This is a genomic window from Kitasatospora sp. NPDC090091, assembly GCF_044747365.1.
Lineage (GTDB): Bacteria > Actinomycetota > Actinomycetes > Streptomycetales > Streptomycetaceae > Kitasatospora.
In genome coordinates, this window is the sequence record NZ_JBIVDY010000006.1 from 1 (window position 1) to 105717 (window position 105717).

The following is a 105717-nucleotide window of genomic DNA, read 5'->3' on the forward strand; positions in this document are numbered from 1 at the left end:
GCCGCCGCCGACGCCATCCGCCTCTCCCGCCGCACCCTCGCCACCATCAAGGGCAACCTCTTCTGGGCCTTCGGCTACAACGTCGCCGCCCTCCCACTCGCCGCCGCCGGCCTCCTCAACCCGATGATCGCCGGGGCGGCGATGGCCTTCTCCTCGGTCTTCGTGGTGGGCAACAGCCTCCGGCTCCGTACCTTCCGCTGACGCCCGCGGGCCCCGTCCGGCCGCCCCTCACTCGTTCGGGTGAGGGGCGGCTGTCATGTCCGGGGGCGGGCCGTGCGGTGGCTAGCGTCGGCGGGAAACCCGCACCCGTACCGAGGAGACACGCCGTCGTGAGCACTGAGCAGACCCGCAGGATCGTCCTGGTCCGGCACGCCAAGGCCGAGTGGTCGGACGGCGACGACCACGACCGCCCGCTGGCCGACCGGGGCCGCAAGGACGCGCCGGCCGCCGGCCGCTGGCTGGCCGGTGCGGGCATCGCACCGGACCTCGCCATGGTCTCCACCGCGGTGCGCACCCGGGAGACCTTCGGCCTGATCTTCGCCGAACTGCCCACGCGGCCCCGGACCGTCTACGAGGAGCGCGTCTACGAGGCGAGCCCCGGCGAGCTGATCGCGCTGCTCAACGAAGTCCCGGACGAGGTGGCGGACCTGGTGGTGGTCGGCCACAACCCCGGGATGCACGCCCTGGCCGACGCCCTGGCCGGCGAGGCCGACGGCGACCTGCCCGCCCGGATGAACCGCTCCGGGTTCCCGACCGCCGCCGTCGCCGTGCTCACCTTCACCGGCTCCTGGAAGAGCGTCGAGGACGGAGTCGCCAGGCTGGTCGCGTTCTGGGCGCCGCACGCCTGACCGGCGCCGAGGCCGGACAGGGCCAGGCGGGCCGACCGCTCCGGGAGCTCCCGGCGGCCGGCTACCGCACCCGGCCGTCCCAGGACCACGCGCCGGCGGACAGCCGGGGCCGGTCGGGCAGGGCGGCCCGGCCGGTGCACCAGAGGAGGGTCGCGCCGGGGGCGTGGCCGGTCGGGGCGGCTGGGAAGAGCCGGGCGACGGCGGGGGCGGCGAGATCGTCCGGGAGCGGCCCGCCGACGCCCAGTGCACCGGCCAGGTCCCAGCCGTGGACGAGGAGTTCGACCGTTCCCATCGCCGCGAAGCCCGGCCCGTCGGAGTGGCCCCAGGGGTGCCAGGCCCGTACGTCCGGTGTCGCGTCGCGGACGGCGCCGGCCAGCAGGGCGGCGGCGATGCGCAGGCCCTCCAGGCAGTGCGGGACGGGCGCGGCCGGGTCCAGCGAGCCGAAGAGGGTGATGTAGCGGTCGGTCGGACGGGCCGTCAGCAGGCCGGCGTAGCCGAGGACGCCGAGCGCGAGGTGGTCGAGGGTCGCGCGGCAGGTCCAGTCGCCGCCCTCCGGCCGGCGCGACCAGTCGGCGTCGGCCGCCCGTTCGAGCAGGGCGGTGGTCCGGGCGGCGGTCTCCGTCACCAGCGCGGGCCAGTCGACCGCGAGGCCCGGCGCGGTGGGGGCGGGCAGGGCAGGGGCAGTGGTGGCTGCGGTCACTTCTTGACCACCTCGATCAGGCGCGCGTAGCTGTCGGCGCCGTGGCCGGCGGCGACGGCCTCGCCGGCCTGGCGGGCGAGCAGTTCGGGCAGGGCGGTGTCGACCCCGCGGGCCCGGGCCGCGTGCAACAGGTGCTCCATGGCGGCCAGGTGGACGTCGAGGCTGGCGTCGTCGCCCGGGTAGCGGCCGGCGTCGACCTGTGCGGCGTAGCGGTCGATGAAGCCGGCGACCGCGCCGCTCAGCCAGCGGGTGGCGACCGGCGTGAAGTCGGCGGCCCGCACCCCGTCCGCACCGACCAGGGCGGCGCCCTGCAGCCAGCCGCTGAGGGCGGACCACATCAGGCCGAGCAGCGCGGTGTCGTAGAGCCCGGCGACGCCGGCGTCCGGGCCGAGGTCGACCGGCTCGCCGAGGGCGGCGAGGGTGGCCCGGTGCCGGGCGAGGGCGTCGGACGCGCCGCTGTAGAGCAGGGTCGCGTGCGGGCCGCCGATGCCCGGCGGGGTGATCATGACGGCGCCGTCCAGGTAGGCCAGGCCGTGGCCGGCGGCCCGGGCGGCGAAGTCGCGGGCCTGCTCGGGCGAGCCGGAGGTCAGGTTGACCAGGGTCCGGCCGGCCAGCAGCGCCTCGGTGCCGGCCAGGACGGACCGCAGCGCGTCGTAGTCGAGCACGCAGGCGACGATCAGCCGGTTGGCGCCGACCGCCTCGGTCGGGGTGGCGGCCCGGACGGCGCCGCGGGCGGCGAGTGCGTCGGCCCTGGCGGCGGTGCGGTTCCAGACGGTGGTGTGGTGGCCGGCGGCGAGGAAGGCGCCGGCGAGCGCGGTGCCCATCGCGCCCAGGCCGAGCACGGTGACGGGCTCCGGGGCGAGGTTGTCGGTGTCGCGTGGCATGCGGTGCTCCTTCGGTGCGTCCGGTCCCGGCGCGGTCGGGTTCCGTGCGGGGGCCGGTCCTGATCGGCAGGTCCTGATCGGCAGGACCACCCTCGCCTCCGGGCCCCGGCCGCCGACAGTGGCAGGATTGCCCTTCGCCGCACCATTCCTGCCAGTAGGCTCGGGGCCGTGAACGCCTTACCGCAGACCCCGGGGCGGGGCCCCGGCACCGTGGCCGTCGCCGTGCTCGACCACGCCGAGCTGCCGCTCTGGGACCTCTACGAACTCGGCATGGCCTGCGCCGTGTTCGGCATCCCGCAGCCGGACCTCGCCGACCGCTGGTACGAGCTGCGGCTCTGCGCCGAGACTCCGGACGCCGGGGCGCCGCCCCGCCCGCCCGGCGGGTTCGGCTTCTCGCTGCGGGCGGAGTACGGCTGGGACGCGCTCGCCGGCGCCGACACGGTGATCGTCACCTCCGTCCCGGACGCCTGTGTGACGGGGGAGCGCGAGGTGCCGCCGGCGCTGGTCGCGGAGCTGAAGCGGGCGCAGCGGGCGGGGGCGCGGATGGTGTCGCTGTGCACCGGCGCGTTCGCCCTCGCGGCCGCCGGCATCCTGGACGGGCGGCGGGCCACCGCGCACTGGTCGCACACCGACGACCTGGCCCGGCGCCACCCGGCCGTCACCGTGGACGACAGCGTGCTCTACGTCGACGACGGCACGGTGCTGACCAGCGCGGGCGTCGCCGCCGGGCTCGACCTCTGCCTGCACATCGTCCGCACCGACCTCGGCGCCCACGTGGCCAACCAGCTGGCCCGCCGGCTGGTCGTCCCGGCCCACCGGCCCGGCGGCCAGGCGCAGTTCGTCGACCTCTCGGTGCCGGTGGCCGACGACGACGGCCTGGCGCCGGTGCTGCAGTGGGCCGCCGAGAACCTCGAACAGCCGCTGACCGTGGACGACCTGGCCCGCCGGGCGCGGATGAGCCCGCGCACCTTCTTCCGCCGGCTGCAGGCCGCCACCGGGACCACCCCGCTGCAGTGGCTGCTCAACCAGCGCCTCGCCCGCGCGCAGTCGCTGCTGGAGGCGACCGACCTGCCGGTCGAGCAGATCGGCGAGCGCAGCGGTCTCGGCAGCCCGACCAACCTGCGCCGGCACTTCACCGCCCGGGTCGGGGTGTCGCCCACCGACTACCGGCGGGCCTTCGCCGCCCGCGCGTCCGCGCCCGGGCACTGAGGCGGGCGCCGGGCGCGCGGTCGCGCCGTCGCCCGGCGGCGGACGCGAACCGGGCCCCGGTCCCCGGGCGCCGAAATCGCTGGCCAGGGCCGGCCGGCCGCTGGCATGCTGACCAGGTGGAGAGACCGGAGATCTGGCTGAGTTTCGCCCCGGAGCTGCACCTCTTCGTCGCCTCGCGGCGTCGGGCGGCGCCGACGGCCGTGCGGACGGACGGCGCCTCGACCCTCGGCCACCTGGTGGAGTCGCTCGGCGTCCCGCTGACCGAGGTCGGCAGCCTGCTGGCGGACGGGAGGCCGGTGGACGACGCGCACATCCCCGGCCACGGCGAGCGGATCGCGGTGCACGGCGTCACCCGCCCGCAGCCGTCCGCCGCCCCGCTGCGCTTCCTGCTCGACGTCCACCTCGGGACGCTGGCCCGCCGGCTGCGCCTGCTCGGCGTCGACGCGGCCTACGAGAACCCCGACATCGGCGACGCCGCGCTTGCCGCCCGCTCGGCCGCCGAGCAGCGGGTGATGCTCTCCCGCGACCGCGGCCTGCTGCACCGCCGCGAGCTCTGGGCCGGCGCGTACGTCTACAGCCACCGGCCCGACGAGCAACTGCGGGACGTGCTCTCCCGGTTCGCGCCGCCGCTCGCCCCCTGGAGCCGCTGCACCACCTGCAACGGGACGCTGCGCAGCGTCGCCAAGACCTCGGTGCGCGACCAGCTCCGGGACGGCACCGAGCGCTCCTACGACGCCTTCGCGCAGTGCACCGCGTGCGGCCAGGCCTACTGGCGCGGCGCCCACCACGCCAGCCTGGACGCCATCGTGGCCGACGCCGTGCGCGAGTTCGGCGGCGGCCGCCCCGCCGCCGAAGGGCCCGACGGCGCGGACCGGGCGGCGGCCGCCTCCTAGCCGCCTCCTGGGCCTTGCCGGACCCGCGTGGCGTCCCTTGACAGCCGGTGCGGCTGCTGGGTTACTGGGGCGTGCCCGTGCACTGACCGAATGATCGGTCGGTGTTCGGGAGGGGGCCGGCCACGACGGAGGAGACGCCATGAGCAGCAGACCGCCCGGCCCGGCCGCCGTCCCGACCCGCCTGGGCGAGCCGCTGCCGGCGGAGCTGCTGGACGCCGGGGAGCGGATGACCGGCGAGGAGCTGCGCGCCCACCAGCTCAAGCACCTGCGGGCCACCCTGCGCCACGCCTACGACCACGTCGAGCTCTACCGGCGGAAGTTCGACGCGGCCGGGGTCGGCCCCGAGGACTGCCGCACCCTCGCCGACCTCGCCCGCTTCCCGTTCACCACCAAGGCCGACCTGCGGGACACCTATCCGTTCGGTATGTTCGCCGTCCCGATGGCCGAGGTCCGGCGGATCCACGCCTCCAGCGGCACCACCGGGCGGCCGACCGTGGTGGGCTACACCGAGCACGACCTCTCGGTCTGGGCCGATGTGGTCGCCCGCTCGATCCGGGCGGCCGGCGGCCGGCCCGGCCACAAGGTCCACATCGCCTACGGCTACGGACTGTTCACCGGCGGCCTGGGCGCGCACGCGGGCGCCGAGCGGGCCGGCTGCACGGTGATCCCCGCCTCGGGCGGCATGACGGCCCGCCAGGTGCAGCTCATCCGGGACTTCGGCCCCGAGGTCGTCATGGTCACCCCCTCCTACCTGCTCACGCTGCTGGACGAGTTCGAGAAGCAGGGCGTCGACCCGCGCACCACCGCGCTGCAGGTCGGCATCCTCGGCGCCGAGCCGTGGACGGAGGAGATGCGCCGCGAGATCGAGGAGCGGACGGGCATCCACGCGGTCGACATCTACGGCCTCTCCGAGGTGATGGGACCGGGCGTCGCCCAGGAGTGCGTGGAGACCAAGGACGGCCTGCACATCTGGGAGGACCACTTCTACCCGGAGGTGGTGGACCCGCTGACGGACGAGGTGCTGCCCGACGGGGACCGCGGCGAGATCGTCTTCACCTCGCTCAGCAAGGAGGCGCTGCCGGTCATCCGCTACCGCACCCGCGACCTGACCCGGCTGCTGCCCGGCACCGCCCGCCCGGTCTTCCGGCGGATGGAGAAGGTCACCGGCCGCAGCGACGACCTGATCATCCTGCGCGGGGTGAACGTCTTCCCCACCCAGATCGAGGAGATCCTGCTCCGCGTCCCGGCCGTGGCGCCGCACTTCCAGCTCCGGCTCACCCGGCGGGGAAGGCTGGACCACATGACGGTCCGGGTCGAGGCCCGCCCGGACGCCGGGCCCGGGCAGCGCACCGCCGCCGCGGCGGAGATCGTCGGGGCGGTCAAGGACGGCGTGGGCGTCACCGTGGAGGTCGAGGTGGTCGACCCGTACACGCTGGAGCGCTCGGTGGGCAAGATCAAGCGGATCGCCGACCTGCGCGACCAGGAAGGGTAGCGGCCCGCGGTCCGGGTGGGCGTCCCCCCGGACCGCGGCCGTCACCCGGGCGGTCAGTCGGCCGCGTGGACCAGCTGCCCGCCGACGTACGTCCGCAGGACGCGTGCCTCGGCGATCTCCTCGGCCGGGGCGGTGAGGATGTCCCGGTCCAGCACCACCAGGTCGGCCAGGTGGCCCGCGCGCAGGCTGCCGGCGTCGTCGTGGCCGTTGACGTGGGCGGAGCCCGCCGTGTACGCGGTCAGGGCCGAGACCAGGTCGAGCCGCTGCTCGGGGAGGAAGACCCGCCCGTCGGTGGACTCCGGCTCCATCCGGTTGACCGCGACGTGCAGCCCGGCCAGCGGGTCGGGGCTGCTGACCGGCCAGTCGCTGCCGGCGGCCAGCGTGGCGCCCGCCCGCAGCAGGTCGCCGAACGGGTACTGCCAGGCGGCGCGCTCGGGGCCGAGGAAGGGGATGGTCAGCTCGTCCATCTGCGGCTCGTGCGCGGCCCAGAGCGGCTGGATGTTGGCGATCGCGCCGATCCGGGCGAACCGCGCGACGTCCTGCGGGTGGACGACCTGGAGGTGGGCCAGGTGGTGGCGGGTGGCCCGGCGCCCGTTGGCGGCCCGGGCCGCCTCGACGGCGTCCAGCGCCTCGCGCACGGCGCGGTCGCCGAGCGCGTGGAAGTGCACCTGGAAGTCCAGCGCGTCCAGCGCGGTGACGTGCTCGCGCAGGGCCGCCGGGTCGACGAAGCTCAGGCCGCTGTTGCCGGTGGCGCAGCCGCAGCCGTCCAGGTAGGGGCTGGTCATGGCGGCGGTGAAGTTCTCCGCGATGCCGTCCTGCATGATCTTCACCGACCCGGCGCGGAATCGGCCGTGGCTCAACTCGGTGCGCCGGGCGACGAGTTCGGGGATCTGCTCGGCGCCGCGGTCCCGCTCCCACCAGAGCGCACCGGTGACCCGGGCGGTCAGCGTGCCGGCCCGGGCGGCGGCCAGGTAGGCGTCGGAGGGGTCGGGCTGGCCGTTGAACACGCCGAGCAGCGCGTCCTGCCAGCCGGTGATGCCGAGCGAGTGCAGCAGTCGCTGGGCCCGCAGCAGGCCGGCCAGCCGGTCGGCGGCGGTGGAAGGCGGCACCAGCCGGGCGACCAGGGCGGTGGCGCCCTCCTGGAGGACGCCGCTGGGGGAGCCGTCCGCCTCGCGCTCGATCCGCCCGTCGGCCGGGTCCGGGGTGTCCTTGGTGAGGCCGGCGAGTTCCAGCGCCCGGGTGTTGGCCCAGGCGCCGTGGTGGTCGCGGTTGGTCAGGTAGACCGGGCGGTCCGGGACCACCGAGTCGAGCAGCTGCCGGGTGGGCAGGCCGCCCTCGAAGCTCTCCATCGACCAGCCGCTGCCGGTGATCCAGGCCTGGCCGGGGTTGGCCTCGGCGTAGGCGCGGACCCGGTCCAGGTAGTCGTCCACCCCGACGGTGCCGGTGAGGTCGCAGGTGGCCAGCTCGGTGCCGCCGTAGACGGCGTGGATGTGCGCGTCCTGGAAGCCGGGGATCAGCAGCTTGCCGGTGAGGTCGACGACCTCGGTGCCCGGTCCGATCAGCTCCCGCACCTCGTCGTGGCCGACGGCGGTGATCCGCTCGCCGGTCACGGCCAGGGCGGTGGCCCGGGTGCGGGCGGGGTCGCCGGTGTGGACGGGGCCGTGGGTGAAGACCAGGTCGGCCTTGCTCATGGGTGGTGCTCCAGACGGATCGGGTGCGGGGGCGGTTCGGTCGGTGCGGGGTGGTGCCGGTCGGTGCGGGTGGTGCCGGCAATGCGGCGCGGGGCTGCGGTGCCGGTGGGGCGGCCGGGCCCGGTGCCGGTGGCCGGCGCCGGGCCGGTCGGGAGTCGGGCCGGTCGGGAGTCGGGTACCCCGGGAGGCTCCCGCGGTACCCGCTCCGGTGGCCGGGCCGTCGTTCGGCCGCCGCCCGATCAGGCGGCCGGGGCGGCCACCGCAGGGTCGGCGTCGTCCCCGGCGGGCCGGAGGAAGTACGCCGAGCGGCGCCGCCAGCGCGCCCAGGCCGCCGCCACCAGGCCGCTGCCGATCATCAGGACCGGGACCAGCAGCTCGAACCAGCCGTTGTCGGCGGAGAGCTCGAAGTGGTCGGCGGAGTCGTAGAAGGTCCAGGCGAGGTAGCCGCCGACCAGCAGCAACGCGACCGCGCCCAGCAGCGGGCCGACCACCGCGCGCAGGCCCTCCAGCGGCGCGGTGCGCAGCAGGTGGCGGAAGCGCACGGCCGAGGCGGCGGCGGTGAGCGCGTAGTAGAGCGCCACCACGATGCCGATCGCGTTGACGGCGGCCGAGATGAGGTCGCTGACGGTGGGGATGGCGATCGAGAGCAGCGCGAGCACGCAGGCGATGCCGGTGATCAGCAGGGTGCCGACCGCCGGGGTCAGGTGCTTGGCGTGCAGCCTGGTCCAGACCGGGCCGAGCACGCCGTCGCGTCCCATCGCGTAGAGGCCGCGGGCGGTGGGGATCACCGAGGCCTGCAGCGAGGCGACGGCGGAGAGGGTCAGCGCGATCAGCGGCAGGGCGGCCAGTGGCTGGTGGGCCAGCTTGGAGCCGAAGTAGGCCAGCCCCTGCGCGCCGTTGTCGGCCAGCTCGTCCAGCGGCAGCACCCGCTGGAAGGCGGTGCCGGCGAGCAGGAAGAGCAGCATCATCACCACCAGGGCGAGCAGGCCCGCGCGGGAGGCGTCCCGCGGGTCGCGGACCTCCTCGCCGACGCTGAACACCGACTCGAAGCCCCAGTAGCAGAAGACCGCGAGCACCATGCCCTGGGCCAGCGCGCTGAGCGAGGGGATGTCGAAGGGGTTGAACCACTGGAGCGAGAAGGGCTGGTCCCCGGCGAAGAGGCCGTAGCCGCAGAACGCGAGCAGCACCCCGTACTCGAAGACCAGCAGGTACTTCTGCAGCCGGGCGGCGAGGTCGAGGCCGCGGACGGCGACCAGCGAGGCACCGATCAGCACGACCAGGCCGATCAGGGTGCACTGGAGCGTGGAGTCCGGGTCCAGGCGCAGGCCCGCGACGGAGTGGACGGTGGCCTGGCCGAGCAGCTGGACGATCGCCGAGCCGGTCACGGTCGTCGTGTACGCCATGAAGACGACGGTGCCGACGGTGTTGACCCAGCCGGTGAGGAAGCCGAGCCAGGGGTTGAGGGTGCGGCCGACCCAGCGGTAGCTGCTGCCGGCGTCCGGGTCGACCAGGTTGAGCCGCCCGTAGCCGCCGGCGATGGCGAGCACGGGCAGGAAGGCGAGCAGCATGATCGCCGGGAGGTGGAGGCCGACGATGCCGGCCGTCAGCCCGAGGCCGATGCCGATGCTGCTGGTGGCGGCCGTGCTGGAGGCGGCGATCGCCGCCCCGTCGAGCAGGCCGAGGGACTTGCGCATGGAGACGGGGGAGTCGGGCGAGCCGGATCTCGCGCCGGAACCCGTGTCCTGGACGGTTTCTGCCAAGGGAGCACCGCCTTGCGTGTGGTGGGGGGAGAAGTGGGGGGTGCGGCCGAACGGCCGGTGGCTGGCCATGAAACCGCCGCACCCGTTACACGTCAATGCTGTTGTCATAAGCTCGGGCCATGGCAGAACGAGTGGTTCCGGAGCCGCAGCGGCGGCGCAGGCGGCCGACCAAACAGGGCACCGTGCTCTCGGCCGGGATGATCGTCGACACCGCGCTGCGCCTGGTCGGGCAGCACGGCGCCGAGGCGCTGACCGTCCGGCGGCTGGGGGCCGCGCTGGGGGCCGACCCGAGTGCGATCTACCGCTACTTCCACAGCACCGACGACCTGCTGCTGGCCCTGGCCGACGAGCTGGTGGGCCGGGCCCAGGACGGCTGGCGGCCCACCGGCGACTGGAGGGCCGACCTGCGCTCGATCGGCCTGCGGATCCACGCCGCCTACCAGGCCCACCCGCAGGCCGCGCTGCTCGCCGCGCACCGGACCACCGGGCGCGGGCACGAGATGCTGGCGGTGGAGCGGATCCTCGGGGTGCTGCGCCGGGCCGGCTTCCCCGACCACGAGGCGGTGCCGATCTACCACGCCTTCGTCGACCAGGGCCTGGCGTTCGCGGCGCTCGACGCGGCCGCCCTGGCGCTGCCCGCCGCCGCGGCGACGGCCGACCTCCAGGTCTGGCGGCAGCGCTACAGCCGGCTCGGCGCCGACACCCACCCGAACATCGCGGCCACCGCGCCGCTGCTGGAGGCGGAGATGCGGCGCAGCGGCTACCCGTTCGCCCTGGAGCTGCTGCTGGACGCGGTGGCGGCCCGCCACCCGGACGCGGGCGCGCAGGCGGGCACCGGTGCGGCGGAGGTGCCGGTGCGGGCCGCGGAACAAGCCGCCGAGCTGACGGAGGAGGCCCCCGCGCGGGCCGAAGTGGCCCAGGATCCGGGCGGCCGATCGGACCTGCCGGCCGGTCCACCCGCTCCGTAGCATCGGTCGGGTGACCACCAAAGTCGACTTCTACTTCGATCCCGTCTGCCCGTTCGCCTGGATCACCTCCCGCTGGATCCTGGAGGTCGAGCGTCAGCGCGAGCTCGACCTCACCTTCCGGGTGATGAGCCTGTCCGTCCTGAACGAGGGCCGCGAGGACCTCCCCGAGCGGTACCGCCGGCTGCTCGACACCGGGTGGGGGCCGGTGCGGGTCTGCATCGCCGCCGCCGAGCGGTTCGGCGAGCACGTCCTGCGCGACCTCTACACCGCGCTCGGCACCCGCCTGCACGACCAGGACCGGGAGGCCGACGACACCGTCCTGCGGGAGGCGCTGGTCGAGGCCGGCCTCCCCGAGGAGCTGGCCGGGGCCGCCACCAGCACCGCGTACGACATTGCGCTGCGCAAGAGCCACCACGAGGGGATGGACCCGGTCGGCGAGGAGGTCGGCACGCCGACCATCCACGTCGACGGCACCGCCTTCTTCGGACCGGTGCTCACCGCGGTCCCGCGCGGCGAGGAGGCCGTCCGGGTCTTCGACGGCGTCCGGCTGCTGGCCGGCTATCCGAGGTTCTTCGAGCTCAAGCGCACCCGCACCGGCTCGCTGGACTTCTCCTGAGGGCTGCGCCCGGGGTCGGTCCGTCCCGGCCGTCCGAACGCGGCCCGGCGGCCCCGGGCTCGCGCCCGCCGCGCGGGTGAACCCGGCGACGGCGGGCCCTTACGATGGCGCCATGAGCGGGAGCCTTCGGCTGTCAGATGCGCAGAGGTCGCAACAGCACATCCACGACCGGCCGGGCGGCGAGGGCCGGACCGGGAACGACGAGCGGCTGGAGACGGCCGCCGCCATCCTGGCGCTGCTGGCGGACCGGACCAGGCTGGCGCTGATGCAGCGGCTGAGCGAGGGCGAGGCCGACGTGACCACGTTGACGGAGGCCTGCGGCGCGGCCCGGCCCTCGGTCAGCCAGCACCTGGGCAAGCTCCGGCTGGCCGGCCTGGTCAGCACGCGCAAGGACGGGCGGCGGGTGGTCTACGCGCTGCGGCACGGGCACCTGCGCCGCCTCGTCGACGAGGCGCTCAACGTGGCGGACCACCAGCTGGGCGGGCTGCCGCCGCACGACTGACGCGACCGGGCCGAGCCGCCCCGCAGCCTGAGCCGAGCCGCCCCGCGGCCTGAGTCGAGCCGCCCCGCGGCCTGAGTCGAGCCGCGTCGCAGCCTGAGCCGAGCCGGCCCGCTGCGCCGGCCGGGGTGAGCGGCACCGCAGCGGGCCGGGGCGGCCCGTCCGGAACGGGTCCCACACCCGCCCCGGACGGGCCCTTCCGACCGGTGTCGACCGGCCGGGCGCCGGCCCGGTGCCACGGTGGGGCGCGCGCCGGGCCGGCTCACCCTGCTCCGTTACCGGCGCAGGGGGCCTTCGCAGGTGTAGTCGGCGGTGCCGGCCCGACCGTCCGGCCAGACGTCGACCGTGCCGAACCAGCAGTTCATGTCGGCGAGGTTGTTGGCGGCGGCGCCGCCGCGGCCGAGCAGGTAGTGGTCGACGGTGGCGGCCATGTCCTGACGGATCCGGCCGGCGTCGGCCGAGTTGGTGAGGTTGGCGGTGATGCGCCCGCTGCAGCTGAAGCGCATCGTGTTGTTCCAGTCGGCGTTGTCCTTGCAGACCGGGGTGTTCTGGGTGGCGGCGGCGAAGGCGGACTGCACCTCCGAGGCCCACGCGTAGGCGAGCGCACCGTTCGGGGCGAAGGTGGTCACCGGCACGAAGAGGTCGTCGGCCTGTGGGATCTGCGCGTCCAGGTAGGCGGTGTACTCGGCCTGGAGGCCGGCGTCGCGGCCGAGGCGGTCGCGCCAGGCGTCGTAGCCGGCCTTGTCGTCGGCGCGCAGCAGCCGGTACATCTCGGCCAGCCGGTCGGGGTGCTTCTCGCCGAGCAGGTTGAAGAAGGTCGCCGCGTACGGGTAGGCGCGGAACCCCTGGCCGTCCCAGGTGGCGTGCAGGATCTGGTCGACCGTCAGGCGCGGCGTCCCGGCCTGGTCGTCCCAGCCGACCTGGCGGACCATGTACTTGCGCGCCTTGACGCCGCCGTCGCGGGTGGCGCCGGCGAAGTACTCGGCGGTGCCCTCGTTCATGGCGAAGGTGGCGTCGCCCGGCCAGCGGGTGGTGTAGCCGGACTCGGGGATCGCCCAGCGGGCGTTCAGGTAGTGGGTGTACTCGTGCCGGAACAGCTCCTCCAGGCTGAAGTACGACTCCTGGGTGGTGCGCTGGTAGGTGTAGAAGGTGGAGCGGTCCTCCAGGAACATGCCGCCGTTGTTGACGTCGCCGATGCCGAACAGCAGGCTCTGGAACGCCTGGTAGTTCGTCTTGGTGTCGTACAGCTGGACGGTGAGCACGGGGTGCTCGTCGCCGGGCAGCGGCCGGTCGGTGCCGATGGTGCGGAAGAACTGGGCCTTGACCTGCTTGGTGGCGTAGTAGAGCTGGTCGGCGGTGGCGCGGTCGAGCGCGGTGCGGACGACCAGGGTGCCGTTGTCGTAGCTGTAGGTGCGGGGGAAGAGCTGCCGCTCGATGTCGGTGCGGCAGACCCCGTACTGGGTGCAGAGGCCGAGGTCGTTGACCGGGCCGACCAGGTTGGCCCACGGGCGGCTCATCCGGCCGAAGCCGGCCTCGACCTGCTGGAGTTGGCCGCCGATCCGCTGGGTGAGCTCGGGCCTGAGCGCGGTGATCCGGGCGAAGCGGCCGTACTCCAGCATCGCGTCGGCGACCGCCCACTCGCTGGACGTGCCCTTGAGGTGGGTGTAGCCGGCGTAGGCGCGGAAGGCCTCGCGGTAGTCGGCGTCGGCGGCCACGGCGGCCCGGAACCGGCCCTGCGGGTCCTCGCCGATGTTCTCGATGCCCTGGAAGTCGAGCTGGAGGGCGCCCTGGACGGCCCAGTTCCACCCGGGGTTCCCGACGGCCGCGCTGCCGGGCGCGAACATCCGCAGTACCTGCTTGACCAGCCCGAGGCGGTCGGTGCGCAGGCCGGGCGCGGTGCCGGCCTGCAGCAGCTCGCCCATGGTGTCGCCGTTGGCCGTGGTGGGCTCGAAGACGCGGGGGTTGGCGGTGTAGTCGCGGATCGCGCGGTCGATCGCCGCGACGGTGGCAGCGTCGCTGATGTCGACCTCGGGGTGGTAGAAGTCGAAGTACACCGCGACGTGCAGGAAGTACCAGAGCTCGTGCTGGTTGCGGTTGTCGGCGTTGTCGAAGGACGGCGCCAGGCTGCTCACCCGGGCGGCGACGGCCTGAACGTGCGCCGGCGTCATCACCTTGGCCGTGCGGGGGTCCCAGTTGACCAGCAGCGGGCGCAGACAGTCCTGGTAGGTGTGCGCCGGGTCGGCCAGGAAGTCGGCGAGCGCGGCCGGGCTCAGGGCGGTGAAGGCTTCGGGGGTGCAGGCCGTTCCCCGGGCGGTGGCTTCGGCGGTGGTCGCGGGGCCGGCCGGGGCGCCCGGCTGGGCGCCGGTGGTCGGCTGGAGGGCCGCGGCGCCGGGCCAGCCCTGCGGGCCGGCCGCGGACGTACCGCCGGGAGCCGCGCGGTGGCCGACCTGGTCGGCGGCGGGCGTGGCGGGCGTGGCGGGCGTCGGCAACGCGGCGGCGGCCAGGGTGGTGGCGGCCGGACCGGGGCCGGCCGCGGCCTGGACGGTCTGCACCAGTGGCGTAGCGAGGGCGGCCGCCAGGGCGGCGGAGAGCAGGGTGTTGCGCATGGCGACAGTGGGGGGCACGGATCTCCTCGGTGAGGTGTGGGGGCGTCATATCTGCGGTCCGCCGGGGGAGTGGGGTCCGGGCGGCGGAGCTTCCTGTCCGGTCGAGGGGCCGGAGGGGTGACGCAATGCAACATAGTAATGTGAAATTGCACTGACAAGAGGGTGGCGGCCTGTTATCGATTCGTGTCCCGCCCGGTGCTCCGCCCCAGGTCGTGCACTCTTGACTGTCCGTCGGCCGCCCCGGCACTCCCCGTCGCGCGCCCCGGCGGGTGACGGGCGGCGGCCCCCTTTCTGCTGCAGGGGGCTTGACGCCGCCGGTGGTGCGGGCGTTTCCTGTGGGCCAACGCGTTGGAACGTGTTTGGTTCTGATCTGTTCTGTGTGTTTGAACGTTCAAATCGAAGGGTGCGGTGCAGCATGCCGGTGCGGACGACCCTCCCGGTCACCGACTACCTGCGGCAGTTCGACGAGCCTGCGGGCTACCTGGACTTCGCGCGGTTCGGCCCGGTGTCGGCCGAGGTGAGCCAGGTGCTGACCAGGGCGGCCGGCCGGATGCACAGCGGGCACGGCTGGGACACCCTGGCCGAGCTGGACGCCGCCACGCTCGACGCCGCGCGGTCGGCGGCCGACCTGCTCGGTGCCCGTCCGGAGGAGATCGCCTTCGTCGGCTCCACCTCGCACGGCCTGTTCGCCGCCGCCCACGCCCTCGCCGGCACGGCGCCGGGACCGGGCACGGCGCCGGGACCGGCCGCCGGTACCGTCCTGGTCGGCCGGCGCGACTTCCCCGGCGCCCTCTACCCCTGGCTGCGCGCCGCCGACCACGGCGGCCTCGCCGTCCGCCCGGTCGACGGCCCGGTCACCGCCGACGCCGTCCGGGCGCACCTGGACGGCACCGTGCGCGCCGTCTCGGTCTGCGCGGTGGACGCGGCGACCGGCTTCCGGGCACCGCTGGCCGAGATCCGGGAGGTGATCGGCCCGGACCGGGTGCTGGTCGTGGACGCCGTGCAGGCGCTCGGGGCGGTCGACCTCGACGCCGGCCCGGCGGACGTGCTGGCCTGCGGCGGACAGAAGTGGCTGCGCGCCGGCTGGGGCGCGGCGCTGCTCCTGGTCCGCGACCGGGTCGCCGACCGGCTCCGGCCCGGGCTCTCCGGCTGGTCCGGGGTGGTCGACCCGATCGACGCACCGCACCACCCCCGCCCGCCGCGGCCCGGCGCGGTCGCCCACACCCTCACCAACCCGGACGGACCGGCCGTCGCCGCGCTCGGCGCGGGGCTCGACCTGGTCCGGGCGGTCGGCCCGGCCCGGGTCGCCGCCCTGGTGGCCGACGCGCTCGACGGCCTGCTCGACGCCGCGCGGTCGGCCGGCGCCGAGGCGGCGCGGCCGGTCGGCGGCAGCGGGATCGGGCGGCTGCGGCTGCCTGGCGCCGACCCCCGGGCGGTGCACCGCACGCTCACCGACTCCGGCCTGGCCACCACCCTGCGCGGCGGCTGGATCCGGCTCTCCCCGCACGCCTCCACCGGACCGGAGGCGGCCGCCCGGCTCGCCGGGGCGCTGCGCTCCGTCCCCGTGGCCTGACCGGCCACGCCCCGGCCGGCCCCGGGCCGAACCGCCGGGGCGTCCTGCACCCCGACCGTCCCGCCCGTTCGGTTCCCCTGCACCGCCCCCGCCCCGCACTCCCTGCACCGACCCCCGCCCCGCACTCCCTGCACCGACCTCCGGCCCGGCGCCTCGTCCCGGCCGTCCGACCCCCGCCCGCGGCCGAGGTACCCGTCCCACGGCCGCAGCGGGGGCCGCCACCCCTCAGAGAGGACTGCCATGTCACACCTTTCCCGCCGCGACCTGCTGCGCGCCTCCGGAGCCGGCCTGTTCGCCCTGGCCGCCGGCGGCTCCCTCGCCGCCTGCGGCTCGGGCTCCGACTCCGGTTCCGGCTCGGGCGGCGACGCCGCCACCGGCACCGTCACCGTCTGGTCCTGGACCACCGCGGCCGAGGCCCTGCGCGGTGTCGTCCCGGCCTTCGAGAAGGACAACCCGGGGATCAAGGTGGACGTCCAGGACGTCGGCAACCCGGCGATCTGGGACAAGATCACCGTCGGCCTGGCCGCCGGCGGCCAGGGCCTCGCCGACGTCCTCCACATCGGGTGCGACTACCTCCCCGGCTACCTGGAGAAGTTCCCCGGCGGCCTGGCCGACCTCTCCGCGCTCGGCGCCGACGCCCACAAGGAGAAGTTCTCCAAGGGCCTCTGGCCGGTCGTCACCGGCAAGGACGGCAAGGCCTACGCGCTGCCGTGGGAGGTCAACTCGCTCGGCTTCTTCTACCGCAAGGACTACTTCGACAAGGCCGGCCTCGACCCGAACACCTTCGGCACCTGGGACGACGTGCTCGCCGCCGCGCCGCAGTTCAAGGCGGCCAACCCCGGTGTCTCGCTGATCGCCATCAACAAGCCGGCCGCCCCCGCCGAGGACCTCGACTTCCTGCAGTCGCTGATGCAGCTCCAGGGGTCGTTCTACTTCGACCTCAAGGGCAAGGTCACCATGGGCTCGCCCGAGGCGGTCCGGGCGCTCACCATCATCAAGCGCCTCGACGAGGCCGGTCTGGTCGGGGACGCCGCCGGCGACCACGGCTGGGTCAACCTGCTGAAGGCCGGCAAGGTCGCGGTCTGCCCCAACCCAGCCTGGGCCGTGCACTACCTGGAGACCAAGGTCCCCGACCAGAAGGGCAACTGGCGGATCGCCAAGCCCCCGGCCGTGGTGACCGGCGGCAAGCGGGCGGCGATCGTCAACTCCACCCATCTGGCCGTCGCCGCCGCCAGCCCGCGCCGCGTCGCAGCCTGGCGGTTCGTCGAGTACGCCCTCACCCGGCCGGCCTCGGTCAACAGCATGTTCAACGCCGGCGGCGTCTTCCCCGCGCTCACCGCGGCGTACACCGACCCGATGTACTCCGCGCCCAGCCCGTTCTACGGCGACCAGCCCGTCCTGAAGACCTTCACCGAACTGCTCGGCGAGGGCGCCGACGCCACCAACTACTCAGGCGACTACGCCCGCGCGCTCAAGCTCGCCAGTGACGCCCAGGTCAAGGTCTTCCTCAAGGGCGGCGACCCGGCCACCGTGCTCCAGGACGCCGCCAAGCAGCTCGCCCAGCAGACCGGCCGCAGCATCGCATGACCACCGCCACCCGCCCCGCCGCCCCCGCCGCGCCCGCGCCCGCCCCCACCGGCCCCGCCCGCCTGTGGGCCGCCCGCCGGCGCCGCCGCGCCCTGCCCTACCTGCTGCTGGCCCCGGCGCTGATCCTCTTCGGGTTCTTCAAGGCCTACCCGATCGTCTCCTCCCTGCTGCTCTCGCTGACCACCGGCTCCGGCGCCGCCACCCGTGACGCCGGCCTGGCCAACTACCGCCGGCTGCTGGACGATCCGCTGTTCTGGACGGCCCTGCGCAACACCGCGGAGATCCTCGCCCTACAGGTCCCGCTGATGCTGGGCCTGGCCCTGCTGCTCGCCGTCGGGATCAACTCCGCGCTGGTCCGCTGGCGCGCCGTCTGGCGGCTCGGCGTCTTCATGCCGGCCGTCACCGGCCTGGTCGCGACCGGCGTCCTGTTCGCCTTCCTGCTGCGCACCGACCACGGCGCCGTCAACTGGCTGCTCGACCTGGTCGGCCTGCCCGCCGTCGACTGGCTCGGCAGCCCGTTCTGGTCCCGGATCGCCATCGTCCTCGTGCTGACCTGGCACTACACCGGCTACAACGCCGTCATCTACCTGGCCGGGCTGCAGGGCATCCCCAAGGAGCTGTACGAGGCCGCGATGGTCGACGGCGCCGGCCCGCTGCGCCGCTTCCGGTCCATCACCGTGCCCGCGCTGCGCCCGGTGCTGCTCTTCACCGTGGTGCTCTCGACCATCGGCACCCTGCAGCTGTTCGACGAGCCCTACGTGCTGACCCACGGCGGGCCGGACAACGCCACCCTCACCGTCTCGATGTACCTGTACCAGAACGGCTTCCGCTACTTCGACTTCGGCTACGCCTCCGCCATCGCCTACGTGCTCACGCTGCTGGTGTCGGTGCTCGGCGCGGTCCAGATGCGCCTGATGGGAGAACGCGAATGACCACCCGTCCCGCCGTGGCGCGCCCCCGCACGCCGGAGCCCCGAACGCCGGGCCCCCGCACCCCGGACGGCGCCGCTGCGCCCGCCGGCCCCGCCGGCCGCCGCTCCGGCCGGTGGCGCGGCTGGCCGCTCACCTTCCTGCTGGCGGCCGTCGCCGGGCTCTCGGTCGGTCCGTTCTACTGGCTGCTGGTCGCCGCCTCCCACAAGGACTCGGAGATCTTCTCCTGGCCGCCCAGCCTGCTCCCCGGCGGCAGCCTCGGGGACAACCTGGAGCGCCTCCAGGCCAAGACCGGCATCGGCCGGGTCCTGCTCAACTCCCTTCTGGTGGCGGGCCTGCAGACGGTCGGCGCGCTGGTCGTCGCGCTGCTGGCCGGCTACGCCTTCGCCAAGTTCCGCTTCCGCGGCCGCTCGTTCCTCTTCGTCCTGCTGCTCTCCACGCTGGTGGTCCCGGAGCAGGTCATGCTGGTGCCGCTGTTCAAGATGATGCGCAGCTTCGGCCTGCTCGACAGCTACCAGGCGATCGTGCTGCCCGGCCTCTGCGTCCCGTTCGCGATCTTCCTGATGCGCCAGGCCCTCGCCGGGATGCCCGACGAACTGCTGGACGCCGCCCGGGTCGACGGCGCCGGCGAGTTCCGGGTGCTGTGGAGCGTGGTCGTCCCGGTCATGCGCCCCGTGCTGGCCGCGCTGTCGATCTTCCTCTTCCTGGGCGCGTGGAACCAGTTCGTCTGGCCGCTGATCGCGCTGCGCAGCCCCGAGATGCGCACCCTGCCGGTGGCCCTCGCCACCCTCCACGGCCAAGAGGCCACCACCGACTACGGCGCGATCCTCGCCGGGACCGCGCTCTCCACCGTGCCGATGATGGTCCTCTTCCTGGTCCTTCAGCGGCAGTTCATCTCCGGCCTGCTGGCCGGCGCCACGAAGGGCTGATCATGACCGACATCTGGGAACCGCACGCCCCCGCGGCCGACGGCGGGCTCCGGCCACTGGACGCCGGCGGCCTCGCGCTCTCGGTCAGCGGCGCCGCCACGGCCCGGACCACCGGCGAGGGCGTGGTCGAGGTGACCGCCGACCACGAGGGCGACGTCCGGATCGAGTGGCGCGTCCCCTGCGTGGACGCCACCGCCTTCTGGACCCCGGACACCAAGGGCACCGGCTGGCTGCCCGCGGCCTGGAGCGCGCCGCGCCGGGTCACCCTCACCCGCGGCGCCCCGGTGGCCGCCCTGGTCGGCACCGGTGACATCGCCATCTGCGCCTTCGCCGCCGACCGCGACGACGTGCTGGCCGGCGCCGGGGTGGTCGAGGAGACCGGCGAGTTCCGGGTCTGGGTCCAGGCCACCGGCCGCCTCACCGTCCGGATCGACACCTCCCGCCGCCACTTCGCCCGCTGCCTGGCAGGCATCGCCGGCTGGTGGTGGGCCGACCGCGAGGTGTACGTCCCCGACGCCGCCCGCCTGCCCGCCTACTCCACCTGGTACTCGCTGCACCAGAACGTCAGCCCCGAGGCGGTGGAGACCCAGGCCGCGCTCGGCAAGGAGCTCGGACTCGACACGATCATCGTCGACGACGGCTGGATGACCCGGGACCGCACCCGCGGCTACGCCCACTGCGGCGACTGGGAGCCGCTCTCGCTGCCGGACACCGCCGCGCACGTCCGGCGGGTGCACGAGCTCGGCGTCGCGTACCTGCTCTGGTACGCCCTGCCGTTCATCGGCAAGGACAGCGAGGCGTTCAAGGAGCTCGGTGGGTACGCGCTGGCCGACGCCGGCTACATGGGCGCGATCGTCGCCGATCCGCGCTACCCGCAGGTGCGCGAGCACCTCGTCGGCCGGCTCGCCCGCGCCGTCGAGGAGTGGGGCATGGACGGCCTGAAGATCGACTTCATCGACTGGTTCGGTGTCGCCGACCCGCCGGAGCCCGGCCCCGAGGCGGACAGCGCCACCGTCGACGAGGGCCTGGTGAAGCTCCTCGCCGAGCTTCGCCGCCGGATCACCGCCGTCCGGCCCGACGCCATGCTGGAGCACCGCCAGCCCTACGTCAGCCCCGGGCTCTGGCCGTACACCACCATGATCCGCGCCACCGACTGCCCGCTCAGCCCGGGCGAGAACCGGCAGCGCACCGTCGACACCCGGCTGGTGGCCGGCCCGGTCGCGGTCCACGCCGACATGCTGATGTGGCACCCGGAGGAGTCGGCCGAGCAGGTCGCCTGCCACCTGATCAACGTGCTCTTCTCGGTCCCGCAGATCTCGGTGGACCTCGCCGCCCAGACCGCCGAGCAGCGGGCCGCGCTCGCCTTCTGGCTCGGCGTCTTCCGGGAGCACCTCGCCACCCTGCAGCTCGGCGAGCTGCGCCCGGCCCGGCCCGACCTCGGCTACCCGATGGTCACCGCGGCCGGTCCGTCGACCGTCGTGGTCGCCCGGTACGCGCCGCTGCCGGTGCAGCTCGGCGGGGCGCCGTGGCAGACCCTGCTGGTGGCCAACGCCGACCCGGACCAGGTCGTCCGGCTGGTCGGCGGGGAGGGGCCGGCCGAGGTCACCGTCCAGGACGCCCAGGGGCGTATCGTCCGGCAGGGCACCGTCGACCTGGCCGGGGACGGCGCCGCCGTCGCGGTTCCGCGCGGTGGCCTGCTGACCCTGCGCCGGCCCTGACCGGCGGCTCCGCCGGCCCGGTGGCCCGGCCACCGGGCCGCCTGACCGCCCGCCCCGCCCGTCCGCCCGACCGTCCGCCCGACCGTCCCGCACCGGAGGACCGATGCCCCAGGGAGCGCCCCGGCCGCGCCGCGCCGCCGCCACCATCGAGGAGGTCGCCCGCGCGGCCGGGGTCTCCCGGCAGACCGTCTCCAACGCGCTCAACGCCCCGCAGCGGGTCCGGCCGGAGACCCTGGCCAGGGTCCGGGCGGCGATCGAGCGGCTCGGCTACCGGCCGGACCAGTCGGCCCGCTCGCTGCGCACCGGGGCCCGCCGCACCCTCGGCTACCTCGCCCCGGTGGACGACCCCTACGACCCCAACCCGCTGATGGCCGGCTTCCTGGAGGCGCTGGTCGACGCCGCTGCGACCGCGGGGTACCGGCTGCTGCTGTTCCGCCCGGCCCCGGGGACGACGGACGCCCGGCCGGCCATCGACGAGCTGATCGCGGCCCGGCAGGTGGACGGCCTGGTCCTGGCGGACGTGCTGCGCGGCGACCCGCGGGTCGGCCACGTCGCCCGGACCGGCGTCCCCTTCGCCACCTTCGGCCGGACCGGCCCCGGTGAGCCGCAGCACTGGGTGGACATCGACAACGGCGCCGCCACCGCCGGAGTCGTCCGGCACCTGGCCGACCGCGGCCACCGCCGGGTCGCCTTCGCCGGCCCGGCGGGGGAGGAGCTGCCGTGGATGGCCGCCCGCCGGGCCGGCTTCGCCGCGGAGGCCGCGCGGCTCGGGCTCGCGGCAGCACTGCCCGGGGCCGCGCTGCCCGGGGACGTACTGCCCGCGGCCGGGCGCTCCCCGGCGGGTGCCGCTTCCGGCCCCGGGGTGGCGCAGCTCCGGGCGCTGCTGCAGGGCGCCGACCGGCCGACGGCGGTGGCCGCCGGCAGCGACCTGGCCGCCCTGGCCGTGTACGAGGCGGTCCGCGCCGAGGGCCTGGTCGTCGGCCGGGACGTCGCGGTGGTGGGCTTCCACGACACGCCGCTCTGCCGGCACCTGCATCCGGCGCTGAGCTCGGTGCGGCTGCCGCTGCGGGCGATCGCGGCCGGGCTGGTCGGGCTGCTGCTGGCCCAGATCCGCGGCGAGACCGTGCGGGGGGAGGGGCTGGTCCTGCAGACCGAGCTGGTGGTGCGCGCGAGTTCGGGCTGAGCGGTACGGACACACCGGTGTCCGGCGCGGCGTGGTGCCACCGCGCGGAGCCGCCGGGCACCTCCGGAAACACCCCGCCGGTGCGGCGGGGGGACCGGCCGGGATGCTTGGGGCGCCCGGCCGGGCCGGAGCCGCGCGGGTGGGGTGCGGCTGTGGCGGGGCGGCGTGGGACGGGTGGGGCCCGTCCGCGCCGCCCCTCGGCGTTTGCTCCGGCACTCCGTCCACCGGGCGACCGTTCGCCCGCCGTGGCGGCCGCCTCCCGCACCGACAGTCGGCAGGTCCTTCCTCAGATGCCGTCCTGTTGGTTAATGTTCGATATTGTTTGTTCGTGTGGCAGTGGGAGGAGGAGTCGCGGATGGTGCCGACAGAAGCCGGACCGACGACCAGGACGGTGGTCGCGCTGGCGGACGGCCGGGAGTTGATCTACTTCGACCGGGGGGAGGCGGTCGGGCGCGACGCCGTCGACAAGCGCCCGCTGGAGCCCGGCCGTTCGGCCTCGCAGGTCCGCCGCGACCCGCTCACCGGGGCCTGGGTGACCATCGCCGCGCACCGCCAGGTCCGCACCTACCACCCGCCCGCCGACGAGTGCCCGCTCTGCCCGTCGCGCGACGGCCGGCTGAGCGAGATCCCGGCCGAGGACTACCAGGTGGCCGTCTTCGAGAACCGCTTCCCGTCCCTGGCCGGTGACGCCGCCGGTACCGGGGCGCCGCCGCCCGGCGGCGATCCGCTGCACCTGGCGCGCCCCGGCGCCGGCCGCTGCGAGGTGGTCTGCTTCACCGCCGACCACGGCGCCTCCTTCGCCGGCCTCGACGAGGACCGCGCCCGGCTGGTGCTGGACGCCTGGACCGACCGCACCGCCGAGCTCTCCGCCCGCCCCGGCGTCGAGCAGGTCTACGTCTTCGAGAACCGCGGTGCCGAGATCGGCGTCACCCTGGCCCACCCGCATGGCCAGATCTACGCCCTGCCGTTCACCACCCCGCGCACCGCCCGGACGATCGAGCAGGCCGCCCGCCACCGCGCCGCCACCGGCCGCAACCTCTTCGAGGACCTGCTCGCCGCCGAACGGGCCGACCCCGCCCGGGTGGTGGCCGCCGGCGAGCACTGGACCGCGTTCGTCCCGTTCGCCGCCCGCTGGCCCTACGAGGTGCACCTCTACCCGCACCGCCGCGTCCCCGACCTCACCCGGCTGAGCGAGGCCGAGCGCGCCGAGCTGCCCGGCATCCTGCTCGACCTGCTGCGCCGCTTCGACCGGCTCTTCGGCAGTGCCGAGCACCCCGTCCGGGCCCCTTACATCGCGGCCTGGCACCAGGCGCCCGCCACCAGCGGCGAGGAACTCGCCCTGCACCTGGAGCTGTTCACGATCCGCCGCACCGCCGACAAGCTCAAGTACCTGGCCGGGACGGAATCCGGCATGGAGGCCTTCATGAACGACGTCGCCCCCGAGTACGCCGCCGAGCGGCTGCGCGAGGTGGCCGGATGAGCGCCGCCGTCTTCCGCGGGCTGTTCGGCCACGACCCCGAGGGGGAGTGGGCCGCGCCCGGCCGGGTCAACCTGATCGGCGAGCACACCGACTACAACGACGGCTTCTCGCTCCCGATCGCCCTGGAGCAGACCGTCCGGGCCTGGGTGCGCCGCCGTGACGACGGCCTGCTCCGGCTCGCCAGCACCCGGACGCCGGGCCGGGTCGTCGAACTCGACGTCGCCGCCCTCGACCCGGGCGGCGCCGAGGGCTGGGCGGCCTACCCGGCCGGCGTCGTCTGGACGCTGCGCCGGGCCGGCCACGCCGTCGGCGGCGCGGACGTGCTGATCGACAGCGACGTGCCGGCCGGCGCCGGCCTCTCCTCCTCCGCCGCGCTCGAATGCGCCGTCGCCACCGCCTACGCGGACCTGCACGGCCTCGGCCTGGAACCCGGTGAACTGGCGCTGCTCGCCCAGCGGGCCGAGAACGACTTCGTCGGCGTCCCCTGCGGTGTCATGGACCAGATGGCCTCGATGTGCTGCCGGACCGGCAGCGCCCTCCACCTCGACGCCCGCGACCTCGCCACCCGGGACATCCCCTTCGACCCGGCCGCGGCCGGGCTGGTGCTGCTGGTCGTCGACACCCGGGTCCACCACGACCTCGGGGACGGTGCCTACGCCGCGCTGCGGGCCGGCTGCGAACGGGCCGCCGCCCTGCTCGGCCTGCCCGCCCTGCGCGACCTCGCCCCGGCCGGCCTGGACGCCGCCCTCGGCCGCCTGCCGGCCGAACTGCGGCCGCTGGTGCGGCACGTGGTCACCGAGGACGAGCGGGTCCGGCAGGCGGTGGACGTGCTGGAGAAGGACCCGGCAGCCCTCGGCCCGATCCTCACCGCGGGCCACGCCTCGCTCCGTGACGACTACCGGGTCTCCTGCCCCGAGACCGACCTGGTCGTCGCCACGGCCGTCGCGGCCGGTGCGCTCGGCGCCCGGATGACCGGTGGGGGCTTCGGCGGCTCGGTGGTCGTCCTGGTCGAGCAGGGCGCCGCCACCGAGGTGGCGGACGCGGTCACGGCAGCCTTCGCCGCCGCCGGGCACACCGCGCCGGAGATCCACACCGCCACCCCGTCCCGCGGCGCCCACCGGGTCCGCTGAGTCCGGCCGGGGCCGGCCCGGTCGGCCCCGGCGTCGGCACCGGCCCCGCGGCTGCCTGGTCCTGACAGGGCCAGGCAGCCGCGGGCGCCGTCCGGGAGACTGGCCGGGTGAGCACTTCGAACACCATCGGCGACTTCCTCCGGACCCGGCGCGGCCGGCTCCGCCCCGAGGACGTCGACCTGCCGGAATTCGGCGGCCGCCGCCGGGTGGCCGGCCTGCGCCGGGAGGAGCTCGCGCAGCTCGCCGGGGTGAGCGTCGACTACTACACCCGGCTGGAACAGGGCCGGGTCGGCAACCCCTCCGACGCCGTCCTCGACGCCGTCGCCCGCAGCCTGCGGCTCGACCCCGACGAGGCCCGGCACCTGCACCGGCTGGCCCGTCCCCGCCCGGCCGGCCGTGCCGCCGCCGCGCCGCCGCCGGCACCGCGCGGCCCGCAGCCGGTCCGGCCGATGCTCGGCCGCCTGCTGGAACAACTCCACGACACGCCCGCCATGGTGATGGGCCGCCGGATGGACATCCTGGCCTGGAACCCGGCCGCCACGGCGCTGTTCGGCGACTACGCCGCGCTCGCCCCCGCCGAGCGGAACATCGCCCGGATCACGTTCCTCGACCCCGCCTCGCGCGAGCTCTACGCGGACTGGGCCGCCTGCGCACGGGAGAACGTGGCCTTCCTCCACCTGGAGGCCGGCCGCCGGCCCGAGGACCGCCGGCTGGCCGCGCTGATCGGCGAACTCTCCATGCGCAGTGAGGAGTTCCGCCGCTGGTGGGCGGAGCACCCGGTGCGCGACAAGACCTCCGGCCGCAAGTGCTTCCACCACCCGCTGGTCGGCCGGCTGGAGCTGGCCTACGACACCCTGCGCCCGACCGACGACCCGGACCAGGCCCTGATCACCTACGCCGCCGACCCGGGCAGCCCGTCCGACGACGCCCTGCGGATGCTCCTCACCTGGTCCGCGACCCCGGTCGGCTGACGGACCAATCCCGCTGCGCACGGCGCGCGGGGACGACGGAGGGCCCCGCCGGTGCGGCGGGGCCCTCCTGGCCAGGTGCGCGGCCCGCGTGGCGCGGGCCGGGTCCGGCTAGTTGTACTGCGTGGTGACGCTGACGCCGCCGAAGGCCTGAGTGGCGGAGAGGCTGAAGTAGACCCAGCCGGCCGGCGGGTTCGAGACGGTCAGCGTCTCGTTGTTGCCGGCGTTGGTGGACTTCGCCAGGGCGTTGGAGGTGGTGGCCCAGCTGCCGCCGCCGTAGTAGAGGTCGGCGTTGCCGGTGCCGCCGCTGCTGGTGATGGTCAGCTGCTTGACGCCAGCCGGCAGGTACAGGAAGTGGTAGCTGTAGTTGCCGGTGGCGGCCGCGAGGTTGTCCCGGCGGCAGTTGTTGTCGAACTGCCGGGTGTCGGCGATGGTGCAGACCGGGGTGGTCGGGGCGACCGGGGCGTCCGGCAGCGGGCCGCAGTCGTTGGTGGCGCAGGCCGTGGTCAGCCAGGTGTCGAAGCCGGCGTCGTACCGGGTGCCGATGGTCTGCTTCAGGATGGTGCGGGCACCGTTCCAGTCACCGGTGCGGTACTTGGCGAGCACGGCGTCGAGGTCCGCGCGGTGCTCCTGGATCATGTAGCGAACGGCCAGCCAGCCCCAGCGGTAGACGCGGTTGGAGTTGACGGTGGCGTCGGCGGTCTGGTCGTAGACGGTGTCGAACAGCTCGCTGAGCTTGTAGGTCTTCTTGGCGGCCTCGGCGATCGCGTCGGTGTTGCGCGCGTTGCGGTAGCCGTAGGAGATGGTCTCCGCGATGCCCTCGACCCACCAGATGGTCGGGGTGACGATGCCGGCCTCGAAGTCGCCGTACATGTTGTAGCGGCCGTCGAGGTAGTGGGTGTACTCGTGGTTGAGGTTCCAGATCTGGAAGTCCGGGCGCAGCCAGGACGCCTCGTGGGCGATGAAGCGGGCCTGGTTGCCCGGCAGGGCCGGGTTGCCCTCCTCGTACATGCCGCCGTTGTCGACGTCGATGTTGTAGAAGGCCCAGGCGTAGAGCGAGTACTGGTCGTAGTCGTCGAAGACGACGACCTCCAGGTTGGTGTTCACGTCGCCGGGGATGGCGCCCTTGTCACCGATGATCCGGTGGAAGTAGGCGTCCTGGTTGATCAGGCTGGTGCAGGTGGTGGCCAGCTGCGCGGGGGACATGTCCTGCGCCTTGATCCTCAGACCGTCGTTGCAGGTCTGCTGGATCGGCAGGACCACCGGGATGAGGCGGGTGGCCAGATCGCAGATGCCGTAGTCCGCGCAGTGGTCCTTGTCGAACTCACGGGTGGCCCAGCCCAGGTTCATGGTGATCGGGGCGGTGGGGCCGGTGTTCGGGTAGCGGTTGATCAGGTCCTTCAGCATCGGCCGCAGCTGGGTCCGCAGCTCGGGGACCTCCAGGCCGTAGCCGAGGTAGCGGCCGATGTTGCTGACGACGTCCCAGCGGTTCAGCAGCGAGTCGTTGCGGGTGATGAAGCCGGACCAGGAGTTGAGGATGCCGGTGTCGGCCTTGAGCGCGGCCTTCCAGCCCGTGCTGTCGGTCGTGGACGCGAAGCCGTCCTTGAGGACCCAGTCGAACTCGGCGACGGTGGCCGTCATCCGCTCGGGCCAGGTGCCGGTGTAGTGGTCGAGCAGCCACTTGAAGAAGCCGGCGTAGCGCCCCAGGGTGTCGGTCTGGCCGATCACCTTGACGACCTCGACCAGGAGCTCGCCGTTGGCGGTGGTGGCGTCCTTGCTGTGCGCGTTGGCGAAGAAGGCGTCCAGCGCGCCGCGGGTGGCGGCGGCCAGCGTCGGGCTGTAGCTGCCGACGGTGCCGGGGTTGACCGACTGCTGGTAGTAGCCCGCCCGCAGGAAGAGGACCAGCTGACCGACGGCCGTGCCGTTGTCGCCCGGGTAGGCCGGGGAGGCGTCGCGCAGCGCGTTGGCGACGGTCACCATGTTGGACTCGCGGAACGCGGTCGCGGCGGTGTTCGCGTCGATGTTGAACAGCGGGTAGGTGCAGTCGACCCGCGGCAGCGCCTTGAGCTGCTGCACCAGTGCGCCGCCCGTGGCGTTGATCACCCCGGACAGGTCCGGACAGGGGTCCCCGGCGGCGGCCGAGAACTGCTTGGCGGCCTTGACGGGGGCGGTGGCCGGGGCGGCCGGCGGGGCGTGCTCCTCGGTGCTGTCCTGCGCGGAGATCTTGAAGGGGCTGTTGCTCTTGGCGTCGGGCGACTTGGGGACCGGGATCGACCGCGGGGCCGCAGCGCCGGTGGCGCTGGTGGTCGCCGGGGCCGCGGAGCCGGCCGGGGCGGCCTGGCTCGCCGGGGCGAAGAGGCCGAGCGAGATGAAGAAGGCCGCGCCGAGCGCAGGGAGCCTGCGCGCGTTGGCCTTGGATATCCGGAAGGGACGCATCTGTGGGGGCCTCCGGGGCCGTTCGGGGCCGCGGAATGGGGCGCGGCCTCTCGATGTGTGACATGTAAAATGGCACATGGTCCCCAGTGGCGGGAAGGCCCTGCGATCGGATTGCCGCCCGCCGCAACCGAAACGTTGTCAGAGATCCGCCGCCGCACCGCCCGAAGCGGGGCGATTCGGGCGGCCGGCCCTCCATCTCCCGTCGCGCCCCGCCTCCCTTCGCGCCCCGCTTAGCGTCGCGCCTCGCGGTCACTCACCCTCGCCGCCCGTGCCGGGTGCTGACGGCCGTTCCGCCCGACGGCATGTGAGGAATAAGCAGGAGCCCATACTTCGTTCTTGCAAGTGATACGCAATAGTGTGGTGCCGGCACGATCACCACCCGTTGAACCCGCCGAAAGGGGCTGTGTCCCACCATGGGCACCTACTCGCTTCCCGACCTGCCGTACGACTACTCCGCGCTGGAGCGGGCGATGTCCGCCGAGATCCTGGAGCTGCACCACTCCAAGCACCACGCGGCCTACGTCAAGGGCGCCAACGACACCCTGGAGCAGCTCGCCGAGGCGCGCGACAAGGAGCAGTTCGGCGGCCTGGTCGGCCTGCAGAAGACCTTCGCCTTCCACCTCTCCGGCCATGTGCTGCACTCGCTGTTCTGGCAGAACCTCTCGCCCGAGGGCGGCGACCGCCCCGAGGGCGAGCTGGCCGACGCCATCACCGAGCACTTCGGCAGCTTCGAGGCCTTCAAGAAGCAACTCACCACCGCCACCACCGGCGTCCAGGGCTCCGGCTGGGGGATCCTCTCCTGGGAGCCGCTGGGGCAGCGCCTGATCGTCGAGCAGGTCTACGACCACCACGGCAACGTCGGCCAGGGCACCACCCCGCTGCTCGCCTTCGACGCCTGGGAGCACGCCTACTACCTGCAGTACCGCAACGTCCGCCCCGACTACGTCACCCGCCTCTGGGACGTCGTCAACTGGCAGGACGTCTCGGCCCGCTTCGCGGCCGTCAAGTCCGCCTGAGCGGCCGGCTGTAACGGGAGGACCCCGGACCGCTCGGCGGTCCGGGGTCCTCCCCGTGGTCGTTGGTCCGGGTGGGGCTCAGTCGGCCGAGGCGCCGAAGAAGCCGTCGAGGATGCGCTGCGCGGCCAGGCCGGGGGGCAGTGAACCGGCGCGCACCTGCTGCTCCAACTCGGGGGCGAGGCGCCGGACTTCCGGGTGTTCGTGGAGCCTGGACCAGAGCTGGTCGTGGACCATGGCCCAGGTCCACTCGACCTGCTGGTCCCGGCGCTTGGCCTGGAGCGCGCCGGTGGCGTCGAGGACCTTGCGGTGCTGCTGGATGCGCTCCCACAGCACGTCGAGGCCGGCGGCGTCGCGGCCGCTGCAGGTCAGCACCGGCGGCGTCCACGGCGCGTCCGGCGCCTGCAACAGCCGCAGGGCGCCGGCGAGTTCGCGAGCGGCCGCCTTGGCGTCGGTCTCGTGCGGGCCGTCGGCCTTGTTGACGGCGATGACGTCCGCCAGCTCCAGCACGCCCTTCTTGATGCCCTGCAACTGGTCGCCGGTGCGCGCCAGGCTGAGCAGCAGGAAGGTGTCGACCATCCCCGCCACCGTCGTCTCCGACTGCCCGACGCCGACCGTCTCGATCAGGACGACGTCGTAGCCGGCCGCCTCCATCACCACCATGGACTCCCGGGTGGCCTTGGCGACCCCGCCGAGCGTGCCGGAGGTGGGGGAGGGGCGGACGAAGGCGTTCCGGTCGACGGCCAGGCGCTCCATCCTCGTCTTGTCGCCCAGGATGGAGCCGCCGGTGCGGCTGGACGTCGGGTCGACGGCCAGCACCGCGACCCGGTGGCCCAGGCCGGTGAGCATCGTGCCGAAGGAGTCGATGAAGGTCGACTTGCCGACGCCCGGAACGCCGGTGATGCCCACCCGGACCGCGTCGCCCGCATGCGGCAGCAGCCGCCGGAGCAACTGCTGCGCCAGCGCGCGGTGGTCGGGCCGGGTGGACTCGACGAGGGTGACGGCCCGCGCGATCCAGGCGCGCGAGCCGTCCAGGACGCCCGTCGCATAGCTGTCGAGGTCGATCGTCCGCGGTGGCATGAGGGTCAGCGGCTCACAGCTCGTGGCCGAGGTCGGCCGCCAGCGACTTCAGCAGGTCGTAGGCGGCGTCCGGGATCACCGTGCCGGGCGGGAAGACCGCCGCGGCGCCCGCCTCGTACAGCGCGTCGAAGTCCTGCGGGGGGATCACCCCGCCGACCACGATGGTGATGTCCTCCCGGCCGGCCTCGGCCAGCTCGGCGCGCAGCGCCGGCACCAGGGTGAGGTGCCCGGCGGCCAGCGAGGAGACGCCGACGATGTGCACGTCCGCCTCGACGGCCTGGCGGGCCACCTCGGCCGGGGTCTGGAACAGCGGGCCGACGTCCACCGTGAAGCCGAGGTCGGCGAAGGCGGTGGCGATCACCTTCTGGCCGCGGTCGTGGCCGTCCTGGCCCATCTTGGCGACCAGGATGCGGGGGCGGCGGCCCTCGGCCTGCTCGAACCGCTCGACCAGGTCCCGGGTGCGCTGGAGGGGGGCCGACTGGCCCGCTTCGTCTCGGTACACACCGGAGATCGTACGGATCTGGCCCGAGTGCCGGCCGTACACCTTCTCCAGGGCGTCCGAGATCTCGCCGACGGTGGCCTTGGCCCGGGCCGCGTTGACGGCCAGGTGCAGCAGGTTGCCGTCCAGCGCGCCCCCGCGCTGCGGGCCGGCCTCGGCGGCCCGGGTCAGCGCGTGCAGGGCGGCCTGGGTGGCGGCCTCGTCGCGCTCGTCGCGCAGCCGGCGCAGCTTCTCGATCTGGCGCGCCCGCACCGAGGAGTTGTCGACCTTGAGCACGTCGATCTGCTCGTCGCTCTCCACCCGGTACTTGTTGACGCCGATCACCGGCTGCCGGCCGGAGTCGATCCGGGCCTGGGTCCGCGCGGCGGCCTCCTCGACCCGGAGCTTCGGGATGCCGGCGTCGATCGCCTTGGCCATGCCGCCGGCCGCCTCGACCTCCAGGATGTGCTGCCAGGCGCGGTTGGCCAGGTCGTGGGTGAGCTTCTCGACGTACGCCGAGCCGCCCCACGGGTCGATGGACCGGCAGGTGCCGGACTCCTGCTGGAGCAGCAGCTGGGTGTTTCGGGCGATCCGGGCCGAGAAGTCGGTCGGCAGCGCGAGCGCCTCGTCCAGCGCGTTGGTGTGCAGCGACTGGGTGTGGCCCTGGGTGGCCGCCATCGCCTCCACACAGGTGCGGGTGACGTTGTTGAACACGTCCTGCGCGGTGAGCGACCAGCCGGAGGTCTGCGAATGGGTGCGCAGCGACAGCGACTTGGCGTTCTTCGGGTCGAACTGCTTGACCAGCTTGGCCCAGAGCAGCCGGGCCGCGCGGAGCTTGGCGACCTCCATGAAGAAGTTCATCCCGATCGCCCAGAAGAACGACAGGCGCGGCGCGAAGGCGTCCACGTCCAGCCCCACGTCCAGACCCGCCCGCAGGTACTCCACCCCGTCGGCCAGGGTGTAGGCCAGCTCCAGGTCGGCCGTGGCCCCGGCCTCCTGGATGTGGTAGCCGGAGATGGAGATCGAGTTGTACCGCGGCATCTTCTGCGAGGTGTACGCGAAGATGTCCGAGATGATCCGCATCGACGGCTGCGGCGGGTAGATGTAGGTGTTGCGGACCATGAACTCCTTGAGGATGTCGTTCTGGATGGTCCCCGCCAGCTTCTCCGGCGGCACCCCCTGCTCCTCGGCGGCCACGATGTAGAGCGCCAGGACCGGCAGCACCGCGCCGTTCATGGTCATCGACACCGACATCCGGTCCAGCGGGATGCCGTCGAAGAGCTGGCGCATGTCGTAGATGGAGTCGATCGCCACGCCGGCCATGCCGACGTCGCCGGTGACCCGCGGGTGGTCGCTGTCGTAGCCGCGGTGGGTCGGCAGGTCGAAGGCGACCGAGAGGCCCTTCTGGCCGGCCGCCAGGTTGCGGCGGTAGAAGGCGTTGGACTCCTCGGCGGTGGAGAAGCCGGCGTACTGCCGGACCGTCCACGGCTGGTTCACGTACATGGTCGGGTACGGCCCGCGCAGGTACGGGGCGATGCCCGGGTAGGTGTCCAGGAAGTCCAGGCCGGCCAGGTCGTCCGCGGTGTACAGCGGCTTGACGCCGATGCCCTCGGGGGTGTCCCAGACCAGCTCGTCGACGTCCTTGCCGGTGGCCTGCCGCCAGGCGGACCGCCACTGGCCGTCGGTGACGTCGGCGGAGCCGTCCCGGTCCAGCCCGATGCCGGTGAAGTCGGGGATCATCGTGCCACTCCGCTTTCGTCGGTGATCAGGTCGAGCAGGCCGGTCAGGGTCGCCACGGCGTCGCCGCCGGCGAACACGAACGCGTCCACCCCGGCGGCTTGGAGGGCCTCGCGCCGGTCGCCCGGCCGGCCGGCCAGCAGCACCTGCCGGGCGCCGGCGGCCTTCAGGGCGGCCGCGACGGCCGCGGCGTGCTCGTCGTACAGCGGGTCGCTGGAGCAGAGGCAGGCGACCGGTGCGCCGGAGGCGGCGAAGGCCTCGGCGAACGCGGCCGGGTCGGTGCCCTCCAGCGAGGCGGTGGCGATGCCGCCGGCCTGGAACAGGTTGGCGGCGAAGGTGGTCCGCGCGGTGTGCGCGGCGGCACCGCCGATCGAGGCGAGGAACAGCTTCGGCCGCTCGCCGGTGGCCGCCAGGTGGGCGTCCGAGCGGGCGCGCAGCGCCTCGTAGGCTTCGGCGCGCCGGACCCGCGGCAGCCCGCCGGCGGGCCCGGCCGGGGCCGGCTCGCGCACCGGGGACTGCTCGTCCAGGTTCGGGAACTCGCTGACGCCGGTGATCGGCTCGCGCCGCTTGGCGAGCTTCGCGGAGCGCTCCGCCCAGGTGGCGGCGATCCGCTCGCCGACCAGCCCGGAGCCCAGCGCGGCCCGCTGGCCGCCGGCCCGCTCGATCTCCTGGAACCAGGCCCAGGCGGCGTGCGCCAGCTCGTCGGTCAGCTGCTCGACGTACCAGGAGCCGCCGGCCGGGTCGACCACGCGGGCCAGGTGCGACTCCTCCAGCAGGATCGCCTGGGTGTTGCGGGCGATCCGGCGGGCGAAGGCGTCCGGCAGGCCCAGCTCGCTGTCGAACGGCAGGACGGTCACCGCGTCGGCGCCGCCCACCCCGGCGGCCAGGCAGGCCACCGTGGTGCGCAGCATGTTCACCCACGGGTCGCGTGCGGTCATCATCACCGGGGAGGTGACGGCGTGCTGCCGCTGCGCCGAGGCCTCCGGCGCTGCGCCCGACACCTCGGCCACCCGGGCCCAGAGCCGGCGCGCGGCCCGGAACTTCGCGATCGTCAGGAACTGGTCGGCGTCGGCCGCGTAGCGGAACTCCAGCTGGCCCAGGGCGGTGTCCACCGGGAGCCCGGCGTCGGTGAGCGCGCGCAGGTAAGCGACGCCGGTGGCCAGCGAGCAGCCCAGCTCCTGCACCGGGGAGGCGCCGGCCTCGTGGTAGGGCAGGGCGTCGACGGTCAGCGCCCGCAGGCCCGGGTAGCCGTCGGCGCAGCGGGCGGCGAGCGCGGTGGCCTCGGCGAGCAGCGCCTCGGTGCGCCCGGCCTCGCCGGTGCGGGCCTCCAGGCCCAGCGGGTCGGCGCCGAGACTGCCCGCGGCGGCCCCGGGGGAGACCTCGCGCTCCTGGTAGAGCTTGAACAACTGCTCGGCGGCTGCACCGAATTCGGCGCCGGCGTCGAGGGTGACGCCGGCCAGGTCGAGGTAGACGCCGGTGAGCGCCGCGGGCAGCGCCGCGATGGGCAGGGCGTCACCGCCCAGCTCCAGCCAGAGCGAGCTGCCGCCGTTCTCCAGGTCGGCGAGGACCGCCTCGTTGGTGCGGCGCGCGTCGGGGTCGGCGTGGCGCTGGCGCACGTCCCAGCCGGACACCGCGGCGCCCTGCGGCCGCCCGCCGCGGACGAACGGCGGGAAGCCGGGGTAGCCGGCCTCGGGGGCGGAGTCCTCGGCGGTGTACAGCGGGCGGGCGCGCAGCCCGTCCTGGAGTGCGGTGGTGAGCGCGTGCTCGGCCGCCCCGCCGTCCGCGGGCTGCGCACCCGACTTGCGCAGCACGCCCTCGACGAGGTGCTGCCACTGCTCACGATGTGCGGCCGGGAACTCGGCAGCCAGGGGGAGCCCTTCGGGCGGGACCGTCATGTCCGGCAGGTTAGCGCCCGTCGGCGGGGGTGCAGCAGAGGCAGCGGGTGTGACCTTGCACTCCCTCTGCAATCGGTTGCACTGCCGCCCGCTCGCGGTGTCGAACGTCGGCGCCGTCCGGCCGTAGGCCGAGGCCGCCCCCGTCCGCCGGCGCGCCGAGGCCGGCTCCGGCACCCGTTCGTCAGTCGACGATCAGCAGGCTGGCGCCGGTCGGCGCACTGGAGCGGTGCGCCTCGGCGTCGTCGGCCACCTGGTAGCTGCCGCCCTGGGGGGTGACCACGACGCGGCCGTCGTCGAGCGTCGTGACGAGCTCGCCCGCCAGGACGTACAGCACGTGCCCCTTGCGGCACCAGTGGTCGGCGACGTACCCGGGGCTGTAGTCCACCCGGCGGACCCGAACCCCGCCGAAGTGCTGTACCCGGCTGGCCACCTCACCGCTCTCACCCGGCTTGCGGTCCTCGCGGACCTGGCTCCAGTCGGTGGCGGTGAAGGGGAATCCACTGAGATCCATACGGGCACACTACCCGGCCCGGCACGGGGAGTTCGGCCGTTTTCGCGGCGTGGTCGTACCTGCAGACTCCTTCGGAGGGCCCCTGCAGTCGCCGGCCGTTCCGTCGGCCGGCCCGCGGTCAGGTGCCGGGGTCAGGGGTACGGGGCGCAGGCGAGGAGGCAGGGGAGGAACGGGCCGGGCGCCAGCGGCGGCGCCGGGCCAGGTCGACGGCGGCGGCCGGCCACTGCGGGTGCTCGAAGCCGAACCCTGCCTCCTGCAGCCGCCCGGGCACCACCGTGCGGCTCTTCAGCAGCAGCTCGGTGTCCGAGCGCAGCGCGAAGGCGCCGACCTCGGCCATCCACCGGGTGGCCGGCAGGCCCACCGGAATCCCCCAGGCGCGCCTGATCGCCTGCATGAACGCGCGCTGCGCCACCGGGTGCGGCGCGGCGAGGTTGACCGGGCCGGCCAGCTCCTCCCGGTCGAGCAGGAACCGCACGGCACGCACCAGGTCCCGGTCGTGGATCCAGGACATGTACTGCGAGCCGCCGCCGATCGGGCCGCCCAGCCCGCAGCGCGCCAGCCGCAGCATCATGTCGAAGGCGCCGCCGCGGTCGGGGCTCATCACCATCGCGCAGCGCAGCGCGACCTTGCGGGTCTGCGGGGTGGGGGAGAGCTCCTGCGCGCGCTCCCAGGCCTTGGCGATGTCGACGCTGAAGTCCCAGTACCGCGGCACGTCGGGCTCGCCGCCGCCGAGGACGCCGCTCTCCTCGTCGTGCGGTGCGCCGAAGTGGTGGGAGTAGATGGTGGCGGTGCTCATCTGCAGCCAGACCCGCGGCGGGCGCTTCGCGGCGGCGATCGCCTCGCCGACGACCCGGGCGGAGTCCACCCGGGAGTGCAGCATCTCGCGCTGGTTGGCATCGGTGTAGCGGCAGTTGACGCTGCGCCCGGCGAGGTTGACCACCGCGTCGGCGCCGTCGACGGCCTCGGCCCAGCGGCCGAGGGTGCGGCCGTCCCAGTAGAGCTCGCGGTCGGCGCGCGGCCGGCGGGTCAGGACCAGGACTTCGTGGCCCTCTTCGGTCAGCGCGCGGTCCAGGATCCGGCCGATCTGTCCGGTTCCGCCGGGTATGACGAAGCGCATCGAGCCCCCTCTCGTGGTGTCGGTCCGAGCGTAGGGCATAAATGAACGTGTTCAAAACTGGCTCCCGCCCTGGAGCGCGCCCCGGTCGGCGGGCGGACCCGTTTTGCGCAGCGTCGCCGTTCGCACTAGGTTTCGACGCCGTCGGCGCGGGGGGCCGCAACGGAGCTGATCAGGGGTCAGGCGGCCGGTGGCCCCACCGGTGCCGGCGGACGACACCACCTCGGGGGAAGGAAGCAACACCTTGCGCACCAACCGCACCGCCCGCACCAACCGCACCGCCGGAACGGCGGTGGCCGCCGTCGCGGCGATCGCCTGCCTCGGCACGCTCAGCGCCTGCGGGCCGGACAACGGCGGGGACCAGAACGCCGCGCCGAGCAAGGCCGCGAGCCCGGCCGCGACCGCCCCGGCCGGCGGAACGGGCACCGGCACCGGCGCGGCGCAGCCGTCGGGCGGCGCCGCCAAGCCGTCCGCGGCCGGTGCCACGGGGGCCGCCGGCTCCCGGGACGTCCCGGCCGGCGCCTGGATCAACCCGCGCAGCATCCCGCTGGACGCGACCTACCACTGGCCCGCCCCCGCCGGCACCGCCAAGTCCGTCGCCGGCGCGCCCACGTTCAAGCTCCAGGAGCTCTGCCACGCGAAGCTGTCCCCGGACACCGCGGACCTCGGCACCGGCCGGGCGGCCGCGCAGTCCCTGCTCGGCGCCGGCGGCCCCGACCAGTGGCAGGCCCAGCAGACCCTGCTGTACGAGGGCGACCCGCGCCCGAGCAGCGGCGTCGCGCAGAGCGCCCACGCGGTCTTCAGCGACCTCCGGGAGGAGGTCAAGGCCTGCGCGAAGACCGCCCCGGGCGCCACGGTCAAGGTGACCAGCCCCGAGGACGCGAACTACTTCGCCGCGACGGTGACCGTCCCGCAGGCCGGCGGCAACGCCGTCACCCTGCACGAGTACCTGACCGCCCCGGACGGCACGGTGAACGAGCTGGCCGTCTGGACCACCGGCAAGAGCGGCGCCCAGCCCAAGGTCCCGTGGGCCGGCCCGGCCGACGCCGACGTGGCCAAGGCGATGGACTCGGCGCTCTGCACCACCCTCAAGGACTGCTGAGGACCGCCGAGGGCCGCCGGGACGGCCTCCGGCGCCCGACCGGCCGCCCGTCCGGCGGCGTACGCCTCCCGGCCCCGCCCCGCCCCGGCCTCTCCCGGGGCGGGGCGGCGTCGTCTCCCGGGCAGCCGGTCGGGCGTAGAACGGACGTGGTGCCGGAACCGCCGGGCACGCACGACCGGAGGAGGAGCGCGATGAAGAGCGACCCACGCCACGGCCCGCTGGTGCCGATGCTGCTGGCCCTGACCGTCGTCACCGGCCTGGTGGACGCCGTGAGCTACCTGGCCCTCGGCCACGTCTTCGTCGCCAACATGACCGGGAACGTGGTCTTCCTCGGCTTCGCCCTGGCCGGCGCGCCCGGCCTCTCCGCCACCGCCTCGCTCGCCGCGCTGGCCGCCTTCCTGCTGGGCGCGCTCGCCGGCGGCCGGCTCGGCGAGATCCTCCCCGGCCACCGCGGCCGGCTGCTCGTCGTCGGGGTCTCCGTCCAGGTGGTGCTGCTGGCCGGCGCCACCCTGCTCGCGGCCCTGGCGGACCACACCGCGGACCCGGCCCGGTACGGCCTGATCGGGCTGCTCGGCCTCGCGATGGGGTGGCAGAACGCGGTGGTCCGCCACCTGAAGGTGCCCGATCTCACCACCACCGTGCTGACCATGACCATCACCGCCCTGGCCGCCGACCGGGCGGGGCGGCGGCGCCTCGCCTCCGCGGTCTGGATGCTCGGCGGCGCGGTGCTCGGCGCGCTGCTGGTGCTCCACGCCCACATCACCGGCGCCCTCGCCGTGGCCCTCGCCCTGCTGGTCGCCGTCGCCCTCCTCACCCGCGCCGCCGGCACCACCCGCCCGGGCGCCCCCGCCCCGGCCTGGACCGCCCCGGACGGCGCCCCCTGAGCCCGGGGAAGCCGGCGGCGCGGAGGCCTCAGCGGGCCTGCCGCTCCGGGGTGCCGTGCCAACCGGCCTCGACCCGGGCCCGTTCGGCGGCGATCAGCGGGCCGACCACGTCCTCGACCCGCCGGTGCGAGACCTCGGCGAACGCCCGGACCCAGTCCACGAGTTCGGCCGGCAGGTCGAGGGCGAGCCGACGGGTTGCGCCGGCGTCCCCCGGCGCACCGGCCGCACCGCTTTTCCCGCCCGCCCCGTCGGCGGGCGTCGGGACGGCCAGGAAGGCGTCCATCCCGACGCCGTACCAGCGGTCGGTACGACCGATCGCCGCCATGCCGAGCCGCCGGCAGACCGCTGCCGAAGGGGCGTTGCCGGGGCGCACCACCGCGTGGATCTCGGCCAGGCCCTCGGCGAAGCCCTTGGCCAGCGCTCCCCGAGCGGCCTCGGTGGCGAAGCCGTGGCCCCAGGAGTCGGGGTGCAGGTGCCAGCCGACCTCCACGGCGCCGTCCCCGTCGGGCAGCGGGACCAGCAGGACGGAGCCGATCACCGTCGCGGTCTCCCGCTGCTCCAGCGCCCACACGCCGTAGCGGGGGTCGGCCGAGCGGTCGCGGAACCGCTCGATCAGCTGCGCGGCCTCGGCCCGGGACTCCAGGGCCCTGGGCTCGGCGCCGAGCCAGCGCATCACCTCCCAGCGGGAGTAGAGCTCGTACGCGCGATCCAGGTCGCCCGGCTCCCAGAGCCGGGCGGTGAGTCGATCGGTCGTGAAGGCGATGTGCACGGAGGCCCTTTCAGGTTCTGGGGAGTGTCTCGGCCGGACGTCCTAGTCGTCCTGCGGGCCGCCGGGGCTGCTGGCGGTGCGGCCGCTCCACAGTGGTTCGTGGTGGGCCCAGGATCGCGTCCAGGCGCGGTCGGCGCGGCGGTCGAGGACGCGCAGCCGCAGGGCGAGCGCGCCGCCGACGCCGGTCCCGAGGGCGGCGAAGCCGGCGAGGCCGAAGCAGACCGCCTCGACGGCCAGGCCGACCGCGGACGGTGGGGTGTCGTGGGGCGTTCCGCCCCGGTCGACCCAGAGGGTGACGGTGGATCCGGCCACGACGGTGCGGCGCACCTGGACGCTGCCGGTGTGCGGCTGTCCGTCGGGCGCGGTCCAGGTGGCCCGGACGGTGGTGCGCTCCTGGTAGTCGCCGGACCAGCGGGCGCCGGGGGTGGCGGTGGGCTGCTCAGTGGCGAGGACGGTGGCCTCGACCGGTTTCAGGCGGGCCCGGTCGGCCGCGGCCGCACGCACGGTCGCCCGGTGGGCGAGTAACGCGCCGCCGACGGAGACGGCGAGGGCGAGCAGCAGCGCCAGCGCCGCCGCGGCCCGGGCCCGGCTGCGGGAGCGGTCCAACGGGCGGGCGAGCGGCTCGCGGAGCCGGTGGCGGCGGGTGCCGAAGGCCCGCCGCAGCTGCCGGGCGGCGCGCCGCGGCGGCGACGCCGGCCGCGGCGGGCGGGGTGTGCTGGACACGGCGTGGCTCCTCGGGGTCGGCGCGGGCACGGCGACGGGCGCGCCCGGACGGGACCAGGGGCGGTCCGCCGGGCGTCCGGCACCCAATCTCCCGCTGCCGGACGCCCGGCACAAGAGCCGTGCGCGCCCGCACCACCGGGACGTCCGATGCCGGCTCCCCGGTGGCGGAAAGGGACGTTGGACACTGGCCGGCCGGCTGCGGCAGGGCCGTTCGGCCCTCGGCGGGGGAGGGGTCGGCGGGGCAGGCTGGGGGCAGCCGCGTCCTCCACGTGCCGGGACGCGGCAGGCCCGGCCCGCTGTGGGGGCCCGTCGGGCCGCGGTGCGGGAGCGGGCGGCGGCGTGGGGCCGCCCCCGCTCCGGCCGCCGTCACCGGGCGGGTGCCGAGCGCCCCGCGCCCCTCCTCAGCCCCCCGCGCCCCCCTCCTCAGCCCCCCGCGCCCCCTCTCGGCCCCTCGCGCCTCCTCTCGGCCCCTCGCGCCTCCTCTCGGCCCCTCGCGCCTCCTCTCGGCCCCTCGCGCCTCCTCTCGGCCCCTCGCGCCTCCGCCGATTCAACGTCTTCGCAGGTCAGCGCCGTATTCTCGCCAGCTATACACTCGGAGTATACCTCTGGTGTATGTTTCTTCCATGAGTGTTCCTTTGACCCTCCTCGGGCTGCTGGAGCGGGAGCCGAGCCACGGCTACGACCTCAAGCGCGACTACGACGCCTTCTTCGGACGCGGCAAGCCCCTCCCGTACGGCCAGGTCTACGCCACGCTCGGGCGGCTCGCCCGGGACGGCAAGGTGGTGGCCGGCGAGGCCGAGCCCGGCGACGGGCCGGAGCGCAAGCGGTACGTCATCACCGAGGCCGGTGTGACCGAGTTCGAGCACTGGCTCACCGAGCCCGTGGCACCCGAGCCGAACCTGCAGTCGGTGCTGTTCACCAAGGTCGTGCTCGCCCTGATGCTCGGCCGCGACGCCGAGGTGTACCTCGACACCCAGCGCGCCGCCCACCTGCGGCGGATGCGCGAACTGACGGAAGTCCGCCGCAGCGGCGCCCTGGTGGACGCCCTGCTCGCCGACCACGGGCTCTTCCACCTGGAGGCAGACCTGCGCTGGATCGACCTGACCGCCGCCCGCCTGGACGCGCTCGCCGAGGCGGTGCGCCCGTGACCACGCTGATCGAGGCCCGCGACCTCACCCTCTCCTTCGGCGAGACCCCCGCCCTGCGCGGCGCGAGCCTGGCCGTCGACGCCGGCGAGGTGCTCGCTATCATGGGGCCCAGCGGCTCCGGCAAGTCCACCCTGCTGCACTGCCTGGCCGGCATCCTCACCCCCGACTCCGGCGAGGTGCACTTCGCCGGACGCCGGCTCGACACCATGACCGAGGCCGAGCGCAGCGCCCTGCGCCGCGACACCTTCGGCTTCGTCTTCCAGTTCGGCCAGCTCGTCCCCGAGCTGACCGCCGAGGAGAACGTGGCCCTGCCCTTACTCCTGCGCGGCACCAAGCGGGCGGCCGCACTGGCCGAGGCCCGCCCGTGGTTCGCCCGGCTCGGCCTGGACGGCATGGAGCGGCGTCGCTCCGGCGAGCTGTCGGGCGGACAGGCCCAACGGGTCGCCCTCGCCCGCGGGCTGGTGGCCCGTCCGCAGGTGCTCTTCGCCGACGAGCCGACCGGGGCGCTGGACTCGCTCACCGGCGAGCAGGTGATGGAGCTGATGGTCGGCGCCGCCCGTGAGCAGGGCACCGCCGTCGTCCTGGTCACCCACGAGCCCAGGGTCGCCGCCTACGCCGACCGCGAGGCGATGGTCCGGGACGGCAGGGCCAGGACGACCAGGCTCGCACCGGAGCAGGTCGCCTCGTGATCGCCTTCGCGCTCCGCCTCGCCGTCAGCGGCGGACGGGAGGCCGTGGCCCGGCTGGTCATGATCGCCGCAGCCGTGGCGATCGGCGTCGGCCTGCTGCTCTCCACGCTGGCCGGCATCAGCGCCGTCGACGAGTCCAACGAGCGGCAGCTGTGGACCAACACCGGCGCGGTGAGCCGCACCGAGACCGCACCGGTGGACCCGCTCTGGTGGTGGGACCACGGCGACTACTTCGACGGCAGGGAGATCCTTCGGATCGACGTCGCCGCCACCGGGCCGACCGCGCCCGTCCCCCCGGGCCTCGACCGGCTGCCCGCGCCGGGTGAGTACTACGCCTCGCCCGCGCTCGCCGAGCTGCTCCGCAGGACCCCGGCCGCGGAGCTGGGCGACCGCTTCCCCGGCCGGTTGGCCGGAATCCTCGGCGACGAGGCGCTGCCCTCCCCGGACTCGCTCTACCTGATCGAGGGCCGCGCCCCGGCGGAGATCGAGCACATGCCCGGCGCGAGCAGGGTGACCACCATCGCCACCGCCCTCCCGCCCTCCTGCGAGCACGACTACTGCCCCGGGACGGGCGTGCGCGGCGACGCCATGACGCTGATCCTCTCGGTGGTCGCCGGCGCGCTGATCTTCCCGGTGGTCGTCTTCATCGGCACCGCGACCCGGCTCTCCGCCGCCACCCGCGAGCAGCGCTACGCCGCGATGCGGCTGGTCGGCGCCACCCCGCGGCAGGTCTCGCTGATCTCGGCGGTGGAGTCCACGGTGGCCGCGGCGGCCGGTACCGCCGCCGGCTTCGGCCTGTTCCTGCTGCTGCGCCCGCTGGTGGCGACCGTCCCCTTCACCGGGGACCGGTTCTTCGCCGAGGACCTGACGATCACTCCGCTCCAGGCCGTGGCGACCGCGCTCGGCGTCCCGCTGGCGGCGGCGGTCGCGGCCCGGCTGGCCCTGCGGCGGGTCACGATCTCGCCGCTGGGCGTCACCCGCCGGGTGACCCCGAAGCCGCCGAGCGCCTGGCGGCTGGTTCCGCTGCTGGGCGGCCTCGCCGAGCTCGGCTACTTCGCCGACCGCCGCCCGGAGACCACCGACGGGCAGACCGCGGCCTACCTGACCGGCTTCCTGGTGATCATGCTGGGCCTGGTGATCGCCGGACCCTGGCTGACCATGGCGGCGGCCCGGAGCGTGGCCCGGCGCACCAGCCGGCCGGCCACCCTGATCGCCGTCCGCCGGCTCGCCGACGACCCGAAGGCGGGCTTCCGCTCGGTCGCCGGCCTCGTCCTCGCGCTCTTCGTCACCACGGCGACGGTCTGCATCATCGGCACCATCAACGAGAACCGCGGCACCCTCAGCGGGGACCCGCAGACCCGGGTCGCCGTCGAGCAGAGCGGCCTGGTGGAGGACCCCCCGATGACGGACGCCGTGTCGGCGCAGCTGCTGGCGGACCTCCGGGCGGTGCCCGGCTTCCGCGGCCTCGCGCTGGGCCACGACAACCCGAAGGCGGTCGGCGCGCTACCGGGCGAGGCCCCCGGGTTCGCGCCGAACCTGGTGCTCTGCACCGACCTCGCCCAGGTCCCGGTGGTGGGCCGCTGCCCGGCCGGCGCGAGCGTCGTCGGCGTCCCGCCGTGGGGCTTCCTCAGCCTGCACTCCACCGCCGACATGGAGTGGACGGCCGCACCGGTCTCCGTGGAGGAGGCGGCCGCGCTGCCGGTGCGCAACCTCTACGTGACCACCGACGGCTCCACCGCGGCCATGGAGCGGGTCCGGACGCTGCTCACCCGGGCCCACCCGGGGTACCAGGCCCGGACGGTCGGCGACTGGGGCTCCACCCAGCAGAAGGAGCTGGCGGGGTGGCGGCAGCTGGCCAACGTGGTGCTGCTGACCACCCTGCCGATCGCCGGCTGCAGCCTGGCGGTGAGCGTGGTCGCGGGCCTGTCCGACCGCAGGCGGCCGTTCGCGATGCTGCGGCTCACCGGGGCGCCGCTGCGCCTGCTGCAGCGGGTGATCGGGCTGGAGAGTGCGCTGCCGCTGCTGGTGGTGGCTGCGATCGCGACCGGGACGGGCTTCGCGGCGTCCGCGATGTTCCTCACGTCCCAGATGCACTACGACCTGGTGTCGCCGGGTGCGGTGTACTTCGTCCTGGTTGCGCTCGGTCTGGCGGCCGCGCTCGGGATCGTCGCCTCGACGCTGCCGCTGCTGAAGCGGATCACCGGCCCCGAGGCGGCCCGCAACGGCTGACCCGGGCCGCCGGGGCGGCGCCCCGGCCGTGCCCCGTCGTCCGCGCTCAGCGGGCGACGGGGTACGCGTACGTGCCCGGGCGCAGGGCGGACGGACGGTCCGTCAGCCAACTGCCCAGCACCAGTGCGGACGGGTAGAACATCGGCTCCGGCAGGGCGTCCAGCGGGAACCGCTCCCAGCCGGCGCAGGCGTGCGGTTCGGTGACCTCGGCGGCGGCCAGGCTCGGCGGCGCGAGGACGGCCGCGGTCAGCCGGGGCCGGCCGAGCTCGTGGTCGAGCAGGACGCCCAGCACCCGCATCTCCCCGGCCGGCAGTACGATGCCGGTCTCCTCGGCCAACTCCCGTGCGGCGGCCTGCTCGAAGGACTCACCGGGGGCGTCCACCTTGCCGCCGGGCAGGCTCCAGGTCGGCGGCTCGCCGGAGGTGGTCCGGCGGCCGATCAGGACCCGGCCGTCCCCGGTGGGGACGATCACGCCGGCGCCGATCAGCGGTGCGGTGGTCAACTCGGTCTCTCCTTCGGGCCGGCGCCCAGCAGTCGGCGCGGGGTCTACCAGTCGGCGCGGGCTTACCAGTTGGCGCGCTCGTAGTCCTTCAGGAAGCAGCCGTAGAGGTCCTCGCCCTGCTCGCCGCGGACGATCGGGTCGTAGACCCGGGCCGCGCCGTCGACGAGGTCGAGCGGGGCGTGGAAGCCCTCGTCGTGGAGCCGCATCTTGTCCGGGTGCGGGCGCTCGTCGGTGATCCAGCCGGTGTCGACGGCGGTCATCAGGATGCCGTCGGCCTGGAACATCTCCTCGGCGCTGGTGCGGGTGAGCATGTTCAGCGCGGCCTTGGCCATGTTGGTGTGCGGGTGGCCGGCACCCTTGTAGCCGCGCGCGAAGACGCCCTCCATGGCGGAGACGTTGACCACGTACTTGCGGCGGGACGCCGAGGCGGCCATCGCCGGGCGGAGCCGGCTGATCAGGATGAACGGCGCGGTGGAGTTGCAGAGCTGGACCTCCAGCAGCTCCACCGGGCCGACCTCGCCGACGGTCTGCACCCAGCTGTTGGTGGGCGCGAGGTCGGGGACGAGGCCGCCGGCGTCGATGGCCGTGCCGGCCTCGATCCGGGCGGGCGTGGCGGAGCCGGTGACCAGGGCGAGCGAGGTGACGTCCTCGGCGGAGATCCGCTCGCCCTCGCCGGTCGCCTGTGCCGGCAGGGCCGGCAGGTCGACGCTGCCGCTGCCGAACCGGCCGATGGTGGTGGACTGCGGCAGCTCGCCGGCCGGCAGCGGCGCGGACTCGGCGGCGACCAGCTCGCGGTAGGACTCCGGCGGGCGGCGCACGGTCTGTGCGGCGTTGTTGATCAGGATGTCCAGCGGGCCGTCCGCGGCCACCTCGTCGGCGAGCGCCATCACCTGGGCGGGGTCGCGCAGGTCGATGCCGACGATCTTGAGGCGGTGGATCCACTCGGCGCTGTCCGGCATCGCCGTGAAGCGGCGGATCGCGTCGTTGGGGAAGCGCGTGGTGATGGTGGTGTGGGCGCCGTCGCGCAGCAGCATCAGCGCGATGTACATGCCGATCTTGGCGCGGCCGCCGGTGAGCAGTGCCCGCTTGCCGGTGAGGTCGGCGCGGGCGTCCCGGCGGGACCGGTTCTTGTACGCGCAGGCCTGGCAGAGGTTGTGGTAGAACGCGTCCACCTCGATGTACCGGGTCTTGCAGGTGTAGCAGGAGCGGGGGCGCTCCAGGATGCCGGCGATCTCCGTGGTGGTGACGGTGGTCAGGCCGAAGGCGCCGGCCGTCTCGTCGTCGATCCGGGTCGGCGCCCCGGTGGCGGTGCGGGCGGTGACGGCGCGGTCGTTGGCGGTCTTCCGGGCCCGGGTCTCCTGGCGGCGGCGCTGCTTGAGCGTGCGGAATATGCCGCCGACGGCCTGGCGGACGGTGATCGCGTCCGGGTGGTCGACGTGCAGGGTGTCCAGCTCGGTGAGCACGTCGAGGCAGAGCCGCAGGCGCTCCGGGTCGAGGCCGGGACCGTAGTCGATCTCCTCCTCGCTGCCCTCGATGCCGCTGTCCTGCCCGATGTCCGTGCCCGCCGTCATGCCCACTGCCGTTTCCTGGATCGCCTCACCGTTTACCGCGTGAATGCTACGGGAGGCGGCCCGAGCGGGGCGAAAACCCGATCATTTGGAGGAACCTCCAGTCCGGGTGGCGGTGCGGTGATCACGGTTTGTGCACTGCGCCAGCAAAGGTTCGCGGACTGGCGTTTTCACCCGTGGTTCGGCGAGGATTGGTCCACGGGTCAAGGGAGCCATGTGCGTCCACCCGTTCCCGGCCCAGTCCGCACCCAAGGTGTATCCACTGATCGCCGGAGTTCCCCCCATGCGTTTCCTGAACGATCTTCAGCCCTCGTACGACCTCACGTACGACGACGTCTTCATGGTCCCCAGCCGTTCCGCGGTGGGCTCCCGCCAGGCCGTCGACCTCTCCTCGAACGACGGCACCGGCACCACCATCCCGCTGGTCGTCGCCAACATGACCGCGATCGCCGGCCGCCGGATGGCCGAGACCGTCGCCCGCCGCGGCGGGCTGGTCGCCATCCCGCAGGACATCCCCACCGAGGTGATCGCCGAGGTCATCGGCTGGGTCAAGCAGCGTCACCTGGTGCACGACACCGCGATCACCCTGGCCCCCGGCGCCACCGTCGCCGAGGCGCTCTCGCTGCTGCACAAGCGCGCGCACGGCGCGCTGGTCGTGGTCGAGGACGGCAAGCCGGTCGGCGTGGTCACCGACTCCGACTGCCAGGGCGTCGACCGCTTCACCAGCCTCGCCGACGTCATGTCGCGCGACCTGGTGCTGCTCGACGAGGGCATCGACCCGCGCACGGCCTTCGACAAGCTGAGCGAGGCGCACCGCAAGCTCGCCCCGGTGGTCGACCGTGAGGGCCGCCTGGTCGGCATCCTGACCCGCAAGAACGCGCTGCGCGCCACCCTCTACACCCCGGCCGTCGACGCCGGGGGCCGACTGCGGATCGCCGCCACCGTCGGCATCAACGGCGACGTCGCGGGCAAGGCGAAGGCCCTGATCGAGGCCGGCGCCGACGTGCTGGTGGTCGACACCGCGCACGGCCACCAGGAGAGCATGATCACCGCGCTGCAGGCGGTGCGCGGGCTGGACCCGCAGATCCCGATCGTGGCCGGCAACGTGGTCTCCGCCGCCGGTGTCCGCGACCTGGTCGAGGCAGGCGCCGACATCCTCAAGGTCGGCGTCGGCCCCGGCGCCATGTGCACCACCCGGATGATGACCGGCGTCGGCCGCCCGCAGTTCTCCGCCGTCCTGGAGTGCGCCGCCGAGGCACGCCGGCTCGGCAAGCACGTCTGGGCCGACGGCGGCGTCCGCCACCCGCGCGACGTCGCGATGGCGCTGGCCGCCGGCGCGTCCAACGTGATGATCGGCTCCTGGTTCGCCGGCACCTACGAGTCGCCGGGCGACCTGCAGACCGCCGCCGACGGCCGCCAGTACAAGGAGTCCTTCGGCATGGCCTCGGCGCGCGCGGTGAGCAACCGCACCGCCCAGGACTCCTCGTACGACCGCGCCCGCAAGGCGCTGTTCGAGGAGGGCATCTCGCACTCGCGGATGTTCATCGACCCGGCCCGCCCGGGCGTCGAGGACCTGATCGACTCGATCGTGGCCGGCGTGCGCAGCTCCTGCACCTACGCCGGCGCCTCCAGCCTGGAGGAGTTCCACGAGAAGGCCGTGGTCGGCATCCAGAGCGCGGCCGGCTACGCCGAGGGCAAGCCGCTGCACTCCAGCTGGGCCTGATCGCCCCGGTACACCCGTCGTACGGCCGGCCGGTTCCCCGCTCCGGGGAGCCGGCCGGCCGCCGGGTTCTCCCGGTCGCGCACCCGGGCGCGCTCCTGGTTGAGCGTCCGGCCGCGTTCCCGGTCGGGCTCCCGGTCGCGTTCCTCGGCGAGCCCGAGCGGGGTGAGCAGGGCGCGGCCGAGCAGGCCGACCGAGCCGTCCAGCGCGTCGGCCAGCGCCGCGGCCGCGCGCGGCGCCCCGCGCAGCTCCCAGAGGGCGCGGGCGCTCGCCCAGGCCGCGTCCCTGGCGGTGTCCACCGACCAGGCGCCCACCCGGTGCGTCAGCGGCTCGACCCGCTCCAGCACGTCCGGCCCGGGCATCAACTGCTCCCGGACGTCCGCCTCCACGCCGGCCAGCAGGCCGTTGATCCGCCGGTAGTCCCCGGCGAGGTGCTCAGGCGCGCGGCCGAGCCGGCGGCAGGTGTCCACCACCGCGAGCGGCAGGTCGTGCTGGATGTGCGCGTTCATCCCGGCCAGCGCGAACTGCAGCGGGTGCACCCCCGGGTGTGCCCGCAGCTCGAACAGCGGCCGCCAGCAGGCCGGCGGTCGGCGCCCCGCCGCGACGGCGTCCACGGCCAGCAGGTACCGCCCGGCGAACACCGCGTCCAACTCGGCCATCGCCGCCGGGTCGGCGAAGTGCGGCCGGGTCAGCCGGTCGCGCACCGCCTCGGTCACGGTGAGGTACATCCGGTTGAACACCGCGACGCCGTCACCCGCCGGCAGGCCGGCGCCGATCGCCCGCAGCCGAGCGATCACCCCGTCCACCCGGCGCAGGCGCGGCCGCCGGCCGTGCTCCGTCGCCGCCGCTCTCCCCGCTGCTGCCGCCTCCGCCGTACCGGGCATGCGCCACCCTCCGCGATCGATCGTGCACTGATCGCATCATCGTGTCAGTGTGTGGATCGGCCGGGGCGGTGCCGCGCGGGCGGCAGGGCGGCCCGTGTCGTCAGCCCAGCTCGTACTCCAGGGTGTAGGTGTGCCGGCCCTCGTCGTCCACGGTCAGCTCGAAGGTGCCGGTGATCCCGGCCAGCTCGCCCGCGCCCGTACCGGACACCACCCGGATCGCCAGCCGCTCACCACTGCTGCCGGGCGCCGCGTGCTGCAGGACGAACGACCCCTTCCGCCCGTCCAGCTCGCCGGTGAAGCGCTCCACCGCGACGTACGCCGCCGGCCCGCCCGCGCCGTCCAGCACGGAGAGCATCCGCACCGTGCTCCGGCCGGTCAGACCGCCCGTGAACTCCTTGGTGATCCGGACCCGGCCGAGCGTCGCACCGGGCTCCTCCTCCGTCTCCTCCGGCTCGAACGCCGTCACCTCGAACGCCCCGCTCGATCTCGTACCCATGACGCGCTCCGCTCACGACTCCGGACGGTGCGGCACCCCGCCGACCCGCGCACAGCCTTGCACGAGCCACTGACATCCGGGCCGTGCCGGCGCACGCGTCGCCCCGGCACGGCCCCGACGCGCCGGCCGGCGCCCGGTCAGCGCTCCCAGCGCAGGGCCAGCAGGGCGGCGTCGTCCGCCAGACCGGCGTCCCCGACCCAGGCGCGGACCTCCTCCAGCAGGGCGTCCAGCACGTCCTCCGGGTTGCCCGCCGTGATCGCCGCCAGCCGCTCCGCCACCGGGAAGAACCGGCCGGCCCCGTTCCGGGCCTCCGAGACGCCGTCGGTGTAGAGCAGCAGCAGATCTCCCGGGCCGGGGTCGAAGGAGCCCACCCGGTAGTGGCCGCCGAGCAGGTCGAGCAGGCCCAGCGGCGGGGCGTGCTCCGGCGGCACCAGCTCGGTCACCCCGCCCGCGCGGCGCAGCAGCGGGTGCGGGTGCCCGCAGTTGACGAACCCGGGCCGTCCGCCGGGCCCGTCCACCTCCAGCAGCACCGCCGTCACGAACCGGTCGTTCTCCGGGCGGCCCGCCAGCGCGGCGTCCAGCCGCTCGGCCAGCCGGCCGAGGTCCGGCTCCGTCCGGGCCGCCTCGCGGAACACCCCCAGCACGTCCGCCGCCGTCTCCACGGCCGGCAGCCCATGCCCCTGCACGTCCCCCAGCAGTACCCGGACGCCCTGCGGGCCGTCCGCCGCCTCGTAGAGGTCCCCGCCGATCCGGGCCTCCGCCGCCGCCGCGACGTATCGCACGGCCACCCGCAGCGGGCCGAGGTGCTCCGGCGGCGGCCGCAGCAGCGCCCGCTGCGCCGCCTCGGCCACCGTCCGGACCGCGAACAGCTCACGCTCCCGGGCCGCCACCAGGACGACGTTCCCCGCGCTGACCAGCGTGGCGGCCACGACGGTGACCAGCGCGGCCAGGTGCACGGAGGAGGGCAGCCGGCCGTTGACGGCTTCCAGCACGGCGACGAGGGCCGTGGCGATCGCCCCCGTCACGAGCGGCCGCCGGGCCTTCCGGGTGGTCGCCCCGGCCAGCATCGGCGCCACCGCGAGCACGGGGGAGAGGGTCGTGCCCGGACCGGTCACCAGGTCCACCACCACTGCCGCGACCAGCAGCAGGACCGCGCCGGCCAGCAGCCACCTGGTCCCCCGCGGCAGGTGCAGCGGCGGCAGGACGTCCGGCGGGCCGTCGGCGGTCACACGGACACCTCCCGGGGGTCGGTCGGACAGCGGGCCTCACCGTCCACTCTCCACCGCCCCCGCACCACCCGGCACGTCGGAGCGGCAGCGGGGCCGGGCGGGAGCGCGTCGGACACCGCCTAAGCTGGCGGCGAGATGAGACGCAAGAGCAAGGTGCCGCCCGCCCCCCTTCCGCAGCGCCTCGGGGTCGACCCGGTGCACCTGCGGCTGCCCGTCGAGGGCGCGTGGCCGACGCTGCGCGCCTACCTGGCGGAGCGCCTTCCCACCGTCGCGCCGGAGCGGATCGACGCGCTGCTGTCCCGGCGCGAGATCGTCGGCGAGGACGGGCCGGTCGGGCCGGAGGAGCCGTTCCGGCCCGGCGCCCACCTCTGGCTCCACCGGGACCTGCCCGACGAGGTCCCCGTCCCCTTCGAGCTGGACGTGCTGCACCACGACGACCGCCTGGTGGTGGTCGACAAGCCGCACTTCCTGGCCACCACCCCGCGCGGCCGCCACGTCGTCGAGACGGCGCTGTCCCGGCTGCGGCACACCCTCGGCCTCCCCGCCCTCAGCCCCGCGCACCGGCTGGACCGGCTGACCGCGGGCCTGGCGATGTTCGTGGTGCGCCCGGAGGACCGGGGCGCCTACCAGACGCTCTTCCGGGACCGCCTGGTCCGCAAGGAGTACCGGGCCGTCGCGCCGTACGACCCGGCGCTGGTGCTGCCCCGCACCGTGCGCAGCCACATCGTCAAGGAACGCGGCGTGATCGCCGCCCAGGAACTGGACGCCCCGCCGAACAGCGAGAGCCGGATCGAGCTGGCGGAGCACCGCGACGGCCTCGGCCGCTACCGGCTGCAGCCGCGGAGCGGGCGCACCCACCAGCTGCGGCTGCACATGAGCGGGCTCGGTGTGCCGATCCTCGGCGACCCGGTGTACCCGGTGCTGCTGCCGGACCCGGCCCCGGACGACTTCCGCCAGCCGCTGCAACTGCTCGCCTCCGGCATCGAGTTCACCGATCCGCTGACCGGCCGCCCGCGCCGCTTCGAGAGCCGCCGCACCCTGGCCGCCTGGTCGGACCCGACCGGGTGGGCCGACGGCGCGGCGCCGCGGTGGTAGCCGGACCCGTCCGGGGGAACCGCTCGGCGCGCCGCCGGGGAACGGCCGCTCCGGCCGGTCCGGCGGCGGTCGGGCGGCGGTCGGGTGGTCGGGCGGTCGGTCTAGGGCGAAGGGAGGACCGGGCCCCGGGGCCGGTGGCCGATCCGGACGGGACCGTGCCGGAGCGATCGTGGTGCCATGAACGTTCCGCAGAACACCGACCTCGCCGCCGCACCCGGCACCGGAGACGCGCACACCACCGATGCCGCCCGCCTCGCGTCCGCCGCCCGCGCCGCGTCCGCTGCACCGGTCGCGGTGGTGACCGGCGCCTCGCGCGGGCTGGGCCTGGCGCTGGCCCGGGCGCTCGCCGCCGAGGGCTGGCACCTGGTCGTCACCGCCCGCAACGCGGCCGAACTCTCCGTCGTCGCGGCCGAACTGGCCGTCCACACCAAGGTCGTCGCACCGGCCGGCTCGGTGGTGGACGACGACCACCGCGAGCGGCTGGCCGAGGCCGCCGCCGGCCTCGGCGGCGCGAGCCTGCTCGTCAACAACGCCTCCACGCTCACTGGTTACGACCTCGCGGGCGCCCCGCTGCCGCGCCTCGCGGACTTCCCGCTGCCCGGTCTGCTGGAGACCTTCGAGGTCAACGTGCTCGGGCCGATCGCCCTCACCCAGCTCCTGCTGCCCCAACTGCGCGAGCGGGCCGGGGCGGTGCTCAACGTCAGCTCGGACGCCGCCGTCGAGGCCTACGCAGGGTGGGGCGGCTACGGCGCCAGCAAGGCCGCACTGGACCACGCCTCCGCGGTGCTCGCGGAGGAGGAGCGGGAGCTGCGGGTCTGGGCGGTCGACCCGGGCGACATGCGGACCGGGATGCACCAGGAGGCCTTCCCGGGTGAGGACATCTCCGACCGGCCGCTCCCCGAGACCGTCGTCCCCGCGCTGCTGGCCCTGGTCCACGGCCGCCCCTCCTCGGGCCGCTACCGCGCCGCCGACCTCCTGCCGGAGGCGACGGCAGAGGCGACGGGAGCCCCGGCGGCCCCGGCGGCCATGGAGACCACTCGGGCCACCGCCGCCCCGACCGACCCGGCCCCGGTCGGGGGTGGGCGATGACCGCAGCCGCCGATCCCGGGATCGACGTCGCCGTCCCGCCCGAACTCTCCGCCCGCGCCCCCGCCGAGGCCCGCGGCACCACCCGCGACGGCGTGCGGATGCTGGTCGGCCGCCGCGACGGCAGCGCCCTCGAACACCGGCGCTTCACCGAGCTGCCCGAGGTGCTGCGCCCGGGCGACCTCCTCGTGGTCAACAACTCGGCCACGCTGCCAGCCGCCCTCGCCGGCAGCCTGCCCGACGGCACGCCGGTCGCCCTGCACCTCTCGTCCGCGCAGCCGGACCGGCTCGGTGCGTACCTGGGTCGAGCTGCGCCGGGTGGTCCCCGGCACCGCGCCCGCCTACTACCCGCCCGACGAGTCGCCGGCCCGTCCGGGCCTGCGGGTGGCGCTGCCGGGCGGGGCCGGGGCGGAGCTGACCGAGCCGCTCACCGCCCGCCTCTGGCACGCCCGACTCGACCTGCCCGGGCCCCTGGTGGCGTATCTGGACCAGCACGGCAGGGCCATCAGGTACGGCTACGTGGACCGCGACTGGCCGATCGAGGCCTACCAAACGGTGTTCGCGACCGTCCCCGGCAGCAGTGAGATGCCCAGCGCGGCACGGCCGTTCAGCGCCGAGGTGGTGGCCCGGCTGGCCGGACGCGGGGTGCTGGTCGCGCCGGTCACGCTGCACACCGGCGTCGCGTCCCCGGAGGCCCACGAGCCGCCCTACGCCGAGTGGTTCGACGTGCCGGCCGCCACCGCCCGGCTGGTCGGCCACGTCCGGGCCGGTGGCGGCCGGGTGATCGCGGTCGGCACCACCGTGGTCCGGGCGCTGGAGTCGGCGGCCGGGGCCGACGGAACCGTCCAGCAGGCCGACGGCTGGACCGAGTTGGTGATCACCCCCGAGCGCGGCGTGCGGGTGGTGGACGGCCTGCTCACCGGCTGGCACGAGCCCCGCGCCTCGCACCTGCTGATGCTCGCTGCGGTGGCCGGACGCCCGCTGCTGGAACGCTGCTACGCGGCGGCCGTCCGGCACCGTTACCTCTGGCACGAGTTCGGCGACGTCAACCTGCTCCTGCCGGACTGACCGGCGCGGCCCGGCGCGGGCCGGCCCGGGCGTGCCGGGCGGCCCGGCGACGCAGGCCGACCGAAGCGCCCGGCTCCGCCGCTCAGGCGGCCGGCTCCGCGAACAGCGTCCGCGCCGCGTGCTGGGTGTCCAGGTACTCGCGCACCGCCGTGATCAGCCCGTTCTCGACGGTGAAGATCCCCAGGCACCGGTTGTCGTAGGCGGAGCCGTTGGCGGCCGTGCCGCGGGCCGTCCACTCGGCGACGACCTGCGGGCCGTCGGCGATCAGGCCGGTGAGGATGACCTGCAGGGCGCTGCCGGGGGCGAACAGGGTGCCCGCCGAGCCGAGGAAGTCCTCGACGATGGCGGCGCGGCCCCGCCAGACCCGCGACAGCGGCAGGTCGCCGGGGTAGTCCCAGACGGCGTGCTCGGCGAAGCAGGCCGCCGCGGTGGGGAGGTCGCCGTCGGCGACGGCGGTGACGTAGCGCTCCACGACGGTACGGGGGGCGAGCTGGTCCATGGTGGGCTCCTCGGGAGGGTCGGTCGTTCTGTTGACGGACCCAGCCAATCCCCGCGGCCCCCGGGCGGGCGAACAACCGCACCGGTCCGACGACAACGATCCGTTGTCCAACCAGGCCGGCCGGGGTGCGGCGCACCCGACCGGTGGGCCCCGGGCGCCCGCCGCCCCCCGCCCTACCGGCCCGACGCCCCCGGCGGCAGCTCCAGCTCGAACCAGACCACCTTGCCGTCCCGGGTGCGCCGGCTGCCCCAGCGGTGCGCCAGCTCGTTGACCAGGTGCATGCCGCGCCCGCCCTCGTCCTCCTCCCGGGCGCGCCGCATCCGGGGCGTGCCGGTGTCCCGGTCGGCGACCTCCACGGTGAGTACCCGGTTGTAGAACAGGCGCAGTTGGACCGGGGAGCCGGCGTGCACCAGGGCGTTGGTGATCAGCTCGCTGGTGAGCAGCTCGGCCCAGTCGGCGAGCGGGCCGAGGCCCCACTCGATGAGCGTGTCGCGGGTGAACCGGCGGGAGTGCGCGACCATCGCGTGGTCGTCGCTGAGCGGCAGGGTGGCGATCCGGTCGGAGCCGGCGGGCCGGACCTGGGCCAGGATGATCGCGATGTCGTCCTCGCTGGTGCGGCCGGTGAGTTCGGCCAGCACGGCGTCGCAGGTCTGCTCCAGCGAGCGGTGCCGGTCGGCGACGGTGCGGCAGAGCAGGTCGAGGCCCTCGTCGAGGTCGCGGCCGCGCCGCTCGACCAGCCCGTCGGTGTACAGGCCCAGGATGCTCTCCTCCGGGAGGGTGAACTCGACGCTCTCGAACGGGACTCCGCCGACGCCGAGCGGGGCGCCGGCCGGCAGCTCCAGCAGCCGGGCCCGGCCGTCGGCCTCGGCGACCACCGGCGGCAGGTGGCCGGCGCAGGCGGCGGTGCAGTGCCGCTCCACCGGGTCGTACACCACGCAGACGCAGGTGGCGAACTGGCCCTCGCCGAGTGCCGTGGTGGCCTCGTCCAGGCGGTGCAGCACCCGCGCCGGGTCCAGCTCCAGGGTAATCAACGTCCGGGCGACGGTGCGGAGTTGGCCCATCGTGGCGGCGGCGCGGATGCCGTGGCCCATCACGTCGCCGACCACCAGGGCGACCCGGCCGGAGGAGAGCGGCACGACGTCGAACCAGTCGCCGCCGACCTCGCTGACCACGCTGCTGGGCAGGTAGCGGTAGGCGATCTCCAGTCCGAGGGTGCGGTGGATCTCCTGCGGCAGCAGGCTGCGCTGCAGGGTCAGCGCGGTGTCCCGCTCGCGCCGGTAGAGCCGGGCGTTGTCCATCGCGAGCGCGGTGCGCGCGGCCAGCTCCTCGGCCAGCGCCCGGTCGGCCTGGCCGAACGGGACGGGATTGCGGATCCGGATGAACTCCGCGCCGCCGAGCACGATTCCGCGCGCCAGCAGCGGCACCATGAGGTAGGAGTGCACCCCGGCGTTCACGCCGGGCTCGACGCGGTCGGGCGAGGCGACGATCCGGCGCAGCGCTTCCTCGTCCACCTCCGAGACGAGGATCGACCGCCCGGTGCGCAGGCTCTCGGCGTAGATCTTCGCCGACTGCGAGGTCTCGCCGACCTGGTCGGCGGCCGCGGACATGGGACCCTCGGCGCTCGCCTCGCCGACCGCGACCGCCCGCATCAGCACCGAGCCGTCGTTCGGGACGGGCCCCGGCTCGTCGCCGCTGAGCACCGCCTCGCGCAGGTCGACGGTGACGAAGTCGGCGAAGCGCGGGATCACCACCTGCACCAACTCCTGTGCGGTGCGGTGCAGATCGAGCGTGGTGCCGATCCGGGTGCTGGCCTCGTTGAGCAGCGACAGCCGCTGCTGGGCCGCCCAGGCCTCGTCCAGGGCGCGCTGGCGGGCGGCGGCGGCGTCGCGCTCCCGGGTGAACAGCAGGGCGTTGTCGATCGACACCGCGGCCCGCACCGCCAACTCCCCGGCCAGCGCCAGGTCGTCGTCCTCGTACGGGCGCTCCACCACGGTCCGGTAGAAGCCGGCGACGCCGACCGGCGCGCCGCGCGCGATCAGCGGCACCACCATGAAGGAGAGGACGTTCTGCTCGCGCACGGCCGCCGTCCGCACCGGGTCGTCGGCGAACCAGGCCATGCCGGCCTCGTCCATCCGCGGCACCAGCACCGGCTTGCGGTGCCGCAGGCTCCACGCGTACGGCGAGCCGGGACGGAACCGGTGGATCCCGCCGGTCCGGTCGATCGGCTCCAGGGTGGAGCCGTGCGCCGAGTGGAACGCCATCCGGCGCAGCACGGCCGAACCGTCCGGCATGGTGCGGGCCTCGCGTTCGCCGCGGACCAGGTCGTCCAGCACCTCGACCACCACCGTGTCGGCCAGCCGGGGCGTCGCGACCTCGGCCAACTCCTGGGCGGTGTGGGCGAGATCGAGGGTGGTGCCGATCCGGGCCGAGGCGGAGTTGACCAGCGCCAGCCGCTCCTGGGCGGCCTTCGCCTCGCGCAGCGCCTGCTGGCGGGCCAGCACGGTCTGGTGCTGGCGCAGGTAGAGCCGGGCGTTGTCGATCGCCACGGCCGCCCGCGAGGACAGCTCGTCGCCGAGGGTGATGTCCGCCTCGGCGAAGGACTCCCGCTCGCCGCGCCGCGAGTACACCACCATGCCGAGCGTGGTGCCGCGCGCGACCAGCGGGGTGATCCGCACCGAGCGCGGCCGGTCGCCGAGGTAGGCCTGGCGGCGGCTCTCGGTGATCCCCTCGCTCAGCAGCGGCAGTTCCCAGGAGGGCACCACCACTGTCCGCCCGGTCGTCATCGCCCGCGCGTACGGCGAGTCGGCCGCCAGCTCGTAGACGGTGTCCACCGGCAGGGCCTCGGCCGGGTAGAGGGGGTCGGCGGTGGCGAGGGCGAGCCGGCGCACCAGGTGCGGGCCGGCCGGGTCGAGCGGCTCGACGTTGCGGCCGGCCACCAGTGCCTCCAGGGCGAAGACGCCGCTGATGTCGGCGACCCGGGGGACCATCGCGTCGGCCAGCTCGCGGGCGGTCTGCCGCAGGTCGAGCGTGGTGCCGATGGACGCGGTGGCGTCGACGAGCAGGGCCAGGCGCTCCTGGGCCCGGGCGGCCCGGGCGTCCGCGCGGAACCGCTCGGTGATGTCGATGAGGGTGGAGCTGACCCCGAGGACCTCGCCGCCCGGGCCCTCCAGCCGGAAGTACGAGGCCGACCAGGCGTGGTCGTGCGCCGGGTCGCCGGGGGTGCGGCCGTGCGAGCGGGCGTCCAGGACGGGCTCGCCGCTCTCCATCACCTGCCGCATCACGGCCTCGCTCTCCTCGCCGTTGATCCCGGGCAGCAGCTCGGTGAGCCGGTGCCCCAGGTGCTGTTCGACGGAGAGGCCGTTGACCCGGGCGAGGGCGTTGTTCAGCCGGACGAAGGCGAGCCGGGTGTCGTACACGCCCATGCCGACGGGGGACTGGGTGAAGAACCCGTCGAGCACGGCGAGGTCCGCCTGGATCCGGCGCAGCGTGGTGACGTCGGACGCCACGGCGAGCACCAGCGGGCTGCCGCCGGGCCCGGCGATCGGGTGGGTGCGGAACTCCAGGTTGACGTGGTGGCCGTCCCGGTGCCGGACCGGGAACACGCCCGACCAGCCGCGGCCGTCCAGGATCTCCTGGAACAGCTCCAGTACGTCGGGCCGCTCGTTGTCGGAGACCAGCAGCTGGGCGGCCTTGGCGCCGATCGCCTCGTCGGCGCTGTAGCCGAGCAGCGCCTCGGCGTCGTCGCTCCAGTGCAGGATCCGGCCGTCGGCCTCGATCAGCGCGGTCGCGATCGGCACCATCAGCAGGGCGTCCGGCCGCGGCTCCCCGCCCGGCTCGCCCCGGCGCGACCGGCCGGACCCGTCGGCATCCCGCTGCTCGTTCACCATGGCCAGAGAACCGCCCGGAGATCGTTTCCACCAGCTCTGCCATCTTCCCACGTGGGCCCGGCCGCCCGCTCGTTCCGGCAGCGGTGCCGGCCCGGCCCGGGCCCGGCGGGGGAACGGGCACCAGGGCCTAGCCCAGCGCCTCCAGGACGACGGCGTTGGCCAGGCCGCCCGCCTCGCACATGGTCTGCAGCGCGTAGCGGGCGCCGCGCTCGCGCATCGCGTGCACCAGGGTGGTCATCAGGCGGGTGCCGCTCGCGCCGAGGGGGTGGCCGAGGGCGATCGCGCCGCCGTTGACGTTCACCTTCGCGGGGTCGGCCCCGGTCTCCTGCAGCCAGGCCAGGACGACGGAGGCGAAGGCCTCGTTCACCTCGAACAGGTCGATGTCGGCGAGCGAGAGCCCGGAGCGCCGCAGCACCTTCTCGGTGGCGGGCAGGACACCGGTGAGCATCAGCAGCGGGTCCGATCCGGTCACCGCGAAGGAGTGCAGCCGGGCCAGCGGGCGCAGGCCGAGCCGGGCGGCCGTCTCGCTGCTGGTGATCAGGACGGCCGAGGCGCCGTCGTTGATCGGGCTGCTGTTGCCGGCCGTCACCGACCAGTCGATCTGCGGGAAGCGCTCGGCGAAGGCCGGGTCGGTGAAGGAGGGCCGGAGCCCGGCCAGCACCTCGGGCGTGGTGCCGGGCCGCACCGACTCGTCCGCCGTGACCACGGTGCCGTCCGGCAGGGTCACCGGGGCCAGCTCCGCCGCGAAGTGCCCGGCGGCCTGGGCCCGGGCGGCCTTGGCGTGCGAGGCGGTGGCGAACTCGTCCATCGCCTCGCGGGTGATCGACCACTTGGCGGCGATCAGCTCGGCGCTCACGCCCTGGGGCACCAGCCCGCCGGGGTAGCGGGCGGCGATCGCCGCGCCGAACGGGTCCGCGCCGGGCGGCACGTTGGACCACATCGGTACCCGGCTCATCGACTCGATCCCGCAGGCAACCACCAGGTCGTACGCCCCGGCGATCACCCCCTGGGCGGCGAAGTGGACGGCCTGCTGCGAGGAGCCGCACTGCCGGTCGACCGTGGTGGCCGGCACCGACTCGGGCAGTCCGGCGGCAAGCCAGGCGTACCGGGTGGTGTTCATGGCCTGCTCGCCGACCTGGTCGACGCAGCCGCCGATGACGTCGTCGACGAGCGCGGGGTCGACGCCGCTGCGGGTGATCAGGGTCCCGAGGGTGTGCGCCAGCAGCTCCACCGGGTGGACGCCGGAGAGGGCACCCCCCGGCTTGCCCTTGCCGATGGGGGTGCGGACGGCTTCGACGATCACGGCGTCACGCATGGCGGCCGCCTTCCTCTAAGGGTCGTTGGATTTCCGAACTTACTAGAGAGTAGTGAGTTTGGGAATCCAACGCTATGAAGTTGTGGAAGGCCGGACCGCCCGCTCCCGCGCCGGGCCGAGGGCGGGTCCTGGGCCCTAGCCGTTCTGCAGCGAGCGGAGCAGGGCCACGCCGGCCGGGTCGACCGCGCGCCGGCTGTTCGCCAGTGCGATGACGCCCACCTGCTTCTCGGGGTCGAAGGCGACGAACGACCGGAAGCCGCCCGTCCCGCCGTTGTGCCAGATCTGCAGATGGCCGCCCTGGCGCTGGTGCAGGCGGTGGCCGAGCCAGCCGAGGTGCGTCCAGGCGAACGGGTTGACGCGGTGGCGGACCTCCCGGGTGAGCGCGATCGCGGGCGCCAGGGGCGAGTCGTCGTCCGGACCGGACGCCAACTGCGCCCGGAGGAGGACCGCGAGGTCGCTCACGGTCGAGTGCAGGCCGCCGGCGCCGACCAGGTCCGCCAGGTGCCAGGCGGGCACCGGTCGGCCGCCGGGCGTGTGGCCCCGGGCGAGCCGGGCGGACCGCTCGGCGTCGACCGCCACGACCGTGTCGGTCAGGCCGAGTGGCGCGCAGACCTCGCGCGCGATCAGCTCCTCGTACCCGAGGCCGGACCGGTGGGCGAGGGCCAGGCCGAGCAGCCCCGCCCCGAGGTTGGAGTAGCGGAACCCGCGCCCGGGCGCCGTGCGGAGCCTCGTCCGGGCGAGCCCGGCCAGCAGTGCGTCACGGGTGCAGTGGCGGTACGGGTCGGGCTTGTTCGGGCCGAGCAGTGCGGGCAGCAGCATCCCGGCGGGCAGCCGGGGCAGGCCGGAGGTGTGGGTGGCGAGGTGCTGCAGAGTGATCGGGGTGCCGCCCTTGGCGGGTACGGCGGCACCGGCCGGCAGGGCGTCCGCGAGCACCGCGGCGAGCGGCTCGTCGAGCGTGGCTGCCTCGGCGAGCACCAGCCGCGCCAGCGCGAGCGAGGTGAACACCTTGGTCACCGAGCCGATTTCGAACAGCGTGTGCGGGCCGGGCACGCCGCCGGCGGGGTCGGTGCCGGTGGTGCCGGTGGTGTCGGTGGCGCCGGTGCGCCCGGCGCCGCGGATCTCCACCGCGCCGCCGGCCAGTCCGGCGACCACCGCGCCGACGTGTCGGCCGGCGAGCCGGTCGGCGGTCTGCTGGACGAGGCTGCCAAGGTCGTTCATGGCGGTGAGCCTAGGGCCCGCCGGCCGCGCCGTCGTCCGCCGGGACGACGATTCCCCACCCCGCCGGTCTGCTGCCGGACGGCCGCCGGGCTGCTCCCCGCGGCGTAGCGGGGAGCAGCCCGGGTTCCGGGTGGGTGCGGTCGCGCCGCGGGCCCGGCCGGTGGAGCCGTCGGACCGTCAGCAGCCCAGGTTCGAGCCCGGGACGGTGCCGAGGATCCGGGTGAAGTTCTGGTACGCGTCGATCCGGCTCTGCACCTGCGCGGGGTTGCCGCCGTTGCACTCCAGGCTGCCGTTGATGCTGCGGATCGTCTCACCGAAGCCGTAGCCGTTGACCATGGCGTTGTGCGGGGTCATGGTGCCCGGCCCGGTCTGGGTGTTCCAGTACCAGAGCGCGGTCTTCCAGGCCACGGCCGGATCGGTCTGCACCAGGTTGGGGTTGTGCAGCAGGTCGATGCCGAGGGCGTCCCCGGCCGCCTTGTAGTTGAAGTTCCAGCTCAGCTGGATCGGGCCGCGCCCGTAGTACGCGGCCTGCCCGGCCGGGCACCCGTACGGCTGCGAGGTGTCGCAGTAGTGCGGGTAGTTGGCGGTGTTCTGCTCGACCACGTACACCAGGCCGCCGGTCTCGTGGCTGACGTTGGCGAGGAAGGCGGCGGCCTCCTGGCGGCGGACGGTGTCGCTGCCGGTGTTCGCGAAGCCGGGGTAGGCGCCGAGCGCGTCGAGCAGGCCCTGGTAGGTGTAGAAGGCGTTCCGGTTCGGGAACATCTGGTTGAACTGCGCCTGGCTGACCGGGAATCCGCCGGGGTTGGGGGTCGTGGTCGGCGTGCCGGTGGGCGTCGGGCCGCAGGTGTGCGGCTCCCAGTACCAGGTGCTGATCACCGGGTCGTAGCCCGGGTTGTCGTGGGTGGCCCGGTAGAGCCCGCCGTTGGTGTAGCGGACGATGCTCCCGGTGGCGTAGGTGCGGCCGGCCACCCAGGCCGGGTAGTCGCAGCTGCCCGAGGTGGGCGTGGGCGTCGGGCCGGTGCCGCCGCAGGCGCCCTGGTCGGACCAGACGCCGGAGCCGGCGGTGCTGGGGGCCTCGTTCTGGGTCCACCACTTGGCGTTCCAGTTGTGGCCGCCGTAGGAGACGGTGGCGCCGCCGGTGTAGGCGGTGGACGGGTTCCAGGGCGCGGCGCAGGTGGCCGCGCCGGCGGAGGCGGCGGGCAGCAGCAGCGCGAGCGCGAGTGCCGTGATGACGGCGGAGAGCAGTGCGAGCAGGCGTTTCGCGGACACTTGATCACCCCTTGTGCGGTGGGGGCCGCACGGTCGTGGAGACGGGAACGTTCGGCGCAGGGAGTGGTGCCGGGCGCAGGGAGTGGTGCCGGACGGGGCAGGGAGGGGCGTCGGGGCAGGGGGCGACCCCGCGGCGTGGGGGCTCGTCGTGGGGGACGGGCCGACCGGGGTGCGGGCCGGGTGCGGGGCTGACCGAGACTCAAGCGGAATGGTCTATACCTGTCAAGGGGTCGGCCCGGCATTTCCGCGGATTCGGCCTGAATCGGGCGGCGGAGCGCGCGGGTCGGGCCGGATCGAGGGGTGGCGGCCGCACCGGAGGCCGGCCGCGCCGGGGGCTGCCGGGCGGCCCGCCGGGCCGGGGCGCCGGGCCCGGTCTGGGAGGATGTCCGGATGGACCAGACCCCCGGCCCCGCCACCCCGCCGCCCGGCGGCCTCGACGCGCCGATCCGGGCCGGCATCCCCGACCACGGCCGGGTGCCCAAGTACTACGCGGTCAAGGGCCAGTTGGAGGAGCTCCTCGACGAGCTGGGCGAGGGCGGCGTGCTGCCGACCGAGCGCGACCTCGCCGCCCGCTTCGAGGTGGCCCGGGAGACGCTCCGCCAGGCCCTGCGGGACCTGCTGATCCAGGGCCGGGTCCGGCGGCGCGGCCGCAGCACGGTGGTGGCCGGGCCCAAGCTGGAGCAGCCGCTCTCGCTGGCCAGCTACACCGAGGGCGTCCGGCGGCAGGGGCGGATCCCGGGCCGCACCCTGATCGGCCTGGAGCGGTTCGCCGCCGACCCGGTGCTCGCCGGGCAGCTGGGCCTCGGGGCGGGGGAGCAGGTCTGGCACCTGGAGCGGGTGCTGCTCGCCGACGGCGAGCGGGTAGGCCTGGAGAGCACCTACCTGGCGGTGGCCCGGGTCCCGGCGCTGGACCGGGAGTTCGACCCGGGCTCGTCGTTCTACGCCTTCCTGCGGGAGAAGACCGGGGTCGAGTTCGGCGCCGCCGACGAGCGGATCGAGACGGTGCTGGCCTCTCCCCGGGAGGCCCTGCTGATCGGGACGCCGCCCGCGCTGCCGATGCTGCTGCTGCACCGGCTCACCCGCGATGCCGTCGGCGTCCCGCTGGAGCGGGTGCGCTCGCTCTACCGCGGCGACCGGTTCAGCTTCACCACCCGCCTCGAAGCCGACTGACGCCCCGGCGCCGGCCGGCCGGCGCCGCCGGGCCACCGCGTGCGGCCGCCGCATGCAGGCACCGCAGCCGGCCCCCTTTTGATCACCAAATGGTAACGGGTCTGGACCGAATTCGAGCACTGTTCACGCCCGGGACGAAACCCCGGCGACCGCCGTCCACCCGCCGCTCCGACCGTTGTCACCGCTCCTCCTCCGCCCCCTTCCCCGCTGTGACGAAGCCTCAGGAGACGAACGTGACCGCCGGATTCCCCCGCCGCAGCCTGCTCATCGGCGCCGCCGCCGTGCTCGCCGCCGGCCCGCTGGCCCGTACCGCCGTGGCGGCGACCACCGCCGCCCGCACCCCGAAGGTCCTGGTCATCGGCCTGGACGGCACGATGCTCAACCGCATCAAGGACGCCGACGCGCCCAACCTGGACGCGCTGATGGCCGGCGGCCTCACCGCCGCCAGCAGCCTCTACGCCAACCCGATGGCCGCCACCGCCTCCGGCCCCGGCTGGTCCACCATCGCCACCGGCGTCTGGCCCGACAAGCACAACGTCAAGGACAACAACTTCACCGCGCCCGCCTTCGCGTCCTACCCGGACTTCCTGACCCGGATCGAGAACGCCGCCCCCGCGCTCTCCACCTACGCCGTCGCCTCCTGGGCGCCGATCGCCGACACCATCTACTCCGGCAAGGTCGACACCCGCGTCGCCACCCCGGCCGCCGAGTACGACGCCGGCACCACCGCCCGCGCCGTCGCCAAGCTCCGCGACGGCAACCCGGACGCCGTCTTCGTCCAACTGGACAACGTCGACCACGCCGGCCACTCCAGCGGCGCCGCGAGCCAGGCCTACCTGGACGCGATCCGCGGCGTGGACGCCCAGGTCGGCCAGATCGTCGCCGCCGTCCGGGGCCGTGCCACCTACGGGCAGGAGGACTGGCTGATCATGGTCACCGCCGACCACGGCCACACCGACGCGGGCGGCCACGGCGGCTCCACCTGGAGCGAGCGGCAGACCTTCGTGATCGCCAACGGCTCGGCCTTCCCGGCCGGTTCGGTCCGCCACGACGTGCGCATCGTCGACATCGCGCCCACCGCCGTCGCCCACCTCGGCCTGGCGATCGACCCGGCCTGGCAGCTCGACGGCAGCCCGATCCCCGCCCTCGTGCCGGACGCCTTCGACGCGCTGCGCCCGCTGCTCACCGGGCCGGTGGACGAGACCGGCATCGCCGCCGGCACGATCGGCTTCACCCACACCCCGCCGAGCGGCTGGTCGATCGACAACTCGGCGATGGGCACCGGCGGCGTCACCGAGTGGCGCGGCTGGTCCTTCACCACCGACGAGTTCTGGACCAAGACCCAGCGCGACCAGTACCGCGAGCTGAACGTCCGCTCCCGCAACGTTTTCGCGGTCGCCGACTCGGACGAGTGGGCCGACAAGACGTTCAAGGGCAACTACGACACCACCCTGGTCAGCCCGGAGTACCCGGTGGCCGGGCTGAGCGCGGTCCCGGTCTCCTACACCACCTACTACCAGCAGGAGGGCGCGCAGACCGCGCAGGTGCTGGCGGTCTGGGACGGCGGCACGCCGGTGCCGGTCAAGAGCCACACCGCCGAGACCAACGGCCGACAGAGCCTGGTGCTGACCGTTCCGGCGGGCGCGAGCAGGCTGCGGCTGCGGTTCCGGTACACCGGCAGCAACAACTGGTACTGGGTCCTGGACAACATCCGGGTCGGCTGACCCGGTCCGGCAGGCCCCGGGGTGCGGGTCCGTCGTCCGGACCCGGTGGCTCACCCGGTCGCGGCCAGCGCGGCCCGCAGCCGCTCGGCGACCTCCGCCGCACCCGCCTCGTCCGGGTACTTCCCGCGCGGCCAGAAGAAGCCGCGCAGCCCGTCCTTCGGGTTGCGCGGCACCACGTGGACGTGGAGGTGCGGCACCGACTGGCTGATCCGGTTGTTGGCCGCGACGAAGCTGCCCGCCGCGCCGAGCCCGTGCTCCACGGCCGCCGCCACCCGCTGGACCTGGAGGAAGAACGGGCCCACCTGCGCCGCCGGCAGGTCCGCCAGGGTGGGGTGGTGGGCGCGCGGCACCACCAGGACGTGACCGGGGAAGAGCGGCCGCCGGTCCAGGAAGGCCACCGCCGCCTCCTCGTCCAGCACCCGGTGGGCGGCCTCGGTGCCCGCGACCACCGCACAGAAGACGCAGTCCATCCGTCCATTCAACCGAGCGCCCGCCCGCCCGGCGCGCCCGCGCACCCCGCCCGGCGCGGATTCACCCGCCCGGGTGGCCGTCCCGCCGGGCGGGTGGGCCTGATCGGCACTCGTAGCGGTGGAGCAGGGCCTCGCGCCCGGCCGGCTTCACTCAGGTCAGGAGCTGGTCGCCGAGTCGGCTGCGAAGGTAGAGGACGAGGTGCCCGTGGCGGGCGCGGGTGACCAGCCCGGCGCGATGCAGGACTCCGAGGTGCTGGCTGACCGTCCCCGGGGTGACGTCCAGCCGGTGGGCCAGTTCGGTCGTGCTCGCCGGCTCGGCGAGGAGGGTGAGGATCCGGGCGCGGGTGCGGCCGAGCAGGTCGGCCAGCGCGGCCGGTGGAGCGGTCGTGGCGGTGTGCCAGACCGTGGCGAGGCCGCGGGCCGGGTACCGGACGGCGCGTTCGACGCCGCGATGGCGGTGATGACGGTGCACCACTGGCCCGACCTGCACCGTGGCCTCGACGAACTGCGGCGAGTCTCGCGCCGACAGGTCGTGTTCACCTGGGATCCCGGGCACCGGCCCGAGCTGTGGCTGATCGAGGAGTACCTCCCGGAGATCCGCCGGCTCGAACACGCCCGCTTCACGCCCCTGTCCACCGTGGTGGAGGCGCTGGGCGCGCACACCGTGCTGCCGTTCGGGATTCCGCACGACTTCACCGACGGCTTCCAGATCGCCTACTGGCGGCGGCCGGAGTTCTACCTCGATGCCCTGATCCGGCAGGCCAGCTCGACGTTCGCCCAACTCCCGCCGTCCGTGGTCGAACCGGCGATCGCGCGACTGCGCGCCGACCTCGCCTCCGGGGCCTGGCGGCGGCGCCATGCGGACCTGCTGGAGCAGGAGTCCGTGGACTACGGCTATCGCCTGCTCGTTGCGGGAGACAGGTAGAGCGCCACGGCATGCGTCCCGGATGGTTCGGCTACCAGGTCGTCACTCCGGCCGGGACACTGGGGAGTGCCGGCGATCGGCGGTGCCCGGTGGGGGAGGGCGGCCACCAGCAGGGCGGCGGCGCAGGCGGTGGCGCCGACGCAGCTGACCGCGCTCCAGCCGTCGTACCTCCACGCCAGGGTGCCGGCGAGGGAGCCGGTGGCGATGCCGAGGAAGCGGAGGGTGGAGTAGCACGCGTTCAGGCGGCTCTGCATGGCAGGCCGGAGGGCGAACAGGACGCGCTGGCAGCCGACCTGGTTGCTCCACGTCCCGATGTCCAGCACCACCACCCCGGCGATCAGCCATCCGAGGCCCGTCTCGCCGGGGAGCAGAAGGGCCCATCCGACCAGGACGGCGCCGATCATGACGGTCTGCGCCAGGCGCCACCCAAGCCGGTCGGCGAGGCGGCCGGCGAGCGGCGACACGAGGGCGCTCGCGGCGGCCACGAGTCCGAACAGGCCCACGGTGGCGGGCCCGTAGTGGTAGCCCTCCTCCAGGAGAAGGGTCAGCGGGGTCCAGAACGCGCCGAAGGAGATCCCGACCAGCGCGCCGGAGAGCGTGACCCGGCGGATCCGCGGGTCCGCGGCGAACACCTTCGGCACGGACATCAGCGCCGTGCGGTACGCCACCGGCGCTGCGGGCGGAACGGACGGCAGGAACCGCCGCAGGACGAGTACCAGCAGCGCGGTGGCCGCGCATGAGCACCAGAACACGGCGCGCCAGCCGGCCACCGAGGCGAGGGCCCCCGCGTAGGTGCGGGATGCCAGCACGCCGACCAGGAGTCCGCCCTGGACCACCCCCAGTGTCCGGCCGATCCGGTGCCCGCCTGCCAGCGCGACGGCCACCGGGGCCACCAGCTGCGGGACGGGGGAGAGGATGCCGAGCAGCAGGCCGCCGGCGATCAGCCAGAACGCCGTCGGGGCCATGGCGCAGGCGGCGAGGACGAGCGCGGAGGCCGTGCACAGGCCGAGGACCAGTCGGCGCCGGTCGACCCCGTCACCGGCCGGTACCAACAGCGCGATACCGGCCGCGAACCCGATCTGGGTGGCCGTGGGCAGCGCGCCGAGCGTTCCCACGGGGACGTGCAGAGACCTGGCCGCATCTCCCAGCAGCGGCTGGCCGAGGTAGACGTTCGCCCCGGTCACCGCACTGGTCGTGGCCAGCAGCGCGGTCAGCCGCAGAGGGGCGGGGCGTTCTTCCGGAACTCGTCGGTCGGATTCGATCACGGGAGGAAACGGTAGGCAGGCCGGTGCATGGCATGCTGTCGCCGATGTGCCGCCTACTGTCGAGAGTGTGCCAATGCACGGCAAGAGCGAGGACCGCGAGGACTACCAGCACGTCCCCAGACCGGTGGCGGCCATGGCACGCGACCTTCCGGACGGGCACCACATCCCCCCGCACCACCACCGGCGAGCCCAGCTGATCTACGGCACCAGCGGGGCCGTCACCGTCGTCACCGACCGAGGGATTTGGGTGGTGCCGGCGACACGCGCGGTCTGGGTCCCGGCAGGCGTGACCCATGCGATGACCTGCACCGGCGCGGTCCGCATGCGCACCCTCTACGTCGAACCGTCGGCCGCACCGAGCCTGCTCACGGGTCCACTGGTCGTCTCGGTGTCCCCGCTGCTCCGCGAGCTGATCGAGGAGGCGACGCGCCTGCCCATCGCCTACGAGGTCGACGGACGGGCCGGCAGGCTGATGGACCTCCTGCTGCTGGAGCTCGAACCGGACCCTGTCGCGGCCCTCCACCTCCCGGCCCCGACCGACCCCGTACTGGTCCGCCTGTGCGCCGCCATCCGCGAGGATCCCGGCGCCCGGTGGACGGCCGAGTCGGCGGCGAACCGCGCCCACCTGAGTGTTCGAAGCCTGCACCGCCGATTCTCCGACGAAACGGGAATGAGTCTCGCCCACTGGGTCCGTCAGGCGAGACTCGTCCGTGCCCTGACTCTGCTGGCTCACGGTACGGCGGTGACGAGCATCGCGGCGGAACTCGGCTACGCAACCCCGAGTGCGTTCTCGGCGATGTTCCGTCGGGCTGTCGGCCAAGCTCCGAGTGCGTTCTACCGGGGCACCGTCGAGCCCGGCGGAAGTACGCGGCAATGAGTTGTCGGGCCACCCGGGCTCGCGCGACGGCAGCGGCGCAACGTGAGTGAGGCGGCTGGGGTCAGGCCCGACGGCATGAGGAGGAGGGATCGATGACGGGGCGGCCGGATCTGCGTCAGTTGCTCCGCGGGATCGACGTCTTCGCCGGAGAGCTACCCGCGTTCGATCCGATGACGACGCCCGGAGATCCGGTCGAGCTGTTCACCGAGTGGCTGCTCGACGCGGTTCGGGCGGGGGTGCGTGAGCCGCATGCCGTGTCGTTGGCCACGGTGGATGCCGTTGGCGATCCCACGGCTCGGGTGCTGATCCTCAAGGACGTCACTGACTGGGGCTTCCAGTTCGCCTCGGACGCAGGCGGCGCCAAGGGGCAGGATCTCGGCGCACGCCCGTACGCGGCACTGACCTTCTACTGGGCCCCGCTGGCCCGCCAGGTGCGGGTCAGGGGTCCGGTCGAGTGCGAGCCGCCCGAGATCTGTGCAGCCGACTTCCTGGCGCGAGGAATCGAGGCTCGGGCCGAGTCGCTTCTGGGCCGTCAGTCCCAGCCCCTGACAAGCCTTGCCGAGCGTGACGCCGCGGTCGAGGAATCGCTGGCTCGGCTTGAGGAGGAACCGGACCTGGTGTCGCCGTCCTGGACGGTGTACACGGTGCGCCCGGAGTCGGTGGAGTTCTGGCAGGGTGACAGCCGTCGGCGCCACACTCGCCTCGTCTACCGGAGTTCGGCCGATGGCTGGGCAAAGCACATGCTCTGGCCGTAGGTCGTGCTTTGAAGAGGTGACTCCAGGCCCTGGACCCCGGGACGACGTCCACTCCAGCGCCCTGCAACTACAGGAACGCGTCACCCAGGACGTTGCGCACGACATCGCCAAGGCCGCCGGCACCGACGACGTTGCCGTCCAGGGCCTGCGGGTCTGGTCGGTTCTGGAAGAGCCGCGTGGTTGCGGGACATGATGGAGTACGCCTACGTGGACAACGCTCGACTTGGCGGTAGAAGTCGGGCAATCCCCCTGGGGAAGTGGCCGTATCCAAGCATTGGACAGAAGATGAGTGTGGAACTGCACCGCCTGGCGCAGATCTTCGGCGAGCCCTCGCAGCAGCCGACGGCTACGCCGTGGGAGCGTTCCCTCGCGGAAGTCGGATTCGCTTTCCCTGCGGACTATCGGGAGTTCGTGGACCAGTACGGGAGTGTGCGGATCAACGGCGAGCTGTCTGTGCCGGTCCCAACCCTGCGCTCCTACGACGGTGGGCCGATCGTCGGCTTCCCCGGATTCTTGCGCCTGACGACCGACGGGGTCGCTGCCGAGTTGGCTGGTGGCCCGGACTGCCCCTACCCCGTCCACCCTGAGCCCGGCGGGCTCATCGCATGGGGCTCCAACCTCAACGCTGACCAGTTCTTTTGGCTCACCGAGGGCGAGAATCCGGATTCGTGGCCAGTGGTCGCGTTCTATCGGAGCCTGGAGGAGTGGGACCAGTTCGACGGCGGGTTCGCTGCCTTCCTTCTCGCCGTCCTCGACGGCACGTACGCGTATGCCGATGAGGTGGCGCCCGCCAACCCCGACGAGCCGCTGTGTCGGTACCAGGGTGACTGGACCTGGGTGGAATAGCTGCGCCGCCGGGGCGCGGGAGCCCTCCACTCCTGGGGCTCAACCGGCCCCCCGAGTTCGCCGGTGCGCCCGTTGCGTCGAATGAGCAACGACCGGTGACCCGTGCTGCTCGCCGGGCTGTCGATCTGACCCGAGATGCTGTCCGCCCACAGGCCGAGATCGAGATCTACAGGTGGTACTGGGTTCACCATGAGATCGGGTACAGGTTTCATGGCATCGTCCTCCTTCGGTGCCCTAGCGTCGTGCCATGACGATTCCAGCTGGACTGAGACGCACGGTCCTCCGGGCGCAGCGGGACACCGGCTTTCTTGCCGCTGGTGTGCTGCCGCACCTGGCGCTGGTGCCCGTGTGGGCCTGGGCGGCGGCGACTACCGCCAGGACGGGGAACTGGCTCCTCACGGTTTCCATGTCGGCCGCCCTGGTCCTGCTCGGCACCCCGGTGCTGACGGCCGTTCAGCGGGCTCGCTACCGGGTGCTCATCGGTGTGGACGTCCCCCGGCTCACCCCCACCGCGCCGGAACAACGGACGTGGGCCTCGACCGCCCGGCGGCTCGCGGCGACGCGGCCTTGGCGCAAGATCGGCTACCACCTCCTGCTGGGCCCGCTGCTCGCGCTGCTGGAGCTGCTGGTGCTCGCGGTGGCAGCGGCGTGCCTGGCGGGCGTCACCGCCTACGCCTGGTCATGGGCGCTGCCGACCGGAATCCGCCAGGACCGGTTCGGCTACCTGACCCAACTGCCGGCTTACACAGCCGCTGGACTCCTCCTCCTGTGCGCCCTGCCCTGGACCGCGCGGGCAATAGCCCGGGCCGAGGCGCGGCTGGCGTTGGGCCTGCTCGGGCCCAGCCGGGCGCAGCGGCTCCAGGAGCGGGTCGATCAGCTGGCCGTGAGCCGGACCGACTTGATCGAGGCCGTCGACGCGGAGCGCCGCCGGATCGAGCGCGACCTGCACGACGGCACCCAGCAGCGGTTGGTGTCTCTCGCGGTCAACCTGGGTCTGGCCATGGCCACCCGCCCGGACCTGTCGAGTGATGCCCGCGAGGTGATCGGGAGAGCGCACCTGGCGGCGAAGGAGGCGATCGCCGAACTCAATGACCTGGTGCGGGGGCTGCACCCGGCCGTGCTCGAAGACCGAGGTCTGGACGCGGCGTTGTCCGGGCTGGCTGCCCGCACGCCCCTGCCGGTGCGGCTGCGGGTCAATCTGGAGGAGCGGGTGGCGCCCAGCGTGGAGTCGGTCGCGTACTTCGTGATCTCGGAGGCGCTGACCAATGCGACGAAGCACGCCGACGCGATGCGGGCAGAGGTCATTGTCCGTCGGGTCGGCGAGGTGCTACGAGTGCGCGTTACCGACGACGGGCTGGGCGGCGCCGACGCCGCCGCCGGCACGGGGCTGACCGGGCTGGCCAAGCGGGTCGGCTCCCTCGACGGGACCTTCCACGTCAGCAGCCCCGTTGGGGGACCCACCACCATCACCGCGGAGCTGCCGTGCGTGCGGTGATCGCCGAGGACTCGGTGCTGTTGCGGGTCGGCCTGATCAAGGTGCTGGAGATGGGCGGGTTCCAGGTCTCCGCCGAAGTCGGCGATGCGGAAGGGCTGTTGGCGGCGGTGGCGGAGCACCGGCCCGAACTCGCCCTGATCGACGTCCGGATGCCGCCGGACTTCACCGACGAGGGGGTGCGAGCGGCGGTGGAGATCCGCCGGCGCTGGCCGGGGACGGCGGTGGTGCTGCTTTCGCAGTACGTGGAGGAGCGGTACGCGGCTGACCTGCTGTCTGCGAACACCAGCGGTGTGGGCTACCTGCTCAAGCAGCGGGTTGCCGATGTCGCCGACTTCGTGGCGGCGGTCCGGCGAGTGGCGGACGGGGGCACGGCCCTGGACCCGCAGGTCGTCGCCCAGTTGCTGCTGCGGCGCGACAGTGACCCGCTCGCGCGGCTGACCCCCCGCGAACGGGAGGTGCTCGGTCTGATGGCCGAGGGGCGCTCCAATGCCGGCATCGCGCAGGCGCTGGTGGTCAGCGAGAGCGCCGTGGCGAAGCACATCAACAACATCTTCGCCAAGCTTGACCTGCCCGTGGTCGACGCGGACCACCGCCGCGTCCTGGCCGTGCTGCGATTCCTCGGAGCGTCCCGGGTCTGACCGTCCCATCCGCCAGCAGCGCTGAGGCCTGTCGCGGAAGGCCCCGAGGGCGCGGCACACCGTCGCGGACCCGGAGGGGCGTCCTGGTGCGGACCGTCCGGAGCAGGCCTTGGCGGCCGACAGGTCCGGCACCATCGCACGGTGCCGGACCTCACCGTCCTGTACTCGTGCAGGCACCTCGACCAGCGCGACCCCGGATGTTCACAGTCCTTGAAGACGGAGCTCGTGCCGGGCCCCGATCGCCGTTCGCGAAAACCCCGGTCGCCCATCCCCACCAGCGGCTTTACGCCGATAATGGGGCCAAGGGCACCCGTGGGAGGTGGTCGCCGTGATCGTCAGGATCTGGGCCGGTCAGGTCATGGCAGGGCGCGTCGAAGAGTTCTGCAGCGTGCTGCTCTCGCAGGTCATCCCGCAACTCGGGGAGACGGACGGCTGCCTGGGCGGCGAGCTGCTGCGCTCGGTCTCCGAGGACGGCCACCGGGTGCTGGTGGTGAGCCGGTGGCGCGACGAGGAGGCCCTGCGCGGGTACGCCGGGCCGATGTGGCGGATCCGGCCGGTCTGGTCGGAGGGCGAGTTGCGCTACCTCGCGCACCCGCCCGAGGTCTCCCACTTCATGCCGGTGGCGACCGCCCGGCCGGCCTGAGCCGGCACGAGGCTCAGGCCGGACAGCGTCCTGGTCCGGCCGGGGTCTCGGGCCGACAGCCGTCAGACGATCAGCGGCACCGGGTGGATCTCGTCCGCCGGGTGGCCGGAGCGCTCGTGGATGCGCTGCACGGCCTCCTTGGACGGTGCCTCGGAGAGGCAGTAGACGGTGCCCGAGGAGGGGTCGGCCCAGGCCTGCTCGAAGTGCACGCTCTCGTCGCCCTCGATGGCGAGATCGGCCTGGTGGGCCATCCGCAGCTGCTCCTCGGTGATCCCGGTCATGCCGTGGTGGACGTCCATGAACTTCGCCATCGCCCTCGCACCTCCTGGGTCCGGGCCGGCGGTTGCCGACCGCCTCTCACCAGCCTGCGCCCGCCGCACCCCGGCCCGCCACCGGGAGCGGGCCGCCACCCGCGCGCCCGTCCCGCGCTACCCGCGCCGGCCGTCACCGCCGGGCGGCGGCCCGGTCCGGCGACCTACGCTCGGAGCGGGGGCGGTCCCGGGTGTCCGCGCGGCTGAGAGGAGGGTCCGATGCCCGTGCTTCCCTTCGTCGGCCGCGCCGACCTGCTGGCCGAGCTGGCCGCTGCGCTCGCCGACGCCCGGGCCGGCCGGGGCGGCCTGACCGTCCTCACCGGCGCGGCCGGCGCGGGAAAGACGCGGGTGGCGGAGGAGGCCGTCCGCCGCGTCGAGGGCTTCCGGACACTCTGGTTCTGGTGTCCGCCGCAGGCGGGCGGCCGGTCCGGCGCCGACGACGCGCTGGGGCCGTGGGCGCAGGCCGTGCACGAGCTGGCCGCCGCCGACACCGGCTGCGCGCGGCTGGTCCGGGCCTCACCCGGGCTGCGCGCCCTCGTCGCGGCCGGGACCGAACCGGCCGGCACCCCGGCCCGGGGCGAGCCGCGCACCCGCGACCCGGAGGCCGCCCGCCGGCGCCTCGGCCGCGACCTCGCCGTCTTCCTGCGCACCGCCGCCGGGACCGGCCCGCTGCTGCTCGTCCTGGACGACGTCCACGAGGCCGACGCCTCCACCCTCCGGCTGCTGACCGAACTCGCCGCCGCGCTGCGCACCGCGCCCGCCCTGCTGCTGGTCACCGCCCGCGACGACGACGCCGCCTGGCAGGGGCGCACGGCGGAGCGGGCCGCGCTGCTCCGGGCCGGGCGGAGCCTGCCGGTCGGCCCGCTCGGCGAGCCGGAGGTGCGGACGCTGCTGGCCGCCGCCGGAGGGACGCGCAGCGGACCGGCGGAGGCCCGGGAGCTGCTGGAGCGCACCGGTGGTGACGCCTTCTTCGTCACCGAACTCCTGCGCCACGGTGGCGCCGACCGGCCGGGCCCGCTGCCGGCCACCGTCCGGGCGGCCGTCGCGGCGCGGCTGGCGCGGCTGCCGGGGGAGTGCGCCCGGGTGCTCGGCGCGGCCTCCGTGCTGGGCAGCCGCTTCGCCCTCGACGTGCTCGCCCGGCTGGCCAGTGTGCCGCTGTCCGACCTGCGGGCGGTGCTCGCCGCGGCGGCCGACGAGGGGCTGCTGGCGCTGGTCGAGCCGGGGGAGGGCGAGTTCCGCCACGAGCTGATGCGGGAGGCCGTCCTGGACGGTCTCGCCCCCGCCGACCGCGCCGCGCTGCACGCGCGGGCGGGCACCGTCCTGGCCGGGCTCGCCGACCGCGGCCGCGACACCGGACCGGCCGGCGCCGCCCGCCACCTGCTGCTGGCCGGACCCGAACACGCCGCTGCCGCCGCCGAGTTCGCCGGCCGGGCGGCGGACCGGTCGGCCCGGCTGCTCGCCTTCGAGGACGCCGCCCAGTGGTACGGGCGCGCCCTGACCGCCCTCGCCGCGGCCGGTGGCGACGAGGCCCGGCAGGCCTCCCTCCTGGTCGGCCTCGGCACCGCCCGGCTCGGTGCGGGCCGCCGGGAGGAGGGCCGGGTGGACCTCCTCGCCGCCGCCGGCCCCGCCCGCCGCGCCGACCGCCCGGACCTGCTGGCCCGGGCCGCGCTCGGCCTCGGCTCCGGCCCGGTGGGCTTCGAGGTGGAACTGCTCGACCGCCCGCAGATCGACCTGCTCGCCGAGGCGCGGACCAGGCTGCTCGCCCGCCCCGCCCCGCTGCCGGGGGCGCAGCCGTCCGCCGGGTCCGTGGACGGCGCCGCCGCACTGCTCGCTGCCGTCACCGCCCGGCTCTCCGTCGCCGGCGCGCTGGTCGAGCCGGACCGCGACCGGCTGGCGCTCGCCGAGGAGGCCGTCCGGACGGCCCGGGCGAGCGGTGACTCCGCCGTGCTGGCGTACGCGCTCTCGGCGCTCTGCGACGCACGCTCCGGCCCGGCGCACCGCACCGGGCGCCGGGCCTGGGCGGGCGAGATCGTCGACCTCGCGCGCGGCCTGCCCGAACCCGACCGGGAGCTCGAACTCCTCGGCCGCCGCCTGCGGTTGGTCGCTCTCCTGGAGGGCGGGGAGCTGGCTGCGGCCGACGCCGAGAGCCAGGCGTACGAGGCGGTGTCACGGGCACTGGGCCGGCCGTTCTACGCCTGGTACGTGCCGCTCTGGCGCGGCATGCGCGCCCTGCTGGAAGGCCGGTACGAGGACTGTCCGGCCGCGCTGGCGGAGACCGAGGAGCTCGGGCGGCGGGCGGACAGCCCCAACGCCGCACTGCTCGCCGCCACCCAGCGGTGGTGCCTGTACGCCGAGACGGGCCGGACCGAGGAGCTGGCCCGGATGCTCGGCGGGATGCCGCCGCTGGACTCACTGCCGGGGGTCTGGCCCCGGGTGGCGGTCGCGCTGGTGGCCGCCCAGTTCGGCCACCGGGCCGAGGCCCGGCGCCGACTCGCCGCCGCCGCACCGCTGTTGGAATCCGCCCCGGTGGACAGCGAGTGGCTGCCGATGCTGGCCCAGGCGGCCGAGGCGCTGGCCCTCGTCCGGCCCACCGGCCCCGAGGATCGCACCGGCCCCACCGGCCCCGAGGACCGCACCGGCCCCACCGGCCCCACCGGCCACACCGGCCCGGAGAGCGACGAGGACGCCGAGCTGTGCGCCCTCGCCGGCCGCCTCTACGACGAGCTGCACCCCCATCGCGGGCTGCTGGTGGTGGAGGGCATCGGGGCCGCCGTCCGCGGCCCGGTCCACCGCCACCTCGGGCTCCTCGCCGGTGTCCTCGGCCGGTCCGCCGTCGCGCGCGAGCACTTCACCGCGGCCCTCGCGACCGCCCGCGCGCTCGGTGCGCCACGCCTCGCCGAGCGGATCGCGCACGAGGCCGCCGCCCTGGCGCCGCTCGGTCCCTGGCCCCCGGCCCCGGCCGGGGAGGCCGGACCGGAGGCCGCCGCCCCGGACGGCCAGGTCTTCCGCCGGCAGGGCGAGCTCTGGCAGCTCCGGTACGCGGGGGAGGAGGTCCGGCTGGCCGACAGCAAGGGACTGCGGGATCTCGCCGCGCTGCTGTCCCGCCCCGGCACGCCGGTCCCCGCGCTCGACCTGGCCGCCGCGTCGGCACCGGCGTCGGCACCGCCGCCGGCGCCGTCGGCGGCCAGGCAGGGGGCGGCGGAGGCCGGCGCCGAGCTCCACCGGCCCGCAGACACCGGCGAGTTGATCGACGCCACCGCCCGGGCCGCCTACCGCCGCCGACTCCACGAGCTGGACGAGGAGTCCGCCGAGGCCGACGCCGCCGGGGACGCCGAGCGCTCGGCCCGGATCGCCGTCGAGCGGGACGCGCTGGTCGGCCAGCTCTCCGCCGCGTACGGCCTGGGCGGCCGCCCGCGCCGGACCGGCTCGGCCGCCGAACGGGCGCGCACGGCCGTCACCGCCCGGATCCGCGCCGCCATCGACCGGATCTCACGCGCCCACCCGCCGCTCGGCCGCCACCTGGCCAACGCCGTCCGCACCGGCACGCTCTGCGTCTACGAGCCGGAGCAGCCCGTCCACTGGCGGCTCTGACCGGGCGGCCTCCCCGTCGTACGGCCCGCACCCCGGCCGCGTGCCGCCGCGGCTCACATCGTGCGGCCGTTCCTCACGCCCCCTGAGCAGAGAAGCAGGACCGCACCGAGGAGGACACCATGCCCCGCATCTCCAAGGCCGAGGCCGCGCTCACGCTGGACGAGCCGGTGATCGAGGGCCGCTACGCCGAACTCGGCGGCTACACCGTCGGATTCGAGACCCACAAGGCCGACATGGACCCGGCCCCGTTCTTCGCCGGGCTCCCGCAGGACCGCTGCCAGAGCCCGCACTGGGGCGTCGTGGTGACCGGCCGGGTGGTGTTCCGGTACGCCGACCACGACGAGGTCTTCCGGGCCGGCGACGCCTACTACGGCGCGCCCGGCCACCTGCCGCTGATCTTCGCCGGAACGGAGCTGATCGAGTTCAGCCCGACCGAGGCGCTGGAGCAGACGTCGGCGGTGGTCGGCCGCAACCTCGAAGCCGCCAAGGCCGCCGAAGCCCCCACCGCCTGAGGCCGGCCGCACCCACCGGAGCGCACACCATGACCACCACCGCCCCCGCAGCCGCGAACCCCGTCCGGGCCGTCAGCGCCACCGAGGCCACCCAGGCCACCGACCCCATCGAGCGCCTCGCCGCGCTCCTGATCGCCTTCCTGGAGACCGGCACCCCGCCCGACGGCCTCTTCCACCCCGACGTGTTCTGCGACCTCACCGTCCCGCAGTGGCGGCTCCAGGCGCGCGGCGTCCCCGGCCTGGTCGCCCTGCGGCGGGGCGGGCACCCGGTGCCCGGCGCCGTCCCGCGCCACCGGCTGGACCGCACCGGCACCGGATTCCTCCTGGAGGTCGAGGAGAGCTGGGAGCAGGGCGGGCAGCGCTGGTACTGCCGGGAACTGCTGCGCGCCGACGTCCGGGGCGGCGCGGTCGCCCGCATCTCCGTCTACTGCACCGGGGACTGGGACGCCGAACAGCAGCGCCGCCACCGAACGGAGGTGACCCTGCTGGAACCCTGACCCCCCCCGTGCACCACCCACACCCCCGTGCACCGTCGTACCCCCGTGCACCACCGCACCCCCGGGGTACCCGAACCCATTCCCGGCCCGCGCGTGAAACAGGCCACAGCGAAGGCCTCTCCCTCGGCCCGCGCGGGCCATGGCACAATGACGTCAGTAGTAGCAGTGACGTTCAGCGCACTCCGGGGTCGGTGAAAATCCGAACCGGCGGTTACAGTCCGCGACCCGTCCGCAGCCAGCGGCCGGTTGACCAGGTGAAATTCCTGGACCGACGGTTAAAGTCCGGATGGGAGGCGTGCGCGGCGGACGAAGAGCAGTACCCGAGGCTCCCCCGGTGGACCTCGGGAAGGTGTGCGACGGGAGAGTCCTCTTCCGGCGGCTCCGGCACCCCGGCGACGGGCCCTGCCGGCGGCTGCGCCGCGCACCCGTGCAGCTGCGCCCGTCCGTGTCCTCTCCCATGCCGCCCCGGAGTCCGCGCCCCAAGCGCGAGGAGAACCCGGGTGTTCACCGGCATCATCGAAGAGCTCGGCGAGGTCGTGTCGATCGAGGAGATCGGCGACTCCTCGCGAATCCGCCTGCGTGGCCCGGTGGTCTGTCAGGGCGCGCACCACGGCGACTCCATCGCGGTCAACGGCGTCTGCCTGACCGTCGTCGACACCCCTGAGCAACTGGCCGCCGAAACCGGCGAGTTCAGTGCCGACGTGATGGCCGAGACGCTGCACCGGTCCAGCCTCGGCGAGTTGAAGCCCGGCTCCCGGGTCAACCTGGAGCGGGCGATGGCGCTCGGCGCCAGGCTCGGCGGTCACCTGGTGCAGGGTCATGTCGACGCCGCCGGTTCGCTGTTGAGCCGCGAGCCGGGTGAGCGCGACGCCGACGGGAACCTCCGCTGGGAGGTGCTGCGGTTCTCGCTGCCGGCGAGCATCTCCCGCTACCTGGTGGAGAAGGGCTCGATCACCGTGGACGGCGTCAGCCTCACCGTGGTCGAGGCCGCCCGGGACAGCTTCACCGTCAGCCTCATCCCCGCGACCCTGGCGCTGACCACGCTGGGCGCCAAGACCGTCGGCGAGAGCGTCAACCTGGAGGTCGACGTCCTCGCCAAGTACGTGGAGCGCCTGCTGGAGTCGCGCACCCTGCCCGCCGGGCTCGCCCCCGCCGGGACCACCGGGACCACCGAGACCGCTGAGGACGCCTCGTGAACTGGCTCAACGGCACCGTCCACCTGGTCGGCCAGGACGTCTACCGGTCCGACATGATCGGCAACCTGCTCGGCCTGACCGCGCTGGCCCTCGGCTGGCGCCGCTCCCGGCTCACCTGGCCGGTCCAACTCCTCTCCGGCGTCGTCCTGGTGGGCGCCTACTGGAGCGCCCACCTGAGCGGCGGCGTCGGCAAGCAGATCGTCGTCATCCTCGCCGCCGTCTGGGGCTGGACCCAGTGGCAGCGCGGCAAGCGCTCCGACGGGGACGTGGAAGTCCGGTTCGCCACCGGCCGCGAGCGCGCCGTGCTGGTCGGCGGCACCGCGCTGGGCACCCTGGCGGTCGGCACCCTGTTCACCGTCTACCCGCAGCTGTCCTGGGACGCCTGGCCGGACGCCTACATCTTCGTCGGCACGCTGGCCGCCATGGTGGCCCAGGCGCGCGGCTGGGTGGAGTTCTGGTTCGCCTGGGTCGCGGTCGACCTGGTCGGCGTCCCGCTCGCCTTCAACAACGGTCTGGTCTTCTCCGGCCTCACCTACAGCATCTACTTCGTCCTGGTGCTCCTCGGCCTGCGTGCCTGGTGGCAGCGCGGCCGTACGGTCCGCCCGGCGAAGGACACCGTCCTCCAGGGAGCCTCCGCATGAGCACCGACCGCGCCACCGAAGAAGACCTCGTGCTCGACCCGGTCGAGCGGGCCATCGCCGACATCGCGCTCGGCCGGGCCGTGATCGTCGTCGACGACGAGGACCGCGAGAACGAGGGCGACATCGTCTTCGCCGCCTCCGCGGCCACCCCCGAACTGATGGCCTTCACCATCCGCTACAGCTCCGGTGTGATCTGCGCCCCGATGACCGGCGAGGAGCTGGACCGGCTCAAGCTGCCCCCGATGACCCAGGTCAACGAGGACCGCAAGGGCACCGCCTACACCGTCTCGGTGGACGCCCGCGAGGGCGTCGACACCGGCATCTCGGCCGCCGACCGGGCCCGTACGGTCAAGCTGCTCTCCTCGCCCGGCACCGAGCCGGGCGACCTCACCCGCCCCGGCCACGTCTTCCCGCTGCGCTCCGTCGAGGGCGGCGTGCTGGTCCGCCCCGGCCACACCGAGGCCGCCGTCGACCTGGCCCGGCTCGCCGGACTGCCCCCGGCCGGCGCCATCGCCGAGGTGGTCAACGACGACGGCACCATGGCCCGGCTGCCCGAGCTGGTCGCCTTCGCCCGCGAGCACGGCCTGGCGATCATCTCGATCGAGGACCTGATCGCCTACCGCCGCCGCACCGAGCTGCACGTGGACCGGGCCGCCGTCACGGCGCTGCCCACCGCGTACGGGGAGTTCACCGCGGTCGGCTACCGGGGCAGCATCGACGGCATCGAGCACCTCGCCCTGGTCGCCGGCGGGCTGGACGCCGACGGCAGGCTGCCGGACGGCGAGGACGTGCTGGTCCGGGTCCACTCCGAGTGCCTCACCGGCGACGTGTTCGGCTCGCTGCGCTGCGACTGCGGCCCGCAGCTGGAGGCCTCGCTGCGCCGGGTCGCCGAGGCCGGCCGCGGCATCGTCCTCTACCTGCGCGGGCACGAGGGCCGGGGCATCGGCCTGGCCCACAAGCTGCGCGCCTACGAGCTGCAGGAGCAGGGGCGCGACACCGTCGACGCCAACCTGGACCTCGGCCTGCCCGCCGACGCCCGCGACTACAGCATCGGCGCGCAGATGCTCGGCGACCTCGGCGTCCGCTCGCTGACCCTGCTCACCAACAACCCGGAGAAGCTCGCCGCGCTCACCGAGCACGGCCTGAAGGTCAAGGGCCGCGAGGCGGTACAGCCCCCGGCCGGCGAGCACAACCTGCGCTACCTGCGCACCAAGCGCGACCGGATGGGCCACGACCTTCCCGGCCTCGACTCCTGAGGCCCGGAGCCTGACGCCCGGAGCCTGACGCCAGGACCCGGGACACCAGGACCCTGACGCCAGGACCCTGACGCCCGGCCCGTCCCGCCGGACGGAGCCCACCCTCCCCACGCACGATTCCACGCACCGCAGCACTGAAGGGAACAGCAGATGAGCGGCCACGGAGCCCCCGAGCTGACCATCGACAACGCCGCCGACCTCAAGGTCGCCGTGATCGCCGCGCAGTGGCACGAGCAGGTGATGAACGGCCTGCTCGACGGCGCCCACCGCGCGCTCAAGGAGCTCGGCATCGCCGAGCCGACCGTGCTGCGGGTGCCCGGCACCTTCGAGCTGCCGGTCGCCGCCAAGCGGCTCGCCGAGCGTGGCTACGACGCGGTGATCGCCCTCGGCGTGGTCATCCGCGGCGGCACCCCGCACTTCGACTACGTCTGCCAGGCCGCCACGTCCGGCCTCACCCAGGTCAGCGTCGACACCGGCGTCCCGGTCGGCTTCGGCGTCCTGACCTGCGACAACGAGCAGCAGGCGCTGGACCGCGCGGGCCTGCCGGGCTCCGCCGAGGACAAGGGCCACGAGGCGGTGACGGCGGCCGTCGCCACCGCCGCCGTGCTCCGCGCGCTCTGACCGACCCGCCCCGCACGGGCCCGGAACGCCTCCCGGACCGTGGACGTCCACCGGACTGTCCACGGTCCGGAATCGTTTACCGCCTGTCAGCCCGCACGCCGTAAGGTGAGTCCATCATGGCTTCGAAGACATTCGAGGAGCTCTTCACCGAGCTCCAGCAGAAGGCCGCCACCGGCGACCCCTCGTCCTCCCGTACCGCGCAGCTCGTCCAGCAGGGCGTCCATGCGATCGGCAAGAAGGTCGTCGAGGAGGCCGCCGAGGTCTGGATGGCCGCCGAGTTCCAGTCGGACGAGCAGACCGCCGAGGAGATCTCCCAGCTCCTCTACCACCTTCAGGTGATGATGGTCGCCCGCGGGCTGACGCTCGACGACGTCTACAAGTACCTCTAGCACCCGGCTCCCTGCACCACGTCCAGGGCACGTGCACACCACCCCCCAACCAGGTAAGGAACTGACCTCCATGCTGCGCATCGCCGTTCCCAACAAGGGTTCGCTCTCGGGTCCTGCGGCGGAGATGCTCCATGAGGCCGGCTACCGCCAGCGCAAGGACCCCAAGGAGCTCGTCCTCGTCGACCCGGACAACCAGGTCGAGTTCTTCTTCCTGCGCCCGCGGGACATCGCGGTCTACGTCGGCTCCGGCCGGCTGGACGTCGGCATCACCGGCCGCGACCTGCTGCTGGACTCGCACTCCAACGCCGAGGAGGTGCTGGCCCTCGGCTTCGGCGGCTCCACCTTCCGGTTCGCCCGCCCGGAGGGCGTGGACGTCAAGGACGTGCAGGGCCTGGAGGGGCTGCGGATCGCCACCTCCTACACCGGCCTGGTCGAGCAGCACCTCGCCGACCACGGCGTGAAGGCCACCGTCACCAAGCTGGACGGCGCGGTGGAGACCGCGGTGCAGCTCGGCGTCGCCGACGTGATCGCCGACGTGGTCGAGACCGGCACCAGCCTGCGCAACGCCGGCCTGGAGGTGTTCGGCGAGCCGATCCTGGTCTCCGACGCCGTGGTGATCCGGCCCAAGGGCGCGGGGGAGGACCCGGCCGTCGACCAGTTCCTGCGCCGCCTGCAGGGCGTCCTGGTGGCCCGCCGCTACGTGCTGATGGACTACGACATCCGGGCCGAGAACGTCGGCGCCGCCGTCGCGCTGACCCCCGGTCTGGAGTCGCCGACCGTCTCGCCGCTGCACACCGAGGGCTGGGTGGCGGTCCGCTCGATGGTGCTCCGCAAGGAGGCCCAGCGGATCATGGACGACCTGTGGGGCATCGGGGCCCGGGCCATCCTGGTCACCAACATCCACGCCTGCCGCCTCTGATCCCTTCCGCCGCAGATCCTTCCGCCGCGCCCGCCGACCCTCCCGCCGCGCCCGCCGACCCTCCGGGGCCGCCCGCCGGTCCCGGAGGGGCGGGCGCCGGCCGGGAGGTAAGCACCGGTTCAATGGGGCGGGGCCGCCGACTCCGGCGCCCCGCCCCTTCCCCCTGAACGACCCCGGAGAACCCACGTGACCACCCCCGCCGAGCTCCCCGTCACCTGGGCCCCGCGCCGCACCCGTGCCGTGCTGCTGCCGGTCTGCGGCCTGCTGGTGGTGATGTTCGCGGTGATCGCCGTGGCGCTCCCGGCGAACTGGCAGCTCAACGACCGGATCATGATGGTGCTCAGCGGGCTGCTGTTCGCGGCCGCCGGCGTGATGCTGGCCCGCCCGCGGGTGAGCGCCGACGCCGAGGGCGTCACCGTGGTGAACTTCGTCCGCAGTCGCCGGCTGGACTGGGCCGAGATCGTCCGGGTCAACTTCCGCCAGGGCGACCCGTGGGCGACCCTCGACCTCGCCGACGGCACCTCGCTCGCGGCCGTGGGCATCCAGTCCGGTGTCGGCAAGGCCCAGGCGATCGCGGACGCCCGGGCGCTGCGCGACCTGGTCGACGGCCGCGGCCGCTGAGCCGCCGAACCTCCGAACCTCCGCGCTGCTGAGCCGCCGAACCTCCGCGCTGCTGAGCCGCTGAGCCGCTGGATCCCGGTCGCCGAGTCCCGGTCGCCGGGCCCCCGTCGGTGGCCCGCCCCGGTGGGTCCGAACACGGGGCCGACGGCCGTACGGGTATCGTCTACGCTGGTAAAAGCAGGGCAAAGGCGCCCACCCGGGCTGCGCCCTGCCCGAGAACGACCTGAGGAGTGACTCCCCCCGTCCATGGACGATCCGTCCGGTAGTACCTACGCCGCCCCACTTCCGGCCACCGGAAGGCAGGCGGCACTGTGATCACCGCCTGGCTGCTGTTGTTCGCGGCCTTCCTGCTCATCCTCGCCAACGGCCTCTTCGTGGCCGCCGAGTTCGCCTTCGTGACCGTCGAGCGCGGGGCCGTCGAGCGTGCCGCCGCGGCCGGCGATGCCAAGTCCGCCCGGGTCTCCAGGGCCCTGCGGCACCTCTCCTTCGAGCTCTCCGGCGCCCAGCTCGGCATCACCGTCACCTCGCTGGTGGTCGGCATGCTCGCCGAGCCGGCGCTCTCCGTCATCCTGAGCCCGGTCTTCACCGGGATCGGCCTCTCCGACGGCGCCGCCCGCGGTGCCGCGGTGATCGTCGGCATGGTGATGGCCACCGTCGTGCAGATGGTGATCGGCGAGCTGGTCCCCAAGAACTGGGCGATCTCCCGGCCGCTCCAGGTGGCCCGCTCGGTGGCCGCCCCGCACATGGCCTTCTCCTACGTCTGCCGCCCGCTGATCAGCTTCCTGAACGGCTCGGCCGACCGCACCGTGCGCGCTTTCGGCATCGAGCCGCAGGAGGAGCTGGGTCACGCCCGCACCCCGGCCGAGCTGGTCTCGCTGGCCCGGCACTCGGCCCGGGCCGGCGCGATAGACGAGGAGTCGGCCACGCTGTTCGTGCGCACCCTCGGCCTGAGCGAGCTCACCGCGGAGTCCGTGATGACCCCGCGGGTCGACGTCGCCGCCCTCCAGCGCGACGCCAGCGCCGCCGACGTGGTCAACCTGACCCGGGCCACCGGCCTCTCCCGCTTCCCGGTCTACGCCGACAGCCTGGACGAGGTCACCGGCACCGTCACGCTCAAGGACGCCCTCGCCGTGCCGCCCGCCGACCGCCTCTCGGTGCGGGTCGTCGACCTCGCCGTGCCGCCGCTGCTGGTGCCCGAGACGCTCCCGGCCGAGCGACTGCTCGACCAGCTGCGCCGGCTCCAGCCGATGGCCATCGTGGTCGACGAGTACGGCGGCACCGCCGGCGTCGTCACCGTCGAGGACATCGTCGAGGAGATCGTCGGCGCGGTGCAGGACGAGCACGACCCCGCCGACACCCCGGACCTGGTCCCGCTGCCCCCGGTCGACGGGCGGCCCGTCTGGGCGGCCGACGGCCGGGCCCGGATCGACCAGCTGGAGGGCATCGGCCTGCGCGCCCCCGACGGGCCGTACGAGACGCTGGCCGGCCTGGTCGCCGACCTGCTCGGCAAGCTGCCCGCGCCCGGCGAGCGGGCCGAGCTGCCCGGCTGGCGCTTCACCGTCGAGGCGGTCGACCGCCACCGCACCAGCCGCGTTCGGGTCGAGCGCACCGGCGAGGAGCACCGCACCGGCGAGGACGAGGACGGCACCCGATGACCGCGCTCCAACTGGCCGTCGCCATCGTGCTGCTGCTCGGCAACGCCTTCTTCGTCGGCGCCGAGTTCGCCGTCGTCTCGGTCCGCCGCAGCCAGATCGAACCGCTGGCCGAGGCCGGCAACCGGCGTGCCCGCACCGTGCTGCACGCGCTCTCCAACGTCTCCGCGATGCTCGCCGCCGCCCAGCTCGGCATCACCGTCTGCTCGCTGGGCCTCGGTGCCCTCGCCGAGCCGACCATCGCCCACCTGCTGGAGGGGCCGTTCCACGCGATCGGCGTCCCGTCCGGCCTGATGCACCCGCTCTCCTACGGCATCTCGCTGGCGGTGGTGGTCTTCCTGCACATGGTGATGGGCGAGATGGTGCCGAAGAACATGGCGATGGCCGGACCGGAGAAGGCCGCGCTGTGGCTCGGTCCGCCGCTGGACCGGCTCGCCCGGTGGCTCGCGCCGGTCATCCGTCTCCTGAACGCCTTCGCCAACGGCGTCCTCAAGCTGTTCCGGGTCGACGCCAAGGACGAGGTCGAGTCGGTCTTCACCACCGAGCAGCTGATGTACCTGCTGCTCGACTCCCGGGATGCCGGACTGCTCGACGAGGACCGCCAGGAGCGCCTGGAGGACGCCCTGGAGCTGGGCCGCCGCCCGCTCACCGACGTGCTGCTCAAGCCCGAGCAGCTGGTCACGGTGGACACCAAGGTCACCGCGGCGCAGGTCGAGGAGCTGGCGCTGCGCACCGGTTTCTCGCGCTTCCCGGTCACCGACGGCGACCCGGCCGGCCACGGCTACCTGGGGTACGTGCACCTCAAGGACGTCCTGGACGTCGAGGACCGGTCGGCCCCGGTCCCGGCCCGCCTCTGGCGGCCGATCACCGTGCTGCGCGGGTCGCTCCCGCTGGACGACGCGCTCGGCGCGATGCGCCGGGCCACCTGCCACCTGGCGGCGGTGCTCGACCAGGACGGGCGGACCCTCGGCGTGGCGATGCTGGAGGACGTGCTGGAGGAGCTGGTCGGCGAGATGCACGACCCGGACCACCGCACGGTGGCCTGACCGGCGTTCCGGTCCCGGCCGTCCGCCCGCCGGCCGGTTGGCCCGCCCGGTCCGCCCGCCGCCTTTCGCCCTGGGCGATTCTGCTCTGAGCATGCAGCCGTTCCCATGCCGACCACCCCGCGTGCAGGGTGGTCGGCATGAAGCTTCTGCTGCTGGGTGGAACGGAGTTCGTCGGGCGTGCCCTCACTGAGGACGCACTGGCACGGGGATGGGAGGTGACGGTCTTCCACCGGGGGACGCACGCGCCGCCGGAGGGCGTGCGCGCCCTGCATGGGGACCGCACGGCCGAGGGCGGCCTGGCCGCGCTGGCCGAGGGGGAGTGGGACGCCGTGGTGGACACCTGGGCGGGTGCGCCCTCGGTGGTGCGCGACAGCGCCCGGCTGCTGGCCGACCGGGTCGGCCACTACGGGTACGTGTCCAGCCGGTCGGTCTACGCCTTCCCGGTGCCGGAGGGGGCCGCCGAGGCCGAGGACGCCCCGCTGGTGGAGGGCTCGCCCGACGACGGCGAGGTGCCGTACGCGGAGTCCAAGCGCGGCGGCGAGCTGGCGGTGCTGGACGCGTTCGGGGAGCGCGCGCTGCTGGTGCGGGCCGGGCTGATCATCGGCCCGTACGAGAACATCGGCCGGCTGCCCTGGTGGCTCAACCGGGTCGCCCGCGGCGGTCCGGTGCTCGCCCCGGGGCCGCGCGACCTCGCGCTGCAGTTCGTCGACGTCCGCGACCTCGCGTCCTGGACCCTGGACGCGCTCGAAGCGGGCCGGTCCGGGCCCTACGACCTGGTGAGCCCGCCCGGGCACGCCACCATGGCCGAGCTGCTGGAGGAGTGCGTCCGGGTCTCCGGCGCCGACGCCGAGCTCCGCTGGAAGGACCCGGAGACCGTGCTCGCAGCCGGCGTCGAGCCCTGGTTGGAGCTGCCGTTCTGGCTCCCGCCGGGCGAGCTCGTCGACGTCATGTACGGCGCCGACGTCAGCCGGGCGCTGGCGGCGGGGCTGCGCTGCCGCCCGGTCGCGGAGACGGTCGCCGACACCTGGGCCTGGCTGCAGGCCATCGGCGGCACGGCCCCGCAGCGCCCGGACCGGCCCGCGGTCGGCCTGGACCCGGAGCGTGAGGCGAAGCTGCTCTGAGGGTGGTGCCCGGCGGAGGTCCCGCCGGGCACCACCGACGGCGGCCGGGGTACGGCGGATCAGCCCCGGCCGTCGATCAGCTCGCCGTAGGCCTGGACGAGGTCCGGCAGCCGCAGGGTGGCCAGGTCCTCGCGGCCGGGCGGTTCGCGCAGCAGGGTGAGCCGCAGGTCCCGGTAGGCGCAGGACTTCTCGTACAGGGTGCGGATGAAGCGGCCGTTGCCGAGCTCGTCGATCCAGCCCTCGCGGACCACGTGGGTGCAGATGCTGGCCAGCTCCTCGGCGGCGTCCTCGTCCCAGCCGTCGCCGTCCCGGTCGGCCAGCGTCGCGCCGATCGCGGTCAGCTCGCCGGGGCGGTAGCTGGGGAAGTCCACCCGGGTGGTGAAGCGGGAGTTGAGGCCGGGGTTGGTGGCGAGCAGCCGGTTCATCCCCTCCGGGTAGCCGGCCAGGATCACCACCAGCCGGTCGCGGTTGTCCTCGGCCCGCTTCAGCAGCACCTGCAGCGCCTCGTCGCCGTACGCGTCGCCCTTGCTGTAGCCGGAGTTGGAGAGGCTGTAGGCCTCGTCGATGAAGAGCACGCCGTCCAGCGCGGAGTCGATCAGCTCGTTCGCCTTGACCGCCGTCTGGCCGAGGAACTCACCCACCAGGTCTGCTCGTTGGGCCTCGACCAGATGATCCCCGGAGAGCAGGCCGAGAGCGTGGAAGACCCGGCCGAGGATGCGCGCGACGGTGGTCTTGCCGGTGCCGGAGGGGCCGGAGAAGACGAAGTGCCGCTTGGGCGGCTGGACCGGCAGGCCCTGTGCGGCCCGCAGCCGGGACATCCGCAGCTGGGCGGAGAGCGCCCGGACCTGCCGCTTGACCGGCTCCAGGCCGACCATCCGGGAGAGCTCGGCCAGGGCGGCGTCCAGCTCCTGCTCGCTGCCGGCCCGGCCGGCCGGGGCGAAGGTGCCCGCCGTCCGGGGGAGCGCCTCGCCGCGGGCCGGTCCGGCGCCGCCCGCGGCCGCGGGGGCGAGCGGCGGGACGGCCGGGCCCGAGCGCTCGCCGGCGGGCGCGGTCCGGCCCGGCGGCAGCGGGGTGCCCGCCGCTCCGGCCGCTTCGGGCGTGCCGGGTCTGGGCGCCGGATCGGTGCCGCCGGCGTCCTGCTCGGCCGGGAGGGGCCCGGACGGCGGCTGCCCGCCGGAGTAGGCCTCGGCAGGGTAGGCCTCGGGGGAGTAGCTCCCGGCCGGGGAGGTCTCGGCCGGGCCGGCCCCGCCGGCGAAGGCCCCGGGCTCGAACCCGGCGGCGTCCTGGCCCCCGGCCCCCACCGCGTCCAGGTCGGCCACGGAGCCCGGCCCGTCGGTGTCGAACCCGATGTCGCCGGCCGCCGTACCCGCCTCGCGCCCGGCCGCACCCATGGCGTCCAGCAGCGCGTCCCCGAGGCCGTCCTCGGCCGCGATCGCCGCGAGCCGGGTGGCGGTGTCCATGAACGCGGGGTCGGCCCGGTGCACCGCCCGGTAGAGCGGTAACGCGGCGGCGCTGCGCCCGGCCCCCTCGTACGCGCGGGCCAGCCAGTACCGCAGCTCCTTGCGCTGAGGCTGCTCGGAGCGGCAGCGGGCGAGCGAGGCCGCCAGCGGCGCCTGCGCCTGCGCGCACATGTCCAGCCGGACCCGGGCCATGCCGGCGAACAGCCCGGCCTCGATGCCGAGCAGCGGGTCGTCCAGCAGCCGGTCGGTGTCGCGGATCAGCTGCTCCCAGTCCTTCAGCAGGTAGGACCGGCAGGCGTGCAGGAAGCGGGCCGACGGGTCCTCGGCGGGGGACGGGCACTGCTCCAGCGCCTGGTCCAGCTCGGAGAGGTGGCGGCCGTCCAGCCAGTGCGAGGCGTGGGCCAGGGCGAGGTCGCGGGAGTCCTCCAACACCGGCTGGACCCACCAGCCCAGCCAGTACCAGGAGCTGAGCGGCCGGCTGTGGCGGCGGCGCTGCTCGCCGAAACGTTTCTGGTTCCGGTACATCGCCAGCAGGGCGCCGGAGGTGTCGCTGCGCAGCGCGTGCAGGCCGAGCCAGGCGTCGGCCATCCCCGGGTCCAGCCGGACGGCCGTGCGGAACTCCTCCTCCGCGCGGGCGTACGCTCCCGCGGTGTAGGCGTCCATCGCGCGCAGCCAGGCGCGGTCGGCGAGCCGGTTCGGGGCCGGGCCGCCCGCGTTGTTGCTGTCGGAACTGTCCACCGTCGTCACTCACGCCCCCCGCGGTGTGCCTCGGGGCTCGGCCGGCGTCGGAGTCGTCGTGCGCGGAGCCGGCCGGTGGTCGAACGCCCCCGGGACGCATATGCGCCTCCCGGAAATCGTACCGGCGCGGGGCTGATCCGGAAGGGTGCCGCGCCGGGTCAAATGCGATCGAGGGCGCGGGCGTTGGGCTTCCGCCGGGGCCGTGGGGGCCCGGAGGGCGCACCGGCGCGTGCGGGCGGCGCACAGGGCGCGCGATGGGGGGACGGCATCCCCGGCTCACGGGGGAACAAGCCGGGGATGCCGAGTCGAGGTGTTGCGCGATCCGTGGATGCGGCAACACCCGAAACCTAATTCCTGGCGATACCGCAGGTCAAGGGCTTGTTGAAGGTTCACCGACGGTGCTCGGCGTGATCCGCCCGGTCACTCCGTCGACCCGCGTCGCGGCGTACGGGCGGCTCGGGTCGGCGGCGAAATGCGCCGTTTCGGCCCGCGCCCAGCCCGCCCAGAACTCCGCCAGCGCCGGGCCGTCCCGCTCCTTGCCGCGCCGCCGGGCGTCCTCGGCCGCCAGCTCCATCCAGACCACCCGGGCGAGCCACGGCCGCACCGCGCGCCGTCCGGCGCCGACCCCCTCCACCAGGACCACCGGCGCGCTCGGCAGCGCCGCCGTCGAGGCGAAGCGGCGCAGCGTCCAGTCGTACACCTCGTACGCGGCGTCCCGGCCGGCCGCCAGCGGCTCCAGCACCTGCTCCCGCAGCCGCCCGGTCCAGCCGAACGGCTCCGCGTGGGTGGCCAGGTCGTCCAGGTGCACCACCGGAGCGCCGCCGAGCGCGGCCGCCAGCCGGCCGGTGAAGGTGGTCTTGCCCGACCCGGCGTGGCCGTCCACCGCGACCAGCCGCACCGGCCCGCAGGACGGCGCGAGGGCGCGCAGCTCGGCCGCGAGCGCGGTCAGCTCCGCGGCGCACTCCCCGCAGGCGCCCCCTGCCCGCCGGGCGGCGCCGTCGGCGCCGGCGCCGGCCGTACCCGCGGTGCGGACATCGGACCGGTCTCCGGACGGGGGTTCGAGGATTTCGGAAGCAGCCACAATGGCCACCCTACGGCCGCCCACGTGCCGATACGGACAGTGATCCCCCGCAGGTCGTGACGGCAGCGCCGGGAATCGGGCATACTCGCATCGCCACGCTTGTGAACGGCCGTTCACCGCAATCCGGTGCCGGTCGGTCCGACCAGCCACACCCGCGTCGGGCCCGCCACTCCGGGGCCCGGTGCCCGAACGAGGAGGCGACCAGCCGCCATGACCACCTCCCCTGTGAAAGCCGTGGACCGTCAGCTCCCCAGCGAGGAGGCCCGCGAGCTGCTGGGCCTGACCCGGGAGCTGGTCCAGCGCGAGCTGCTGCCGCGCGCGGCGGAGGACGAGGCCACCGGCCGCTTCCCGCGCGAGGTCTTCCGCACCCTCGGCGCGGCGGGTCTGCTCTCGCTCCCGTACGAGGAGAAGTACGGCGGCGGCGACCAGCCGTACGAGGTCTACCTCCAGGTGCTGGAGGAGCTGGCGGCCGGCTGGCTGGCGGTCGGCCTCGGCGTCAGCGTGCACACCCTCTCCTGTCACGCCCTGGCCACCTTCGGCACCGAGGAGCAGCGCGCCGAGTGGCTGCCGGGCATGCTCTCCGGCGAGCAGCTCGGTGCCTACTGCCTGTCCGAGCCGCAGTCCGGCTCGGACGCCGCCGCGCTGCGCACCCGGGCCGACCTGGACGGCGACGACTACGTCGTCAGCGGCACCAAGGCGTGGATCACCCACGGCGGGCAGGCCGACTTCTACAGCGCGCTGGTGCGCACCGGCGAGCCCGGCTCGCGCGGCATCAGCTGCCTGCTGGTGCCGGGTGTCACGGCCGGCCTCTCGGCGGCCCCGCCGGAGCACAAGATGGGCATGCGCTCCTCGCCGACCGCCCAGCTGCACTTCGACGGAGCCCGGGTGCCCCGCGAGCGGCTGATCGGCACGGAGGGGCAGGGCTTCCAGATCGCCCTCGCCGCTCTGGACTCCGGCCGCCTCGGCATCGCCGCCTGCGCGATCGGCGTGGCCCAGGCCGCGCTGGACCTCGCCGTGGACTACGCGCGCACCCGCCGCCAGTTCGGCCGGCCGATCGCCGACTTCCAGGGCCTGTCCTTCATGCTGGCCGACATGGCCACCCAGATCGAGGCCGGCCGCTCGCTCTACCTGTCCGCCGCGCGGCTGCGCGACGCCGGCCGTCCGTTCTCCAAGGAGGCGGCGATGGCCAAGCTGTTCTGCACCGACACCGTGATGCGGGTGACCACCGACGCCGTGCAGGTCCTCGGCGGCTACGGCTACACCCAGGACTTCCCGGCCGAGCGCTACATGCGCGAGGCCAAGGTGCTGCAGATCGTCGAGGGCACCAACCAGATCCAGCGCCTGGTGATCGGCCGTCACCTGACCAAGGGCTGATCCCGCCGCCGGCCCGGCCGGGGCCGGCCCTGTGCGCGACTGTGGCCCGTCCGGGGATTCCCGGACGGGCCACCGCCGTTCCGGGGAGATCGCGGGCGTCCCGGAGGGGGGCGGAACACCCGCGTCGAATTCCGGTGAAGCCGTGGGGTGCATTCTCGGAACCACCCCGGGAATCCCCGGCCCGGGGTAGCGGAAAGCGGCGGCCTCCGGGACGGGGAACGCCCGTCCCGGAGACCGCCGGGGTGCCGCGGAGCGGCGCCTGGTCAGGCCGCGATCTTCCGCATCTGGAATTCACGGTCGGCGGCGTCGTCGCTCTGCAGCTCGGCCACCCAGGCCTCGAAATCGGCGATCTCCTCCAGGCTCGGCGCCGGACGGACCGCCTCGATGAGGGCAGTGCTCATGGAAATGTCACCCCCGTTCTTCCTGAGTTCCTGCTGTCGGCGAGAGGGCCGTTGATCAGGCCTTCTTGCTGGACACGATGTCGTACTCGGTCACCCAGGCCTCGAAGGCCGCGAGCTCCTCGTCGGTCGGAGCGGTGCGCGTAGCCATGTCTGTCACCCCCGTTCGTGCGATATGTTCCGAAGATCGGGAGGGGCGCCCCTGAATTCCCGGATATGTCACCCGGGAGCGCTTCCCGGTTGAACGCTCAGATTCAGCGCATCTTCATCGAGTTGATGTCGTACTCGGTGACCCAGGCCTCGAAGGCCGCGATCTCCTCGTCGGTCGGAGCCGGACGGGTAGCCATGTATTTCCACCCCCTTTCCTTGATCGACTGCGGGGCGACGCTAGCACGTTGCATGTCCACATCAGCAACGTGATGCGGGTCACATGCGCGGAGCGTTTGCGGTGATCGTCACGCTCGACTGCGTACATGTCATGACGTAGAGTCTGGCGAAGATCATCAGTCGACGCCGGCGGGGTGCCGGAGTGCCGCACCCCAGGTCGGCCGGGTCGCAGCACGCCTGTGCGCGAGCCGGGACCGCGGACATCCGAGCGCCACCGAAGCGCCGTCACCGGTCATACCGGTCCGTCGACCTGCACATCGGAGGGGGACCAATGTCTGTCGAGGCGATCGGAGCCGACCTGCGTGCCTTCGCGGCCGTGGACGAGGTCGAGGATCCGCTGCCGCTGATCCGGGCGCTGGACGAGGGCAAGGCCTACCCGGGCATGCGCACCGCCGAGGAGGCCGTCATGGCCGAGCTGCGCCTGGAGGGCGCCGCGGCGGTGCTGGACGTCGGCTGCGGGCTGGGCGCCGACGCGATCGCGATGGCCGGAAGGGTGCCGCAGGGTGCCCGGGTCACCGGACTCGACCTCAGCCGCACCATGGTCACCGAGGCCCGGCTGCGCGCCTCCCGGGCCGGCGCCGCGGTCTCCTTCGAGGTCGGCAGCGCGCTCGAACTCCCCTTCGGGGATGGTGATTTCGATCGCTGCCGGGCCCAGACCCTGCTGCAGCACGTGCCCGACGCACCGCGCGCGATCGCCGAGATCGCCCGGGTGCTGCGGCCCGGCGGCCGGGCGGTCGCCTTCGAGTTCGACCTCGGCACGACCGTGCTCGACCACCCCGACCGGGCGACCACCCGGACGATCCTCGACTACGTCACCGACGCGGCGCTCCAGGGCTGGATCGGCCGTCAGCTGCCCCGGCTCTACCGGGAGGCCGGCTTCACCGAGGTCGCGGTCCAGCCGCACCCGGTCCCCAACGACTTCGCGTTCTTCCTGTTCACCATGCGGCGGCCGCTCGCCCAGCTCGTCAAGGACCGGGTGCTGACCGCCCGCCAGGTGGTCGCCTGGAAGCACCGGCTGGAGCAGCTGCACGAGGACGGCCACTACCTCGGCGGCACCACCGGCTACTTGGTGTCGGCGGTCAAGGCCTGACCTTGCGCCGGCGCCCGGCCCACCACCCGGCGGCGGCCCGGCCCACCCACCCGGCCCCGGGGCCGGGGCTCCCGGCGCCGCCCCGGCCCCGCGCGGCACAGCCGCGCCCGGCCCGCCGCGCTCCCAAGACTCCGCAGCCCCGCAGTTCCGTACCAGCGAGAGAAGTGTGCTTTCCCGTGCCCAGACGGCAAGACGGCGACCCGCCCGTGACCGAGACACCCGAGACCCCAGCCGGGGCTGAACAGCGCTCCGGCATCGCGGCCCTGGCCGCCCGGCTGCGCGACCGGGACGAGTGGAAGTTCTTCGCCGTCCTGCCTCGCGCCCACCGGGGCCTGGCCATCGCCTGGTGGGCGCTGATCCTGGTGCGCGGCGCCCTGCCCGCCCTGTTCGCCGTCACCACCGGCCTGCTGGTGGACGCCATCGGCGACGGCACCTCCCTGACCGGACCGCTCTGCGCCGCCGGCGCGGTGTTCGTCCTGCTCCGCATGCTGGTGCCGCTGCACTCGCAGGTCGGCGTGGCCCTCGGGGAGCGCCTCTCCTGCCTGCTGCACGACCTGCTGGTCGAGACGACCACGGCACCCGGCGGCATCGCCCATCTGGAGTCGCGCGAGCTGGCCGACGAGCTGGCCGGCGCCCGGGACTTCGACCAGGGCACGGTCGGCCCGCCGATGGCCATCTCGGTCGGACTGATCGCCGGCGGCCTGGTCGAGGCGGCCGTCGGCGCCGGCCAGGTGATCGTGCTCGCCGCCTACACCTGGTGGGCACCCCTGCTGGTCGGTGGCGCCTGGCTGGCCACCCACTGGTTGCTGAAGGAGAGCAGCTTCTGGGACCGCAACACCGGTGAGGTGCTGGACGCCCAGCGACGCTCCGACTACACCTACAAGCTGGCCGTCGACGCCCCGGCCGCCAAGGAGCTGCGGATCTTCGGGCTCGGCGACTGGACCGTGGCGCAGTTCGCCGCCGCCCGCCGCCGCCTGGTGGAGCTGCGCTGGCAGACCACCAAGCTGCAGCAGCGGCCGCTGCGCTGGACCATCCTGATCCTGGTCGCGGCCAACGGCGTCACCCTCTGGTCGCTGGCCCGGGACGCGGCCTCCGGCGCCGTCGGGACCGGCGAGGTCGTGGTCTTCGCCCAGGCCGCGGTCGGCGCCGGTGCGATCGCCTTCGGCGGTCTGAACTGGGCCCTGCCGCCCGCCGCCGGTTCGGTCGCCGCCGTCCTCGGACTGCGCGGGAGCATGGCGGAGGCCGGCCGGCTCGGCGGCACCGGGGAGCGCCCGGCGGGCGAGGCGCCGCGGGAGGAGATCCGCTTCCGCGAGGTCGGCTTCTCCTACCCGAACGACGACCGGCCGGTACTCGACGGCCTAGACCTCACCATCGAGGCCGGGACGTCGCTCGCCGTCGTCGGCCTCAACGGCGCCGGCAAGACCACCCTGGTCAAGCTGCTCTGCGGGCTGTACGAGCCGACCAGCGGCACGATCGAGGTGGACGGCACCGCGCTGGGCGAGCTCGACCTGGCCTCCTGGCGCCGCCGGCTCACCGCCGTCTTCCAGGACTTCAACCGCTACGAGCTGCCGCTGCGGGACAACGTCGCACCGCTCGGCGCCCCCGACGAGGTCATCGAGGCCGCGCTGGCCGACGCCGGGGCCGCGGATCTCGCCGACCTCGACACCGTGCTGGCCCCCGGCTACGACGGCGGCCGCGACCTCTCCGGCGGGCAGTGGCAGCGGGTCGCCGTGGCCCGGGCGCTCTGCGCGGTGCGCCAGGGCGCCGGGGTCGTCGTCCTGGACGAGCCCACCGCCCAGCTGGACGTCCGGGGCGAGGCCGAGATCTTCGACCGGATCCTCACCGCGACCAAGGGGTGCACCACGGTCCTCATCTCCCACCGGTTCTCCACCGTCCAGCACGCCGACCGGATCTGTGTCGTGGCCGACGGCCGGGTCGCCGAACTGGGCACCCACGACGAGCTGATGGCGGCGAACGGCCGCTACCGGCAGATGTTCGACCTGCAGGCGTCCCGATTCGAGGAGGAACCCGATGGCATCGCCGGCTGACAAGACCAAGGCCGCCGACCCGCTGCCCTCGTCCGTCCGGGCGCTGGCGCGCTCGCTGCGGCTCGGCTACCAGGCGAGCCCGCTGCTGATCGTGGTGGCCTTCGGGACCACGGTGGCCGCGGCCGCACCCGACGCGCTGTTCGCGGCCGGCCTCGCCGCGCTGCTGCACGGGGTGCTCACCCAGGACGACGGACGCATCCTCGCCGCCGCGCTCTTCCTCGCTGCCCTCGCCACCGGCAGCTGGCTGCTCGGCATCGTCAGCGACCGGGCCAACCGCCGATTCGCCGACCGGGCCGCCGTCCACGTCGAGTCGCACGTCGCCCGGCTGCAGTCGGCGGTGACCACCCTGGAGCACCACGAGCGGCCCGAGCACGCCGATCGCATCTCCGTGCTGCGCAACCACGCCGGCGCGTTGAGCTACCTGTACCAGGAGCTCTTCGGCACCGTCGGCGTCCTCGTCCGACTGGCCATCACCCTGCTGCTGCTGATGTCGGTCGACCCGCTGCTCGGTCTGCTCGGCGTGCTGGCCGTCCCCGGCGTGCTGGTGTCCGGCTGGCGCTCCGGCGTCGACAAGAAGGCCGAGGAGGCAGGCGCCCAGCACGAGCGCCGCGCCCGCCACCTGTTCACCCTCGCCACCTCGGCGGGCGCGGGCAAGGAGATCCGGGTCGCAGGAGTCCAGCGCTGGCTGCTCGACGCCCGGCACGACGCCTGGAACCGCCGCTACCAGCCGCTGGCCCGATCCCGCTGGATCACCGCGCTCTGGCAGGCCGCCTCCCACGCACTGTTCGGCGCCGCCTTCGTGCTGGCCGTCGCACACGTCGCCAACGGCTCCGGCCCGGCCGCCGCCGACAGCCTGCTGCTGCTCACCGCGGGCAGCCGGCTGGCCCAGTACGTCGGACAGACCGTCACCCAGGCCCAGTTCTACCGGACCATCTGGCTCGACGTGTCGCGCCGCCTGACCTGGCTGGAGGACCTCGCCGCCGCCGACCGGGCCTCGGCCGACCTGCCGGTTCCGGCCCGGCTCACCGGCGGCATCCGGCTGGAGCGCGTCGGCTTCCGCTACCCCGGCTCCGAGCAGTCCGTCCTGGAGGACGTCACCCTCGACCTGCCCGCCGGCAAGGTCGTGGCTGTGGTCGGAGAGAACGGCGCCGGCAAGACCACCCTGGTCAAACTGCTCTGCCGGTTCTACGCCCCGACCTCGGGGACGATCAGCGTGGACGGCGCCGACCTCGCCCGGATCTCCCCGGCCGGCTGGCGCGAGCGGATCAGCGGCGCGTTCCAGGACTTCTTCAAGTTCGAGTACCCCGTCCGGCAGTCGGTCGGCCTCGGTGACCTCCCGCGGCTTGACGACCCCGCCGCCGCCCGGGCGGGCATCGCCCGCGCAGGGGCCGAGGAGCTCGTCGACGGCCTCCCCGACGGCCTGGACACCCAACTCGGCCCGACCTGGGAGAACGGCGTCGACCTGTCCCACGGCCAGTGGCAGAAGGTCGCCCTGGCCCGCGGCTTCGTGCGTGAGGACCCGCTGCTGCTGGTGCTGGACGAGCCGACCTCCGCGCTCGACGCCGAGGTGGAGCACGCGCTGTTCGAGCGCTACGCCGAGGCCGCCCGGAGCGCTGCCGGCGACGGCTCTGGCCGGATCACCGTCCTGGTCTCGCACCGCTTCTCGACCGTGCGGATGGCGGACGTCATCGTCGTGCTGGACGGCTCCCGGGTCGCCGAGTACGGCTCGCACGCCGAACTGATGGCGCGCGGCGGCCAGTACAGCGAGCTGTACGGCATCCAGGCGGCCTCCTACCAGGCGGGCGCGCGCGCCGTACCCGCCGAGGCGCACTGATGGCCGTACCCGCCCGCACCGCCCGGCCGGCGGCCGACGAGCGCACCCTGCGTGAGCTCGTCGGCCGGATCGGGCGGGTGCCCGACCGGTACCGGGAGTTCGGGCAGACCGCCGCCGAGGCCACCTGGCAGCACGGCATCGACGAGGCGCTGCTCGGCACGCTCACCGAGCTGGGCCTGCCGTGCCGGCCGGGCGCCGACGGCCCCCGCTACGACCAGCTCGACCTCGCGAACGTCTCGCTGTCGCTCGCCCTGCCCTCCGCGCGGTTCATGGCCATGCGCGGCTGGGCGGCGGCGATCCGCTCGGCCGCCCGGGCCTCCGGCGCCACCTCGTACACGGTGGACGTGCTGCCCGCCTGTCCGCCCGGCCCGCGCGAGCACGACTGCAACCCCGCGGCGGCGCCGCTGCTGCGCGAGCAGCCGGGCTTCGACGGGCCGGCCGGCGGCCCGTTCACGCTGACCAGGCTGGTCCCGGCCCGGCCCGCCGCGGTCCACCCGGAGCTGGCGGCGCTGACCGAGCTGGTTGCAGCGGTGCACTTCCACTACCTGCCGGCCGGACTGCGGCAGGACGTCGGCTTCCTGCGGGAGGCGGCGCTCGCCGACTGCGGGCTGGCGGCGACCTTCCTGGCGGAGGAGGCGCTCGGGCTCGGCCTGACCGCCCGCCGCTCCTTCGGCCTGTTCCTGTCCGCGCCCTACTCGATCGCCCACTCTTGGCTGGACGTCAGGGTGGACGACCGCTGGGTCTCCTTCGACCCGCACCTGGTGAACCTGCTCACCGGCTGGAACCTGCTGCCGGCCGAGGAGTGGCCGTCCTACCGGTCCATCGGCGAGGGCGCCTGGCGGCTCGCGGACCACGAGTTCGTGATGGCCATGCACGACGGCGCGGAGACGCCGGTGTCGTTCCCGACCCGCGCCGCGGCCCACGACGCGTAGGGCCCGCCCAGGGCGGGCGTCCCCCGGGCGGGGGACGCCCGCGACCGGCGGCGCCGCGACGGCAAGCGCCCCGGACCCAGACGAAAGGATCACCATGGCAGCCGATTCCCCGAACGGCGACCCGTCGGGTGCGGGGCAGGTGCCCCCGGTCGCGGCCGTGCGCGGCTACGTCCGCGCGGTCGTCGCGGAGGTCGCCGGGGTGCCGGTGGAGGAGCTGACGGCCCCGGACGCCCTGCGCGAGCTCGGGCTCTCCTCGCTGGCCAGGATGAACATCACCGTCCGCTTCGACCGGGACCTCGGCGACATCGAACCCACCCTGACCTTCGAGTACCCGACGGTCGAGGAGCTGGCCGACCACCTGCTGGCGACCAGACCGGCCGAGCTGACCCGGCTGCTCCCGGCGCCCGGCGCCGCGACCGCCCCTCCGCGGGCCAGGCCGGAGCGGGACGGGCGGCCGGACCGGGCCAGGCCGGAGCGGGCCGAGCGGCCGGAGCGGACCGAGCACGCCGAACGGTCCGAGCACGCCGAACGGCCCGCCGGGGCACCGTCCTCCGCGGACATCGCCGTCATCGCGGTGACCGGCCGCTACCCCGGCGCGCCGGACGTCGAGGCGCTCTGGCGCAACCTCCGCGACGGCGTGCGCAGCACCGGCGAGGTCCCGGCCGACCGCTGGGACTGGCGCTCGTACTTCGACCCGCGCAAGGGCCGGCCCGACCGCACCCACGGCCGTTGGGGAGGATTCCTGGACGGCGTCGCGGAGTTCGACGCCGAGCTGTTCCACGTCCTGCCGCTGGACGCGGCCCACCTCGACCCGCAGGAGCGGCTCTTCCTCCAGACCTGCTGGCACCTGCTGGAGCAGGCCGGGATGCTCGGCCCCACCACCCACGAGCCGGAGACCGGCGTCTTCGTGGGCAGCATGAACCACACCTACGGCAAGATCGGCGCCACCCGCTGGCCGCTCGGCGAGCTCACCGGCCCCAACTCCGCCCCGTGGTCGATCGCCAACCGGGTCTCCTACTTCTTCGACCTGCACGGGCCGAGCTTCGCCGTCGACTCGGCCTGCTCCTCCTCGCTCACCGCCGTCCACCTGGCCTGCGAGAGCCTGCGCCGGGGCGAGTGCCGCACCGCGATCGCCGGCGGCGTCAACCTGATCCTGCACCCCGCCCACCTGGTCGGGCTCTCCGCGTCGTCGATGCTCTCCTCCGACGAGGCGTGCAAGGTGTTCGACGCCGCGGCCGACGGGTTCGTCCCGGGGGAGGGCGTCGGAGCGGTCCTGCTCAAACCGCTCACGGCGGCCGTCGCCGACGGCGACCACATCTGGGGCGTCATCAAGGGCAGTGCGCTGAACACCGCCGGACGCACCTCGGGCTACACCGTGCCCAACCCGGCCCGCCAGTCCGACCTGGTCACCGCCGCGGCCGAGCGGTCCGGGATCGATCCCGCCACCCTCTCCTACCTGGAGGCGCACGGCACCGGCACCGCCCTCGGCGACCCGCTGGAGATCGCCGGGCTGGCCCGCGCACTGGCCCCGGGACGCCCGGCGGACCGGCCCTGCCCGGTCGGCTCGGTGAAGGCGAACATCGGACACCTGGAGGGCGCGGCCGGCGTGGCCGGGCTCACCAAGGTCCTGCTCCAGCTGAAGTACGGACAGCTCGCGCCCTGCGTCGGGCTGGAGGAGCTCAACCCCAAGATCGACACCCCGGTGGTGCGGTTCCCCCGGGAGGCGGAGGAGTGGGTGCCGGCGCCCGGAGCGCCGCGGCGCGCCGGGGTGAGCGCCTTCGGGGCCGGCGGAGCCAACGCGCACGTGATCGTGGAGGAGTACCGGCCGGCCGTGGACGGGCCCGAGGCGACGCCCGTCCCGGAGGAGGAGCAGCTGGTGCTGCTCTCCGCCCGCACCGGCGAGCGGCTGCGCGTCCTCGCCGCCGCCTTGGCCCGGGCCCTGTCCGAGGAGCCGGGTGGGCCGGGCGGGCTGACCGGGCTCGCGTACGGCTCGCAGGTCGGCCGCCGGGAGCTGGCCGAACGGCTCGCCGTCACCGCGCGCGACCGGGCCGGACTCCGCGCCGCGCTGGAGGCCTTCGCCGCCGGGCGGTCCGCGCCCGGGCTGCGGACGGGTGCCGTGCGCACCGACGCCGGGTCCGGCGGCCTGCTGGACGACGAGGACGGGCGCGCCTACCTGGACGCCCTGGTGGACAAGCGGCGGCTGGACCGGCTGGGCGCGCTCTGGGTCGACGGCGTGCCGGTCGACTGGAGCCTGCTCTGGCCGGCGCCCGCCCCGCGCCGGGCGGCGCTGCCGCCGTACCCGTTCGAACCGCGGAGCTTCTGGATCGACCCGGCGGCGCCCTTCGGCGCCACCGGGAACGCCAGGTCGGGCGGGACCGCGGGGGAGGCCGGCACGGAGCCGGGCACCGCCGCGGACCGGCCCGCCGTGGACGGCCTCGCCGCCGCCGTCGAGGAGGTCCTGCGGCAGACGGCCGCCGGCTTCCTGCTGGTCGACCCGGACCGGGTCGACGTCGAGGCCGACCTGATGGAGCTCGGCTTCGACTCCATCGCCCTGGTCCTGCTGACCGCCCAGGTGGGCGAGGCGTTCGGCATCGAGCTGGACCCGCTGCAGGTCCTGGACCACCCGACGCTCGCCGCGCTGCGCACCCTGCTGATGTCGGAGCACCCCGAGGCGGTGGCCGCCCGGCACGGCGGCCCCGGCCTGCCCGGCACCGCGCGCCGACCCGCACCGCGCCGCTGACCGCGCCGGCCGCGGCCCGACCGACGAGAGAGTGGAGAACCCGATGCACGACCAGGTGGCGGAGCTGCCGGACCGCAGCCGGACGATCGAGGAGGTGGTCGCCCGGGCCCTGCTGATCCCCGGTCGCCATCGGGCCTTCGACGTCCCGCGGGCGATGCTGGCGAAGGCCTACGCCATCGACGCCGAGCTGCTCGCCGAGCTGCTCGACGCCGGTCTGCCGCACCAGGGCGACGGCGAGGAGCTGCGGCTCAACTCGTTCGACCTGGAGAACGTCACCGTCGAGCTGGAGCTCAACTGCCCCAACTGGATGCTGATGAAGACTCTGGCCCGGGCCTTCGACGGCGAGCTCGGCAAGGACAGCAGCAGCGCGTACGCCTTCCGCACCACCGGGCGCTGCCCCGAACCCGGCCACCCCGGCGAGTGCGACTTCGCCCCCGGCGCCATGCTGGACGCCGACCCCGGCTCCGGCGAGGTGACGTGGGACAGCCCGCTCTCCTTCACCCGCCGGGTCCGGTTGCCGGAGGAGGAGTACTGGTTCGACGAGACGGCGCGGGCCGTGTTCGAGCCCGTTCACCGGCTGACCTTCCACCTGCTGCCGCACGAGCTGTCCACCGACGTCGGCTTCGCCCGCGAGACCGGGCTGGCCGACTGCCGGCTGGCCAGCCACGTCCTGCTGGCCGAGACCCGCGACGCCGGTGTGGAGGTGCGCGGCGCCAGCGGCTTGATCATGGCCGCGCCCTTCCCGCTCCAGCACATGTGGATCGAGGTCAGGACGGCCGACGGCTGGACGGCCGCGGACCCCTTCTTCCTCCGGACGCTGGCCGGCTGGCGGATCCTCGACCCGCGGGTCTGGCCGGAGCACCGCTCGCCGCGCCGCATCTACTGGCCGATCGACGGCGCTCCCGCGCCGGAGGACATCGTGCTGGTCACCCACCGGGGCGAGCGGGCGCCGAGCTCCAGCCGGATCGTCAACTGGCAGTCGCAGCAGTAGGAGCGGTCGCAGCACGCGCACCGGCAGAGTGCCGAAGGGCCCGGGACCAGCACGGGACGCTGTTGGTGATCCCGGGCGGTGTGTGACGTCGGCCTTCAAGACCCGGTTGTGGTCATGAAGGCCGACGTTGTCCGGGCAGGTGTCGAGGGCACCATCTCCCAGGGCGTTCAGGCGGAATCGGCGACGAACTCCGGACCGTTCGACTCCCTTTCGATCTCTTGGATCCTGGCGTCGAGGCGATGTTCCCTGGCGACATCGAGTGCTTCCCGCCAGTGGCGCCTGGCGATCTCCGGATCGCCGTGTGCCGCCTCGGTGCGGGCGATGGCCTGCAGGATCGTGACCACCCCGCCATGAATGCCGAGCGCTCTGCGGATCTCCAGACCCTCCGACAGCACGGCCAGCGCCTCCCGGGGTCTGCCGAGCCGGTCGAGGACCTCGCCCAGGTTCTTCAGGGCGATGGCCTGCTTGGAGCGCACGCCCAGACGGCGCCAGAGATCGAGGGCCTCCCTGAGGACCTGCTCTGCCTCCTCCAGTTCGCCGGCGATCATGAGTACACGACCCACGACGAGGAGACCAGCCTCGGCGGCCTCCGGACCGGGCGTGATGCGTGCCTTTTCGGTGAACCGTCTGGCATACCCGAGACCCGCTTCGACATCCCCGGCCTCGGTGGCCGCGGCGGCAAGATTGAACAGGAGCCTGGCCACAGATCCGGTCTGACCGGCTGCCTCCGCGTGGCCGAGGGCCTCGCGCAGATGTTCCAGGGAGAGCTCCATGCGCCCCTCGAACGCATGGGCGATGCCCATATTGTTGTGCAGGTGCGCCAGGCCGATCCGGTCGCCGGACTCCCGGGTGGCGTCCAGTGCGTCGTTCAGCGCTCCCATCCACTGGCCGGTGGACCAGTAGTTCTGGCCGTAACAGCCAAGCAAGCAGGCCGTGCGCCAGGCCAAATCGGGCCGGTCCATTCTGACCGACAGGCGGACGGCGTCCCTGTACGCGGGTATCTCCCGGATGAACCAGGCGAGAGCGTCAGCTTCATCGGAGAACGCGGGCAGTGGAGAAGGCACATCCTCCGGTATCGCGGGGAGCGGGGAGCGGGGATTCAGGACGTCGTACGCGCGGGTTCCCGCGGCGGTGTACCAGGTCAGGAGGTTCAGGAGGGCTGCGGTCCGGTCTTCGTCGGGCTCCTCGGCGAGGACGCGGTCAGCGGCGTACTCGCCCAGCAGGTCGTGGAACCGGTAGCGCCACGGTTCAGGGCTCTGGAGGAGGTGGTAGTCGACGAGCAGTTCCAGCAGGTTCGCGACGTCCGTGGTGGGGCGCTGCACCAGGGCGGCCGTCTGCTCGACGCCGAACCACATGCCGGGCCACAGGCCCAGCAGCCGGAACAGCCGGGCCGCTTCGCGCTCCTCCGCGTCCTCGCTGTCGCGCAGCGCCAGGTAGCTGGATGCGAAGGTGTCTCGCACGCTCAGGTGGCCCGCCGCCAGCGACCGCAGGCGCTGGCCATCGACGCTCAGGCGCTGCGCCAGGGTGTCCAGTGACCAGGCCGGACGGGCGGTCAGGCGGGCTGCAACGACGCGCAGCGCCAGCGGCAGCCCGCCGCACGTCGCCAGCAGCCGCAGGGCGCTGTCCGGTTCGGCGGACACACGGTCGGTGCCGCACACCGCCGACAGGAGGCGTCGTTGGTCCTCCACGTCCAGCGGCTCCAGGCGGATCTGGACGGCGCCGGGCAAGTCGGTGAGCGTGTTGCGGCTGGTCGCCAGTACGGCGCTGCGCCCGTCGCCGGGCAGCAGCGGCAGCAGGTGCTGAGCGTCACGGGCGTTGTCGAGCAGCAGCAGCACCCGCCGGGTGGTGAGGGCTGCGCGCAGTTGGGCGGCCCGGTCGTGGGTGTCCTTGGCCGGCGAGCTGCCGTGTTGCAGAGCGCCCAGGTCGGAAAGGAACCGCGCCAGTACCTCGTGGGGCTCGCGCGGCTCGCTGTTGCCGAAGCCGCGCAGGTCGACATAGAGCTGCCCGTCCGGGAACAGTTCCTTGGCGCGGTGCGCGGTCCGGACGGCGAGTGCGGTCTTGCCGACGCCGCCCATTCCGGAGATGACCAGCACGGAGGGGCTGTTGCTCCCCCTGGCTGCTGCCGCGAGATGGTCGCGGAGCTGCCCCAGTTCCTCGTCGCGTCCGGTGAAGTCGGATGTGTCGGCGGGGAGTTGTCCGAGTTGGGTGGGCCATGACGCGGCGGGGGCCGGTGGCGTCGGTTCGGTCCCGGGTTCGGTCGCGCGCAGGATGTCCTGGTGGATGCGCTGGGCGGCGTGCCCCGGTTCGATGCCGAGTTCGTCGCGCAGGGTCCGACGAAGGCGCCGGTAGGCGGCCAGGGCCTGGGCGCGCCGGCCGGTGCGGTGGAGGGCGAGCATCAGCTGCTGGTGGAAGGCCTCGCGCAGTGGGTGCTCGTCGACGAGCCGGGCCAGTTCGGGAACCAGCCCGGCGGACCGGCCCAGGCGCAGGTCCGCGTCGAGGCGCCACTCGAGAGCCTGCAGCCGTGCCTCTTGCCACCGTTCGCGCGCCGGGCCGGCGTCGGCGAGTTCGGGCAGTTCGGCGAGCGGGGCGCCGCGCCACAGCGCCAGTGCGGCGGACGTCCCCCGATGAACGGATTCCCAGTCGCCACCGAGTACGGCGCTGTGGGCTGCGTCGAGGTGACCTTCGAAGAGCAGGCTGTCGAGTTCGTCGTCGGCGACCCTGAGCCGGTAGCCGAGCTGTGTGGCCGCGATCCGGTCGGGGGCGCCGTCGGCCAGGGCGCGGCGCAGGCGCGCCACCAGGTTGTGCACCGCGGCCGCACCGGACTCCGGCGGTCCTCCTGCCCAGAGGGCGTCCTGGAGCCGGTCCGTCGTGAGCGGCTGGTTCGGGTGCAGCAGCAGCAGGGCCAGGAGCGAGCGAAGCCGGACACCCCGGACAGCGCGCTGCCCGGCGTTGTCCTCGACTCCCAGCTCGCCGAGTACGCGAAAGAACATGTGTTTCCCCCGTCGGGCCGCGGCTGACACCCGGTCAGAAATGATCTTTGGCTGATGATAGGGCCGTGACAGGTGCCCCCGTAATGCTTACGCACTGTGCCCCGGGGGGCGCCTCGCACGGGACGCTCTCGCCAGGGTGGGCGGAGGCCTGCTCGCGGCATGCTCCGCGTCGACTCACTCACCAACTCTCTTGCGCCGCACCGGCGCATTCCACACAACCATTCCAGGGGGACTGTCATGCTCATGGGCTCTCGTAGGAGCGCCGCCGCCGGCCTTGCCGCACTGTTGCTCGGCACTGGCCTTGGCCTGGTGTCCGCACCGGCCGCCCAGGCGGCCACCGGCAACGACATCGCCAGCACCGCGATCGGCCAGCTCGGCAGCGACGCCTGCGGCAACAGCGGCTCCGGTTACTACGTGTCCGGCACCGGCCAGACCAACAGCTGCTACGGCGGCGAGACCGCTCATGCCTGGTGCGCCGACTTCGCCGGCTGGGTCTGGGCGCGCAACGGTGTGAAGAACCTGGCAGTACTGAACGACCTCGCCAACAGCTTCCAGACCTACGCCAACAACAACCAGGGCGGCCTCTCCTCCACCCCGCACGTCGGCGACGCGGTGTTCTTCCACCCCAGCAGCCGCAGCTCCTCGTTCACCACCTACGACCACGTCGCCATCGTGGTCGCCGTCAACAGCAACGGCACGATCGACTACGTCGGCGGCAACCAGGGCGGCGGATCGGTGACCCGGAACTCCGGCATGCCCGGTACGGTCGGCGCCTACGAATGGTCCGTCAAGGGCACGGCCGTCCACCTGGCCGGGTACGCCAGCCCGGTACTGAGCAACTCCGCGCCGACCGCACCCAACTCCAAGCCGCCGTTGGGTAACAAGGGTTCGATCATTGCGGCTGACGGCAACCAGGTGACGTTCACCCGTGACGCGGGCTCGGGACACCTCCAGGTCACGTATCTGCCCATCGGCGGCGGCTGGGCCACCTCCGACCTCAGTGACACGGCCGGCACCGCCCCGTCCGGCGGTGGTGCTCCGGCGGCGTTCCTGCAGCCGAACGGCACGCTCGGTGTTGTCACGGCCGATGCCGCCAACGGTCACCTGCGGGTCACCTACAAGCCCGGCAACGGCGCGTGGGAGACCAGCGACCTGACCGCGAGCTTC

Annotated in this window: 86 protein-coding genes, 3 pseudogenes and 1 riboswitch; of the genes and pseudogenes, 58 read left to right on the forward strand and 31 right to left on the reverse strand. The window is 74.4% G+C overall.

The annotated features are described in order from the left end of the window. Positions 1-201 (forward strand): annotated as a pseudogene (locus tag ACIPSC_RS11955) (haloacid dehalogenase); the annotation flags it as partial. A 128-nt stretch (positions 202-329) separates the two neighbouring features. Further along, complete coding sequence (locus ACIPSC_RS11960) at positions 330-848, forward strand: SixA phosphatase family protein (RefSeq protein WP_400825007.1); 519 nt, start codon at positions 330-332, stop codon at positions 846-848. A 61-nt stretch (positions 849-909) separates the two neighbouring features. Here ACIPSC_RS11960 and ACIPSC_RS11965 read toward each other — a convergent pair whose 3' ends face one another. Then, entirely contained in the window at positions 910-1548 is a 639-nt protein-coding gene (locus ACIPSC_RS11965) for a maleylpyruvate isomerase N-terminal domain-containing protein (protein WP_400825009.1), read from the reverse strand. Beyond that, the gene (locus tag ACIPSC_RS11970) at positions 1545-2432 is read right to left on the reverse strand and encodes an NAD(P)-dependent oxidoreductase (RefSeq protein WP_400825011.1); all 888 of its coding nucleotides are present in this window, start codon (positions 2430-2432) and stop codon (positions 1545-1547) included. The genes ACIPSC_RS11965 and ACIPSC_RS11970 overlap by 4 nt, the downstream gene beginning before the upstream one ends. Positions 2433-2702: 270 nt before the next feature. Between ACIPSC_RS11970 and ACIPSC_RS11975 the strand changes: the two genes are divergently transcribed. From ACIPSC_RS11975 to paaK, 3 genes are all read left to right on the forward strand, one after another. After that, complete coding sequence (locus tag ACIPSC_RS11975; RefSeq protein ID WP_400825523.1) at positions 2703-3641, forward strand: GlxA family transcriptional regulator; 939 nt, start codon at positions 2703-2705, stop codon at positions 3639-3641. 116 nt (positions 3642-3757) lie between these two features. Next, on the forward strand, positions 3758-4534 hold the full coding sequence (locus tag ACIPSC_RS11980; protein WP_400825013.1) for a Mut7-C RNAse domain-containing protein: 777 nt from the start codon (positions 3758-3760) through the stop codon (positions 4532-4534). Between the two features lie 139 nt (positions 4535-4673). Further along, the gene (paaK, locus tag ACIPSC_RS11985) at positions 4674-6026 is read left to right on the forward strand and encodes a phenylacetate--CoA ligase PaaK (protein WP_400825015.1); all 1353 of its coding nucleotides are present in this window, start codon (positions 4674-4676) and stop codon (positions 6024-6026) included. A gap of 53 nt (positions 6027-6079) precedes the next feature. Here paaK and ACIPSC_RS11990 read toward each other — a convergent pair whose 3' ends face one another. Together ACIPSC_RS11990 and ACIPSC_RS11995 are read right to left on the reverse strand one after the other, a co-directional pair. Further along, positions 6080-7717 (reverse strand): amidohydrolase, encoded by a 1638-nt coding sequence (locus ACIPSC_RS11990; protein ID WP_400825017.1) that lies wholly within the window; start codon positions 7715-7717, stop codon positions 6080-6082. A gap of 239 nt (positions 7718-7956) precedes the next feature. Beyond that, positions 7957-9411 (reverse strand): APC family permease, encoded by a 1455-nt coding sequence (locus tag ACIPSC_RS11995; protein ID WP_400825524.1) that lies wholly within the window; start codon positions 9409-9411, stop codon positions 7957-7959. A gap of 185 nt (positions 9412-9596) precedes the next feature. Here ACIPSC_RS11995 and ACIPSC_RS12000 point away from each other — a divergent pair. From ACIPSC_RS12000 to ACIPSC_RS12010, 3 genes and pseudogenes are all read left to right on the forward strand, one after another. After that, positions 9597-10295, forward strand: a pseudogene (locus tag ACIPSC_RS12000) (TetR/AcrR family transcriptional regulator); the annotation flags it as partial. Between the two features lie 160 nt (positions 10296-10455). Further along, positions 10456-11061 carry a disulfide bond formation protein DsbA gene (locus ACIPSC_RS12005; protein ID WP_400825018.1) on the forward strand — a complete coding sequence of 202 codons (606 nt, stop codon included), beginning with the start codon at positions 10456-10458 and terminating at the stop codon, positions 11059-11061. Positions 11062-11173: 112 nt separating this feature from the next. Continuing rightward, positions 11174-11563: an ArsR/SmtB family transcription factor gene (locus ACIPSC_RS12010; protein ID WP_400825019.1), complete on the forward strand. Its 390-nt coding sequence runs from the start codon at positions 11174-11176 to the stop codon at positions 11561-11563. 272 nt (positions 11564-11835) lie between these two features. Here ACIPSC_RS12010 and ACIPSC_RS12015 read toward each other — a convergent pair whose 3' ends face one another. Beyond that, positions 11836-14184 (reverse strand): collagenase, encoded by a 2349-nt coding sequence (locus tag ACIPSC_RS12015; protein ID WP_400825020.1) that lies wholly within the window; start codon positions 14182-14184, stop codon positions 11836-11838. A 397-nt stretch (positions 14185-14581) separates the two neighbouring features. Here ACIPSC_RS12015 and ACIPSC_RS12020 point away from each other — a divergent pair, with 397 nt between their 5' ends. The 9 genes from ACIPSC_RS12020 to ACIPSC_RS12060 all read left to right on the forward strand — a co-directional run bounded on the left by ACIPSC_RS12020 (position 14582) and on the right by ACIPSC_RS12060 (position 25666). Beyond that, complete coding sequence (locus ACIPSC_RS12020; protein ID WP_400825023.1) at positions 14582-15739, forward strand: aminotransferase class V-fold PLP-dependent enzyme; 1158 nt, start codon at positions 14582-14584, stop codon at positions 15737-15739. A 240-nt stretch (positions 15740-15979) separates the two neighbouring features. Next, a complete protein-coding gene (locus ACIPSC_RS12025; protein ID WP_400825024.1) occupies positions 15980-17326 on the forward strand; it encodes an ABC transporter substrate-binding protein in 1347 nt (448 codons plus the stop codon). Then, the gene (locus tag ACIPSC_RS12030; RefSeq protein WP_400825026.1) at positions 17323-18258 is read left to right on the forward strand and encodes a carbohydrate ABC transporter permease; all 936 of its coding nucleotides are present in this window, start codon (positions 17323-17325) and stop codon (positions 18256-18258) included. The genes ACIPSC_RS12025 and ACIPSC_RS12030 overlap by 4 nt, the downstream gene beginning before the upstream one ends. Then, positions 18255-19184 carry a carbohydrate ABC transporter permease gene (locus tag ACIPSC_RS12035; RefSeq protein ID WP_400825028.1) on the forward strand — a complete coding sequence of 310 codons (930 nt, stop codon included), beginning with the start codon at positions 18255-18257 and terminating at the stop codon, positions 19182-19184. Before ACIPSC_RS12030 ends, ACIPSC_RS12035 begins: the two co-directional genes overlap by 4 nt. Positions 19185-19186: 2 nt before the next feature. Continuing rightward, positions 19187-20902 carry a glycoside hydrolase family 36 protein gene (locus tag ACIPSC_RS12040; protein WP_400825030.1) on the forward strand — a complete coding sequence of 572 codons (1716 nt, stop codon included), beginning with the start codon at positions 19187-19189 and terminating at the stop codon, positions 20900-20902. 103 nt (positions 20903-21005) lie between these two features. After that, a complete protein-coding gene (locus ACIPSC_RS12045) occupies positions 21006-22085 on the forward strand; it encodes a LacI family DNA-binding transcriptional regulator (protein WP_400825033.1) in 1080 nt (359 codons plus the stop codon). A 355-nt stretch (positions 22086-22440) separates the two neighbouring features. Beyond that, positions 22441-23565, forward strand: a complete 1125-nt coding sequence (gene galT, locus ACIPSC_RS12050; RefSeq protein WP_400825035.1) for a galactose-1-phosphate uridylyltransferase — start codon at positions 22441-22443, stop codon at positions 23563-23565. Beyond that, a complete protein-coding gene (galK, locus tag ACIPSC_RS12055) occupies positions 23562-24695 on the forward strand; it encodes a galactokinase (RefSeq protein WP_400825037.1) in 1134 nt (377 codons plus the stop codon). The genes galT and galK overlap by 4 nt, the downstream gene beginning before the upstream one ends. Positions 24696-24802: 107 nt before the next feature. Beyond that, positions 24803-25666 carry a helix-turn-helix transcriptional regulator gene (locus tag ACIPSC_RS12060; protein WP_400825038.1) on the forward strand — a complete coding sequence of 288 codons (864 nt, stop codon included), beginning with the start codon at positions 24803-24805 and terminating at the stop codon, positions 25664-25666. 108 nt (positions 25667-25774) lie between these two features. Here the strand turns inward: ACIPSC_RS12060 and ACIPSC_RS12065 are convergent, their stop codons facing one another. Then, positions 25775-28099, reverse strand: a complete 2325-nt coding sequence (locus ACIPSC_RS12065) for a collagenase (protein WP_400825040.1) — start codon at positions 28097-28099, stop codon at positions 25775-25777. Between the two features lie 413 nt (positions 28100-28512). Between ACIPSC_RS12065 and ACIPSC_RS12070 the strand changes: the two genes are divergently transcribed. Next, a complete protein-coding gene (locus ACIPSC_RS12070; protein ID WP_400825042.1) occupies positions 28513-29115 on the forward strand; it encodes a superoxide dismutase in 603 nt (200 codons plus the stop codon). A gap of 78 nt (positions 29116-29193) precedes the next feature. Here the strand turns inward: ACIPSC_RS12070 and meaB are convergent, their stop codons facing one another. From meaB to ACIPSC_RS12095, 5 genes are all read right to left on the reverse strand, one after another. After that, on the reverse strand, positions 29194-30192 hold the full coding sequence (meaB, locus tag ACIPSC_RS12075) for a methylmalonyl Co-A mutase-associated GTPase MeaB (RefSeq protein ID WP_400825044.1): 999 nt from the start codon (positions 30190-30192) through the stop codon (positions 29194-29196). A gap of 13 nt (positions 30193-30205) precedes the next feature. Further along, positions 30206-32410, reverse strand: a complete 2205-nt coding sequence (gene scpA / locus ACIPSC_RS12080; protein ID WP_400825045.1) for a methylmalonyl-CoA mutase — start codon at positions 32408-32410, stop codon at positions 30206-30208. Next, on the reverse strand, positions 32407-34302 hold the full coding sequence (locus ACIPSC_RS12085; RefSeq protein ID WP_400825047.1) for a methylmalonyl-CoA mutase family protein: 1896 nt from the start codon (positions 34300-34302) through the stop codon (positions 32407-32409). The genes scpA and ACIPSC_RS12085 overlap by 4 nt, the downstream gene beginning before the upstream one ends. Before the next feature lie 181 nt (positions 34303-34483). After that, complete coding sequence (locus tag ACIPSC_RS12090) at positions 34484-34813, reverse strand: DHCW motif cupin fold protein (RefSeq protein ID WP_400825048.1); 330 nt, start codon at positions 34811-34813, stop codon at positions 34484-34486. Positions 34814-34931: 118 nt separating this feature from the next. Then, the gene (locus ACIPSC_RS12095) at positions 34932-35930 is read right to left on the reverse strand and encodes a TIGR01777 family oxidoreductase (protein ID WP_400825050.1); all 999 of its coding nucleotides are present in this window, start codon (positions 35928-35930) and stop codon (positions 34932-34934) included. Positions 35931-36171: 241 nt separating this feature from the next. On the opposite strand from ACIPSC_RS12095, the gene ACIPSC_RS12100 reads away from it, so the two are divergent. Together ACIPSC_RS12100 and ACIPSC_RS12105 are read left to right on the forward strand one after the other, a co-directional pair. After that, on the forward strand, positions 36172-37029 hold the full coding sequence (locus tag ACIPSC_RS12100; RefSeq protein WP_400825051.1) for a hypothetical protein: 858 nt from the start codon (positions 36172-36174) through the stop codon (positions 37027-37029). Positions 37030-37220: 191 nt separating this feature from the next. Continuing rightward, positions 37221-37913 (forward strand): YoaK family protein, encoded by a 693-nt coding sequence (locus tag ACIPSC_RS12105; RefSeq protein WP_400825053.1) that lies wholly within the window; start codon positions 37221-37223, stop codon positions 37911-37913. A gap of 28 nt (positions 37914-37941) precedes the next feature. On the opposite strand, the gene ACIPSC_RS12110 is transcribed toward ACIPSC_RS12105, so the two are convergent. After that, a complete protein-coding gene (locus ACIPSC_RS12110) occupies positions 37942-38682 on the reverse strand; it encodes a GNAT family N-acetyltransferase (RefSeq protein WP_400825054.1) in 741 nt (246 codons plus the stop codon). A 42-nt stretch (positions 38683-38724) separates the two neighbouring features. Next, on the reverse strand, positions 38725-39405 hold the full coding sequence (locus tag ACIPSC_RS12115) for a hypothetical protein (RefSeq protein WP_400825055.1): 681 nt from the start codon (positions 39403-39405) through the stop codon (positions 38725-38727). 623 nt (positions 39406-40028) lie between these two features. On the opposite strand from ACIPSC_RS12115, the gene ACIPSC_RS12120 reads away from it, so the two are divergent. From ACIPSC_RS12120 to ACIPSC_RS12130, 3 genes are read left to right on the forward strand one after another with little or no spacing between them, the layout of a single operon-like run. Further along, on the forward strand, positions 40029-40553 hold the full coding sequence (locus ACIPSC_RS12120) for a PadR family transcriptional regulator (RefSeq protein ID WP_400825056.1): 525 nt from the start codon (positions 40029-40031) through the stop codon (positions 40551-40553). Beyond that, the gene (locus ACIPSC_RS12125; protein ID WP_400825057.1) at positions 40550-41242 is read left to right on the forward strand and encodes an ABC transporter ATP-binding protein; all 693 of its coding nucleotides are present in this window, start codon (positions 40550-40552) and stop codon (positions 41240-41242) included. The genes ACIPSC_RS12120 and ACIPSC_RS12125 overlap by 4 nt, the downstream gene beginning before the upstream one ends. Continuing rightward, positions 41239-43470 carry an FtsX-like permease family protein gene (locus ACIPSC_RS12130; RefSeq protein WP_400825058.1) on the forward strand — a complete coding sequence of 744 codons (2232 nt, stop codon included), beginning with the start codon at positions 41239-41241 and terminating at the stop codon, positions 43468-43470. Before ACIPSC_RS12125 ends, ACIPSC_RS12130 begins: the two co-directional genes overlap by 4 nt. 46 nt (positions 43471-43516) lie before the next feature. Here ACIPSC_RS12130 and ACIPSC_RS12135 read toward each other — a convergent pair whose 3' ends face one another. Continuing rightward, the gene (locus tag ACIPSC_RS12135) at positions 43517-43972 is read right to left on the reverse strand and encodes an NUDIX hydrolase (protein WP_400825061.1); all 456 of its coding nucleotides are present in this window, start codon (positions 43970-43972) and stop codon (positions 43517-43519) included. 62 nt (positions 43973-44034) lie between these two features. After that, positions 44035-45543 carry an SDR family NAD(P)-dependent oxidoreductase gene (locus ACIPSC_RS12140; protein WP_400825062.1) on the reverse strand — a complete coding sequence of 503 codons (1509 nt, stop codon included), beginning with the start codon at positions 45541-45543 and terminating at the stop codon, positions 44035-44037. A gap of 280 nt (positions 45544-45823) precedes the next feature. Here ACIPSC_RS12140 and ACIPSC_RS12145 point away from each other — a divergent pair, with 280 nt between their 5' ends. Beyond that, the gene (locus ACIPSC_RS12145; protein ID WP_400825065.1) at positions 45824-47263 is read left to right on the forward strand and encodes a GuaB1 family IMP dehydrogenase-related protein; all 1440 of its coding nucleotides are present in this window, start codon (positions 45824-45826) and stop codon (positions 47261-47263) included. Here ACIPSC_RS12145 and ACIPSC_RS12150 read toward each other — a convergent pair. The 3 genes from ACIPSC_RS12150 to ACIPSC_RS12160 all read right to left on the reverse strand — a co-directional run bounded on the left by ACIPSC_RS12150 (position 47224) and on the right by ACIPSC_RS12160 (position 49869). Beyond that, positions 47224-48144 (reverse strand): DUF5995 family protein, encoded by a 921-nt coding sequence (locus ACIPSC_RS12150; protein ID WP_400825066.1) that lies wholly within the window; start codon positions 48142-48144, stop codon positions 47224-47226. The two genes, ACIPSC_RS12145 and ACIPSC_RS12150, sit on opposite strands and share 40 nt — an antisense overlap. Before the next feature lie 100 nt (positions 48145-48244). Beyond that, the gene (locus tag ACIPSC_RS12155; protein WP_400825067.1) at positions 48245-48640 is read right to left on the reverse strand and encodes a DUF3224 domain-containing protein; all 396 of its coding nucleotides are present in this window, start codon (positions 48638-48640) and stop codon (positions 48245-48247) included. Between the two features lie 137 nt (positions 48641-48777). Beyond that, positions 48778-49869, reverse strand: a complete 1092-nt coding sequence (locus tag ACIPSC_RS12160) for a PP2C family protein-serine/threonine phosphatase (protein WP_400825068.1) — start codon at positions 49867-49869, stop codon at positions 48778-48780. 135 nt (positions 49870-50004) lie between these two features. Between ACIPSC_RS12160 and ACIPSC_RS12165 the strand changes: the two genes are divergently transcribed. The 3 genes and pseudogenes from ACIPSC_RS12165 (at position 50005) to ACIPSC_RS12175 (ending at position 53118) form a co-directional block, all read left to right on the forward strand. Then, on the forward strand, positions 50005-50964 hold the full coding sequence (locus ACIPSC_RS12165; protein WP_400825069.1) for a pseudouridine synthase: 960 nt from the start codon (positions 50005-50007) through the stop codon (positions 50962-50964). A gap of 177 nt (positions 50965-51141) precedes the next feature. Further along, positions 51142-52053 carry an SDR family NAD(P)-dependent oxidoreductase gene (locus ACIPSC_RS12170; protein ID WP_400825071.1) on the forward strand — a complete coding sequence of 304 codons (912 nt, stop codon included), beginning with the start codon at positions 51142-51144 and terminating at the stop codon, positions 52051-52053. Further along, positions 52050-53118, forward strand: a pseudogene (locus tag ACIPSC_RS12175) (S-adenosylmethionine:tRNA ribosyltransferase-isomerase). Before ACIPSC_RS12170 ends, ACIPSC_RS12175 begins: the two are co-directional and overlap by 4 nt. 82 nt (positions 53119-53200) lie before the next feature. Here ACIPSC_RS12175 and ACIPSC_RS12180 read toward each other — a convergent pair. The 5 genes from ACIPSC_RS12180 to ACIPSC_RS12200 form a co-directional block, all read right to left on the reverse strand. Further along, positions 53201-53617 (reverse strand): nuclear transport factor 2 family protein, encoded by a 417-nt coding sequence (locus ACIPSC_RS12180; RefSeq protein WP_400825072.1) that lies wholly within the window; start codon positions 53615-53617, stop codon positions 53201-53203. Between the two features lie 173 nt (positions 53618-53790). Beyond that, on the reverse strand, positions 53791-57504 hold the full coding sequence (locus tag ACIPSC_RS12185; protein ID WP_400825074.1) for a SpoIIE family protein phosphatase: 3714 nt from the start codon (positions 57502-57504) through the stop codon (positions 53791-53793). A gap of 127 nt (positions 57505-57631) precedes the next feature. Continuing rightward, positions 57632-58819 carry a thiolase family protein gene (locus ACIPSC_RS12190; protein WP_400825076.1) on the reverse strand — a complete coding sequence of 396 codons (1188 nt, stop codon included), beginning with the start codon at positions 58817-58819 and terminating at the stop codon, positions 57632-57634. A gap of 135 nt (positions 58820-58954) precedes the next feature. Then, entirely contained in the window at positions 58955-60037 is a 1083-nt protein-coding gene (locus tag ACIPSC_RS12195; protein WP_400825078.1) for a serine hydrolase domain-containing protein, read from the reverse strand. 177 nt (positions 60038-60214) lie between these two features. Continuing rightward, entirely contained in the window at positions 60215-61306 is a 1092-nt protein-coding gene (locus tag ACIPSC_RS12200; protein ID WP_400825080.1) for a glycoside hydrolase family 19 protein, read from the reverse strand. 390 nt (positions 61307-61696) lie between these two features. Between ACIPSC_RS12200 and ACIPSC_RS12205 the strand changes: the two genes are divergently transcribed. Together ACIPSC_RS12205 and ACIPSC_RS12210 are read left to right on the forward strand one after the other, a co-directional pair. Further along, positions 61697-62476, forward strand: coding sequence for a GntR family transcriptional regulator (locus tag ACIPSC_RS12205; protein WP_400825081.1), 780 nt, complete (start codon positions 61697-61699; stop codon positions 62474-62476). 233 nt (positions 62477-62709) lie between these two features. Continuing rightward, the gene (locus tag ACIPSC_RS12210; RefSeq protein ID WP_400825082.1) at positions 62710-64200 is read left to right on the forward strand and encodes an alkaline phosphatase family protein; all 1491 of its coding nucleotides are present in this window, start codon (positions 62710-62712) and stop codon (positions 64198-64200) included. Between the two features lie 50 nt (positions 64201-64250). On the opposite strand, the gene ACIPSC_RS12215 is transcribed toward ACIPSC_RS12210, so the two are convergent. Next, entirely contained in the window at positions 64251-64670 is a 420-nt protein-coding gene (locus ACIPSC_RS12215) for an HIT family protein (protein ID WP_400825083.1), read from the reverse strand. A 151-nt stretch (positions 64671-64821) separates the two neighbouring features. Then, on the reverse strand, positions 64822-65145 hold the full coding sequence (locus tag ACIPSC_RS12220) for an ArsR/SmtB family transcription factor (RefSeq protein WP_400825084.1): 324 nt from the start codon (positions 65143-65145) through the stop codon (positions 64822-64824). On the opposite strand from ACIPSC_RS12220, the gene ACIPSC_RS12225 reads away from it, so the two are divergent. After that, positions 65131-65595 (forward strand): SAM-dependent methyltransferase, encoded by a 465-nt coding sequence (locus ACIPSC_RS12225; RefSeq protein ID WP_400825085.1) that lies wholly within the window; start codon positions 65131-65133, stop codon positions 65593-65595. The two genes, ACIPSC_RS12220 and ACIPSC_RS12225, sit on opposite strands and share 15 nt — an antisense overlap. Here ACIPSC_RS12225 and ACIPSC_RS12230 read toward each other — a convergent pair. Further along, positions 65565-66860, reverse strand: a complete 1296-nt coding sequence (locus tag ACIPSC_RS12230) for an MFS transporter (RefSeq protein ID WP_400825087.1) — start codon at positions 66858-66860, stop codon at positions 65565-65567. The two genes, ACIPSC_RS12225 and ACIPSC_RS12230, sit on opposite strands and share 31 nt — an antisense overlap. A 73-nt stretch (positions 66861-66933) precedes the next feature. Here ACIPSC_RS12230 and ACIPSC_RS12235 point away from each other — a divergent pair, with 73 nt between their 5' ends. From ACIPSC_RS12235 to ACIPSC_RS12265, 7 genes are all read left to right on the forward strand, one after another. Then, positions 66934-67737, forward strand: coding sequence for an AraC family transcriptional regulator (locus ACIPSC_RS12235; protein ID WP_400825088.1), 804 nt, complete (start codon positions 66934-66936; stop codon positions 67735-67737). A 92-nt stretch (positions 67738-67829) separates the two neighbouring features. After that, the gene (locus tag ACIPSC_RS12240; protein WP_400825089.1) at positions 67830-68492 is read left to right on the forward strand and encodes a pyridoxal 5'-phosphate synthase; all 663 of its coding nucleotides are present in this window, start codon (positions 67830-67832) and stop codon (positions 68490-68492) included. A gap of 16 nt (positions 68493-68508) precedes the next feature. After that, positions 68509-68685 (forward strand): hypothetical protein, encoded by a 177-nt coding sequence (locus tag ACIPSC_RS12245; protein ID WP_400825092.1) that lies wholly within the window; start codon positions 68509-68511, stop codon positions 68683-68685. 92 nt (positions 68686-68777) lie between these two features. Next, complete coding sequence (locus tag ACIPSC_RS12250) at positions 68778-69338, forward strand: hypothetical protein (protein WP_400825094.1); 561 nt, start codon at positions 68778-68780, stop codon at positions 69336-69338. A gap of 247 nt (positions 69339-69585) precedes the next feature. Then, positions 69586-70833: a sensor histidine kinase gene (locus ACIPSC_RS12255; protein WP_400825095.1), complete on the forward strand. Its 1248-nt coding sequence runs from the start codon at positions 69586-69588 to the stop codon at positions 70831-70833. Continuing rightward, positions 70821-71471, forward strand: coding sequence for a LuxR C-terminal-related transcriptional regulator (locus ACIPSC_RS12260; protein ID WP_400825096.1), 651 nt, complete (start codon positions 70821-70823; stop codon positions 71469-71471). The genes ACIPSC_RS12255 and ACIPSC_RS12260 overlap by 13 nt, the downstream gene beginning before the upstream one ends. A gap of 328 nt (positions 71472-71799) precedes the next feature. After that, positions 71800-72114: an antibiotic biosynthesis monooxygenase family protein gene (locus ACIPSC_RS12265; protein ID WP_400825097.1), complete on the forward strand. Its 315-nt coding sequence runs from the start codon at positions 71800-71802 to the stop codon at positions 72112-72114. Positions 72115-72176: 62 nt separating this feature from the next. Here ACIPSC_RS12265 and ACIPSC_RS12270 read toward each other — a convergent pair whose 3' ends face one another. Beyond that, positions 72177-72425 carry an SCO4226 family nickel-binding protein gene (locus tag ACIPSC_RS12270; protein WP_400825099.1) on the reverse strand — a complete coding sequence of 83 codons (249 nt, stop codon included), beginning with the start codon at positions 72423-72425 and terminating at the stop codon, positions 72177-72179. A 219-nt stretch (positions 72426-72644) separates the two neighbouring features. On the opposite strand from ACIPSC_RS12270, the gene ACIPSC_RS12275 reads away from it, so the two are divergent. From ACIPSC_RS12275 to ACIPSC_RS12335, 13 genes are all read left to right on the forward strand, one after another. Beyond that, positions 72645-76016, forward strand: coding sequence for an ATP-binding protein (locus ACIPSC_RS12275; protein ID WP_400825101.1), 3372 nt, complete (start codon positions 72645-72647; stop codon positions 76014-76016). 119 nt (positions 76017-76135) lie between these two features. Next, the gene (locus tag ACIPSC_RS12280; RefSeq protein ID WP_400825102.1) at positions 76136-76528 is read left to right on the forward strand and encodes a hypothetical protein; all 393 of its coding nucleotides are present in this window, start codon (positions 76136-76138) and stop codon (positions 76526-76528) included. A 29-nt stretch (positions 76529-76557) separates the two neighbouring features. Further along, a complete protein-coding gene (locus ACIPSC_RS12285) occupies positions 76558-77025 on the forward strand; it encodes a hypothetical protein (protein ID WP_400825103.1) in 468 nt (155 codons plus the stop codon). Between the two features lie 174 nt (positions 77026-77199). Then, a riboswitch (FMN riboswitch) is annotated at positions 77200-77327 on the forward strand. 198 nt (positions 77328-77525) lie between these two features. Continuing rightward, positions 77526-78221 carry a riboflavin synthase gene (locus tag ACIPSC_RS12290; RefSeq protein WP_400825104.1) on the forward strand — a complete coding sequence of 232 codons (696 nt, stop codon included), beginning with the start codon at positions 77526-77528 and terminating at the stop codon, positions 78219-78221. Beyond that, complete coding sequence (locus ACIPSC_RS12295) at positions 78218-78862, forward strand: nicotinamide riboside transporter PnuC (RefSeq protein ID WP_400825106.1); 645 nt, start codon at positions 78218-78220, stop codon at positions 78860-78862. Before ACIPSC_RS12290 ends, ACIPSC_RS12295 begins: the two co-directional genes overlap by 4 nt. Further along, a complete protein-coding gene (locus tag ACIPSC_RS12300; RefSeq protein ID WP_400825107.1) occupies positions 78859-80118 on the forward strand; it encodes a bifunctional 3,4-dihydroxy-2-butanone-4-phosphate synthase/GTP cyclohydrolase II in 1260 nt (419 codons plus the stop codon). The genes ACIPSC_RS12295 and ACIPSC_RS12300 overlap by 4 nt, the downstream gene beginning before the upstream one ends. A 150-nt stretch (positions 80119-80268) precedes the next feature. After that, positions 80269-80739 (forward strand): 6,7-dimethyl-8-ribityllumazine synthase, encoded by a 471-nt coding sequence (gene ribH / locus ACIPSC_RS12305; protein WP_400825108.1) that lies wholly within the window; start codon positions 80269-80271, stop codon positions 80737-80739. A gap of 116 nt (positions 80740-80855) precedes the next feature. Beyond that, on the forward strand, positions 80856-81128 hold the full coding sequence (locus tag ACIPSC_RS12310; RefSeq protein WP_030306151.1) for a phosphoribosyl-ATP diphosphatase: 273 nt from the start codon (positions 80856-80858) through the stop codon (positions 81126-81128). A 70-nt stretch (positions 81129-81198) separates the two neighbouring features. Next, positions 81199-82047 carry an ATP phosphoribosyltransferase gene (gene hisG, locus ACIPSC_RS12315; RefSeq protein ID WP_400825109.1) on the forward strand — a complete coding sequence of 283 codons (849 nt, stop codon included), beginning with the start codon at positions 81199-81201 and terminating at the stop codon, positions 82045-82047. Positions 82048-82233: 186 nt separating this feature from the next. Continuing rightward, positions 82234-82668 (forward strand): PH domain-containing protein, encoded by a 435-nt coding sequence (locus ACIPSC_RS12320; protein ID WP_400825110.1) that lies wholly within the window; start codon positions 82234-82236, stop codon positions 82666-82668. Positions 82669-82979: 311 nt separating this feature from the next. After that, complete coding sequence (locus ACIPSC_RS12325; RefSeq protein ID WP_400825111.1) at positions 82980-84323, forward strand: hemolysin family protein; 1344 nt, start codon at positions 82980-82982, stop codon at positions 84321-84323. Next, positions 84320-85366 (forward strand): hemolysin family protein, encoded by a 1047-nt coding sequence (locus tag ACIPSC_RS12330; RefSeq protein ID WP_400825112.1) that lies wholly within the window; start codon positions 84320-84322, stop codon positions 85364-85366. The genes ACIPSC_RS12325 and ACIPSC_RS12330 overlap by 4 nt, the downstream gene beginning before the upstream one ends. 137 nt (positions 85367-85503) lie before the next feature. Continuing rightward, positions 85504-86487, forward strand: a complete 984-nt coding sequence (locus ACIPSC_RS12335) for an NAD-dependent epimerase/dehydratase family protein (RefSeq protein ID WP_400825113.1) — start codon at positions 85504-85506, stop codon at positions 86485-86487. 59 nt (positions 86488-86546) lie between these two features. Here ACIPSC_RS12335 and ACIPSC_RS12340 read toward each other — a convergent pair whose 3' ends face one another. Together ACIPSC_RS12340 and ACIPSC_RS12345 are read right to left on the reverse strand one after the other, a co-directional pair. Next, the gene (locus ACIPSC_RS12340) at positions 86547-88685 is read right to left on the reverse strand and encodes an AAA family ATPase (RefSeq protein WP_400825114.1); all 2139 of its coding nucleotides are present in this window, start codon (positions 88683-88685) and stop codon (positions 86547-86549) included. A 370-nt stretch (positions 88686-89055) separates the two neighbouring features. After that, positions 89056-89634 carry a uridine kinase gene (locus tag ACIPSC_RS12345; protein ID WP_400825526.1) on the reverse strand — a complete coding sequence of 193 codons (579 nt, stop codon included), beginning with the start codon at positions 89632-89634 and terminating at the stop codon, positions 89056-89058. A 342-nt stretch (positions 89635-89976) separates the two neighbouring features. Between ACIPSC_RS12345 and ACIPSC_RS12350 the strand changes: the two genes are divergently transcribed. After that, a complete protein-coding gene (locus ACIPSC_RS12350; RefSeq protein WP_400825115.1) occupies positions 89977-91140 on the forward strand; it encodes an acyl-CoA dehydrogenase family protein in 1164 nt (387 codons plus the stop codon). A 263-nt stretch (positions 91141-91403) separates the two neighbouring features. Here the strand turns inward: ACIPSC_RS12350 and ACIPSC_RS12355 are convergent, their stop codons facing one another. Then, positions 91404-91541 carry a hypothetical protein gene (locus tag ACIPSC_RS12355; RefSeq protein WP_395297142.1) on the reverse strand — a complete coding sequence of 46 codons (138 nt, stop codon included), beginning with the start codon at positions 91539-91541 and terminating at the stop codon, positions 91404-91406. Positions 91542-92196: 655 nt separating this feature from the next. Between ACIPSC_RS12355 and ACIPSC_RS12360 the strand changes: the two genes are divergently transcribed. The 6 genes from ACIPSC_RS12360 (at position 92197) to ACIPSC_RS12385 (ending at position 101560) form a co-directional block, all read left to right on the forward strand. Then, positions 92197-93015, forward strand: coding sequence for a methyltransferase domain-containing protein (locus tag ACIPSC_RS12360; protein ID WP_400825117.1), 819 nt, complete (start codon positions 92197-92199; stop codon positions 93013-93015). A 206-nt stretch (positions 93016-93221) separates the two neighbouring features. Further along, complete coding sequence (locus ACIPSC_RS12365) at positions 93222-95063, forward strand: ABC transporter ATP-binding protein (protein ID WP_400825120.1); 1842 nt, start codon at positions 93222-93224, stop codon at positions 95061-95063. Further along, the gene (locus ACIPSC_RS12370) at positions 95047-96897 is read left to right on the forward strand and encodes an ABC transporter ATP-binding protein (RefSeq protein ID WP_400825122.1); all 1851 of its coding nucleotides are present in this window, start codon (positions 95047-95049) and stop codon (positions 96895-96897) included. Before ACIPSC_RS12365 ends, ACIPSC_RS12370 begins: the two co-directional genes overlap by 17 nt. After that, a complete protein-coding gene (locus ACIPSC_RS12375) occupies positions 96897-97829 on the forward strand; it encodes a hypothetical protein (protein ID WP_400825123.1) in 933 nt (310 codons plus the stop codon). The genes ACIPSC_RS12370 and ACIPSC_RS12375 overlap by 1 nt, the downstream gene beginning before the upstream one ends. A gap of 94 nt (positions 97830-97923) precedes the next feature. Continuing rightward, a complete protein-coding gene (locus ACIPSC_RS12380) occupies positions 97924-100569 on the forward strand; it encodes a beta-ketoacyl synthase N-terminal-like domain-containing protein (RefSeq protein WP_400825125.1) in 2646 nt (881 codons plus the stop codon). A gap of 43 nt (positions 100570-100612) precedes the next feature. Further along, positions 100613-101560: a transglutaminase domain-containing protein gene (locus ACIPSC_RS12385; protein WP_400825128.1), complete on the forward strand. Its 948-nt coding sequence runs from the start codon at positions 100613-100615 to the stop codon at positions 101558-101560. Between the two features lie 167 nt (positions 101561-101727). On the opposite strand, the gene ACIPSC_RS12390 is transcribed toward ACIPSC_RS12385, so the two are convergent. After that, on the reverse strand, positions 101728-104550 hold the full coding sequence (locus ACIPSC_RS12390; protein ID WP_400825130.1) for a BTAD domain-containing putative transcriptional regulator: 2823 nt from the start codon (positions 104548-104550) through the stop codon (positions 101728-101730). Between the two features lie 243 nt (positions 104551-104793). Between ACIPSC_RS12390 and ACIPSC_RS12395 the strand changes: the two genes are divergently transcribed. Next, positions 104794-105717: CHAP domain-containing protein (locus tag ACIPSC_RS12395; RefSeq protein WP_400825131.1), on the forward strand; the 924-nt coding region annotated here is incomplete at its 3' end.

Bases quoted from the DNA above. Each gene is read 5' to 3' on its own strand.
- ACIPSC_RS11970 (WP_400825011.1), bottom strand. From the start codon at position 2,432: ATGCCACGCGACACCGACAACCTCGCCCCGGAGCCCGTCACCGTGCTC.
- ACIPSC_RS11975 (WP_400825523.1), top strand. From the start codon at position 2,703: ATGGCCTGCGCCGTGTTCGGCATCCCGCAGCCGGACCTCGCCGACCGC.
- paaK (WP_400825015.1), top strand. From the start codon at position 4,674: ATGAGCAGCAGACCGCCCGGCCCGGCCGCCGTCCCGACCCGCCTGGGC.
- ACIPSC_RS11990 (WP_400825017.1), bottom strand. From the start codon at position 7,717: ATGAGCAAGGCCGACCTGGTCTTCACCCACGGCCCCGTCCACACCGGC.
- ACIPSC_RS11995 (WP_400825524.1), bottom strand. From the start codon at position 9,411: ATGCGCAAGTCCCTCGGCCTGCTCGACGGGGCGGCGATCGCCGCCTCC.
- ACIPSC_RS12010 (WP_400825019.1), top strand. From the start codon at position 11,174: ATGAGCGGGAGCCTTCGGCTGTCAGATGCGCAGAGGTCGCAACAGCAC.
- ACIPSC_RS12020 (WP_400825023.1), top strand. From the start codon at position 14,582: ATGCCGGTGCGGACGACCCTCCCGGTCACCGACTACCTGCGGCAGTTC.
- ACIPSC_RS12025 (WP_400825024.1), top strand. From the start codon at position 15,980: ATGTCACACCTTTCCCGCCGCGACCTGCTGCGCGCCTCCGGAGCCGGC.
- ACIPSC_RS12030 (WP_400825026.1), top strand. From the start codon at position 17,323: ATGACCACCGCCACCCGCCCCGCCGCCCCCGCCGCGCCCGCGCCCGCC.
- ACIPSC_RS12035 (WP_400825028.1), top strand. From the start codon at position 18,255: ATGACCACCCGTCCCGCCGTGGCGCGCCCCCGCACGCCGGAGCCCCGA.
- ACIPSC_RS12040 (WP_400825030.1), top strand. From the start codon at position 19,187: ATGACCGACATCTGGGAACCGCACGCCCCCGCGGCCGACGGCGGGCTC.
- ACIPSC_RS12045 (WP_400825033.1), top strand. From the start codon at position 21,006: ATGCCCCAGGGAGCGCCCCGGCCGCGCCGCGCCGCCGCCACCATCGAG.
- galT (WP_400825035.1), top strand. From the start codon at position 22,441: ATGGTGCCGACAGAAGCCGGACCGACGACCAGGACGGTGGTCGCGCTG.
- galK (WP_400825037.1), top strand. From the start codon at position 23,562: ATGAGCGCCGCCGTCTTCCGCGGGCTGTTCGGCCACGACCCCGAGGGG.
- ACIPSC_RS12065 (WP_400825040.1), bottom strand. From the start codon at position 28,099: ATGCGTCCCTTCCGGATATCCAAGGCCAACGCGCGCAGGCTCCCTGCG.
- ACIPSC_RS12070 (WP_400825042.1), top strand. From the start codon at position 28,513: ATGGGCACCTACTCGCTTCCCGACCTGCCGTACGACTACTCCGCGCTG.
- meaB (WP_400825044.1), bottom strand. From the start codon at position 30,192: ATGCCACCGCGGACGATCGACCTCGACAGCTATGCGACGGGCGTCCTG.
- scpA (WP_400825045.1), bottom strand. From the start codon at position 32,410: ATGATCCCCGACTTCACCGGCATCGGGCTGGACCGGGACGGCTCCGCC.
- ACIPSC_RS12085 (WP_400825047.1), bottom strand. From the start codon at position 34,302: ATGACGGTCCCGCCCGAAGGGCTCCCCCTGGCTGCCGAGTTCCCGGCC.
- ACIPSC_RS12090 (WP_400825048.1), bottom strand. From the start codon at position 34,813: ATGGATCTCAGTGGATTCCCCTTCACCGCCACCGACTGGAGCCAGGTC.
- ACIPSC_RS12095 (WP_400825050.1), bottom strand. From the start codon at position 35,930: ATGCGCTTCGTCATACCCGGCGGAACCGGACAGATCGGCCGGATCCTG.
- ACIPSC_RS12105 (WP_400825053.1), top strand. From the start codon at position 37,221: ATGAAGAGCGACCCACGCCACGGCCCGCTGGTGCCGATGCTGCTGGCC.
- ACIPSC_RS12120 (WP_400825056.1), top strand. From the start codon at position 40,029: ATGAGTGTTCCTTTGACCCTCCTCGGGCTGCTGGAGCGGGAGCCGAGC.
- ACIPSC_RS12140 (WP_400825062.1), bottom strand. From the start codon at position 45,543: ATGACGGCGGGCACGGACATCGGGCAGGACAGCGGCATCGAGGGCAGC.
- ACIPSC_RS12145 (WP_400825065.1), top strand. From the start codon at position 45,824: ATGCGTTTCCTGAACGATCTTCAGCCCTCGTACGACCTCACGTACGAC.
- ACIPSC_RS12150 (WP_400825066.1), bottom strand. From the start codon at position 48,144: ATGCCCGGTACGGCGGAGGCGGCAGCAGCGGGGAGAGCGGCGGCGACG.
- ACIPSC_RS12155 (WP_400825067.1), bottom strand. From the start codon at position 48,640: ATGGGTACGAGATCGAGCGGGGCGTTCGAGGTGACGGCGTTCGAGCCG.
- ACIPSC_RS12165 (WP_400825069.1), top strand. From the start codon at position 50,005: ATGAGACGCAAGAGCAAGGTGCCGCCCGCCCCCCTTCCGCAGCGCCTC.
- ACIPSC_RS12170 (WP_400825071.1), top strand. From the start codon at position 51,142: ATGAACGTTCCGCAGAACACCGACCTCGCCGCCGCACCCGGCACCGGA.
- ACIPSC_RS12180 (WP_400825072.1), bottom strand. From the start codon at position 53,617: ATGGACCAGCTCGCCCCCCGTACCGTCGTGGAGCGCTACGTCACCGCC.
- ACIPSC_RS12185 (WP_400825074.1), bottom strand. From the start codon at position 57,504: ATGGTGAACGAGCAGCGGGATGCCGACGGGTCCGGCCGGTCGCGCCGG.
- ACIPSC_RS12190 (WP_400825076.1), bottom strand. From the start codon at position 58,819: ATGCGTGACGCCGTGATCGTCGAAGCCGTCCGCACCCCCATCGGCAAG.
- ACIPSC_RS12195 (WP_400825078.1), bottom strand. From the start codon at position 60,037: ATGAACGACCTTGGCAGCCTCGTCCAGCAGACCGCCGACCGGCTCGCC.
- ACIPSC_RS12205 (WP_400825081.1), top strand. From the start codon at position 61,697: ATGGACCAGACCCCCGGCCCCGCCACCCCGCCGCCCGGCGGCCTCGAC.
- ACIPSC_RS12215 (WP_400825083.1), bottom strand. From the start codon at position 64,670: ATGGACTGCGTCTTCTGTGCGGTGGTCGCGGGCACCGAGGCCGCCCAC.
- ACIPSC_RS12225 (WP_400825085.1), top strand. From the start codon at position 65,131: ATGACGGTGCACCACTGGCCCGACCTGCACCGTGGCCTCGACGAACTG.
- ACIPSC_RS12235 (WP_400825088.1), top strand. From the start codon at position 66,934: ATGCACGGCAAGAGCGAGGACCGCGAGGACTACCAGCACGTCCCCAGA.
- ACIPSC_RS12240 (WP_400825089.1), top strand. From the start codon at position 67,830: ATGACGGGGCGGCCGGATCTGCGTCAGTTGCTCCGCGGGATCGACGTC.
- ACIPSC_RS12250 (WP_400825094.1), top strand. From the start codon at position 68,778: ATGAGTGTGGAACTGCACCGCCTGGCGCAGATCTTCGGCGAGCCCTCG.
- ACIPSC_RS12255 (WP_400825095.1), top strand. From the start codon at position 69,586: ATGACGATTCCAGCTGGACTGAGACGCACGGTCCTCCGGGCGCAGCGG.
- ACIPSC_RS12270 (WP_400825099.1), bottom strand. From the start codon at position 72,425: ATGGCGAAGTTCATGGACGTCCACCACGGCATGACCGGGATCACCGAG.
- ACIPSC_RS12275 (WP_400825101.1), top strand. From the start codon at position 72,645: ATGCCCGTGCTTCCCTTCGTCGGCCGCGCCGACCTGCTGGCCGAGCTG.
- ACIPSC_RS12280 (WP_400825102.1), top strand. From the start codon at position 76,136: ATGCCCCGCATCTCCAAGGCCGAGGCCGCGCTCACGCTGGACGAGCCG.
- ACIPSC_RS12285 (WP_400825103.1), top strand. From the start codon at position 76,558: ATGACCACCACCGCCCCCGCAGCCGCGAACCCCGTCCGGGCCGTCAGC.
- ACIPSC_RS12300 (WP_400825107.1), top strand. From the start codon at position 78,859: ATGAGCACCGACCGCGCCACCGAAGAAGACCTCGTGCTCGACCCGGTC.
- ribH (WP_400825108.1), top strand. From the start codon at position 80,269: ATGAGCGGCCACGGAGCCCCCGAGCTGACCATCGACAACGCCGCCGAC.
- ACIPSC_RS12310 (WP_030306151.1), top strand. From the start codon at position 80,856: ATGGCTTCGAAGACATTCGAGGAGCTCTTCACCGAGCTCCAGCAGAAG.
- hisG (WP_400825109.1), top strand. From the start codon at position 81,199: ATGCTGCGCATCGCCGTTCCCAACAAGGGTTCGCTCTCGGGTCCTGCG.
- ACIPSC_RS12330 (WP_400825112.1), top strand. From the start codon at position 84,320: ATGACCGCGCTCCAACTGGCCGTCGCCATCGTGCTGCTGCTCGGCAAC.
- ACIPSC_RS12335 (WP_400825113.1), top strand. From the start codon at position 85,504: ATGAAGCTTCTGCTGCTGGGTGGAACGGAGTTCGTCGGGCGTGCCCTC.
- ACIPSC_RS12350 (WP_400825115.1), top strand. From the start codon at position 89,977: ATGACCACCTCCCCTGTGAAAGCCGTGGACCGTCAGCTCCCCAGCGAG.
- ACIPSC_RS12355 (WP_395297142.1), bottom strand. From the start codon at position 91,541: ATGAGCACTGCCCTCATCGAGGCGGTCCGTCCGGCGCCGAGCCTGGAG.
- ACIPSC_RS12360 (WP_400825117.1), top strand. From the start codon at position 92,197: ATGTCTGTCGAGGCGATCGGAGCCGACCTGCGTGCCTTCGCGGCCGTG.
- ACIPSC_RS12370 (WP_400825122.1), top strand. From the start codon at position 95,047: ATGGCATCGCCGGCTGACAAGACCAAGGCCGCCGACCCGCTGCCCTCG.
- ACIPSC_RS12375 (WP_400825123.1), top strand. From the start codon at position 96,897: ATGGCCGTACCCGCCCGCACCGCCCGGCCGGCGGCCGACGAGCGCACC.
- ACIPSC_RS12380 (WP_400825125.1), top strand. From the start codon at position 97,924: ATGGCAGCCGATTCCCCGAACGGCGACCCGTCGGGTGCGGGGCAGGTG.
- ACIPSC_RS12385 (WP_400825128.1), top strand. From the start codon at position 100,613: ATGCACGACCAGGTGGCGGAGCTGCCGGACCGCAGCCGGACGATCGAG.
- ACIPSC_RS12390 (WP_400825130.1), bottom strand. From the start codon at position 104,550: ATGTTCTTTCGCGTACTCGGCGAGCTGGGAGTCGAGGACAACGCCGGG.